We start from the raw sequence: 98834 nt of genomic DNA, 5'->3' as shown, positions 1-98834 counted from the left end.
TTCATAATGCCAAAGAAGTTCTCCATCACCGCGTTATCGTAACAATTTCCTTTGCGTGACATGCTTTGGGTAATTCCTTGTTTCTTCAAAGCATGTTGATACGGCTTCATCTGGTAGTGCCAGCCTTGATCCGAATGTAGGAGGAGTTCATCCTCTTCGGATAAGCGTTTAAAGGCCTTATCTAGCATCTCAGAGACTAAGGAATAAGTAGGGCGGGGCCCTACTGTGTAAGTGATAATTTCACCGTTAAACAAGTCCAAAACAGGTGATAAGTACAGCTTTTCTCCAAATAGCTTAAATTCCGTAATATCGGTAACCCATTTCTCATTTGGTTTTTCCGCGTGAAAATTACGATTGAGTACGTTAGGTGCAATTTTACCTACTGTTCCTTTATGGGAACGATATTTCTTCATACGCACCACTGATTTCAAGCCTAATTCTTTCATGATACGCTGCACTTTTTTATGATTAACCCGATGTCCCCGATTATATAGTTCATCACGGATACGACGATAGCCATAACGTCCTTGATGTTCGATGTAAATGGATCGAATAAGGAGTTTTAGATCTTTGTCTAGATCGGGCTTATTCAACTGCTTTACCCAGTAGTAAAAGGTACTACGAGGGATGTCAGCAAACGCTAGCAATGCAACCACCGGGAATTCAAGCCTTAATTCATAGACTACTTGTGCTTTGTCTTGTTTGGTGATTTTTCCTTGTTTTGAACTAAGGCATTCAACTTTTTTAGATAGGTATTTTCCATACGCAAACGTTCTATTTCTGCTTTCAGAGCTTCAACTGAACCCTCCGCAGGTTCTAGTTTTTTCGAATTGTTCTCTTTCTTATTTGTCATAAGTGGGCGCCCCTTTTTCTTTGATTTCAGGGCGTCCTTTCCATCTTCATTAAATTGATTGCGCCATTTTCTAATGATCCCAGGGGAGGAAATATTAAAAATGACAGCAGCTTCATTTGGAGACGTCCCATGCTCGTTCATATAGTTGAGTACGTCTAGTTTAAATGACATGCTGTAAGCTGTATAGCTCTTTTCAAAAGCTTTTACCCCGTGATATTCGTATTGCCTAACCCACATACGTAAAACTTCATGGTTTATCCCTAATGATTTTGCAACGCTTTTAATTCCTTCCGTACCATTCTGATACTTAAAAATGGCCTTCAATTTCTCATCTAAACTGAAATTAGGCAAAAAAACTGCACCTCCATTGTTAGTCGTGTCTAACAAATGGGGTGCAGTTCGAAGGCGTAGGGCTGCCTTTTTTAGAATCGCTGGCAAGCGGTGTACCGGTCATTGTTACCGGATGGGGCGGGCAGATGGATTTTCTGACAAGTAAAAATTCGTTCTTGATCCCTTATCGGCTACAGAACCCTTTAACGAGCATGAGCAGCAGGCATTCGATTTCGCGAAAGATTGGCTACCTGTTTGCGCAGAAGGGGCAGCTTTGGGCGGAACCGGAACTGCCCAGCTTGAAGAAGATCATGAGAGTCGCATACGAGAATCCTGGTTTGTGTAAGCAGAAAGGTCTCCAAGGCAGGAGGGATGTGCTGGCTTTACCCTGGGACCGGGCAAGGGTGAAGATGAAGCGCGTGATTGAAACCGTGATTCGTTTCAAGAACTAGTTGGAGAGCGAATTAGAGTTGACCCAAAGGGACTCCCCTGCACCAGCTCGAAAAAACAAATAGCGGAAGCAACTCTTCCGCTATCTTTAGCATCCTTGATGTCACTCTTCGTTGGAGAATTATCATCGAGTTCTTTGCTTTTCTTCATGTGCAGTGGATTCACTACAACTTACTTATTTTTCTTTTAGAAAGTGAGTCTCAACCAGAGTGAATCGTTGGTAGCCATGCCAACGATAATCTCCTGGGAGTCTAGTTCTATTGAAATCTTCTGAAACCTGCTTTCGAATAAGTCAAACTATTCAGTATGCTCCTCCGCAAACGTCTAAAATAAAATTTTCCCATGACTTAAGCTACGATTCTAGAACTCACTTCTTACTCTTCAATCTCAGTTGATGCTCTATTGAATAGAAGAGAGAGACAAGCAACCCCGCCCAAAGCACTACTGCACCGGCTAACGGGAGGTTTAAAGCATTCGTTAAAACAGCACTGATAATAATTGCTATCACGAGAATAGATGCTAACCGCCCATCATCAACGAGCAGCCCCCACAATGTGGACAATACTTTCATCTCACATAACCTCCTTTTGCATCTCCGTAATTCGGGAACTTTGCCCCATTTGTCGCTTGCAGCGCTTGACAGTCAGCCAAGAAAACAACAATAAAGTGATGGTCATATACACGATTGACAGGTCCGCTTGCGGCCAATCAACACCAATTGCCTCGCCCACCCAGAAGGCACCAAAGCTCGTCAACATGACACCGACAATAAACTTCATTGAGTTTTCGGGCACCGATGCAAGTGGTTTACGCAAGATTAAGCCTGCAGCCAAAACTACGATCACGGCTACCACCGCACCTAGGATCGTATACTGCATCAGACCAGTGTCCGCAGTTTGCGAGCTGGAACCAAGCGTAAGAACAATAAAAATCGCTTCCAGGCCTTCTAGGAATGTGATGCTGAGTGTCGTCATAAAGCCAAACGAGTCGATCCCCTTCTTGTTTTCACCCGCTTTGCGCTGACGCTCCACCTCCTCCTCATAGCTCTCTGTTTCATCGTGGAGGGCCTTCAGACCGGAGTACCGAAGAATTGCTTTGCGCAGCCAACGTATACCAAAGAGCAGCATGAACAAACCGACAATCAATTGTACCCAGAAAAGATGAATGAATTGAACTAACGATTCTCCAATCCCAAACACAAGCACAATCAAAATCACTATAGCGGTGAGGGCCCCCGCCAGCGAGGTCCTCCAGCCACGAACCGTACCTACAGCCAAAATAATCGTCAATGCCTCTACAAATTCCACACTGGTTCCCAAAAAACTAGCTAACATTGCATACCAATTAAACAATAGCAATGACATCTCTTCCTTTCTATATCATTTTCTCAAAATGGTAAATTACGACACTTCTGATGTGGAAGGTGCAACATCGCCTGCTGCCCCGTAGGTATTTTGTCCGGGTGAACAAGCTCTATCGGCTGTTCAAACTCCGGAACATGGATCAAGTACCGGTACTTATGCCCCTGAAAGGAGCACTGCATAATTTCGCCCCTTACAATTTCATGAGACGCATAGTCGACATCTTTTATAGACTCCGAGAAGATCATCTGAACGTCATCAGGTCGAATACATTTCTTCTCAGGCATTCCTTTTATTTGGAGTATATTCGCGGGTCCCATAAACTTGGCAACATATTCGGAAACAGGTTCATAATATAGCGATTCTGGTGTGCCGAATTGCTCGCAACGGCCATTTTTTAAAATCATAATTTGATCCGCCATGCTCATCGCTTCCAGCTGATCGTGTGTTACATAAACAACTGTCATATTCAACTGTTTAAAAATCCTAACTAGTTCGTAACGCATCTCATTTCGAAGTCCCGCATCCAAAGAGGACAAGGGCTCATCCATTAAAATCAAATTCGGTCTCGGCGCTATTGCACGCGCCATCGCAATCCGCTGCTTCTGTCCTCCGGACAACTCGTGCGGAAACCTCGCAATGTACTCTTCCATATGAAAAATAGCAAGGGTTTCCATGACACGCTCTTTAAGCTCAGATCCTTTCATACCTCGAATCTTAAGACCAAATGCAACATTTTCAAATACATTCATATGCGGCCATAGAGCAAAATCCTGAAAGACCATCCCGATATTCCGCTTCTCAGTCGGTAACTCTCTACCCTTCTCCGATACAACAAGACCGTCAATCAAGATTTTACCGTCGTCAATGGAGATCAAACCTGCGATCACTTGAAGCAACGTCGTTTTACCACATCCCGATGGACCCAACAAAGCAAGGAACGTTCCTTCCTCGACCTCCAGATCAACACCGGCCAAAACCGTCTTCTCGCCAAAGTGCTTACGTACCGATTCAATTCGGAGGCTCATCTTAAAGCACCTGCCTTTCCACATCCAGATGGATTGCTGCCGAGCCTGATAAAGAATCTGTTGCATATCCTCTATTGATTCGCTTGTTCAATAACTCGCGCATCATTCGATCTGAATAGCTTCTCTTAACGTTCTTATAGACGAGTGCAAGTTGTTGCCCTGCACCATAAATAAGAAGTACCAAAACTACACCTAATATCGTAAGCGCGGCTCCTTTCTCCACCTGCAAATCATTGTAAAAATGTATGATTTGTACAGGGAAAACAGGTCGGCCGGGAGGATACAGTAACTCGGAAACAGGCAACTCAAAAATCAAATGGCTAAAAATGAGATATAAGGTTGCGGATACGGTCCCCGAAACCAAGGGGAACAAAATTTTGCGAAACAAAGTGAATAGTCCTGCTCCGCTAACCTGTCCAGCACTTAATAGAGAAGGGCTTATTTGGGTAATTGCTGCGATTTGGAGTCGAATCGCATTGGGTAATGAACCGGCGATATAGGCTAGAAACACACAAAACATCGTGCCGTACAAATTTAAGTGGAACGGAACCAGATAAGGAGCATTCCACGAGAATACGTAGCCGGCGGCTAGTACGATGCCCGGAATGGCAAGCGTAGACATCGTAAGCACGTAGAGCACCTTGGTGCTGAATCCTTGCCCCCGCTGGATGACGAAAGCCAAGCCAATGGCAAGGAGTGACGCGACAATTGCTGTTCCAAGTCCGAGGAGCAGCGATCTCAGTAAGGCCTGGTAGGATGCACTTCCAAACTTTAGAGCTTCCGCATAATTGTGCAAAGTTAGGTTCGCCAAGTGAATTCCTCTTGCCGAATTTTTCATAAACGAGCTGATCAAGATCCCGCTAAGCGGCATTGCCAACGCGATAAACAGGAATACATATGCGACCAATGATGTTGCAATCGTCTTTTTGCGCGTCGATCGGTAAGGTCTAATTTGATTTTTCACGGTGCTGTAAGACCCTTTGCCGAGTATCCACTTCTGACCCCACATCGCCAACGCAATGATTGCGATTAATACAATGGACAGAGCTCCCACCTGCGAGAAGTCGACAGGGCTCAAACTCAAAGCCTTATATATGGAATATGTCAACAACGGAATATGCGAATTGGGTACAAAAGCGGAGGCGAATCCGAAATCGCTTACCGATTCAGCAAAGGTGATTGTCGCTCCAGCTAAAATAGATGGGAACAACAATGGGATATTGATTTTCATCCAGATGCTCAGTGAATTGGCTCCCACTGTCCTGGCAGCTTCTTCGTAATCAGGTCCTAGTCCCCTTAAGCCTGTTAAGACTGAGAAAAAAATAACGGGAAATATACGAAAGGACATCGCCAGTATCAAACCGGCAGGTGTGAAAAACCAATCGAATCCCCCTAACGGAATACCGAAGATCTCACTTAGGATACCTTTGCGCTGCATCATTAAGACCCAGCCTTCAGCGATCAGATAAGATGGCGTGAAGAACACAAGCCATATTAATAAAGCAATTAATTTTACTCCATGTACTTGATTACGATAAACCAGAACGGCTAAAAAGGTGCCTAGTATAGAGCTAATCACTGCTGTAGCACCACCAAATAATAAAGCATCCAGAATCGACTTGTACGTGTAGTCATCTCTAAAAATTGTGGCAAAAGATTGTAAAGATATGTTTGCAAAGCCTTGCTCCATCAGCTTTGGGAATAGACTCTGCAGCAGAATCGTTCCAAGAGGGTATGCAATAAGGCCTAGTAGCACGAGAATACTAGGCCATATCAGCAAAAGCTTGTGAAGCTGGGCTTTGCTCAATCTAGTTCTGAACAATATTCTTAGTAAACCAAGTCTTGACTTCGGTCTCGTGCGAGGCGCCATCGACTGGATCTAACGTATTCCACTTGATACCGTCAGGGCGCAGACCTGCTTTCGTGGGTGCATCCTTGATAATGGATTCGAACAGCGCATCACCAGAATCAACGGTTTGGGCTATCTGTTGCGCTTCGGCACTTAGTACATAATCAACAAACTGTTTTGCGGCTTCAACATGAGGGGCTTTAACATCAATGGCAATGTTGTTGCTTAGCGTCGAAACTCCCGAAGCAGGATATACAATTTTAATTGGGTTATTCGGGTCCTTCATTTTGTTCAGGATCGCGGAATCCTGAGCGATAGCAAACTTGACTGTACCCTTTAGTAGGTTGGTAAGCGTTGGGCCATTGGAGTCAAATACGTTCAAACCGTTCGCTTTGAACTTCTTAAAGAAATCTTCGCCTTGAGGGATTCCGCCTTGAAGATTCATTAAACCAAGGACCGCCGAATAAGTCGGTCCGGAAATGCTAGGGTTGTTCATGGCTACAACGCCTTTATTTTCTGGCTTCAGCAAATCCGTCCAGTCCTTCGGCACTTCAGAGTCTTTCACAAGTTGCGAGTTATAACCGATTGCGCCTGCAGCTGTAATGGTTACCGGTGCGTACGCATGGTCAGTCGGTACTAACTTCTTTCCAATATCCGTATAATTGGCTGAGTTAGCCGGAGTATAATCCTTAAGCAGCATACCTTCATTATCTAAGCCTTGCATGCTAGGTGCGCCATCAGCCCAGATGATATCCCATTGCGGATTACTTTTTTCAGCAGTTACCTTTGCGAGTAAGGGACCCGTGGAATCTTGAACAAGCTTAACCGTAATTCCTGTTTTCTTCTGGAACGCATCCACCACGGCTTTATCAAAACCTGTAGCCGAATATACGACGAGTTCCTTAGCGCCTGCGGATGAGTTCTCAGAAGTTTGAACAGTGGAGTTGCTCGCAGCAGGTGTACTTGTTCCTGGAGTTGCAGATGTACTTGAAACGGGGGAATTGTTTGCACCACAGCCAGATACCATTAAAGCTACCATACTAATGAGCGAACCGAATAATACCAATCGTTTTTTCAAGCGATTTCTCCTCCTAAACATTTCCACGAATGTTCTACATGAAAAATTATATATCATTTTAGGAGTTTTGATAGTTAAAATATCATTAAAGTAATTCTAAGTTATTGTTAAGCTTTCCATGAAAACATATCTAGATCCCTTTCATATTACTTGGCTAATTGGTTTGAGAAGCGGCGCCGTAAGTTTTGAAGTGATTCCAAATTGGCAAGTGCTTGCTTCTCAATGCGAAATCCAACGGCAATAATCAGACTTTCAACGACTGCGGTAGGGGCCACCATAGAATGGAACTCCCACAATTCGCCACGGCAAACATAGAGGACAACTGTAGAATGATCGTTTAGGTCGGAGACAAGTCGATCTGTTATGACCACCGTAGGACACTTTAATTCTTTAGCATAATCAAGAATAACTTGAATCTCCGGAGCGATCTTAAAAAAGCCGAATAAAACGATTACATCCTCCGGTGACAGATGAATCATTGCTTCGTATACTTCAATTCCACTCTTGGGTATGATTTGAATATCGACACCAAAACGATTCAAACGAAACTGTAACAAGCTTCCAAGCCCTTCTGATGGCCCCGGAGCGAATACATAAATTCTCTTCGCTTGCGACATCGCGTCAACAGCAAGATTGAAACTGTCTCTAGATAGTTTATATGAGGTATCTCGCAAATATCCCGCCGTCCGTTCCAACATATCCCCTAGAAGATCGCCGTCAGAAATTTTATTAAATATATTGCTCATTTTTTTGGCCGGATTACTTACATCCAAGTCACGTAGACTGCTCTTGAGCTCCTTCAAATTCGCAATGCCAACAGCGCTCCAGAAACGAGAAATCGAAGCGATACTCGTCGGCACTTCTGCGGCGATATCTTTCTCATTCATGTAAGGCAGTCTATCTATATTTTTTTCAATAAAATCTGCAATATTTTTTTGAGTGGTGGATAATTTGTGAGTATCCCAATTAAATATGTTCTTCATCAAAGATCTTCCCTTTCATCCATGAGAATAAAACTGTGGCAATGAACTCATTATAGTTCAACAAACCAAAGATACCCATAGGATTAATAAAAAATTCAACTTAAAAGAGCAGTTTCTGCATATTCACTGCTCTTCTATCATGGTGACTTTTAACCAAGCGAAAATTAAGATTAATTAATACGATTACTAGTCTATACACCAATATATATTTGTCCTCGATGAATACGATAATCCGAAGAATTATCCAGTGATTTGGAAGGTGGTAATTCATTTGCGGATTTTAATTATTGCCCCAGAGCAAATCCCAGTCCCTCCACCAGTAGGAGGATCTGTCGAACACTGTATTTTTCAAATTGCAAAAAAAATATCATCCAAGCATTCTGTGACGATTGTAAGTCGTTGGCGCTCCGGTTTCCCAAAGAAAAGTATTCACGGGCATATTACTATCATTCGTGTCCCAGGTTCGACCAAAAAAGCATACTTAAACAACGTGCTGCAGTACATCAGATACCACCGTTATGATGTGATTCAGATCGATAATCGTCCTCGCTTTATCCCTGTCATTCGAAGAACGTTCCCACACTCCAAAATCTCCCTATTTCTTCACTCCACAACATTCATCTCGCCTCCAATGACCTCAGTCCGGCAGGCTGCTTCCGATCTCAAATATGCAAATTTGATTATCGGGAACAGTCGTTCTTTGCGTAGTTATCTAATAAAGACATTCCCATCGCAAAGTCACAAAGTGCGATTTGTTCATCTTGGCGTTGACTTGCATGCCTTTCGCCCTCGTAAAATGCGGAAAGCAAAAGGCCGCTCGTTCGTGATTCTATTTGCCGGGAGACTGATACCTCGTAAAGGAATTCCCGTTTTAATAAAAGCAGTCAAAATCGTAAGAAAAACTGTGCCAAATGCCAGGCTTTCTATTGCCGGTGGTACCGGTGACCCGAGCTATAGGCTGCATCTAAGACGCCTCGCCTCCAAGTTGAAAATTCCTGTAACCTTTAAAGGATACGTTTCTCGCCGCAGCATGCCAAGGTTCTATAACTCCGGTGATTGCTTTGTATGCCCGTCTCAACGTCATGAGGCCTTCGGTCTAGTAAATGTTGAAGCCATGGCTTCCGGCACGCCAGTGGTCGCGTCACGCAATGGGGGTATACCGGAAATTATTCAACATCAGCGAAATGGACTATTAGTAACGAAGTATACGAGCCCCTCTGCCTTTGCCAAACAAATCTTAATTATTGCTCGCAATAGGAAAAAAGCTAAAAAACTTGTCAGACAAGCTCGCATTGATGTACAACAACGATTCAGTTGGCGTTTGACGGCAAAGCAGTTGACTGGAATTTACGCTTCAAAACGTTAAAAAGATGTACCCCCACCCTAAATGATTTTTTTCTCTCATTTATCCAATTGAGACCACGCTGGTCTAATATGCCAAGGTCGAGCATGACATACTGCTCGATCTTTTTCATTGTTTTCTCATTTGGATAGATTAAAGTGATATCAAAATATATGGTGGGAAACCACTTATACGAAAGGAAACTGAGTATGGAATTAAACCAAAGTAAGCTAAAAATCCTACTTAATAAAGTGCCGCAAGTTACTATTTTCTTTTGGATCATCAAGGTATTATGCACGACGGTTGGAGAAACCTTTGCTGATTTCATTAATTTCAATCTTGGATTTGGTTTATCTGTTACAACCATCATTATGGGATTAGCATTTTTCTTCGTACTGATATTTCAATTCAAAGCAACGAAATATGTTCCCAGCCTCTATTGGTTGACGGTCGTGCTGATTAGCGTATTCGGGACGTTAGTTACCGATAACTTGACAGACAATATCGGCGTACCACTTGAAGTAAGTACGATCGTATTTTCCGTACTGCTTGGTGTTGTTTTTCTGTTGTGGTATCTAAGTGAAAAAACACTTTCGATCCATTCGATTTATACAAGAAAAAGAGAGGTTTACTATTGGCTTACTATTCTTTTCACATTTGCTCTGGGAACAGCTGTCGGGGACTTATTTTCCGAACAACTCGGTCTAGGATATCTTAACACTGGATTAGCAGTCCTCTTTATTAATGCTTGTGTTTTCTTAGCTTGGAAATACTTGAAGCTTGACGGAATCTTAGCATTCTGGATTGCGTATATTCTAACCCGACCACTTGGAGCATCTTTGGGCGACTATTTATCTCAACCTAAAGCGAATGGCGCATTAGGTTTGGGGACAACTGTAACGAGTATCATTTTTCTTCTTGCGATCTTAGTGATAATTGTTTTTCTTGCTGTAACAAAACTTGATGTGACAGTAAAGAATGAGATGCCACAAACGGATGAGCCAAATCGAAATAAGAAAAATGTTCTGACTCAAACAATCGCGGTATTGTGCATATTCTTAGTCGTTGGTATAGGTGGTTATATTGAATTAAGCAATCATATTTCATCTACATCAACAGCAGCTTCTTCACAATCCATTGGATCGGACAACCAATCACAAGCTAATAAACTAGCTGGTCAGTTAACTGATTTTATTAAAATTGAAAACGATATGTTAAATAATATTGCTTCCAATGACTTTGCTTCGGCGAAAAAAGGAGCTGATGATTTGGAACATCAATGGGATGCTGCTGAGCCTAAGCTCAGAAAATTAGATGGCAAAGCCTGGACTCAAATTGATGGAACAGTTGATATCGTATTAGCTGCAACACGTTCAAGTAGCCCTGATGCCAGCAAATCCAAAGCTGCACTGAACAATTCACTCGGTACTTTAAATGATGCAAATCACTCAGCAGCAACGCAAAATGATTCTTCGCCAACACCTACCCCTGCTGAAAAGTCACAGACCGAAGCGTCAACAGAGAAAGGAAAATCACAAGATGCTGCTTCACATAATAAATTAGCCGGTCAGTTAACAGATTTTATTAAAATCGAAAATGACATGCTAAACGATATTAGCTCTAATGACTTTGCCGCGGTGAAAAAGGGAGCAGACGATCTAGAACATCAATGGGATACGTCGGAGCCTAAGCTTAGGAAAGCGGATGGTAAAACATGGACCCAAATAGATGGAACAATCGATGTGGTCTTGGCTGCCGCCCGGTCAAGCAAATTTGACACCGGCAAGAGCATTTCTGCAATTTACTCTTCGCTCGCTGTTTTAAAAAGAGAAAATAACTAAAAAAAAGGATGTCTGAATTCAGACATCCTTTTTTTTAGTAAACTGATAAAGATCATCTCTATGTTTCAGCGTACAAACAGTCGCTGCTTCGCAGTGAAGAACGGAAGCGTGCGCTTTCGCTCACTCCTACACTAGCCCATTCTTATGTGCATACACCGCCGCCTGAGTCCGATCGTCAACCTCCAGCTTGGCCAAAATATTTGTAATGTGCGTTTTAACTGTCTTTATCGCTATGCTTAACTCGTCAGCAATTTCCGTATTTGTCCTGCCTTCGGCAATGAGTTGCAACACTTCCAGTTCTCTAGCTGTCAGCTCCTCATGTGGGCGCCGCTCTTCTGCAGTGCTGCGCATTCGTGAAAGTACCTTACCCGTCACTTTGGCTTCTAATACTGGCTCGCCCTTTGCAGCGGCGCGAATCGCATCCGCAATCTCTTTAGCCTTCGTTGTCTTAAGCAAATAGCTCAATGCACCCGCTTCCAACACAGGATACACTTTATCATCGTCCATAAAGCTAGTAAGAACGATGATTTTCGCTGACGGCCTTTTTTTTACGATCTCCCGTGTAGCTTCAATCCCATTCATGACCTCCATAACCAGATCCATCAGAATCACGTCCGGGTTTAACTCCGCGGCGACTCGCACACCTTCTGCTCCGTTTCCTGCTTCCCCTACCACATCAATATCTGGTTGCGTGTCTAAATAAGCAGCCAGCCCCATTCGTACCATTTCGTGATCATCGATCAATAATACACGTATCAAGGCCCTATCTCCCCTCTGTACTCACAATAGGCACTTTTACATCAACTTGCGTCCCTTTCCCCGGCGCTGACACGAAATCGACGACCCCGCCGATTTCGTTTGCCCGCTCTTGCAGAGTCTTCAATCCGTAAGATGTGTCTTTTACATCACCGGTCTCAAAGCCAATGCCATTATCAGTCACTCTCAAATGAAGCATGCGGCTGTCCACAACACGAAGCTTAACTGACGCCGAAGTAGCCTGAGAGTGACGCAAGACATTGGACATGCCCTCTTGTACCATCCGGAACAAGTGATCTTCAATCCCCTTGGAAAGTTCGGGAAGATGATCTGCCAGCTCCCAACGCAGCTTGATCTGTTGCTGCTTTTCCACGCATTCAAGAAGGAACTGCTCTATAGCTTCATTTAAGCTTTTGCCAGCCAATGTCGGCGGACGGAGCTGCATAAGCAGTGCCCTCATCTCGCTCTGCGCTGTCTCAGCCAGATTCTCCACAGCGGCGATTCTTTTCCGCAGCTTTCCTTCGCCAAGTTCATCACTTTCAAGTATCGCTGCAGTCATCATCGATATCGCAAACAGTTGCTGGCTTACCGCGTCATGAAGATCTCGAGCAATCCGTTGCCTCTCCTCCAATACAACGGTCCGATTTGAACGCTCCAAAAGCTCCGCTTTCTCAGCCGATAACTTTTGGAGAGAAGCAACTTGCCGTTCAATTTGTTCAGCCATCTCGTTTAAATGCAGACCTATCAACCCAATCTCATCTTGTCTGCGATTGACATCGATTTGAAGCCTGTGGCCGTAGCGCCCTCTTCCAAATTTATATACCGCGTCACCGAGTTCTTCCAAACGTACTTTCATCTTTCTCGCGATGGAATGTCCAACGAACGCCCCCAACATGACGACGAAAAAGCCAATCCACAGCATAACAGGGATATTGAGCCATTCGACTAAGAGGATCACACGCAGTGTCAAATCGAAAATAATCAGAAACGTGGCTGTAGTCAAAATGAATACAACTAAGGCGAGAACGCTGCATAGTGCTGAAAGCTTCCAACGGATACTTGCGGTTGAACGATCATTCATAACCATCTCACGGTCACATCGCCTATACCGGTGGTTAATCTCAGTAGGACCTTCCTTTCCGCATCTTGATAATCCGAAGTAATGAACTGCCCGCGATACTTCTTCCGCTCGCCGAACAAGTCTACTGTACCGATACGGGCTGAACACATCATGTTTACCTCAAGATCGTAGGGTACATAGATGCTGACGCTACCTACCCACCGGCTTACATCAATCTTCATCTCCCCTTCAGGGATCATCATTTTGGACAAATCTAGATGCAAATCACCAAATTTGGGGGATGTACTTAGCCCCTTCAGCTTTTGCATCAGCTCGTGTCTTAGGATCGCAAATACCGTTAAAAGCCGACTGCTTGTGTTTACTTGCAACTCGCTATTTTCCACCATTTTCCTCCACACCTTTTCAGCAACCGCCGGTCTCCTCCCGAGAATGAGTAATAATCCAATAAAAAGAAGGGCTGTACCTGTTACCGTACCAGGAATATTCATTTTCATGGATACAGCTATATGATAAGCTGCCAGCATAAAAGCTGGTAAGCCAAGCCACGACCACATCGTTCTGTAGAGCAGATACCCAACGCCTATCCAAAAAAGAGGGTCCAGCAATGCATAGCCTCCGTGACTTAAGAAGACACCAGCGTATGTGGAAGTAAATAAAATGATAAATCCGGTCCATGGATTCCACACTAGTTTCATCACTGTTTGTCTGACCCTCCTTTCGAGTGAATTTTAATGTTTCCGTCACCTGAATTTAATACGATTGGAACGACACCTTGCCCGCTCCTCCCATGAAACACATTCGTTTGTTTGCTATCTAATGGATTCGATAGGTAAGAACTGTTCTCAACAATTCCATGACTAGCAGAAGCATCAAGTGTAAAATCCCCAGCAGGTGGCAGTTCTAACGTAATGTCTCCAGAAGCTGCTTTCACATTTATAGGTTTAACAATCTGCTTAAGACCAAGATTCATTTGTCCTTTACCAAGCTCCGCTTGAAGTCCGCCCACGTAATCGGACAAATTCATATCTCCCTTGTCGATCGTTGCCTCCAAATCGCCCTTATAATCGGTGAGTTTGAAGTCTCCTTTGCCTATCTTCAGAGTACCTTTTGCGCCAGTACTTTCATTAACGCTCATGTGCCCAGCTGCTATGGACGTAGCCCAGCTTCCTGAGAATTGCGAAAGACTGACGTCACCTTTACCCATAATGATGTCTGCCTGGTTCGCCGTCACCAACTCCGCTTCAAATACACCGGTCTTTAGCTCCGTATGCAGATTGCCATCTACTTTGTACAGGTCAACTTTCCCTGATTCGATATTCATTGAATTGGTGTCTATTTTAGATTGCCGCGCGTATAGCCTACCCTTTTCTATCGTTAATTGAAGCTCACTCAATGTTACATTCATAAGCATCATTTCCCCATGGTCAACGCTGACCTCCAAGCGCTCCAGATCAAGCTTGTGCTGCTCCGAAATGCCAGCAAAAGTAACTTGACTATGATTAGCTGCTACAGAAACAGTCCGGCCAAAGGATTCAGGCAAATGAACCACTACCGTAGTTTCAATTGGAAATAAAGACAGTGGCCTGCGTGTAAGTGAGATATTTAGACGATTCCCTTGGCGTTTTAGAACAACCTCACCGTTTGCTTCTGAAGTAACGGCCAAATCATCCCTGTCTTCCTTCACAATGTGGACGTCGACATCTCTGCTATCTATATGAACCTCTTGCATGTCGCTTTGAATCTGTGCCGTTTCTTCTTGTGATCCCCACAGTGGCTTATGTTGCGACATAGACAAGGCGATAATCAGGAAGCCAGCCAACATAACGATTATTCCGATGATCCGTCTCATAAGCATTCTCCTTTCTACGGATTCACCGTCTACTCTCTTTATGCATCCAGTATATCGGAAACACCTCAAATGCCCTACAAGCCATGGTTTGATTTGCTCTAAGACCGTGGTCTTAGTTTCTAGTTGCAGTGGTCTTATATGTAGTTACAACCGGGGTACGTTTTAAAGAATGCATAAGTATTTTACCATAGAGTCATAACGAATCACGCAGGAGGAAATGACTATGAACATCCAAAGGCTCAAGCCGCTTCTAATTGCTTTATGCTCGCTTTCAATTATTCCGTTACTTGGAACTATATACGTTCATTTGAATCATGCCGGTGGTACATCACATAGCTTAGTCACTGACTTGGATAGGCAGCTTCCCTTTTTGAAAGTCTTCATTCTTCCCTATATGGGCTGGTATGCCTTTCTAATTCTTGCTTTCATTTATTTGGCAGTAAAACAACGAGAAGTTTATTACGAAACCTTGCTGCAATTTATCTTCGGGCTTCTTACATGCTATGCCATCTATGCCCTCTATCAAACATATGTACCGCGGCCTGAGCTAGTTGGCAACGACTTTCTGACAAAAGCTGTCCGCCTCGTATACAGTACGGACGAACCGCTAAACTGTTTTCCAAGCACGCATGTACTGACGTCCTATTTGATGATGAAAGCCTACCTTCGATCTAGTTCCGTTGCCAAGCCCGTCCGAATTTTAGTTACCGTCATGTCGCTTCTGATTATCGCATCTACACAATTTGTCAAACAACATGTCTTGCTTGACATCGCTGGCGCCATTGCCGTAGCTGAAACGGCCATCTACGCGATACGCCGTCTGCGTCAATACGCGTACGGTAATAACTACTCCCTTAGTATGTTGAAATTAGAGGTGGATTTGCCACAGTCTACCCAAGCATTGAAACGAGGTGCTTAAGGCATGCAGCATGAAAAAATATTGCTATTAACGGGATCCCTAGGCGATGGTCACATTCAGGCAGCAAATGCCATTATGGAGGCCGCGAAGCTGCGCTGCCCGGAAGTAGAGATCGTCTCCGTCGATTTTATGGAATGGGTTCATCCTCAATTGCATGTAGTTGGACAGTTCTGTTACTTGCAGTGGGTGAAAAACCTTCCTTCCATGTACGGATACTTCTACCGCAAAACACGCAGTGATAACAAATGGTCCACTCTATTCAAAAAAATCCGTTCCTTTCGAACTTATCGGATGATGGAGCTGCTGCGTAGTGTGCAGCCAACTCGAGTCGTCAGCACGTTTCCCGGAGCAGCTGCAGCTATGTCGTTCCTCCGTTCCACTGGGCTGACGGATGTTCCGACAGCCACCGTCATTACTGACTATACCGATCACAGCTACTGGATTCATCCTTTTACCGATCGTTATCTGGTAGGAGCCGATCATGTGAAAGATGCACTTCTGAATTACGGAGTGCCAAGCTCTCAGATTGAAGTAACCGGCATTCCGATTCGCCAATCTTTCTCCAGATCTTATGACCGCGGTGAATTATTAAAGAAATACGGATTAAATCCGGATAAGTCTGTCGTTCTTGTCATGGGCGGGGGCTGCGGTTTGATTGGTAAAAGTATGCTGTCTCAATTGCAGAGCGGTAATCTTACAGAAAAAGTACAGTTCGTTGTCGTCTGCGGGCGTAATAAAAAACTTCAGATGTCACTGGAGGAAGAATTACTGCGAATGGGAGATGCAGAATTCGATCTCCGTAACTTTCGAATTACTGGTTATGTCAATGAAGTTCATGAACTGATGGCATTATCCGACTTAATCGTGACCAAACCAGGGGGGCTCACTGTTAGCGAGGCACTTTCGCTCGAACTTCCCATGCTGCTGTTTAAACCACTACCTGGCCAAGAACAAGATAATGCTGCTTTCCTTGTAGGGGCTGGTGCCGCTTTGGAAGCATCCAACGAAAGCGAGTTGACGAGTTTTCTGCAACAAGTGCTTGCAAATGACTCACATCTAAATCGCATGAAAGAAGCAGCCCAGTTGATTAGTCGAAAGCATAGCGCAGCCACTGCCTTTGAAGCAATTATGGGAATGGAAAATCCATATATTCCAACGCGTAAAATTGATTTTCCTTTCGTTGTTGCCGCGAATACGTAAGATCCGTTATCGAAAGGATGATGATTTTTTTATGATTGGCCAATCTGTCTTTATTATTATCATCGTATTTATAGCTTTGTATGTGATCTTACCTTTTGTTATAACCCGTATACTCGGTATTGGGGTTATCCGAAAAGGTGAAAATTCACAGGAAGTTGCTTTTACTTTTGATGACGGGCCAAATCCGGTTTACACCCCACTCCTTCTCGATTTGCTGCGTAAATACGGGGTTAAAGCCACCTTCTTCGTTCTCGGAGAAAAGGCTGCAGCTTATCCCGAGCTCATACGTCGAATGCAGCGGGAAGGGCATCTTATCGGAGTCCATAACTATACACACCGGATGAATATCTTAATGCCGCCGTGGGTAGTTAGACAGGATGTAAAACGATCTGCAGATGTGATCAAGTCTATCACTGGCAAACGGCCACATTATTATCGACCACCGTGGGGAATCTTCTCACTTCCTGATCTACTTTTAATAAAGCGATATACTTTTACAATCTGGTCTGTGATGAGCTTCGATTGGAGGAGAGATACCGCGGAGAAGAAATTAAAGGACAAGCTAATGCGGCAACTCGCCTACACTTTAAATCTTAAAAAAGAAGGCGCGATTGTACTGCTTCATGACTGCGGCAATACTTGGGGGGCAGATTCAGAAGCACCGAAATATATGCTTCTTGCTCTTGAAAAGGTTCTATCTGAACTTAAGTCTAATGCAATCCATTATGTACGTTTAGATCAGATGACTTTAGCTTCGAGTGAAATGCACGATGTGAACGAAGCCGTCGAGCTACCTCTTTAGCCCCAATGTACTTTTTTCTATGTTTGTTTGAAATTATAAAGGAGGATGTAAATTGATTAATAATAGTTTAGCCAAGAAAATTCCTGAAGTATCCCTTTATTTTTGGATCATTAAAGTATTGACAACAGGGATGGGTGAAATATTTTCCGATTATCTTGATCGCCAATTTGGTACAGTAGCAGGTGCGGTAACTGCAGTATTACTTGTTGGTTCATTAGTACTTCAGATGAGAGCGAAAAAATATGTAACTTGGATCTACTGGCTAGTTGTAACGATGATAAGTATATTTGGTACAATGGTAGCCGATATTATGAGTTTTGCCTTAGGAAGATCTCCGATCGTATCAACAGTGTTTTATGCCGTCTTACTAACCATCATTTTCGTCATTTGGTATAAGAAAGAGAAAACGTTGTCTGTCGATAGCATAACGACACCGAGAGCCGAGGGCTTTTATTGGGCAATGGTATTTGCTACTTTTGCCCTCGGTACTGCAGCTGGAGATATGTCAGCTCAAGAACTTCATTTAGGCTTCTTAAATTCAGGTATTATTTTCACGATCTTATTAATTGTACCCGCATTACTATACCGTTATTTAAACTTAAATAAAATTTTTGCATTTTGGTTTTCCTATATCATGACAAGGCCAGCTGGGGCATCCTTTACGGATTGGATGTGTTCTCCTCCTCGAATGGGGGGCCTAGGTTTTAACAGAGGGGAAGTTAGCTTAATTCTAACAATCTTAATCGTTATCTTAGTGGCCTATATGGGGATTACCAAAAAGGATATTAAAAGTGAAAGAATGGCCATTCAACTTTAAAAAAATTTTCATGATACTACTGCATAAAAACACTCTAAACATAACATCAAAATTGCCCGTACACCTTATTGATGTACGGGCTTTTCTTACATAATTTTAGTTAGCCTAGTCATATCCAGCTGCTTTTATTATTATATGAAAATATTCTAACCGAATCTCCTTACTATTTGTCCACTACTTCTCCATTCACTCGCATAATTTGTTTACAACAGAACTAGAAAAGAGTGATAAATGAAATGGTGAAAAGACATTACAAAATCGTTCAGGTTATATCAAATTCCCCGAACGCTAAACCTATCCCCACAGCCAATCAAGGCGGGACAGAAAAGATTGTTTATGAACTCACGGAGAGTTTAGTTAAACGCGGACACGATGTGTATGTTTTCGCTGCAAAGGGAAGCAGAACTAGTGCCAAGCTGATAACGTATCCAAAAAAACTTAAAAAGGGGGCAATTAAAAAATTTGTTCTTCGCAGAATCCCCTCAAAAATTGATATTATCCATGATCATACTTTTAATTCAGCATTAGGTAAGGCTCGATTGCGAATTCCGACTGTTTGTACGATACACATGCCATCAAAAAATCGTGTCAAATATCCTGTATATGTAAGCCGAAGAGCAAGAAAAGTAATGGGAAATAACAGAGGATTTTGTGTTTATAACGGAATAAATCCAAGTGAATACCAGTTCAGTTCAAAGAAAAACGACTATCTCTTATTTTTGGGTAGAATCATCAAGGAAAAAGGAGTTTTACATGCAATAACAATTGCAGAAAAAACGCATAAAAGATTGATTATCGCAGGTCCAATTAAAGATAAACATTTATTTCAAAAGTATATTGCTCCTAGGATTCGTTCTAATCCAAGGATTCATTATGTAGGACCAGTAGGTGGCAAGCGGAAGCAAGAGCTTTTGAAACATGCAAAATGCGTGTTGTTCCCTTCAATTTGGGAAGAACCTTTTGGCTTAGTTATGATCGAAGCGTTGGCATGCGGTACTCCAGTTATCGCGCTAAAAAGAGGTTCTGTCCCTGAGGTTCTTGCTGGGTTCCCCCAACTCATATGCAATTCTATACCTGAAATGATTAAAAAAGTGAATATAGGAATTTACCCAGCACCGGATAAGTTGCGAAAATATGTAATTAGCAGGTTTACTACCGCTAGGATGACAACTAAATATCTTCAGATATACAAAAGCCTTTTAAAGAAGAAAAGAGTCTAATTTCAATATATAGATTTCAAATTGCAATAAAGTGATAAAACTAGCAGCTAATCTTTACTGATTAGCTGCTAGTTTTATCCTTACCAGGAACAACAATAATATGATTTAAAATAAATTTTTTCTCTGCATCTGATAAATTTGAATTATGAATCAGAACTTCAATTCTCTGTTCCAATGAGTGAATCGTTTGTAAGAACTTGTCCATATCGCCTGTGAGTTCATCCATGTAAACGCTCCTCCTTCAATCGCATTTCCTTTGACATTCTTATAACCGAAAGCGATAACCTACTCCCCATACAGTTTCAATGTACTCTGAATTTACCGAAGCATCTTCGATCTTCTCCCTGAGTCTCCTAACGTGGACCGTAACCGTCTGTGCATCTCCCATTGAATCGACTCCCCATATTCTTTCAAACAGGTGTTCCTTACTATAGACCCGATTTGGATTTGTCGCCAGAAAATAAAGCAAGTCAAACTCTTTTATCGTTAACGAAATTTCACGATCGTGGATGAACACTCTTCTTGAATCAAAGTCTATGAGTAGCCCGCGAATACGAATCACTTCTTTATTTTCCTTCCCTCCCACCAGTCGCTCATACCTGGTCAGATGGGCTTTCACCCTGGCAACCAATTCACCAGGTTTGAACGGCTTCGTAATATAATCATCGGCGCCAAGCCCTAATCCGCGAATCACATCAACGTCTTCTTTCTTCGCCGTCACCATTAGAATCGGGATATTATGGGTCTCACGAATTTGTTTACAAACCACATACCCGTTAATAACGGGGATCATAAGATCCAAAATGATTAAATCGTATTCGCCTGACATCCCAAGCCGTAGTCCTTGTTCTCCGTCGGTAGCGATATCAGCTTGATAACCGCTTACTTCCAAGTAATCTCGCTCTAGTTCAGCGATCAGTTGCTCGTCTTCGACAATCAAAATTTTTTTCATTATCGTCCATCACTCACTTTATTTGATCTTAAAGGGAGCATTATGCTTACGCAAGTCCCCTCCCCCTTGACACTGCTGGCACGAATCGTACCCTCATGGCCTTCAATGATTTGTTTCGAAATGGCAAGGCCCAACCCACTCCCACCAGTGTGGCTGTTGCGCGAGGGATCCTCTCGATAAAATCGCTCAAAAATAAATGGGAGCGCCTCTTCTGATATCCCCAGACCATTGTCTTCAGTCTGAATGACTGCATGCTCACCAGACACATATGCACGCAAGTGAACGTTCTTTTCTTGTTTATTCATATATTTCAAGCAATTGCTCATAATGTTCGAAAACACGCGTCGGATCTTATCCCTATCCAGAGAGATAAGTGTATGTTCAGGCATCGCGATATCCGAAGCAAAATGCACACCTTGTTTTCCGAGTTCAAATTCCAGCTCATCGGACCAATCCAAAAGAAAGGCTTGCAGATCTACTGTTTCATAATTGAAAGGTATCTTTTTCAGATCGAGCTTGGAATATAAGAATAATTCATCGATTAAATGATCCATCTCTTCCGCTTTTGCAGATATGATCTCTACATAGCGATGTCTTTTCTCGGGCGTATCCGCAATCCCGTCACCTATGCCATCCACATATCCTCTAATAGCTGTGAGAGGTGTTCTTAAATCATGAGAGATGTTAGAAATGAGTTCCTTTCGATTTTCTTCATACTGAATTTGTGTTTGAATTGATGCTTTCAATTGGCTGCGCATTTGCTCAAACGCTAAACTTAGCTGGCCAATTTCATCTTTTGTTGTAATAGGAACGTGAACATCTAAATCACCGGATTTCATCCGATTCATCGCATTTTTCAATCTGAGCAGCGGTTTAATAATACTCCTTGAAACAAAGTAAGTTAACAGCGAGTGCGTGAGAATCAAAATAATCACCAAGACTGCAAACAGAATCGGGAAAAACTTCTGCGCAAAATGAACCAGCGGATTAACCTTAGTAGCAACAATTACGCTTGTTTGCTGGTGATCAGCGTTCTCATACTCGAAGTGAATCAGTTCAATCAATTGTTGGCCATACTTCACAGGATCTTCCCTGTCCAGGTGTCCTGAACGATCATAGACGGGTAATTGCCGAAGCAGTTCCGTGTTTTGAAGAGATGGTGATACATAAACTAATGTGCTCTGAGTACGCACGATTAAATTGGACTCACTCAGCTGAAGCTCCTGGTTGATATCTGTCAAATAACTTAAATCAGACAACATCACTGGATTGTTTTCAGATGTTCTTTTCAACTCCTTCATCACGCGTTCGACATTATGATTTTCAAATATGCCGCCCGTAGAACGATATTGATCACGAATGCTTTGAATATCGCCCCGAAATACAACGACCAAAAGAAGTGCGGTAATCATCATAAGAATCAGCGGAATGATTAGCATAGCGGCATAGGAAAGTAATAATTTGAAGCGAATGGACACTTGAAATGACCCCATTTTAAACTTCTTTTTTATCAAATCGATAGTAGCCTAATGTAAAAAATAACATACAGCTAGAAATGAGGAACAACCCGGATGTGAGCAGTTTTCCTGCCGAAATCGTGGGGCTCAGCCAGAGCATATGCCAATCGGTATAAGCGGTTGGTGAAAATGCTGAAAATGAACTGAATACAAACGGTACAATTTTTGCCGCGGCGTAAAAAATAATGGCGGCAACAATAAAGCCACTTGCGCTTTTAAAAAACTGAGCCATACAAGCGAACAGTGCAGCTATCGCAATCATTGCAATAAAGGCTGCAACATATGCCTCCACGAAGTGGAACCCCTCGGCGGCACTGAGCATTGTCCCCGAAAACAAATTGCAAATGAATGTCATGATACCAAGTACAAGAAGGATAAGCGCAATTCCTGTGCCGATCGCAGCAAGTTTAGTACTGAACACTTGAAATCTAGAGTTCGGCCTAAGTAATGACAGCTTTAATGTGCGAGCGGCTACCTCTGCCGGAAATAAATCAGCTGTTACAGTAAGAATGTATAGGGGAATCCATAGGCCAGTATAAATGGAAAGCAGTGCGATCGGAAATGATGAGCTAACTGCCAGTAGTCCTAAATAAGGCTGCAACGCGTTCAATGAAACCGCAAGAAGGACCGGAAGAATCGCGGAGATCACGATGAAAACGATCATCTTCTTTCTGTATAGCATGAGTAATAGTTCATTAAGATATCCGGCTTGCCATCTATGCACGTGCTGAGACCTCCTTCGCCAGCTGTAACTCCTCAATATAAAATTGTTCAAGGGATTGATTGCTCTGCAGAAGCTCATCCACATACCCTTCTTTATGCAAGCGGCCTTTTAAAACAATACCAACTCGATTGCACAGTTGCTCTAACTCATGAATCATATGGCTGGAAATGATGAACGACATCCGCTTCTCTTCAGAAAGACGTTTGACCAGTGAACGAAACATAACCGTGCCCTCAATATCCAGCCCATTTGTAGGTTCATCCAAGATGGCGAGCTTTGGCCGCGGCAAAACCGCAGCTGCTAGGGCAAGCTTCTGTTTCATCCCTGTAGAATAACCTTTGATTCGCTCTTTGCGGTATGTGTAAAGCCCTACAGTTTCTAAGAGTTCGTCAATTTGCTTTCTTTCGATGGAAGGATAGAACCTTGCCACTAACTGAAGATATTGTTCTGCACTAAGAAAATCATGAAAATCAGCGGACTCTATCATGCACCCGACATGCTGGATTCCTTGAGCAAACTGCTCTTTTAGATTGACGCCAAATAACTGGATGCCGCCTGAATCCGGGTGAATCAATCCGGTAATCAGTTTAAGAAAAGTAGTCTTTCCCGCACCATTTGGCCCAAGCAGTCCATAAACATCACCTTCAAATAATTGCAAACTGACATCATAAACGCCTCTTCCCTTGCTATACTGCTTGCTGATCGACGCAGTTTCCAATATAGGATTCATCCACGACTCCTCCATTTCTAAAAATGCTTTCGCAGAAATCCCCTCTAATTGAGTCCTTTCTGCGAAAGCCAAGCCTTTATAAGTAATGATTATTAATCTTGATTATTGTTCCTGCCCTCGTGTCCACGCTTCAGGGTTTGCACGTTTTTGCCTGTCAAGTCAATGGACTCCGGTGTTGTGTTATTGAAATCGGATAAATCAGCTTGTACATGCAGCGTAACTTGATGAGGAGCTCCATTATCATCTTTGCCGGATACCGTCAAATCCGCTTCTTGATGCTCAATGTAATTGGATGCATTAACGGAAGCTTTGATCGAGACCTTTTCAATCTTAATATCTTGTGACAATTGTGGAGCAGCATCTTTTAAGAAATCTTTTTGGAAAAGAGCTGGCGCTTGCGTGTCATCCTGCTTTTCACCGTCATTTTCCTTTTTCGTTGCTTCTTTGATTGCAATTGGAGCAATGGCATTTACAACTGTAGGGATTTGCGTGTTGTCCAGTTGAACTGAAATCTGCTTAGAGCCGTCAGCTTGGGAGTCGACATTAACGTAATCCTTCAAATTGCCGACAAGAGCGTCAATGACGGTTTCAATTTGCTGTGATGTTTGTGCGTCATCTTTAGTTTCATTGTCGTCATGCGGATGTCTTCCCTTGCCCTCTTGTTTCACATAATACACATCGCTAGCGCCTGACTTCAGCACAGTTTGACTGTTTTGCTTAAAGAATGCAAGCGACTGTTTACTGCTGTTCGCTGTCATATCCACGGTACCGCTAGCCGTCTCATTGCTCAAATTCACCTTTAGATTGCTTGTCAAATCGGCCAACACATTCCCATTATCTTGTAAGGATGCAGCTGCTTGTACCGATACGTTAGAGGCTGCTTTCGTGTTTTTGAGTGCAGACTTATAAGCGTCATATCCCGTAGTGCTCGCAAGCGCGCTGAATCCGGTAGTTACCATCAAGATGCTGCTAATACCAACCGCACCGCCAAGCATAATCCATTTCTTCTTCATGTTTACCTCCTAGAATTATCATTTGACTTCCTTTCCTATCATAGGACTCAAAAATGAAATACTGGTGAACCAATTCTTAAATCTTTCTTAACTACCTTCCCGCTCCATCTTTGTTACATAGAGCCCGCCGCTGCATAAGATGTAGAATCTCAATCTAGCCTCTTTGCCAGGCTTGAAAGGTTGGTTCGAATGACGCGGATCCTAGTCGTTGAAGATGAAGAGAAAATTGCCCGTCTGCTGCAGCTTGAACTTGTGCATGCCGGTTATTCCATCGAGCTAGCCCATGATGGGCTCGAAGGGCTACACAAAGCCATCAAGAATAAATTTGATCTCATTCTGCTCGATATTTTATTACCGAGGCTAGGCGGGTTCGATCTGATCAAATCCATTCGAGAGGTCGACACAAGCACGCCCATTATCTTTGTCACTGCATGCGAAGCAACTACAGATATTGTAAATGGGTTAGATCTCGGCGGACAGGACTATGTAACCAAGCCCTTTCAGATGGATGAATTGTTAGCTCGTATTCGCGCCAATTTGCGCGCGCGCCCTTTACTTCAGGAACCGTCAACCACGTTTCAGCTGAACGATACTCGCATCAATCTCAGAACCAGAGAAGTGACGCACCGCGGGGAAAATATCGAGCTAACGGCCAAAGAATTCGAACTCCTCGTTTACTTCATCGAACATCCCAATAAAGTACTAAGCCAAGAGAAGATTATGAATGACGTGTGGAAGTACGATTTTTTCGGAAATTCTAATCTGATCGCTGTCTATATCCGCTACTTGCGAAAAAAACTACCCTCTTCTGTGTTCAAGATTAAAACGATTCGAGGTACTGGTTATTGTTTTGAGGTCAATGAGCATGAAAATTAAAACAAAGACTGCAATGCTCTCTTTCATCGGTGTCATGAGCATCGTATTTCCGATCACAATTGTCATTTATATGCTTTTTGCCATTACAGAGGAAAATGAAGCAATAAATGATCTCCGCATGACGGCTAGCACAATCATTCATCAGCTATCACCTGATACATTGATGCAAGCCGGTAATCAGCGCTCCCTGCGAAAGTTTCTCCCTGATCACGCTCTCATTCGAACCCTAAATACAGATTCAGAAGTTATTAATCAGTCTTACTCCACAACTGAGCTGTTCACTATCCCGCCTAAGTTCGTGGAGCAAGAAGACATTCTAACGAAGGTCCCGAATTTCACGGATGAGCCGCTCATTATTGTGCGATTGCCCATTACTCAGGATGAGCAGTTCGTCGGTACGCTGGAGATCGTGGCTGAACCTCTAGAACTCAAACAACGGCTGTTTCGCTTAATTGAAATATTGATTGCGGTCACTCTACTGGCTTTCATTCTTTCCATATCAATAAGTCTATTGATGTCCAAAATGTTGTTATCTCCTATCTCGCGAATGGTAAGGACAATGGAAGATATCGAATTGAGCCTGGAGATCCGAAAAATCCCAATGGATCGCAAATCGAAAGATGAGCTGTATCAATTGACCACTACCTTCAACCGCTTAATGGAGCGGATTGAAACGAGTATGAACCAACAGCGACAATTTATTTCGGATGCCTCACATGAATTCAAAACGTCATTAACAATTATGGAAGGATACGCCTCTCTTGTCCGCAGATGGGGTCTTCATGACATGGAGCTTTATCAGGAAGCGCTTGAAACGATTTACTCCGAAAGTATCCGCATGAAGTCCGTTACCTACCAGATGCTCGATCTTGCCAAAATTGAACAGGGAGCATCACTGGAGAAGAGCTGCTTTAATATTGTTCAGCTATGCACTGAGATCATTCAAACGCTTCAGCCGCTCACTACCAAACACATTCGTCTCCAATCGAATGAAGAAACAATCTTAATGGAAGCTGACTCGACGAAAATCAAACAAGTCCTGTTCATTCTCTTAGATAATGCGTTGAAATATAGTAAACACACAATTGATATTGAAATAAGCAATTTACACAACCAAATTCTCCTTAAAATTGTTGATGACGGTATTGGCATTCCTAAAGATGAGCTTCCTTTGGTCTTCAACCGCTTTTATCGTACAGACCGCTCCCGAAGCCGACATTCTGGCGGAGCAGGTCTAGGACTTTCCATCGCACAAGCGATTGTCAAGCAGCATCATGGAAGTATTCACATCAGCAGCGAGTTACAAATTGGAACAGAAATCACGATCCTCCTTCCTGTATATTAAAAAGCTTCCGATTACTTTAACCGTAATCGGAAGCTTTTTTATGGATACATAACGCGGCGTCGAACTGAACCTAACTCCTATGAGCACATCCGTTGTTAATGAATTGCCGGTCAAAGGCATGAAATAGCGATGAAATCTACAATTCTGCGGAGCAGTTTCGCTCAAATTCATCTCTCCAGCAAATTAAAGTGCAACATGATCTATCAAGAAATGGTATTGAAGTTTAGATGAAGTTAAATTTAATTTTTTTAATTGGCGATACACACAAAAAATTTGCTCATTACTGAATACGATGCATTTGAATGGATCTGTACAAGAAAGGCTATCTATTCAACACATTAAGGATGGGGTGCTCAATTGAAAATTATTAGGTCACGTACTTTGAGCAGTAAATGGATCAAAACGAGGATTCTTCTACGGAATGAAATTCTTCGCTCGTTCGTCCCAGATACCAGATTGTATAATGAATCCAATCTCCTGTACATGTTAAACAAGCATACAATGGTGTATGTAAAACCCGTTAATGGTACCTTTGGCCAAGGGGTAATCCGGGTTGAGAAACTGAGTGCTGGACGATTCAATTTTCGAATCGGGACCACCTCAAGAACTTACACCACCTATCGCGAACTATTTCACTCGCTGAAAAATGTGAAATTAAATCGTGCCTATTTGATTCAGAAGGGGATTCGCTTGTTAACCTATCGGGGCCGAATCTTTGATATCCGCGTAATGGTTCAGAAAAACGCCAGTGATCGCTGGGAAACCACCGGCTATATCGGGCGCGTCGCCCATCCTAAGAAAATCGTGACTAATTTTCACAACAGTGGGAAGCCCCTGCCGCTGGAGATCCTGCTAGGTGATCATATCAGAGAGACGGAGAAGAAGGAATATATTGACAAGTTATCGCGTCTTGGCCTAAAAATTGCGAAGCAATTTTCAAAAACGCACTCGGGTTATAAAGAAATCGGTGTAGATATTGGCCTGGATAGAACCCTCAAACCTTGGATTCTTGAAGTCAATACGGCACCAGATCCGTTTATCTTCAATCAATTAAAAGATAAGCGTATGTTTAATAAAGCGCTGCGGCTCGCTCGACTACGCGGCAGATTTATTGCCAGAAAACGAACCAAAAGACGTTAAAACGAAACCCTCCAGTACCTTACCAATAATTTGGTAGGTAGTAATGGAGGGTTGATTTATTTCTAGCACAAATCGAAATTTTTTTTTAATAAGAATGCTTTTTAGTTCTTGGCCATACTTTCATCTCGATCTTTTCATAGATCGTAATACAGGCAGATAACCAAGCTTGCATACGAGTTGAGCTCTTCAACCACTGATGCATGCATACCGCAATTAGCAAGCCTAATAAGGCACCCGCGAGCACATCGGTCGGATAGTGAACGCCGGTCCATACACGCGAAACGGCGATGCATGCTGCCAGCGCCAGCCAAACCTTACCGGCCTTCCTGTGATATAGCCAGATGGAGGTTGCGATCACGAAGGCTCCAGTCGCATGATCGCTCGGGAACGAGGCATTGGCCGGATGCGCAATGAGCTGCAACACATGATGCGTTACGAACGGCCGATCCCGGTAAAAAAAGTGGCCGATGATGCCACTAACAGCCAAACTCACACAAGCGGAAAGGAGTGCTTGCGCGACCATTCTGCGATTGTCGTTTCTTCTTGTGAACCAATAGACAATGACGCCTAGATAAAATAAATATTCCGCATCTTGGGCTAAGAAGCGCATAATCGGATTTAAGACTGCAACCGAATCGGCGTATTGATTGATCCATTGAAACCATTGATAGTCGAGATCGTTAAAACTCATGTTCATCATCCTTTTGTTTTTCTAAGAAGCGCGATTTACAATTACTTTATAAAAGGAAGATGAGAAGCACATGAGAAATAATTAAATTAATCTGCAACTTAAATTATGCCTATATCTATAATCATCGCATTACATAGCCGACGCCGCGAATCGTTTGAATGAAACTGCTCGTGCCAGAGTCGTCCAATTTAATTCGTAAATATCGTACATATAGATCCACCACATTCGTTTCAGCCAATGAATCGTGGCCCCATACCTGACCCATCAACATATCTCTTGTCAGCGCAAGGTTGAGATGTCTCATGAACATCACTAACAAGTCAAATTCCCGTTTCGTCATATCAATTAGGTGGTTCCCTTTATAAACAACTCGGGCATCTACACCCACATTGAGATGGCGAAATACAAGTTTCTGATGCGTGGATATATCTTGCATCTCCACACGACGAAATAGAGCTCTCATTCTCGCGAGAAGCTCCTCGATGGCAAATGGCTTTGGAATGTAATCGTCGGCGCCACTGTCTAACCCTGAAATGCGGTCTGTCACTGTATCTCGAGCTGTCAGCATGATGACCGGTGTTTTCTTTTGATTGCGCAGTGTACGGCATACTTCTATACCGCTTACAAAAGGCAACATGATGTCGAGCAATATCATATCCCGCTCCGCCCATCATAAGCCATATTCACATAAAAAGCCTCATGCTCTAATTCCAGCTGAATGAAGCGGGCTAAACTTTTCTCATCTTCAATGACTAAGATTCGCTTCATGACATTCCTCCTCCATGTCCCAGCTCCTACTGGGAGTAAACCGCAGTAGAGCTATGACATGGCTGTTCTAGCTTTTCTTTAATAGAAATTTGGCGTATTGCAAAGGCGTTACATACGTACGATAGAAGGTTTTGTGCATTTTGGCCTTTTGAAATGAATATCGTTGATCCCGCCCGTTCATCTCGATAAATTTGATGCGACCATCTTTATCAATTCCTAAATCCAAACCGATATCCGCTAAATGTGGAAGCTTCTCACTCAAATACTGAGCAATCAACAGAGACACTCTCTTCAAAGTAACCGTCATTAACTCTGCATTTAACCCGCTATGTTCAAAAAGCAACTTGGCACGCTTGACTTTACCTCCCTTAGCGACATTTGTCACGTGCCTTCCTTTCCCCGCCACTTTACCGACAATCCCTGTTACCTGCCACTCTCCGTTTGAACCTCGCTGTACGGAAACTCTTAAATCATACGGTCTTCCTTGATAGGTAGCCAAAGGTATTCCCTCTTGAATCATATAGGATTGATGGGACACTTTTTTATGAACAAACGATACTGCCACTTCCCTCGATACGATCTTAGGATTCCCTTTTCTCCAATGTAAATGCCACTTCCCGTCACCTACTCGCGATAACTTAATAATGCCGTTACCTACGCTGTTATTTGTAGGCTTTACAAATAACATTGAATACTTATTCATGGCAATTAAGAGCTTCTCGTGTGAATATTTCATGGATACGGGCAAGTAAATGTTAAGTGTACTATTTTTCTTTAATAGTTTATGAATTCGGTATTTATCAAACCGATTTTCTCGGTTAAAAACAGTACTTGACTCAGATAACAATTGAAGTTTACTTTTTAAATATCCTGATAATGAAATCGAGCGATTATGTGTCACATGAGGAATGGGTTTGCGCACTAATTTAAACGAATTGCCAATGTATGAATAACCTAGTGCAGATTTCCTTCCGATCTTAGAAAGCGTTATAAAGAAAGGTTGAAGACCAAGTTGATCAGCGACTCTAATGTACAAATGAATGCGCTCGGTACCCGTTTTCCCTTTTGGGGTCCCTGTAAATGTGTCTCGATCTAATAAGACGCCAACGATTTGTTTCATGAGCCTCTCACCATCCGTTATTATTCGACTATGAACACTGTATGACTAGACGAATAGAAGCATCACGGTAAATACCCACTGTAATCAATTAGAATGTTCTCATCCTTTTCGCTTTTTCGAGACCAAGAGACGAATTCCAAAAGCAAGTACAAGTCCGAATAAAGCTATGGCCACGAACCAAGAAGAGTGCATCTGAGTTTTAACGCTTCCCCAGTTTTCCCCCAATTTCATGCCAATGTTAATAAAAATGATGGACCACGGCAAACTGGCTGCTAATGTGTACAAGCTGAACTTCCAGAGATTCATTCGAGTGACCCCAGCTGGAATTGAAATAGCATGTCGGACAACGGGAATAAATCGTGCAAAAAATACGACAGGCGAGCCATGACGTTCGAACCATCGATCAGCCAATTGAATATGACTTTGTTTAATCAACAAAAACTTTCCGTATTTTAATAAGAAAGGCCGTCCCCCATAGTAACCGATTGCGTATACGATACATTGTGCGACCAATCCTCCGACTGTACCGGCGGCGACAGCGCCCCAGAAATTTAGGTGTCCTTGAAATACCAAATAACCGGCATAAGCTAAAACGATTTCGCTAGGGATGATTTCTATTGCTAAGCCCAATATTACTCCCAGATAACCTAACGAAACGATCGATTGCAGTAACTGCTGCGTCATTCCTACTTACCTCCTCTTAATAATTAGCTACAACTATACATGCCCAAAATGAAGTAATTATGAGAAAGGCTCTATAGAAATAAGATAGCAGCTCTAGATCAGCTGCTTCTAATTAATATTATCTTTTTAGAAGCATTTCAATTAATTTATACCAATCTGGGATTTCATTATCACTTTTCGTATTTGTTTCTGGGCCTTCTTGGTTTTTAGATTCTTCTAGGAAGTCCAATTCGTTATAATACCAATCCATTTTTTGCCCATTTGATGATCTCTTTTTTTTCGTATGCAATGATTTCTTGCTCATCCTCGTCAAGCCTCCCCTCAATTTAATACCTCTTTACAACAGTCCAGTCCTTATTATTTGTTCACACGATATTATAAAAAAAGAACACCCCTAGGTTCTCTTAGGGATGTTATTAGTTGGGTGATTAGTTAGAGGAATGACCTTACAAGCATATTATATTCGATTATGTTCGATATTGCTTTGTTAGTACTAGCCTTTTTATGTTAGATTTTTCTAAGCTATGTGATCCTGTCCTTTGATTATTAATTCAATAAATTTTTTATCAAAACATTAGCGAGAACACTCCAGCCTCTAATGTGGAGATGAACCGCATGCCTTCTTACTAAGTATAGAAGCACCGCCTCCTTATGGAAGAGCGGTGCTTCTATGCTTAGTTCACAGCCGAGCTGTTTGTGCTTTGTGATTCAGTAACTGGCTTCTGATGTGTTGCTTCCACGAACTTTTTCAGTTGGTCGGTCATGCCGTCTTTCAATTTGCTGACCAAATCATCTTCGCTGATTCCCTTCGCTGCTGCGATTTCAGCAATGGATGTTCCTGCGTCGAGTTGTGTTTTCAAATCATCCTGCGTGATGCCAAGAATCGTTGTCAGTGAATCATATCCGCCAAAACCAAAACCCTTATCGCCATGGCCGCCTTTTAAGCCTCCAAAACCTTTGTCCTCCACTTGGTTTTTCACACGTGTCGATAGATCAGTTTTGTTTTTGACGCGTGTCGACAAATCGGTTTTGAACTTATCCGCTTGATCTTGGGCCAATTTTCCAGCCGTTACCTGTGCGTCGATGACTGTGGTTTCTGCTGTCACAAGCTTCGCCACGAAATCGTCTTCGCTCAAGCCTGCCGCCGTTGCAAGATCCAGCAGCGTTTTGCCGCCTTGTAAGGAAGTCTGGAGCGAGCTCTCGTCGGTGCCTAGGATTGTTGCCGCTTCTTTTAACAGATTGCCACGCGCACCATCCATGCTTGAATTTCCTTTTGCAGCGCCTGGTTCGCATCTTCTTTTTGCTTTACAGTCTGTTGCATCATCTGATCAAGCTGCTGCTGAACTGCTTCGGTCACAAAAAGCCGAAAAAAAAAGGAGGAGAGAAAAAAAAAAGCCGGAGGCCACGCCCCCGGCTCTTGCTTACGAACACCTGCTGTACCCGCAGTTGGCACAGTTCTTGCAGCCCTCGCTGTTAATCAGCGAGGCGGAGCCGCACGACGGGCACAAGTCCTTCGACAACGACGCTGAATCATCAGCGCTGTGTCCGTGCCCGTCGTGGCTGCTAGTCGCAGCCGCTGGAGCTGGCGCATCCAGCACTTCACTCGTCGCGGTCACATAGTTCCGCGCGTCATCTTGGTCGTTCATCACTTCGTTGTGCTGCTCTAACGCTTTAGCCACCGCGTCTGCGATCGACTCGACGCGGTTGGAACCAAAGCCAATCGCGCCGGAGCCTCCGATGCCTTTGAGATGCTTGATGAGCAGCTTCACTTTGTCACCATGATCTCCGTAGCGCAGGAATAGCGAGCACACGCGGCCCAAAGCCTCGGACATCGCAAACACATCGGAGCCTGCTTTGCCGACATTCAAGAATATCTCACTCGGCGAGCCGTTCATGTCATTAATGGTAATATACGCCATCCCAAAAGGGGTATTAATTTTATACGTAGCCCCTCGCAAAATTTGCGGACGGCGCTTATACTGCCTGTCAAAAACCTGCTCCGTTTTGGCATCCACGTTAACGGCCAATTTGCCTGACAGGGTTGTTAAGCCCTCATCATCCTTAACAGCCGCCGGTGCAGCAGTTGCAGCGACCGTAGCGGAAGCAGTTTCTTCTTTGTTCTCTTCTTTTTTTCCAGAGTCCGTGCTCAGAACTTGCACATCACGGCTGCCGTCACGATAAATAGTGACCCCTTTGCAGCCCAGATCAAAAGCCAACTCGTATAAACGTTTGGTCTCCTCAACGGTGAAATCTGCAGGGCAGTTCGCTGTTTTGGAGATCGAGCTGTCCACCCAGCGCTGAATAGCCGCTTGCGCTCGGATATGATCCTCCGCCGTCAAAGACATCGCAGTGACGAAATAGTCCGGCAGCTCCTGGCCTGGATGCTGATCTCTCCATTCTTGAGCGATAGGCACATATTGCTTATCGAAGCCTAGACGGCTTTGACGGAAATACTCAAAGGCAAAATAAGGCTCAATCCCCGTCGATGTTCCAACCATCGTGCCTGTGCTTCCAGTAGGTGCCTGCGTAATGACCGTTACGTTACGCATGCCGTTTGCCTGAATGGCTGCGCCTACCTCTGGGTAGACTTCCGTCATATTTTTCATAAAACCGCTTTGCAGGAACTTATCCTCGATATACGCCTGAAAAGAGCCCTTCTCACCGGCGATCTCCGCCGATGCCAGATAGGCTTCCTTAGCCATGAAACCGTACAACTCATCCAAGAACACGAGCGATTCCGGGCTGCCATAACGGATATTCAACTTAATCATCAGCTCCGCCAAGCCCATTGAACCTAGGCCTACTCGGCGTTCACCCTGTTGGTTAACACGGTTCTCCTCAAAATGATATGGTGTTTTATCGATCACATTATCAAGAAAACGCGTCGAGTAACGAACCACTTTGCCAAGCTCAACCCAATTCACATCATGCTTCTGTGCATCATAGAACTTGGATAGATTAATCGCTGACAAGTTGCATACGCCCCAAGCCGGAAGCCCCTGCTCACCGCATGGATTCGTACAAATGATCGGATTAAAGTACCAGCTGTTGGACATTTGGTTATAGTATTCCATGAATACAACACCAGGCTCCGCAGATTTCCAGGCAGATTCAATAATCGTATGCCATACATCGCGGGCGCGGACGGTACGGTAAGGCTTCACAGGTTTGCCGAGTTGTTTCCACGCATCCAGATTGCCATCCCACAGTTCATTGTATTCAGGATCCGTCGTATCCGGGAACACCAGTTCCCAGTCTAGATCCTCTTTGACAGCTTGCATAAAACCGTTGCTTACGCAGACGGACAAGTTGGCGTTCGTAATTTGCCCCATAGTGGACTTCACCGTAATGAAATCCATCAAATCCGGATGCCAGTCATTCATCATCAGCATCAGCGCACCGCGCCGGCTACCGCCCTGCTCAATCAAGCCTGTCGTATAGCTGAACAAACCGCCCCAGGATACGGCGCCGCTGGAGGAACCGTTAACACCTTTGACAACAGACCGGCGCGGACGCAGTGAGGACAAATTAATTCCTACACCGCCGCCTCGCGACATGATCTCCGTCATTTCGCTCAAAGTGGCCATAATACCGCCACGGCTGTCCTTAGGCGAAGGAATAACGTAACAGTTGAACAACGTCAACTCGTCGCTGGCATCAGCGCCCGCCGCAATGCGGCCGCCAGGAACGAGCTTCCAATCGTCCAGAATATATCTGAACTTCTCCTTCCATTCCACTTGCTTCTCCGGTGTGGATTCCACAGAAGCCATGGCTCCGGCCAAGCGGTCCCACATTTCTTCCGGGGATTTCTCTATATTTAGCGTCAGCTTCTCAACCGAAGATTCCACAGTCTCTCCGCTTCGCGTAACAACCTTGACCATATTGCCTTCGCGGCTAACAATTTCACCAACTTCTTTGGCTGGGAACTTGGGGTCATCTTTCGTCAAAACAAGAACGGTATCGCCAACCTTTGCCGCACTTGTATCTGCATTTTTCAACGCATATCGATCTAAAAAAATCTTCTCACTCAACCCGCTTAAACGCTTGTTTGCTTGCATGTTCTCCAATGATAACACCCTCCCAATAGGCTTCAATTCGAGCTGCGGTTATATAAAGTCTGGACATGATGTGTTATGTAAGCACAATATATAGTGTGGGAATTTCATTATACATCACCATATGTAGTGTTTCTAATGGATGACAGACCAAATTGGCTGAATTAGACAAGTTTACTTCAAATAATCTATGATTATCTGCGGATTACTCTCTTTCTCGAAGGTCACCCACATATTTTTTACGACATCTTTCGACCCATTTATTGGAAAATATTAGCTCTACCAACCTGCTGATGCTGCACTTTTGACGATCCGTTCCTCCTCTGCTAACCTATAGTTAGGATAACACAAAAAACGAATTTTTAGAACACGTGTTCTTGTTTTTATTTTTTCAGGCATGGAGGTGCTTTCATTGTATTTTTACAAGACTGATTTTGTGGAGAAAAAAGGCGTGAACCTGACCCCGGATGACCGTGGATATTACTTCGGCGACGGGATTTATGAAGTATTCCGCGTGTATAACGGCCGGATTTATGAACAGCAAGCACATATGGATCGGTTGCAAAAAAGCGCTGCCGACGTCCGCATCACCCTGCCCTATTCCCTGGAGCAAATTGGTGACATTCTGACCAAACTGGTTCAGCTTAACGAGCTCGTAGAGGGTACGATTTACATGCAAATTACCCGGGGTGAAGCGCCGCGCGCCCATCCCTTTCCAGCAGAAGCTACACCTGTCCTGCTCGCCTATACGACAGAAGTCAAGCGCCCGCTCACGACGATCCAGAACGGCATTCATGCGATCTCCCTCGAAGACATCCGCTGGCTTCGATGTGATTTGAAAACGCTGAATCTGCTGCCTAACGTCATGGCCAAACAGACAGCGCTCGATCGAGGCGTGCAAGAAGTCGTCCTGCACCGCAATGGAACGGTGACGGAATGCAGCGCTTCGAATTTCATGATCGTCAAAGATAACGTGCTGTACACGCATCCGGCTAACAACCTGATTCTGCATGGCATTACGCGCGCCGTCGTGCTGAGGTTGGCGAACGCGCTGCACATCGAGGTGCAGGAAGTACCATTCACTCTGGAGCAATTACAGCAGGCGGACGAAGCTTTCATCACAGGCACGACCGTGGAGGTTACACCCGTGCTAACCGTCGACGGCAGCCCGATCGGCACAGGCCAGTCCGGACCGGTGACGCGTAAGCTGCAACTTGAATTCGAGCGCACATTTGCCTTGTAAAAAGAAAAGGTTGAGCGGAATCAGGGATTCTGCTCAACCTTTTTGTGTGCGGAAACAGGCTCATCCTGCATGATATGAAGACGAATTGGCAGCAATTGCTCCAACAGCCTTAATATCTTGCCCTTTTTGCAGGATAACCGTGCCATATGCCCGGCGGTGCCGATTTATCCTGCTATATTTGCAGGATAAGCGCCAGCGGGCAGGGGCGTGCAGCGTTCCCACCGCCTCGCCCACTCCCCGCCGCCCCATCACCGGCGGAAGTTCCACGCCTCCGCGCCGTATTTCTCGCGCACGAGCCGCTCCGTCAGCTCGACCTCGTACGGCGTCAGCTCGGCATCCGCCAGCTCCACGCCGAGCCCTGCGGCGATCTCACGCCGGAACGCCTCCTCGACCTGCGGCAGCGTCACCTCCGGCTTGCCCTGTGCGCGCAGCAGCTCGTTAATGGCGACCGCTTTCTTCAGGAAGCTCGCCTTCATCCGCTCAGCCAGCTTCTCGCTGGAGAAACGGAGCAGCCTGAACAGCTGATCCGTGTCCAGGTCCAGCAAAATCGAGCCGTGCTGCAGCACTACGTCTTTTTGCCGCACCTGCGCGCTGCCGGCGACTTTGCGTCCTTCGACGACGAGCTCGTACCACGACGGAGAATCAAAACACGCCGCCGAGCCCATCGAGGCGTATTTCTCCTTCTCCTCCTCGCTGGCGAGCTGCACCATCTCAGCGCCCAGCCCCAGCGCGCGGAATCCTTGCAGCAGCCCAACGCTCAGCACGCGGTAAGCTTCCGTGACATTGCGCGGAATACCCGGGTAATTCTCTGCGACGATAATGCTGTACGTCAGCTCCTTGTCGTGCAGGACTGCTCTCCCCCCGGTCGGACGCCGAACGAAGCCGATCCCCTCTCTGGCGAGCGCCTCCTGATCAACTTCCTGCTCTTTCTGAAAATAGCCGATCGAAAGCGTCGGCGGATTCCATCCATAGAAGCGTACCGTCGGCGGAGCGAGCCCTTCGCTGTGCGCAGTCAGAATCGCTTCATCTATAGCCATATTTTCAGCAGGAGAACGATCCCCTGTATGTATAAAACGCCATGCTGTCATAGATGTCATCATCCTTCCTTCATTAAACCTGAACTCTATCATATCACAAAATAACCCTGACACACGAAACCGCTGCCCGCCCACGCCGCCTCCTGCATGGAAAAGTTATGAAAGCAACCGGAATGGATATACTAAAACGTATTCACCTGTCTACATCCAAGCTACTTGAGGAGGCTCGCGCATGCGCCATGAACAGCAAGAGAACATTCGCCCCATCCATCGTCAGCTTCAGATGCATTTTGAACGGGAATCGTTTGCCGAGTTGGATCAGCGCGTTCGCGGAGGAGGCCCCTGGGATGATTGGACCCTATATCAGCTTGCCTACGAATCGGAAGAGGCCGGGCTTATTTCTAGCTTCGATGAAATGCAATGCCTTGTGCATTTGGGCCAGCTGGAGCCTATGCCGCATCAGCTTGAGACCGCCAAGCGGGTACTGAACGAAATGCGCGGTCGCGCGATTTTGGCCGACGAGGTTGGACTTGGCAAGACGATTGAAGCCGGCCTTATTTTAAAAGAATATATGGTTCGCGGCCTGGTCCGCAAAGTGCTCATCCTCGTGCCCGCATCGCTCGTCCTGCAATGGGTGCGGGAGCTGAACAGCAAGTTCGGCATCGCTGCCGTCGCCCAGAAGAAAGCTTACATGTGGCAGCAAAGCGATGTTGTCGTCGCCTCTATGGATACGGCTAAACGGGACCCGCATCGCGATATTGTCATGAATCTGGAATATGACATGCTGATCGTCGACGAAGCCCATAAGCTGAAAAATAAAAAGACAACCAACTACACCTTCGTCAATGAGCTGCGCAAAAAATACTGCCTCCTGCTCACCGCCACACCGGTGCAGAACGATCTCAAAGAGCTGTATAACCTGATCACCCTGCTGAAGCCCGGGCAGCTCGGCATCCAAAGCAGCTTTACCACCAACTATGTCGTCGGCAAACGCACGCCGAAAAACGAGATGATGCTGCAGGAGGAACTTTCCAAAGTAATGATTCGCAATCGGCGCGGAGATGGCGGCGTTCATTATACGAAACGTTTTGTGAAAAATATTCCGCTCACCCTGTCGCCGGACGAGCAGGCGCTCTATGACGGTGTCACCAATTTTGTCCGCACACGCTATAAAGAGAATTCCGTAGATTTGACGAGTATGCTCTCTCTCATCACCTTGCAGCGGGAAGTTTGCAGCTCCAGGGACGCCGTGTTCCTCACCCTCGTCAATCTGTTCAAGAAGACGACAGAGGAATCACCGGACCGCGCGAAAATTTGGGAGCTCGTCGAGCTGATCCGAGGCATTAAGGCGAACACCAAAGCGGAGAAAACGATGGAGCTGGTCCAGGAAATTAATGATAAAGTCATTATTTTCACCGAATACAGGGCGTCCCAGGAGTACCTGCTTAACTATCTAAAAGAGCACAAAATCGTCGCTGTGCCATACCGAGGCGGGATGAACCGAGGCAAAAAAGACTGGATGATGGATCTGTTCCGCAACCGTGCCCAAGTGCTCGTCGCGACGGAAGCAGGCGGCGAAGGCATTAACCTGCAATTTTGCCACAACATGATCAACTTCGATCTGCCGTGGAACCCTATGCGCGTGGAACAGCGAATCGGCCGTGTGCACAGACTTGGCCAGCAGCATGACGTGAACATTTATAATTTGTCGACCACGGGTACGATTGAAGAGCATATTTTGTCCTTGCTGCATGAAAAAATCAATATGTTTGAAATGGTCATCGGCGAACTCGACACCATTCTGGAGCGGATGGAGAAGAAAGGATCGTTGGAGTCTTCGTTGTTCCGCATGGCGATGGAAGCCAACTCGCCGGAGGAGATCCGCCGTAAGCTCGACGAAATTAGCGATTCCTTCACGGAAATTCAGTCGGAAGTTGCCGAGGAAGTGCCCAAGGGCGGCGCTTTTCGCACAGTGCTGGATGCCGCAGGCGGCAGGAGTGTGGAGCTATGACGATCAGCAAGCGGAATATCCACACATTTGTCATGCGTTTTCTGGAAGCTTACGAGTGCACAATTCTGGAAAAAACGCCAGCCTACGTAACCGTCAAGCTCTCTCCCGAAGCCGATAAGGAGATGACAGGACGGCCCTATTACTGGAGCTTCGTGGAGCGAACAGGCGCTGCGCCGGAGACAATGACATACAAGTTCATTTTCGACCCGGAACAGATGAAAGCGGAAGCAAAACCTAGAGCGGCGGCAGCCGGGAAAGCTGTGCCTGCTGGCGGCGGATCAGGAGCGCCGGGAGCGCCAGGCCCAGTAGGGCAAGCACAAGGACAAGCTCAAGGGCAGCCGGCCGCTCAGCAAGATGACAGCATCCTGGGCCGCTACTTCGGTTTCGTGCCGACGACGGTGACCGCACGCGTCCCACAAGACGAAGTTACGCTTGGCAGCCGGCGGCTGGAGCAAATGTTTGGCATCGTTCGCGAGAAGGGACGTTTCGTGCACCTGTTTGAAGAGCCCTTCCCGACAGGGGCCGTCACCAATCAAGCGCTTGTCTACGATACGTGGCTGTGCGTGAACTATAAAGTCGAATTGGCGTGCGACCGCAAACGCAGTGAAATTCATTCGCTCGCCATACAACTTAACAACGGCGAAATCCGTGAACATTTTCACAAACACTTATTGACCAAAAGCCTCTCGCCTAAGCTCCCGGCGAACAGCCATATTTTGCCTGACACCATCTCGTTGTCCAAAGCCATCAACGCCCTGGAGATGACTCTGGAGCGCAAAATCAGCGTTTACGACCACAGCTGGGCCGATGAAGCGAACGAACAGCACCGCAGTGAAATTAACCGTGTCGAAGCGTATTACAACGGACTGCTGCTCAGCGCCGAGCCGGATAAAAGAGATGAGATCGAGACGCAATGCCGCAACCGGCTGCAGGAAATCGACTGGCAGTATAAGCCGCGAATCGTAGTTTCTGTCATCAATTGCGGTCTGTTTCATTTAAACTCGGGCAGAGCAACCAGAAATTGACTTAAGTCGCTAAAACTTCGCAAATAAGCCGTTACAGGTTCTAACATTCTTTTTAGGGCATAAGTTTTACAATAGGAGCATATCCATAAGAAGTTATACGAATGGGCAGGTGAAGCATAATCATGTTGTGGAAAAGATGGACAACCATGTGCCTGATCAGCGTTTGCGTGCTGTTCAGCGCGCCCTTCCATACCTCGGCTGTTGATGCCCCGGACCGGACAAGCCTGGATCAAGCAGGAACCGCTGTTGCCGCAGCCCCTGCGGATAACAAACCACTGATCAACGCAAGCAGTGATTTGTCATTAACCGACACTGTGAATAAATGGAAATCCGTTCTAGCACAGAAGCAAGGTTTCGAGAATTGGCAGCAGGCCAACTGGCAAAGCTATCCGCTCGGCCCTGGAACCCATGGCTGGGTCGTTATTTTCGGAGAGACCGGTCATGAAGTCGGCTATATGATCATTCATGCAGCTGAGGACGGCTCCCTCCGTCTGACGGAGTACGGCACCGGCGACAGTCCTTTATTCAGCTATACCACGCTGTATCGTTCTTTGGTACAGCAGGCACTTATTCCGGATACCCTTTCATTAACCGATTTTATTCAAAATGACGCTATTCGCAAAGACCGATTGTATATGGATGCCCTTACCGCCGTCTGGAAAATCAACTTGCAGGACCAGACTTATTATCTGGATGCCAAATCCGGCGAGCTGCTCCCTTTAAAAAGCGATCCCGTTCCCGTACTGCCTGTTCAGCAGATTGGTGCTGCCGATTTGACGGGAATAACGGATGAACGGCTGCTGCCGGCTTTTGACCCCTACAATCGGCTGCCTTGGGTCCAAGGAACACCGCTGCAAGCGTCGAATCTGGCCGAGCTCAAAACCGCACTGCAGACACAGGAACAACTGACCTATGTCGTCCTGCTGTATGGTAAGCAGGTGACGCTCCCCCTTGCTGTCATTGGGTACCAGCAATGGGGGGATAACGCGCCCTTTCTTGTGCTCGACCACGTCGGTCCGCGATACGTGCTTCTGAACGAAGCCCTCATGCAGGGACGGTTGTACCCCTGAATGAGAAGAAAACGCAGTATTGTCCTTGAGGACAGTACTGTGTTTTTTTGCGTCATAAAGCGGGTATTCCGCTTTGCGCGAGTTGCTCGCGGGCTAACTGCCCATCTAGAGCGGAAAATCCGCTCTGCAGCCTCACCCAGCCCCTCCTGTGGCCCCTCCAAAGTAGAACATGCGCTTTAGCGTGTGAGGCGCCAGCGGCACAACCCGAGCCGCACTTGCACGCATCCGCGACTTCCCCCTCCGATCCCCCAAGTCCGATTCTGCCCAATTACAGATGACGTGGTGGGGCGGCGCGGGCTGCAGTCCGATTTTGCCTGCTTAGAGCAGCTTTCTTGCCATGCGGGGAGCTTTTCAGCTGCTCCAATTGGGCGAAATCGGACTGCAGAAGCATTGGAGTGCCAGCAAGCTGCTGCAAATGGGCAAAATCGAACTGCGGCACTGCTCACAGGGGGAATCCTGCTTTGCAGTGCGGCTCAGGTGCGCCAACTGCACGCATAGCACGTATTTCCCGTTCTTCAGCCGAGCCCAACTTCCCTAGCTGCACACATAGCACGTATTTCCCGCTCTTCAGCCCAGCCAACTTCCCCAGCTGCACACATAGCACGTATTTCCCGCTCTTCAGCCGAGCTCCCGCCAACAACCAACACAAAAAAACCTTAAACCAACCGTCACGAAGGCTTAAGGCTTTAATTTTATTTCCCGGGAAACTTCGGCATTTTTTTTCCGTCTTACCTGCTTAAACAACATGCTCGCCGCCATCGGCATCAAGCCAAACCAGCGCGTTTGCCAGCTTTCCCGCTGCTCTTTTATCGCTACTTTTGCCTGCTTGCGGACATCTTTCGGCGTCTCCATGTAGGAAATCACCTGAAGCGTTATGTACTTCACCAAGTCATCGCTTTTCGCCATGCCTCCACCTGCCTTCCCTCCCTATTTTACCCATACAGGCGTGCGCCTAAACGGAATAGACAGGCGGAAGCGGTTGATTTATCCGACTTTGCCACCGCTCTCGGCCACGATTTTATCAGCAAACGATTTAATCGTTCCGCAACCTAACAGCATAGGCTTATTCACACATTGCAACAATAACGTTTGCCCGTTAGTATCCCAAGCATACTGAAATCCGACACTCATCCCTGCGACCGAAATCACAAATTTTCCGGAAGCTGCGTTCGGAATCGTAAAGCCTTGCTTCCTGCCCACGTTTTGCAAGCTTTTAAAAACCGAAGCCGAAATGCCTCTGTATGTCCAAGTGCTGCATGCCGCCACCTGCGTCATCTCCTCTCAACTTGGATTCGAAATCAATAAATTGTATGTCGAGAGAAGGCAAATCGTGCTTGTTCCAGCTGCCCCAATAAAAAAAGCACCCTCTGAAGCCGTGCAACCAGGCACGTTTCAAGAGAGTGCTTAACGAATTTCACTTAATCTCTGTTCACTCCGGCAATGGAGGCCAGGAAGCGAAGAATGTACAAGAACAGGTTAATAAAATCGAGATAAATATTCAAAGCAGCGAGCGGCACTTCTTCTGCGCCAACACCATCGCGGTATTGAGCAACGTCATAAAGGACCCAGCCGCTAAAAATCAAAATCCCGATCAAGGACCAGACCAGGTTCATCACGGAACCAAATGAGACGAACAAGGAGATCAAGCTCATCAGCACAAGCCCGATCGTTCCCGCGAACAAGAATCCACCCAAGAAGCTGAAATCCCGCTTCGATCTATGCGCATACAGGGCCAGTCCGCCAAAAATAACCGCAGTCGCCAGGAACGCACCTGACACCACATTTGCGCCAAGCAGGCCGCCGTAAGCTTCAATTACTGGATACAATGTCACGCCGGAGATCGCTGTAAAAGCGTACAAAAAGCCGTAGCCGATGTTTTTACCGCGAATACGAATGACAATTGCTGCAACCAGCATCACAACTTCTGCGACCACAAAAAGCATGATCATCGAAGGCGGAACCACAATCGCGCCGATCAGCGTGCCGAGGAAGGATACCAGAAGCGAGATCGCAAATGTCTGCAGGACATGCGCGAAACTGCCTGAATGGGAAACCGTAACCGTTCTTTCCATGGATTTTCATCCCCTTTTTGATATAGGTACAATCTATAGTATGAATCATACCAAACTTTCATGTAAGCTGCCAGATGTTGGGACGCCTCTTACCCATTGTCGACAAACATCAGCTTTTTCAACCGCATCTCCAGCTCAACCAGCGAAAATGGCTTGGCCATCCGTTCATCCGCCGTAAAGCCGGCGGCCAGCCGCTCTTTTTCCTGCGCATGATCCGTGATGGCGAAGATCTTGATATTCTTCCGCTTCGATAGCGAACGCAAGTTCGGCACAGACGCATCCATAATGCACAGATCCACCTCATGCTCCTGCACAAAAGCTATGGCCGCTTCCCGTTGGGTTACACTGACAGTCTGCAAAGAGAGCTCAGCCAATTTCGCGGTCAAAATGGCATGCATCATCTTGCTCTCATCGACAACGAGCACGAGTGGCAGGCGTTGCGGAACGCCGGCTTCGCTCGCTTCTTCCGGTGTGTCTGAGCTCCCCCGTTGGGACCACCCGGCGCATTGGTTTCGGCCGGCCTGCTTGGCGGCGTAGAGCATTTGATCGGCGCGGCTGATCCATTCCGCGCGCGACACCCCAGGCTCCCAGGCGGCCAGCCCCCCGGAGAAGGTGATCCGGATCTGCTGATCCTCCACGTGCGCCATCACATGCTCGCGCACTTTGCCCAGCAGCTCGTTCATCACGCGCATCGCTTCTCTTTCGGAGGCGCCGCCGAGCATAATGACGAACTCTTCACCGCCGAAGCGCGCGACAAAATCTGATTGGCGCAGATTCTCCTTCAACAGATGCGCCATGCCTTGCAGCACGAGATCGCCGATCGGATGGCCGTATGTATCGTTCACGCCTTTGAAGCGGTCGATATCGAGCAGAACCAGCGTTGACGAAGCATGTGTGCGCTGGATTTTTTGCAGTTCCACAGCCAAATAATTATCGAAATATCTGCGGTTGTATACACCTGTTAACGCATCGCGGAACGCGATATGCTCATATTCCCGGGCTCGCGTCAGCATGCGGCCGACTCTTGCTTTCAGCTCGCGAAACTGAAACGGCTTGGTTACATAATCGTCGGCGCCGAGCTCGAGACATTTGACTTTTTCATCCAAATCTTGATGACCGGACAGCACAATCAGCGGTATCCATTTGAATTTCGGATCGCTTTTCAAGAAGTCAAATAGCACATAACCAGACTCCGGGACCATCATCAAGTCCAAAATAATGAGATCATACGCCGCCTCATAAAGCCGCTCTGTGGCCATGTGGACACTGGACGCTTCATCGACATGGAAGCCCTCGGCTCTAAACTTTCGCAGGAGGAGCGCCCGTAAATCGGCATCATCATCAATGATGAGCAATCTGCTCTCTTGGCTATCTGACAGCGTGGATGCGCTTTTATGCAATTGGGTTGGGGTAAATCCGGTCACGTTCATCGTATCTCCTTCACAAGCAGCTTGCACGAATTAGCATTCGATATAAACAATCTCAATTTGAGTTAAATAAGCTTGCATGTCTTCCAAAAGTTTGCCAATCGCTTCCCCGTCTTGTAAGCCCGCCGCCTTCTCCATCGCCGCTCCAAGCTCAGACAAAGGGACAAAGCCGTACGCCGCTCCGTTTCCCTTCAAGCCATGCGCAATCAAGGCAATCGCGCTGAAATCGCTTGTTGCCATGGCGGCGGCCATGCGCTCGATCTCATTTTGCTTATTGCGCAAATAACCGGGGATCAAGTCTTCCAAATCCGCGTCGATTTCAACCGTAATTTTATCTTTCAAGTTGTTGTACTGGCCCACGATAGTTGCCCTCCGCAAATAATTGAATAAATGATAGCAAGGATTGCTTGTAAATAGGCTTCGTCAAATAATCGGTACAGCCGCAATCCAGACATTTTTGCATATCCTCCTTGAGCACGTGCGCCGTTAAAGCGATAATCGGCACCGGACGCAGCGACTTTTCCCGCTCTCTGGCGCGGATCAGCTTCGTTGCCGTATATCCATCCATGACAGGCATCTGCATGTCCATGAAGACGAGATCGTACTCGCTTTCCTGCACCTTCTTGCTGGCGATTTCCCCGTTTTCGGCCAAGTCGATGTGATGGCTCGTTTTCTTCAAGTACGATCTAAACAACAGCTGATTGTCCTCGTTGTCTTCCACAAGCAAAATCCGCAGCTGACGCGGCTCCTGCTTCCATTCGGTCACATTCGCAGACAGCTCAGCCCTGTTGACCGCCGGAGCGGCGGCCTGCAGGATCGCCTCCAGCAACCGCTGCTTTTTGACCGGCTTAATCATGTAATAGTTGACCCCGAGCTCCTTGCAGCGCTTGATATTGCTGCTTTGATCGTCGGACGTGAGCATCATGATCACCGGCTTCTTCTCCGTGCAAACCGTCTGCAAGCTCTCAATCATCTCAAAGCCGCTCATCTCTGGCATCAAGCAGTCCACCAGCAGCAGCGCATATGGCGTTCCAGCCTCTCGCGCCCGCTTCAGCTCCTCCAGCCCTTCGCGCCCGCTTTCCGCTTCCGTAATCTCCAGGCCGTACTTAATCAACATTTCGCGGACAATAAACCGGTTCGTGCTGTTATCATCGACCACCAGCGTTTTTAAGCCCTGCAGGCGCTGCTCCTGACGAGGAAGCGCGTCCAGCTGGCCGCCGCTTTCCACCAGCTTCACCCGGAAGAAGAACGTGCTCCCTTTGCCCACTTCGCTCTCGACCCAAATCTCGCCATCCATCTTTTCCACGATGCGTTTGCAGATCGTTAAACCGAGCCCTGTCCCGCCATATTTGCGGGTAACCGACGAGTCGCCCTGCGTGAACAAGTCAAAAATCGCGCCCAGCTTGCTCGGATGAATGCCAATCCCCGTATCCGAAACGGAGACTAGCGTCATCTCCGGATGCTCCGGATCCTTTTTGACGCGAACGACGATTTCGCCCGCATCCGTAAATTTAATCGCATTGCCGATTAAGTTAAAAAGCACCTGCCGCAGGCGGTCCGGATCGCCGCAGATAGACTTGGAAATGTCCGGCGCGACGTAGGACAGCAGCTCCAGCTTTTTGCCGTGAGCACGGATCGCCAATATTTCCAGCGTCTTTTCAATCAATTCTTCGAGGTTAAAATCAACCTCCTCCAGCTCCAAATGCCCGGCTTCCACTTTGGACAAATCCAAAATATCATTAATCAGGTTCAGCAAATTGTTGCCCGATTTTCGGAATACTTCCACATACGTCTTCTGCTCTTCCGTAAGTTCGGTTTCATAAAGCAGATCAGCCATCCCGATAATCGCATTCATCGGCGTTCGAATCTCATGGCTCATGCTCGCGAGGAACTCGCTTTTCGCTAAATTGGCCGATTCAGCCCGTTCCTTAGCGGCGACAAGCTCATTGCGCTCCAGCAAATGATGGTACAGCTCTGTCGTGTTATAATACAAGCGGTTGAATTCGAAAATGAGCATCGCCAGCAAAATATTCGATGACATGAAGCTGTTCACCTTGGCCATATACCAGCCGTAGCTGTAACGGGCGCCGGAGAAATACGTCAGCAGCACATCCAGCAGAGAGGCCAAAATTGCCACGATCAGCCAAAGATTGGTGACATTTTTACCTCTGGTCTTCATCATCAGCGCGACGAGCGCAATGAAGTTGATCACGATATTGCCCGGACCTACGACATCCTCATAGAGCGGGGAATAATTGCCCTGTTCAAAAATAATCGGCAGGCTCTCGCTGAAATAGGTCGCGTACAACGTCATCAAACCTGCCACAATGACAACGGCCAGCATAATGATGGCGGACCAGCGCCGAGCGTCCCGGACATTTAATTGCACATTTTTAAAACGGTTCTCCACCCACACATAAATCAGAATAATGACCGGAAATCCCGCTCGCCCCATATTGTAAATCCAAGGTGAAGATTGTATGGTCGCATGCCACAGTCCTGTTTCTGAAAACAGCTTCGGAAATGTTAAAAGAAACGGGATCGTAATTAACGCCGAAAACAAATAGGCCGCCGAAAGGACCAGCACCGCAGGCGAGCGCTTCACCCGAAACTGATTGAACAGGACGAACAGCGTGATGAAATCGAAGCAAATAATCGTCGACATTACAGCCGGGATAAAAGCCGGAATTTCCGCACCTTTGGTATTTCCGAACGGTAGTGTAATTAGCGAGATAAGCACCAGCAAGGCACTTAATAAAATGACATAATTCCGCTGCGTCTTCGAAGTTTCATAAGCGACTAGCGTAAGCGGTTGGGCAGACATGGTGGGACACTTTCCTCTCCAGAGCGTCTAGTTCATATCCATACTATCATATATGATTTGTGCCTAGCGCAAAAAACAGAATTTTACAATTTTCGCCCGAAAACTTCAAAAAACCGTTACCCGTTTCACATGCAACGAATGACGGCTTCAACGCCAATGCGGGCAAATACAACAATTGTTCACTTACAGTAGGCGACTTACGGCTGCTGTAAGCTTTAGCTGGACGTGTGCTTGGCGATCACCTCAAGGACCTTTCCCTCTTGCATCGGCTTTATGATAAAATCGATCGCACCCGCTTGAATCGCGCGGACGACCATTGCTTTTTGTCCCATCGCTGAGCACATGACAATTTTGGCACGGGGGTCTTTCAGCCTGATTTTCCGCACGGCTTCAACCCCCTCCATAATCGGCATGGTGATATCCATCGTCACCAGATCAGGGCGGCAGGTAACGTATTTCTCAATCGCCTCCACGCCGTTCGCCGCCTCCCCGACAACAGAGTGACCGTTGTTCTCAAGCATCGTCCGCAACATCACCCGCATAAAAGCTGCATCATCCACGACCAAAATATTCGCCATCCCGAACCCACTCCTTAATCAACCTGATTAAGGATGATTGTAGCGAATAGATCTAATATAAAAATAAACAAATATTAAGAAATATTAAGCGCTCGCGGAAGCTGCACCTGACGGCGAAGGAACACTCCCATGCCGCCTCTTGGGCCCGCACCTGTCGCCGCAGGTAAACACGCTCCGCGCTGCTCTTGGGCCCGCACCTGTCGCCGCAGGTAAACACTCTCCGCGCTGCCTCTTGGACCGCACCTGTCGTCGCAGGTAAACATGCTCCATGCCGCCTCTTGGGCCTCACCTGTCGCCGTTAGGTAAACATGCTCCGCGCTGCCTCTCGGACCGCACTCGACGGCGCAGGTAAACATGCTCCATGCCGCCTCTTGGGCCGTACCTGTCGCCGTAGGTAAACATGCTCCATGCCGCCTCTTGGGCCGTACCTGTCGCCGTAGGTAAACATGCTCCATGCCGCCTCTTGGGCCTCACCTGCCGCCGTGGGTAAACATGCTCCGTGCTGCCTCTCGGACCGCACCTGACGGCTCCAGTGAGCATACTGCGCCGACGCAACCACTCCTCAGATCCCCACTTGCATACGCTCACTCCCTAGTCGCCCCCAAGCCCCCACTTATCCTGCAAAAACAGCATGATACTAAAGGATAATCACTCAATCGGCTAAAATCCAAAAATCATCCCATTTTGCAGGATAGCGAAGGGACGAAATAACATCCGCCCCATGAAGGGCAGCCACAACTAGATATCGCCCACAACTCCCTTGTAGATACGACAGAAACTTAACCTTCCTTAGGCTCCCTCGCAGTTACCACAGAAACCATCCATTCCCAGACTCCCTCGCAGTTACCTCAGAAATTATCCAGCCTTAGACTCCCTTGCAGTTACCACAGAAACCATCCATTCCCAGACTCCCTCGCAGTTACATCAGAAACTATCCATTCCCAGACTCCCTTGCAGTTACCTCAGAAACTAACCATTCCCAGACTCCCTTGCAGTTACCTCAGAAAATATCCAGCCTCAGACTGCTTTGCAATTTCCTCTGAAACTAACCATCCTTAGACTCCCTTGCAGTTACCACAGAAACTAACCATCCTCAAGCTTCCAAGCAGTTACCACAGAAACACAAAAAAACCGCAAAGGACCAACCCTATCCTCCACGGCACACAAATAAAACTATTCCGCCCGGCCCCCGGTAAATTTATACCCAGCGCCCCAGACGGTCTTAATATATGTATTTTCTCTATCGAGCTTATCGCGCAAATTTTTGATATGGACCGTCACGGTGGTGATGTCCCCGAACTCGCCGCTCCCCCATATGGCGTCGTAAATCTGCTCGCGCGACAGAACGCGCCCGCGATTTTCCGCCAAATACACGAGAATTTGAAACTCCTTCGTGGACAGTACGATACGTTCACCATCCTTGGCGACATCGAACGTTTCTTTATCAATCGTGAGCTGCTCGAATTGCATCACACCTTGGGCACGTTTCCGCTGCATAGCGCTTCGCTGCTCACGCCGCAGATGCGCCTTGACCCGAGACATCAGCTCGGTGGTCATAAATGGCTTAGTCACATAATCATCAGCTCCAAGCTCAAGCCCAATGACACGATCCATTTCACTATCTTTGCCGCTTAAAAAGAGGATCGGTCCCGCAAACCGCGCGCGAATTTGCCGGCACACTTCAAAGCCGTCCATCCCTGGCATCATGATATCCAGAATGAGCAAGGAAAAATTTTCAGGCTGGCGCATGAGCTCCAGCGCCTCCTGGCCACTTTTAGCGACGGATGTATGAAAGCCTTCTTTGCTTAAGCTTTTTTCAATTAAAATCGAAATTGCAGGATCATCATCGACTATTAAAATAGTCGGCATCTGGTTCATCATCTCATTATCCCACTATGAATGTTCTTTATTATAAAAAAGAAAAGCCCCGGTCCGAAGACCGAAGCTCTTGCTGTGGATGCGGTCGAGAGGACTCGAACCTCCACGGGGGGTTAGCCCACACGGACCTGAACCGTGCGCGTCTGCCAATTCCGCCACGACCGCGAGTTACTGTTTGAACAAGCTATGTTCAGCAGCGACATTTAGTAATATATCATGATTCCAATTAGGAAGTCAACAATCTTTTTACAATTCACGAATAGCAATGTCATCCAATCCGCATCCTAAGCGCAAAGGAGGGATTGCCTTGGATCAAGAAGAAATCGATGCACTGGAACCGAAGTACACGGGCAACCAACGCGACCTCACTGAAGGTGAGGCCGAAGCTATCGTGCATGACCCGAATTACCGCGGCGAGGATGAAGATGTCCCCGATATGGCGAACGGCCTGGCAGCCGGGCTAGCATACGGAGTCTTCCGCCGCACGTAAAACGGCTATGCCTATCTCAATTCCCTGATTTCGGGAAATGAGATAGGCTTTTTTCATATAGCAGTGCCGAAGCCATCGTTGCCTCATAAACGGTCCTGCCAATTAAATATCCCAGCTGTGTCGCAGTTCCAGCGTAAGCATGCATCCGCCCGCGGTCTGTAGCCGCGATCAGAACGGCATCCGTCGTGGTGCCTGTAGCAACGCGGCCCTCCTTGTGCACGTTCAAGTCCTGGAGCGCCGCCGCCTTGGCCTCTGTAGCCGTAATGACCGCATTCACCATCGCGGCATCCGTTAACTGCCCGTCGATCAACAGGATGATATTGATCGTCCCTGGATACAGCGAATGCGCCGGAAGTTCGGCGCCGGCCCGCGCTTTGTTGCCTAGCCCCACCGTTACATAGGCGCAGACTTGCAGCGCGCCTGAACCAGCGGCTCCACCGTCGCCGCCATCGCTCCCTTTCACCGCTTCCCAGCTCAGCGAGCTAACGCCAACGTCCTTCACCCACGCCGCTGTGAGCATCCCGGCGGTAGCTGCCGGGTTGAGCCCTTCCTGCAGCAAAAACCCGCTCATTTCCGCCAGCGGATCCTCTGCGTGGTAAGATTTTCCCACTTGCCGATTCACTACATGCTGGTGCCGACCAAAACCGCCGCCCCAAGGCGAAGAATTGAGCGTCCGCAGCGGAATCTCGCTTTGAAACCATAAATATGACCCTTGCTCGCTAGTCACCCGGTTCATAGCGATGCCAGGAATCGATGTCGAAGCCAAAGTCTCCCCCTCCTCATTGCCCCGGATCAGGCTGGCTGATCCTTAATTCTCATCACGCTCAGCGTAAGGCTCGGCAGGCTCCTGCGGCAGCATAAACTCAGGCGGTCTCGCCTCTTCGTACGGCTGGTACACATAGGAACGCGCAAGCTTGACGACCCTGCGGTTTTTTTTGCGGATCAAGACAGTGTCATCATCCCATGCCACTACTATCCCGCGCACATCATTCGCCGAATTAACATCTCGAATGACGCGCAGCAGCGTGCTCTCCACGCGATATATATCCAATTGATCCTCTGAAATCATGATGATTGATACTCCCTTTCTCTTCCTACTTTACAAGCACAAGCGTTACTGGCATACTGCTCTCCATCTTTCTAGCATACACAAAATCCCAAAGAGATCAAACCTACATATTTCACTTTCAATGCGGTTACCTTATACATAGTCGGCTAAATTCGTTCACTCTCGGGGAGGCGCTAACTAAAGCATGGATAAGAAAACGTATTACGTGACGGTCAACACGGGTGAAGTGCTGGATAGCAAAGAAAACATCAATTATGACTTTGAAATCATGGCAGATCAGGAAGAACTCGATCAACTTCAGGAACTTTTTGAAGAAACGGATAATACTTCTCAGAACAGTTATGGCACCTCTTATGTCCCTTGGCGCGTCTACTACAATAACGAGGCCAACGAGGATTATGACTATTACTTAACGGAAGTGTACCGTATGATACATAAACTGGGCACGCAAGAAACGCGTAAGCACATCGAAAGCATGCACATTCTGGAGAACGGAATATGAGCCAAACAAAAAAGGCCATGAATCAAAAGGATTCAATGGCCTTATTCTATTCCATGCACACATTACCGATTAGCTGACATGTTCTTTGGAATCATTCGTTTCGAACCAGAAATCGAGTACTTTGCTGGACATTACGCGTTTTTGAATATATTCTACTTGCGCCGCGGAAAACTGTTGTTCCCACGCCACCGAAAGCTCGGTGCACAATTTGACGATCGTCAACAGCTCTGACCACGCCACATAGCGTTTATACCAGAAGAATTGCGGGTGCTCAATCATGTAAGGATACAGGTCATCAAACTCCGTGTGCTTGCAATCGAGAGCACGCTCAAAGTGAGTCTTGGCTTCCCCCAGCTTTGTCATAAAATATTCAACAGAACCATTCTCAATCCCCATCGATGTCAGCCTCCTCTCTTACCTTGTTACTCATTATAAAGGAAAAATCGGTTTCATGGAAGGCATCGGTTCCATGAAAAATTAGTCAAACTGGATTTGTCCGTTCGATAGAGATGCAATGCGCGCCAAGGAATCTACGCGAATGCCCCGCTCACGGAGCGAGTTGCCCCCAGATTGGAACATCTTCTCTACAACTATGCCTACACCGATGAGTTCAGCTCCGGCTTTCTCAATAATCCGGATGAGCCCGCGCGCCGCATCGCCGTTGGCAATGAAATCGTCGATCAGCAGGACTCGTTCACCCTTCTTCAGCAAGTGCGAGGAAACCATAATATCCGTGACAATCCCTTTCGTAAAAGACGGAACGCGTTCGCTATAAGTGTCTTGATCCATCGTCAACGTCTTCTTGCGGCGGGCAAAAACCATAGGAACACCGAGATGGAGCGCTGTTGTCAACGCGATGGGAATACCGGACGATTCGACCGTCAACACCTTGTCAGGCTTCTCTTCCCCGTACAATCTGGCAAATTCTTTGCCCATCTCCATCATCAGCACCGGATCCACCTGATGATTCAGAATGGCGTCAAGCTTAAGCACTTGATCCGATACGACGACACCTGTTTCCAAGATCCGCTGCTTTAATAATTCCATATTATGACCTCCACAATTGAATAGGGAATTTCCATATGTATTATGAGTAAGTTACCATATTGTTCAAGTAGGTTTCAAGTCCCAATTTACCCGGCTAAGCCTTTAGGAGTGAAACTTTTTCTATTGTAGCGGTGTCTATATAGGTGAGAACTGGAAATTGCCAATATTTGCTCACATTTGAGCATTGAGGTTGACAACCTTATAGGTTTATGATGTATATACTTAACACGACTCGGAGAAACCGATCAAGCAGAGAGGAACGATGGCAATGAACAAACTAACTAAACTACTTGTTCTTGGCTGTGTCCCAGTTGCCCTGGTGTCGCTTGTAGCAGCTGGCTGTCAGAAGTCATCTGTTCCGACTGCACAGCCCCCTCTAGAAACACCTACTTACATACAGACTGTCGTTCATGAGACTAAACCTCCGGTTGAACCTGCACCGACCCAGGCACCAAGCCCAACGCCAGAGGATCAATCGAAGCATGAAGCGCAAGTCGCAGGCACAACCAAGACGGATCTGTCGGACATTCCGCAAACCGCGAATAACCCGAAGCCGACAGCCAAGCCGAAAGTGAAATCGGAAGATGCGTACCAGCAAGATAAACCGACACTGATGGGTTTGAAGCTGGGAACTTCGAAGGACTTCGTCCTGAAACGCTTCGGAACAGCCAAGAAACAATTCAATATGGATGAAGACCAAGATACGCTTCAAGTTTACGATTACACGGATTTTTCTGTAGGTTTTAACGCACAGGATGCTTTGCAATTCGTCGATGTGCGTTCTTTTGATATCGATCCCGGTTTGCAGGGTCTTCATCTCGGCCAGAAAGTGCAAGACGCTATCGCCATATTAGGCAAGCCTGATTCCAATTCTACCTATGTGCTTTCGTATAAAGCACAGGGAACGATTTTGAGGCTGGATATCGATCCGAAAGCAGGCACCATCCAATCCATCAAGCTGTTCGCCGATGAGTAAATATAAAAAGCCTCCTTCCGTGAGTCTGTTGTTCCATATCTGGAATCTCAGATTCATAGAATGAGGCTTTTTTTAAAATTCGCGCAGGCTGCTCTTGCGTCCCTACTCTCCTACGCTTTTACTCTCCTACACCGTCTTGCGCTTCCGAAAACGGATGTAGATCCAGGCGCCCGCTATCGCGGCAACTGCCAGAATGAGGAAACTCATGCCCATATATTTGTGGATCAGCTCGAACATACTGTCCAAATTACGGCCAATAAAATGACCAAGTGTCAAAAAGGTCGTACACCACAGCATTGCTCCCGTGCCTGCGTAGAACAAATACTTATAAAATTTAACGCCGCTGACCCCCGATAAATAACACGTGAAGTGCCGAACGCCCGGCACAAAATACCCAAAAAATACCGTCCACAAGCCGTATTTCTGAAACCAGCCCTCGGCTTTTTCGATCCGCGCCGGCGTCAATTTGAACCATTTGCCATAGCGGTACAGCAGTGGTTTGCCGACCCTATGACCCAGTACATAGCTGACAATCATCCCCGTCATCGTGCCTGCATAAATGACGATAAGCGCCGTTGTGAACTTGAACGGTCCGCCAGGGGCCGTCAGCGAGCCTACGACAGCCATGAGGGTTTCGTCCGGGACAGGCACGCCGACGATCCCCGCTGAAAGCAGAATGTATAAGGCAATGTAGCCGTATTGATTAATAAATTCAAATATGACTTCCTTCACAAGTCACACTCCTAATGAACCTATTCTGCACTTTCACATTTTACCAGAAAATAGAGCTTGCCCCAACTTCCTGTCATGAGGATGTAAGCAATAACATACCTTGTACTATATCAAACGTCGGAGAGAGGGGCAATATATGCGAACAGGATCACAGATCATCCGCGTCGCCTTTACATATATCGGTACGATTGTCGGCGCAGGATTTGCCTCCGGTCAAGAGATACTGCAGTTTTTCACCCGGTATGGCTGGATGGCAACACTAACGATCGCGCTTTCCAGTTTGATGTTCGTCTGGATTGGAATCAAGCTCATGATGATGGCACACGATCTGAAAGCGGAATCGTATGAAGACTTGAATGCCGTACTGTTCGGGGCCAAAATCGGCAGGTGGATCAGCCTGTTTACGATGATTGTGCTGTTTGGCATTACGACGGTCATGCTCGCCGGAGGCGGGACCGTATTTGAAGAGCAGCTTCACCTCTCTTACCAGACCGGCTTGCTCGTGACGCTCGTCCTCTCCTACCTGGTGCTCTCGCGAGGGATCGGAGCCATCATGACCGTCAACTCAATTGTCGTGCCGATCATGCTGTTGTTCAGTCTCGTGATCGTCATTTATACATGGAACTCGCCGGCTTCGGGCAACTGGCTGCGGATCACCAGCGATTACCCACTTTCCAAAATATGGTTCGCCCCATTCCTCTACACCGCTTTTAACCTGGCGATGGCACAGGCCGTACTGGTTCCCATGGGCGCTGCCATACAGAACCGCTCCGTTCTGTACTGGGGCGGACTGATCGGCGGCATCGGCATTGGCTTGCTGCTGCTGTCGGCACATTTTGCGCTGTCTGCCCAAATGCCAGGCATCGCCCAATTCGAGATCCCCATGGGCAACATCATCAACAGGCTTGGCTCAGCCCCGCAAATCGCTTATCTGCTCGTGATCTACGGTGAAATCTTCACAACGTTTATCGCCGATGCATATGGGTTGTCCCTCCAGCTGCAGCAGCGAGTTAAGCTGCATCCGAAACTGATTTTAATCAGCATTCTAACCTTAAGCTATGTGGTCAGCCAAATCGGCTTCAAAGCGCTGCTCTCCGCGCTATATCCGCTATTCGGCGCGATCAGCATGGTGTGGCTCGTGCTGATGATTTGGCGCAACCGCAGCCGAACGTTGTAACCCTTGCAGCTCATTGGATTTGACAAACCCAAGCACGGCCAGCAGGCGAGCGAACAGCAGCAGCATGCCCATAGCCGAGAGGACGATTCCGGTCAGTAAATAAGCAAAATGGAAGCTTTCAAACGACGACCGGTCGCGCAGTACGGCGAACAATTCAGCCAGCAACAGGAGCAGGCCAACGATAAATAAACCGACGACCGCATAGTCTAAGAACGTCCATCTCAAAAAGTAAACGGCGGCAATTTCCACCTGACTCGCCGGTTTAGGCGCCGCAGCCTGCTGCTTCCACAGCTGACGCACCGCCCAAACGGTGTACACCGCAGCGCCGGTAACGGCTAGACCAATCAAGCCGCCGATGACGGCTAATAACAAATTCACGTATAAGTCCCCCTTCTCGCTTCAATATTTCCCATGCCCCAAGCTTTAGCTGTGCAGACGCAGGTGATAGACGAGCAGAATCGTCAACATGAAGCAGATCACTGGCAGCGCATACAGGAGCGGCAGCAGCAGCGCGCCTGGCAATGCCGGGACCGCGCGCCAAAGCAGCTGCAATCTTCGCTCGCAGCTCGCTGCGTGAAGCTCCTCTGGCGTATGCGCTTTGCCGCCACCCTCTGCGCCGGCTCCTTCCTGCCACTCGATTTTGCCCTTTTTCCAGCCAACCTGATACGTAATCTCACGGTGGTGGTCTTTCTTTTTGTCGATCCCCGGCTCCATAGCTCGTTTGCTCCCTTCCTCAACGTTGCCTTATAGCTCTATAAATCGGCTAGAGCCCAACAATCGGGCAGCCGCATCCCGCACATGTGCGTGGCAAGTAAATAGCAGCACCTGGTGGCGCTGGCTCACATCCGCCATAACCCGCAGACAGCTTTCCATTCGTTCCTCATCAAAATTGACCAAAATATCGTCCATCACCAGCGGCAGTACCGCTCTGCCCGCATACTCCTGCGCCAATGCGAACCGCATCGACAGATAGAGCTGCTCCGCCGTTCCTCGGCTGAGCTGATGCGTTTCGAGTGCTTGCCCACCCGCTCGGATCACGATTAGCCGCTGTTCACCGAACGGCGCCTTGATTTGCACGAAACGTCCATTCGTCATTTGCTCGAAATAGACGGAAGCCTGCTGCAGCACGCCCGGCTGCCGTTCGCGCTCATATACGTCGCGTGCTTTTTTCATCAGCAGCGAGGCGAACGAAGCGACCGCATAGTGCTCGACTTGCTGCGCGACGGCCGCACGGAGCGCCTCCACCTGCAGCAAACGGTCCGCATGCTCAGTGCCCTGCTCCAGCTGCCCGATCATGCCGCTTAGCCGCCCAACCTCCTGCCGGAGCTGATTGGCTTCCTCCGTCGTTGCGACGAGCTCGGATTCGACCGCTAGATAGCGCTGCGTCAAATCTTCCTCGCCGTGCGACTCCATGAGCGCCGCAAAATCTGGCAGCTGACTGCTGCCGAGCAGCGACTCCAGATGAGCCTGCAGCGCCGTCTCCTCATCCCGCAGCTTGCTGCGCTCCACCTGCTCCCGCTCATGCTTGCGCAGCGCTTCGCCATCGGCAGCGGAGCCTTCGGCCAGCAGCTGCTGCAGTCGTTCGAGCAGCCGCTGCCTGTCTTCCTGCACAGCCAGCAGCTCCTGTTCCCCTTCAGCAAGCTGCTGCTGCAGACGCTGCTGCACTTCCAGCTGCTGAAGCTGTTCCTGCTCCTGCTCTTTCCAGCGCTTGAGCCCCAGGAGCGGCTCTTTCATGCCCGCGCTTAATCCGAGTAACCGGATCAGCTTTTGTTCATATTGATGAATAGCCGTCTGATAAGAGGCTAGTTTTGCATCTAGTTTATGCTGCTGCCGCAGCAGTTCATGACCGTGCTCCACCGCTTGAATCGTCTCCAGCGCCGCATCGGGCGAAAGCCGGTCGCTCATGGCCAGCGATTCCAGCCATTCGCCCCACTCCGCTTGCAGCTGTGCATGCGCATTCCCCAGCTGCCGCCAGGCGGCGCTGCGCTCCTCTTCCTGCTCCCGCAGCTGCGCAAGCTGCTCCTGCGCGTCCTTCAGCTTCTCCAGCTGGCGGACATGCTCGCTGCGCTGCTGCTTCGTCAGCTCTTCCTCGCGCAGCCAAGCTTCCAGGTGCGGCTGCAGCTCCTGCAGCGGCACCGCAGCAGCGGCTCCCCGCCGCGTCCATGACGTCCCTGCCGCCGCCGCCGTTTCCGCCATGGCGGGATCGTGCCGGCGCAGCGCATATAGCCGCTCGAGCTGCTCCTGAAGGCTGCGTTCGAGCTGACGCAGCTCCTCTTCCGCGCGCTTCATTTCCGCCGGCTTGCCCGAGCCCGCCCCCGTACTTTCCGGCTCGCCAGTAAGGGCATGCCACGCCACCACAGCTCGTTCAGCGCGCTTGACTCGCGGTTTGGCGGTGCGGCTTGAGGCAAAAGCAAACCAGGTAACGGCGGCCAGGACGACAAAAGCCACAGCCGCCGTTTGCCAATTAACCTGCCACAGCAGCCAGCTAGGCAGGAGCATCGTGAACAGGCTGCTCAGCGCAACCAAGCGCTGCTGCATCCGCTTGGAGGCGGCTTTGCTTTGCGCCGCCGCTTCCTCTAGCTGCTGCTGATGCCGCTGCCGTTCAGCCTGACGTTCCTGATGGTGCTGCACCTCTCTTATCAACAGCTGCCATTTGGCATAATCTCTGGCCAGACGCTGCAGCATTTCGGCAGCATCCACAAGTCCAGCGCGCCGGGCTTCCACAGAGATCCCCTGCCTATGTAAATCCGCTTCCAAACCGCGGATTTGATCGTGATAACGGTCACGCTGCCGCTGCAGACCTTCCAGCTCCGTACGCACACGAAGCTCATCGGCACGTGCCGTGCGGAACTGTTCTTTGAACGAACGCACCCGCTCACGCAGGGAGATCGACACCGGAAAAGCAGCTACATGCTTCTCATCCCAGCGTTCATCGATTTCACGGAGCAGCTTGCTTAGCTGCATGCGCAGGTGCTCCCGCTCGACGCGCAGCTCCGTTACGCTGCGCTGCTGCTCTTCATAGGTGGAGGCTTGCTCCAGCAAATAGTTCAGCTCCACCTGGTGCGCAAGCAGCTCAGCGGGGAGCAGCTTTAGCTCTTGCAGCTGAAGCTGCAAGCCCTGCTGCTTGATCGTAAGGCGCGTGCGCTCCGCCTCCGCGCGCTCCAGCTCCGCTTCCAGGGCGCCTAGCCGCGCCGAGGCATGCTCGGGGAAGCCGGGCCGCGCAGGCAGCGCCGCCAGCTCCCGGCCGATCTGGCGCAAGCGGACCCATCCGCTGCGTCCTTTGACGGCCAGGCCGATCTTGTGCAGCTCCGCCCGCTGCGCCTCCTGCCGCTGCTCCAGGCCGGCGATACGCTGCTCCGCGGAGCGGCGCTCTTCCTGCAGCCCATCATAGCCGGCTGCATGGTCGCGGCTGCGGCGCAGCGCCTGCTCCAGCCCCTCCAGCTCCTTCAGGAGACGATTGATCTCCTGATTGCGTCCGCGGGGCTTGTACAGGCTGTCGGCCTGCGCCGCCAGCTTGCGCTCGGCCTCCATGATGGCCGAGCCGCTTACCCCGAGCCCAGCGCTATACAAATAGCCGCTGAGCTCATCTGTCTGCAGGGTGCGCAGCTCCTGCAGCTCGGTTAAGCCGAAGGCGAACAAGCTGCGGAAGAGTTCGGCCGAAAGGCCTCCCAGCAGCGTGTTCAGCAGCTCTTCGCCCCCGATGGTACCGTCACCGAGGGTGACTTTGACGAGCCCCGCCGAGGCTCGTTTGCCCCCTGCGGCGGGCGCGTCATAGCGCTCGACGCGGATGCGCTGGCCCTGCTCGTCCAGCAGGGTCAGTGCTCCGCCGTGGGCGCCGCCCCCGAGCGGCTCGTAGCGCTCCGACCGGCCCTGCCGCGGCGGAAAGCCAAACAGCACCGCTCGGACGAAGCCCATCAGCGTGCTCTTCCCCGCTTCGTTAGCGCCGTAGAACAGCACGAGCGGTGCATCTGTATCCAGCAGCTTGCCCTGCAAGCTGCCGAAGCCGTCCACCTGGATGGATGTGATCCTCATCCAGACCACCCCCCATCTGCGGCCAGCAGATCCGCAGCCAGTTCCTCTGCGGCTCGCAGCCACTGCCGCAGCCGCTCGGAATCCGCAGCAGCTCCGCCGGCAGCTTGCGGCAAACTCTGCAGCGCCGCTAGCGCCTCCGCTGCAAAAGCGGCCAGCGCGGCCTCATCGTCGCGCAGCCCTTGTGCAAGACGCAGCAGATCACCGACGAAGCTCTTCTCCTGCGTTAGCGCCACCATGTCGATGTCACTGCCTGTCCGGTCCTCCATCGACTCGATCCACACGAAGGGGCTGCGCTCCGCTTCGTCTTCGCGAAACTCGGCGGTCAGCTCCTCCAGCGCCCGCCCTTTGCGCAAGAGCGCATGCACGGCGCTGCGCCCTTCCAGCACGAGGCGGACGACGGCATCGCGGCCGTCCGCCTCTTCCCGAACCCGCTCGAGCCGCTCGCCGATCTTGTCTTTGAGCGCTTGCTCGCTCACAAGGCCTGCAACCGTCAAGCGCTCATGAAACCAGCGCACCCGGTCCAGCGCGTGGAACGTCAGCTCGGCGCGTCCATCCTCGTGCACGTCGACCACATAGCAGCCGCGCGGCCCTGTCTCGCGAATGCTTCGGCCCTGGATATTGCCTGGATATACAATCGCAGGGCGCTGTTCTTGAATCACTTGTCGGGTATGAATATGGCCCAGAGCCCAATAATGCATGCCGCTTGCGATTAAATCTTGTTTCGTGCAAGGCGCGTAATTATCGTGACCAGGGTCACCGTCGACATTCGTATGTAATAAACCGATCTGATACACATCTTGCCGCGCTGCCCGATATTGCCGGGCAAGGTTGTCCGTTACACTGGAAGTGGCATACGATATCCCATGGACTTGGGCAATGATTTCTACCCCTTCCTTGACGACGTCCAGCGTCTGTACCCGGTCACAAGCAAAAAAATGGACCGCCTCCGGCCAATCCAGCTGTGCCGCGCGTCCATCCTGAGGGTCATGGTTCCCGTGAATGACATAAACGGGAATACCCCGCGCCGCTAATTGCTCCATCGCTTTCTGGAAGCGTATTTGCGCGCGCAGGGACCGATCTGACAAATCATATACATCACCGCTAATTAGTACGAAATCAGCCTTGACTTCTATAGCTAAAGCAACGAGCTCTTTGAGCGCGCCGAAGGTCGATTCCCTTACCCGCTCGCGAACCCGCTCCGGCAGCGCCGACATGCCCTTGAACGGACTGTCCACGTGCAAGTCGGCCGCATGCACAAACCGCAGTCGTTTCATCCAAGTTCGCTCCTAACGATTCTCTTTAAACTTGATAGATTTCGTACACGCTTTTCAACTGGCGCAGAACCCGGTTGAGCGAATATGTCTTCTTCGCCTTCTCCCAAGCCGTTCTGGCGAGATTATAGCGGAAGGTCGGGTCAATAATAACCTTCTCCAACGCCAGGCTTAATGCGTGCGCATCTCCGACCGGCACCAGCAGCCCATTATGCCCGTGCTCAATTTGCTCGGCGATCCCGCCGACATTCGTTCCGACCAAAGCCAGCCAGCATAAAGCCGCCTCGGCAAATACGGAACCGAATGCCTCCGCGCGCGAAGGCAGCACGAACACATCAAAAAACGGCATAAATTCTTCCGGGTGCAGCATATAGCCATAAAAAATGGTGTCTTCATAAATGTTTTGCTCGATTGCCAGCTTTTCCAGCTCTTGCCTGCACGGGCCGTCACCGATAATGTGCAGCACGAACGGCAGTCCGCGTTTTTTTAGCTCCCCGCACGCCATGAGCAGCGTATCCAGCCCTTTGGCTGGGACCAACCGGCATACCGTAATAAATTGCGTCACCTGGTTTTCGTGGGAAATGGGACGGAAGCGCTTCTCATCGAAGCCGTTCGGGATGACCCCGAGCCGCTCGCTGTCCTGCACGTATTCCGATAAATACTGCTTGAAGGAATTGGAAACTGTAATAATTTGATCGACCTTCGCTTCCAGCTCACCATAGATTTGTGTCAAAAACTGATGTTCCAGTCCGTTCTCTTGAATCCTTCCATTCAAAATTAGCTCCCGTTCAAAGCTCGAGTGAATCGTCAAAATCACCGGTATATCCGGGTACAATTGCTTCATTACCAAGCCTGCAATCGGATGATGCGCATGAATAATATCGAATTTTTTCACCAATCGCAGTTTTGTCCACCAAACATAATCTTTGTAGGTCTGGATGTATTTATCTACAATCGGGTTTCCGGCATATTTTCGCCAATCGAAGGTGGTGAATTCCACTTCCTCCGTTCCTTTGTTGCGAATGCGCTTTGGCAGCGAAAACAGTTCCATCTCCCAGCCCTTTTTATTAAAGCGGTCCAAAATATAGGGAACCATGGATGACACCCCGCCTGGTTGTTCCGGCGGAAAAAACAATGCTTGCAATATGTTCATTGCATGAGCCCCTCTCCAAAATCCTTGAGCTTACCTTCTTATTGTAACGTGTGTTCGCTGAATAGAAAAGAGAACACAGCCCCACCCAAACTCGATTCTATCTCTCTATCACATTTTCCTTTATAATAAGAGATAGTTATGTCGATAAATGCCGAATGCGGAGGAACATATGAATGTAGCAGATTTATTATTTGGTGACCTAGCCTCCATAATTTCGATTATGATCGTACTCGTGATTCTGGTACTTATGTTTGTAATGTCTGTAAGGCTTTTTTTAGACCGGCGCAAAAAAGGCTACTTATCCATGACCATCTCCATTGTGATCGTTGCCTTACATTATATGCTTCAGTTCTACTTGAAGCTCCACGCACTGGATACCAGCTTAACCGCTTACATACTGCTCGTGCTGAAAATCATCTCCTTCGTCCTGCTGAACATGGGGATCTATCAGTTGTACAACAAGACGAAGCGGAAGCAGTACGTTTTTTTCTATGGGTTGATCGTCATGGGCCTTATCGTATCTTTACTCCATTTTTTCATTCCCCGGATGTACAGCGGGACTGAAGAGCAAGTCAAGCTGCTCCAGGATTTAGGCTTGGAGCTGTACGTTTTTTTATTGATTTTTCTTTGTTTTTATCTCATACCGCCCTTTATCGGGCAGCAGGTTAAATATCAAATCGCGCTAACTGTCTATTTTCTCAACCAGACGGCGCATCTCATCAACGTGTACGCGTACAGCGATGCGAACCGCTGGTTCTCCCTGGCGGATCGTGGGTTGCCTCTCATTTATTACTTTTTGTTATTTATGCTGCTTTTCGAGCGGATTGTCGAGCTGATGCAAGCGATTTACAACTCATCGATTACCGACGGGCTGACACGCCTCTATAATCGCAAATTTTTCTATAACCGGGTGACCCAATATGTGCAACGGCATTTGCCCATCGCCATCTTGTTCAGCGACATTGACAATTTCAAAAAGTTGAATGACACCAAAGGCCATCAAATGGGCGATGACGTGCTTAAGCAGGTGGCGCAAATTTTAAAAGATGAAGTCGAGGAATACGGCATTGCCGGGCGATATGGCGGCGAAGAGATGGTCGTCATGGTGACAGACCCGAGTGTCAAAATGGAGGAATTTGCCGAGCGCGTCCGCAAACGAATCGAATCGGAAACGATCGTCACCGCCAGCATCGGCTTCAGCAAATATAAAAGCGGCCTCAGCGCGGAAGAGCTCATTAAGCAAGCCGATGAAGCGATGTACAAAGCGAAGTCAACCGGCAAAAATAAAGTGGTAAAATATGCCTAATATGAAGCGATACCGTGAAGTCGCTGATCAAGGAAAATAAAGTCCGTTAGTGGAAAATAGAGTTCGTTAGTGAATGTTTACTTTTGTGAACATTCACTTTTTTATTTCTAGGTAGTTCTTTGATTAGTGAAAGGGTTGCCGCGTGGTAGTCCTTCCTAGTAGATCTTGGTTGGTATCCGTCATTCAATCCTAACGGACTTATTTTCTTCGAACTACAAACCCCCACAGTGGACTTTCACCACCTAGTTAATCGCCATGCGTGGCGCACAAAAAACTGCCCGGCACGCGATAACCGCATGCGGGCAGTTCTGTGCTACTCTAGCTTACTTGTTACCTAGGGATTGAAGGATACTCTGCACCAATACCGCGTATCTAGCCTCCAGTGCTTTCCCTGTCTGGGCGCTCACTTCATTGCTGAGGGCGTTCAGAACATTGCCTACCTGCTTGGCGTCGCTGCCGGCCGCCTGCACCTGCTTCACCTTCGCCAACAGGCTGTTTAACACCTCTGGTTTCGTAATGAAGCCGTTAACACTGCCGGATTGGAACAACGAGTCCAGATGCGCGGTATCCATATAAACGGTAATTTGATGAGTGACCGTAACGGAATTCCCCGCCTTATCGCGTGCTGTCACTATGATGGGATGTACTCCGAGCGATAGACTCAATGGTGCCGCTTCAATCAAGCTGGATGCAGGCTTTCCGTCCAAAGTGACGGACACCGAATCCAAGCCGCTAGTTGCATCGGATACCACAATCGGATACTTCAGGGCATCACTAATCAGAACCTTCGTGATGTTCGGCATCGTGATCGTGGGGGCTGTCAGATCGATCTGGATGATCTTCTCCTTCACCGCTTCCTTGTTGCCTGCCCGGTCCACGCTGTAGTAACGAAGAGTGTGGATCCCTTCCGATGTAATCGACACAGAATTGCCGATGGTATAGGCTCCTCCGTCCAGGCTGTAATACGTGGAAGCAACTCCGCTGCCTTCATCGGTCGCTTGGAGGACCACGTTCACGGGATGGGTCTGCCACACGGTTGGGGCGTTGTCCGTGGTTACAGGAGGTACCGTGACGGACCCTGCGACAAGTTGCAACGTGCCAATCTTGAATAGATCCTGATAAGCCGTTCCGCTAGCGTCGTTCCAAGCGTACGCGCCAATGCGCGCACCGTTCATCGCTTCGTTCACCTGAACGTCAAAGCCAATATTAGTGCCAACCGTAGGCGTAATATCGACAAACGGAATCTTCATCTCGACGGTGTAGGAGTACGTATCCTCGATGACCGTCGCAGAGGTCATCGTCGTTGCTTTGCCCTGATTGTCCGTCATGTTCGCGTCTACCGACGCAAAGCCGTCATATCGAACTCGGTAATGCCCGGCAGCGTTCGTGTACATGGAGCCACCGGTGCCGTTCAGAAGGTCAACAAATGCTTCGAATGAATCTTGCTCCCAAGGGTTTCCGTTCCCCTTGTCCAACGGTTCGGACGGATCTTTGGTCACCTGCGCGAGTGCGTACAGGTTCGCGTTGTCCCACAACATGCGAGCGGTAGCGGCTGGCATGTGCGCACCGGTCTTCGTGTTGCCCGCCTGCGTTACATTGATATCGATAGGCGTGGTCGTATTCCAAATGTCGTCCATCTTGCCATCGATCGTCGGTGTTCCCTTTGCAGCGGTTGCAGTTTTGCCCCCCGCAGGCTTCCCTGGTGCTTTGTAATTCGCAAGGTATCCGGCCGGTTCAATCACGGCGTAAAACGCGTCTTTCGGGTACAGCTTGCCGTCGAACAGCAATGGGCTACCGGAAGATAACCAGCTGTTGGTGTCGGTCAGCCCCCAGAATGTGATACGCTGCACCGTGTCCTTGAAGGTGGGATCGGTATAAACTTGCATCAACCGCGCGAACTGTGCGGCTTGGGCTGTTTTCTGATCGGCAGTCTGTGTTCCGCCCGTGCCAGCGGAGATGTCCAGCTCGCTGATTGAGACTTTGACGCCAATATCCTTGAACATCTGGATCGTTTTGCGCGTATTGCTAGGGTTGGTGCCGAGGCCGTCATGTTCTTGCATGCCGACGCCCTGAATGAGCTGCTTGCCAGGGTGATCCACAGCCCAACGGCTATTGATGTCTTTCACCATGTCGCGAACTGCCGCTGCCTTATTCTGGTCGTCCATGCTATAGTCGTTGTAGTACAACAGGACGTTGTAATTCGGCTCCGCTGCACGGGCATCCTTGAACGCCTGTTCGACGTAGTTATCGTCCGTCGCCTTGAGCCACGGGGTGGATTTCAGGTAGCTGTGCCAGTCTGTCGGACTAAGAGAGCTGTCACGAACGGATCCACCCATCGCTTCGTTGACAACGTCCCATGAGATGATGTTCTGCGTGCTCGCGTTGAACTTGCCGTCAAAATGATTGAGAACCGCGTTAATATAGTCGTTCATGTTCACATACGCCCCAGCCGCGGTCAGACCTGGGTTGGACGGAGCCGAGTCGGTGCTGGACGTCACATCGTTGTTCAGCCACGGAATCGACTGCCCTTGCCAGACGAGCGTATGCCCATGTATTTTTAGGCCATTGTCGATCGCGCTCTGAAGCTCCGTGTCCGCTTCGTTAAAGCTCAGATCCGCGACGTTATGCGTAGAGGCGCTGGTGCCGATCAGCGAAGCTGGCTTCGTCGCGTTTTCAGGCGTCACAACGCCGAACTGGGCTTTCAGGACGGACATGATTGGGGCTTGCATATAATATGGGCCGATGATGCTGCCCATCAAATAATCCGGGTACGTATTCTTAATGCTTGGCAAGGTCAGTACATTCGGGTTAAGGGTTGGTGTTGTTGTAGCACTAGTACTATTAACAGTAGACAGTGTAGCATTCCCATTTGGTACAAAACCATCAGTAGCTTGGTCGTTAAAGTTGGCTGTGTAAACAACATTGCCACTTGTTGCGTCTTTAACAACAAAGTTGTCGATGTAGTAAGTTACATTCTTTGCATCTGTAGCTCCGCTATCGCCGGCTTTAACAAACTGAAGTTGTCCACCGCTTGCCGCTAGATAAGTATATGTCGCCGTGTATGAAGTCCAAGCGGGGCTTGCCGCACTTAAAGCTCCTGTATTTTTAATCCAGTTGTAGTTTCCGTTAGTTTGTAGAACAATGCCTGCCACATCTTGGTCAGGGTTGTATAAGTCATATGAGAAGGTATAGGTTGTGCCAGCAACGAGGTTTAAGCCGCTTGCCCCTGTGTCTATTTGCGCGCCATCCCATTGTTGCCCACCTGTAGTTTGAATCTTTAAGAAATAATCGTTTGCTGCTCCCGGCGGTACTACCGTGGACAATGTAGCCGTCCCACTTTGTTTAAAGGCACCAACCGTTTGGTCCTCAAAGTCGGCTTTGTAAACAACAATACCATTCGAGTCTTTAACAACAAAGTTGTCGATGTAGTACGTTATGTTCTTAGTGTCTGTAGCTCCGCTATCGCCGACTTTAACAAATTGAAGCTGTGAACCGCTTGAGGCTGTATACGTATAATTCGCCGTGTATGAAGTCCAAGCGGGGCTTGCCGCACTTAAAGCTCCTGTATTTTTAATCCAGTTGTAGTTTCCATTAGTTTGTAGAACAATGCCTGCCACATCTTGGTCAGGGGTATATAAGTCATATGAGAAGGTATAGGTTGTGCCGGCAACGAGGTTTAATCCGCTTGCCCCTGTGTCTATTTGCGCACCATCCCACTGGTGCCCGCCAGTGGTTTGAACTTTTAAAGCATAATTTCCATTCGCACTGGCCGCACTTGTCTTTTGCGCGATTCCAAATTGCGGCAACAACAATGCAACCGCAAGCAATAACATCAAAATCTGCTTAAACCGTTTGTTCATCGTGGTACTTCCCCTCCCAAAATATTAGATAGCCTCTCGGCATTCTCCGAGGCTTGCGGCACAAGGATTTTCTTGTACCACCAAACTTGTTACGACAAAGGGATTTGATAACACACGCTAAAGATTGTGAATTTTTGCTTTATGGATATCCGCTAGCGTCCCGTTCAAGAGGAAGAGCACATTTTGCACACATCCTGTAAGTTGTCTAAGACCCTTGAGGATGTTGATTATAAGGTACTGACCGTCGCTCGTCGTGCTCGGAACGCCCAACTTGCTCGTGTCCAACTACCAAACAACCGTACTGTCGGAACTGTCAGCCGCCGCCGCTGTCAACGCTTCAAAGGGCATCGACGCAACGACCAGCAATAGGCTGCAAAGCAGCGCCAAAATCCTTTTGAACATGTTCTTAACGTCGCGCCGCCGGATTGCTTCGCAATGCCTTGACCGCCCGCGAAGACTCGCTTAAGCATTCGATTCTTTCTTCCATGCATTCCCCCTAATCGAGTGTGTGATAAAAGTTAAGCGTTTACAATTCATCGTAGCTCCTTTCCAGAACTTTCATTTCGATAATAATGCAAAAGAAAGCGGTTTACACTACACGAATTAAAGAAGGAACCTGTACTTTTTATAGAAATAAGGCGTGGGAGGAAGCAAAATATAGGGGGCTCCAACCGAAGGGAACAAGGAAGGTATCACTTCTTGGTTAAGGTACAGTTGGAAACATTTCAACATTCACATGGCCCGTCAAGACCTAATTAAATACATTTAAGAATTCAGTGATTCATGACATCCACGACGCCAGCAACCGTGTCTGGCTCATCGTCACGCCGACGCCCTGCACCATAGAGCAATTTCGCACAGCGATCTTGCAAACGATTGTGCCCGGCCGGCTCATCGACGGCATTTTCCTCGATGGCGACGGTTCCTCACAACTGCGGAGCCGGGAAGATAAGCTGCTCGGCAATGGGCGTGAAATTTACCAAATACGGCAAGTCGTCAAATAACAACTGCAGCCTCCCCACCGCTTGGCGCAACATGCTGTATTGCGAGTTTAGATGAAATTAAAAAGGCTATGAAAATTTTCATCATAGCCTGTGGCCCGTTCGAGGGTCATAAATGTTTTTGTCAGGTAGTTTGCGCTTGGACTAATTATCCTCTGCATCTTGCAGATGCTCTTTGCAAAAGGCCTCAATAGCCGCCACTTCATCATCTTCCAGATCAAAGTCGAGGTATTGCTGCGTCGTTTTTTCATACAACTCATATTTCATCAGCCCGGACTTCATCTCGCCCACATTATAAATCGCTCTTACATACAGTCCGTTCTCGGAGTAGAGCTCATCATCATCCGGAACCTCAATGTCGATCATAAATTCATAACGCTGCCCCTGCAAAATGCCAAACGGGTCCTTCACTAATTCCACCGTGTAACTGGTCATGGTAATCATCGTCTCATCCCTTTCTTTCCTTATTGAAATATACTTGAACGAGCGCCATCGTGCAAATGAACTCCGTTCTGCCCTGCCGCCTCTTGGCAGCTCGTCCCTTTCCTCTCAGCTTTTTTCTGGTCGCGATCTCATTGATTCAGAAACTCTCTTGCTATTGAATGTAAGACATAGTAGTTGGAGTTCCGACTGCTGGTAACATAAAAAAAGCCATGCCCAGGGTTAAACACCCAGGCACGGCTATTCCTTATTTCAAATTCAGCATGCGTTCAATGACGATAACGGCTTGCGCACGGGTTGTTGCTTCACCAGGCGCGAGGGAGCCATCGCTCAACCCTTGAAGGATGCCTTTATTTACAGCTTGCTCCATCACATAGTTGGCTTCCATGGATGTGTTCGGTTGCTTCAGCTGCGGGCTGACGGAACGCAGAGCCACGGCGGCGATTTCTTGACGCGTGATCGGCTGATCCCACTCCGGTTGGAAGTCGCCTGCTTGCAGATCGCCAGCTTTTTGCAAGGCATCGACGTAAGGTTGATACCATGTCTGGTCAGCACTTGCTGGAGCAGGTGTTAGTTGAAGAGCGGTCGCAGCGATCTTGGCGAACTCGGCTCTTGTGATGGAGTGATCCGGCAGAAAGCTTCCGTCGCTATAGCCGTCCACGTATCCTTTTGCAGCAGCTTGGATAATGGAATCTTGTGCCCAGTGGCCGGCAAGGTCTGTGAAGGTCTTGTTCAGCCCTGTTACCAAGCCAGGCTGAGTGCGATTCGCAATCGTACCGTCGCCCAATTGGCCGGAGTAATTGCCCCCCCAAGTCCAGATGGAGCCGTCTTTCAGCTTGACGATGTTATGCGATCCGCTGGCAGCTGCGCTATCTGCGTTTTGGATGCTTTTGACTTGCACCGGTCTGCTCTGGTTCGTTTTGGTGCCGTCGCCTAACTGGCCGAACATATTTTGTCCCCAAGTCCATACAGTGCCATCACTTTTAACAGCTAGCCCGTGATATGCACCTGCTTGAATGGATTTGATGCCTGTCAAATCAAATACTTGAACCGGCTTCGTTTGGGTGGCTGTATCCGCATTGCCCAACTGGCCGAAACCGTTGTAACCCCATGCCCAGACAGTTCCATCCTCTTTTAAGGCGAGGGCAAAGTTTTTGCCGGCAGCGATCGCGGTTACACCGGTCACACCGGTAATCTCCACCGGTTCTTGCTTACCTATATACGTGCCGTCTCCAAGCTGTCCGCTTGTGTTGTCGCCCCACGCCCATATTTTCCCACTGTTTTGAAGCGCCAAGTTAAAGTTGGAGCCTGAAGCGATTGCGACGATATTGTTCAGCTGAATAATTTGATTCGTTGCTGCAGCACTATCGTGTCCAAGCTGGCCGTATGTGTTATCGCCGAAGCTCCACACAGAGCCATTGTTAAGAAGTGCCAGCGTATGGTTGCTGCCGGCTGATGCCGCCACAACTCCGCTTAGTCCTTGCACCTGTGCCGGAGTAGAGCGGCTGACCGTTGTTCCGTCGCCTAATTGGCCCATGAAGTTTTGTCCCCATGTCCACAGTGTCCCGTCCTGCTTCACGACTGCCGTATGAGCATCTCCCGCTTCAATGGCTGCTGCCTGGTCGAGGTGCAACTGTTCAGGCTTGTTTTGGGAAGTGTTGGTACCATCGCCAAGCTGACCGAACGCATTGCTTCCCCAAGCGTATAATTGATTGTTTTTAATGACAAAAGAATCGCTATCCCCGGCGGCAAGTGAAACGGATCGAGGATTTTTGACGATAATGGTACCTTCCCCGGGCTTGATTACTGGAGGGTTGAGCCAATTATAAATTTGCGTTTGAATCGGGGACGGCTGGTTGTTCACCGTTTTATCGCCTAATTGGCTATAACCGTTATTTCCCCAAGCCCAGACTTTTTCGTCTTTATCAATAGCGAATGTAAAATTCGGCCCTGCATCCATGCGCGTAATTGCCGGTAGGTCATTTACACGGTTAGGCAGCGTCCGTCCCCATGTATTGCCATCGTAAGCGACGCCCAAGCCGAGTTGTCCGGATTGGTTATCTCCCCACGTATACATATTTCCATCTTTATCCAAAACGAGAGCATGCGAATTACCTGCAGCAATCTGTACGACATGTTCCAAACCTGACACGAGCACAGGGTATTTCTGCTCCTGAAAGGCAAGCGTATTCGGATCATACATCGTGCTGGAATCTTGGGTCATGAGCCCCCAAGTCAGGACGGTACCATCGTCTTTGAGTCCCATAGAAAAATCAAGGCCTGCGGCAATTTGCGTTATGTGCCAATTGGGGCTTGTCGCCATGATCGGGGTACTCAATTTGTTCTTGTCGTATCCATAGCCAAGCTCTCCGAAATAGTTATCGCCCCATCCCCATACAACGCCGTCCTTATCGATGGCCAGTGTATGAAAAGCACCTGCGGCAATCTGTTTGACCGAAGAAATATTGCCTATTGCTTGAACCGGCTTTTTCTGGGAATCGGACGAACCGTTCCCTAGCTGTCCGTACGTATTGTCACCCCAGCTCCAAACCGTTCCATCGTCCTTAAGAGCGACAGAGTGGTAGGTACCAGCTGAAATAGCGGTCACATGAGTCAGATCCGCCACCTGCACCGGCGAGGAGCTGTCCACCGTAGAACCGTTGCCCAACTGTCCAAACGTGTTCTCTCCCCAAGCCCAGACGGTGCCGTCGGATTTCAAGGCAAGGGTATGCGCTTGGCCTACAGCAATGGCTTTAACGCCTGTCAGACCGCTGATCTGTGCAGCCTGGTTGCGGTTGTTCAGCCCACCGCCAAGCTTGCCCCGCAGGTTATCGCCCCAGGTCCAGACGGTTCCGTCCTTTTTCAGCAGCACGGTGAATCCTTTACCACCTTTAATCTGCAGTATGGAAGAGGGCGTTAATTCTGACGTATCGAAAGCCGACTGGCTGGCATCGGCCCATGCTTTCTCAGGCATCCCTGAGAAAGCAGTGAAGGCGCTCAGCAGCAGCAAACCCAACAGCCATAATGAAATGTTACGTTTAACTGTTTTCATAACCCTGCTCCTTAGTGTTTATCGCCAGAACAACTGGCTCCGAAAGCTTTTTTCGCTAAAATATTATAGTGTCACGGCCGTCCCGGATTGCGGGTCTTTCGGTTTACGCTTGAATCTTCCGCTGATCGCGTTCTTCCAGCCATCAAGCAGTGTGTAAACGACCGGCACGAGCACAAGGGTGACGAGTGTCGACAAGGTCAAACCGAAGGCGACGACCGTTGCCATGGAAGCTTGCGTTTCCGCCCCTTCGCCGAAGCCGATCACGAGCGGAAGCATGGCCAATACAGTGGTAGCCGTCGTCATCAAAATCGGACGCAAGCGCACTTTTCCCGCTTCCATCAAAGCGTCAAACAGCGACATGCCTCTACCGCGCAGCTGATTCGTATAGTCGATCAACACGATCGCGTTGTTCACGACGATACCGATAAGCATGATCATCCCGATGATCGAGTTCATATTAATCGTCCGCCCGGTTACCACGAGTCCGAGAATCGCGCCGACAAACGTAGGCGGCAGCGAGAACATAATAATAAAAGGTCCGTATAACGATTCAAACTGGCTCGCCATAACCATATACACAAGAACGACTGAGAGGATCAGGATCATATACAAGCTTTTGAACGACTCGTTCTGGCTTGTTTGCTGGCCGCCCATTGTCACTTGATAGCCGTCAGGTGGCTGGATCGCGTCGATTTTCTCTTTCACCTTAGCCGCAACATCACCGACCGATGCGCCAAAGACAGATGCCTGTACGGTCGCAACCCGGTTCTGATCCTGTCTGCGGATCTGCGCCGGACCTGTACCAGGCTCAACTTTAGCGATTTGGCTGACAGGAACAACAGTTCCCGAGGAGGTGTTAATCGTAATGTTATTGAAGTTTTCCAGCTTGTTCGTAAAATCGTTCGGATATTTAACGAGAACGGCAATCTGCGAGCTCGCTGTTTTGAATTGGGTCGCTACGCTGCCCTGATAAGCGGTGCGCAGTGCTGTCATCACATCTTTGAGCGATACTCCGTAATGAGCCGCTGCGTCGCGGTCAATGGTTAAATTGAACTGCGGAATCGAGCGATCGAGTGTGTTTTGCACGTTACGTGTGCCCTCCACGGAGCTGATCTCTTCCTCAACAACATCCCCGAGCTTCTGCAGGATGGCTAAGTCCGGACCAGACAAGTTCACTTGAATGTCCCCGCCGCCGAAGTTGCCGCCTCCACCAAGTCCCGGAAGACGAACGCCGGACGGAATGTTGACGCCGATTTGCGCGCCGGCAAAGCCGGTTGTAAACCCGCGGATTTGCTCCGCGATTTGATCTGTACTGCGTTTTCTCTCACTTAACGGCTTTAGACGAATCTGTATGCTTGCCGTATTCGTTGATGCGGATTGGAAAGCCCCGCCTCCTGCGGAACCAACGGATGTAAAGACGGAATCAATCTCTGGAACAGCCTTCAATCTTGTTTCCAACGTTCCGGCTACTTGATTCGTAACCTCAAAGTCCGTTCCCTGCGGAAGGTTGATATTCATGTTAATCTGACCTTGGTCAGTTTTCGGTGTTAATTCACTGCCGACGAAGCGAACCGAGTACACGCTAGCTGCGAACAATATGACGGTTACCGCTATGATGACCCAGCGATGTGTTAACGACCACTTCAGGAAGCGGCTGTAAATTCGGGTTACAACATTCATCGCTCTGCCGAACAAAATAAACGGATTCAGCGTTCTGCCTTCAGGCAGTTCCTCGTCGACTTTCCCACGCAGCATTTTGGCGGCGAGCATCGGAACTAAGGTCACGGCCGCAAACCAAGCCGCAATATGGGAGAAACAAACGACCAACGCCATCGGCCAGAAAAATTGCTTCACCAGACCGCTAATAAACGCAGTTGGCAGGAATACGGCAATCTGGGCAAGCGCCGAGGCCATAACCGCCGTACCGACTTCGGCCGTTCCTTCTTTGGCCGCCTCATCCGGCGATAGACCTTCGTGCCTTTTACGGAAAATGCTTTCCAATACAACGACCGCAAAGTCGACAAGCGACCCGAGACCGAGTGCGAGACCGCCTAAGGTGATCGTATTGATCGTCTGGTGGCCAAAATACATCATACTAAATGTACTGATAATCGAAATCGGAATCACGATACCGATAATGAGTGTAGCGCGAATGCTGCGCAAGAAGAATAGCAAAATGATGACAGAGAACACACCGCCAAGCAGCGTATGCTCGACTACGGTTTTTAAGGAATCGCGAATGAACTTCGCGGAGTCATTCAACACTGCGATTTGCACACCTGCCGGCAGCTTCGATTGAATCGATTGCAGCGATTTCTGAATATTATCGGATACAGAAACGGTATTGCCGTCGGATTGCTTCAGCACCGAGAGACTGACACTGGATTCGCCGTCTTTACGGGATTCGAGCGTCACATCTTGGTAGGTGTCGATGATTTGCCCCAGCTCGCTCAGCGCGATCGTCTGGCCTTTGCCAATCTGTACCTGAACTTTGCCGATATCAGCCATAGACTTGAAGTCGCCGTCAATATGCAACGGAACCAACTGTTGCCCTTTGTTGACAAGACCTGCGTCCGTCGACGAGTTATCGTTGCCAAGCGCCGAAGTCAATGCACTGAAAGATATGTTATACTGCTGCAAACGGGCTGGGTCCACCAAGATTTGGATCTGACGGACACGGCCTCCCGTTACGCCGACCGATGCAACGCCGTCCGCACGCTGCACGTCGGGACTGACGACGTTGTCAGCCAAATCGCGCAGCGTCACCAGGTCGGTCTTGCCGTACAACGCCAGCGTCATAATCGGCGTACTGTTCGGGTCAACACGGGATACGACAGGCGCGTCGGCATCCGTTGGCAGCGATCTTCGTACCCGGTCGAGCTTATCCCGCATGGTCAGCGTCGCCTGGTCAATATCTGTGCCGTAGTTAAACTGCAGCGTTACGTTGCCTGATCCCGTCCGCGAGTTGGAGGTAATACTCGTCACACCCGCTACGGTTGCCATGGCATTCTCGATCGGCTTCGTTATCTGTTGTTCGACTTGTGTTGGGGAGGCGCCGCTCCATGAAACGGACACCGTCGCCGACGGGATTTCCAAATTCGGATACAGGTCCACTGGCAGCAGCGGGACCGCAATCGATCCCACGATCACCAGCGCAACCATAATCATAAAAATAGTGACCGGTCGATGGACCGAAAAGTTAGCTAATTTCACTGGCCAGCCCCCGCTTTCGCAGAGCCTGCGTCAGCTCCACCAGCGGTAGGCTTAGCGCTTGATTGGCCACCATTCTGGCCTTGCCCTCCAGCTCCGGCACGTTGACCTTGACCGCCTTGACCGCCTTGGCCGCCTTGTCGACCTTGACCTTGACCTTGGCCTTGTTTACCTTGGCCCTGACCCTGACCCTGGCCTTTACCGGTTCCGCCTTCTTGACCTGGTTGAACGACTTGTACCGGCACGTTATCGGACAGCAGCTCCTGACCTTTGACTACAAGCTCGTCGCCGACTTTCAAGCCGCTCGTAATTTCAAATGAAGAGCTGGTCATAACGCCCACTTTGACAAGCACTTTAGAAGCTTTGCCGTCTTTCACAATAAATACTGCGTTACCACTTGATTGGCTGATAACCGCATCGGCTGGAACGACGATCGTTTGCTTGCCTTCGCTTTTCAGGGAAGACTCTGCGAACATGCCTGGAAGCAGCTCGTGATTGTCATCTTTGATCTTAATGTCGACCAAATACGACTTGGAAGTTGCATCCATTGTCGGATGTACGACATAAACGGAGCCTTCAAAAGATTTGCCCAATGTCGGCACACTCACGCTCATCGGTGAGCCTACCTTCATTTTGCCGACAGACGCTTCGGAAACGTTGACTGTAGCGATGACCGGATCCATCGAAGAAATGGACAGCACTGCGGCGTTTTGCCCGGCATTTTGTCCTTCAGGAACTAGGATCGAAGAGACGAAACCTTCAACTGGGCTCGTCAGCACCCCATCCTGTAACTGCTCGCTCAGCACCTTGAATTTCGTCTGTGCTTGCTCCAACTGGGCACTGCTGAGTGCCACTTGATCCGTCGATTGCGCTGCTTTCAAGGCTTGTTTGGCTTGATCGAGGCTAGCATCCGAACTGTTCTTGCCTGTCTCTTGTGCCGCCTGCGCTTGCGCGAGCGATGCGCGGCTCTGCTCGATTTGCGTTGCAGCTGACGCCTGTGTGTTAGCCAGTGAGAGCAGCGCTGTATTGAGCGCCTCTTGCGCGACCTGTACAGACTGTGAGCTTTGCGCAGTTATAAGTGAATTTTGTAAGCTAGTCAGCGATTGCTGAGCACTTTGTGTATCTTTATATTGGGATTGCTGGGCTTGCTGCAATTGAAGCTGCGCGCTTTGCAAGTTGGACAGCGCCGTTTGCACGCCAACGCCAGCTTGGATGGCGGCGTTGTATGCAGCAACAGCCTGCTCAACTTTGAGCTGGTATGTATCCATATTGTTATTTTGTGTGGTTAGCAAATTATCAAGCGACGAATTCAAATTCGATTGCGCCGTTGTGACAGCATTCGCTGCATCCGCTTGCGCTTTACTGAAACTGGCTTGCTTCTCGTTAACCCCTTGCTTTGCGTTCTCCACGTTATTTTGCTGCGTCGTGATGGCATTGTTCAATTGAGCTTGCGCCAAAGCTACGGCATTTTTCTGATCGCTGATGCTTTTCTCATAAGCCGCTTGCTGGACGGCAAATGCTTTTTGCGCGGACGCGAGCGCGTTCGCTTGATCATTGATCGCTTTGTTGTACTGTGCCTGGCTCACGGCCAGATCGCTCTGTGACTGCTCAATCGATTGCTCGATCGTAGATGTGTCGATATGTGCCAAAGCTTGTCCTACTGTGACATGATCTCCAATTTTCACGTCAAGCGAAGAGATTCTTCCGCTAACCTTGGAGGAAAGGTTCGTTGTGAAAGCAGGCGTAATGGACCCGGTAAAAACTTGCCCTCCACCGATGTCGGATAATTTGACAGCTTGTGTTTCCACTGTCATCTGACGCGTGCCGGTACGACCGTTTGCCCCTGGTTTAGCCGTTGTTGGTGCGGAGCTGCACCCGGCTATGGTGACGGTTATCGCGGTGGCGACTGCGATGATTGTGGTGCTCTTGAGTGAACTGTACTTCCTCATTGGATTGAAACCTCCGTCTACTTCTATTCATTTGGGCAAAGCGCTCTCTTCCACAATAGAAGATTTTCATGATAGAAATGTGAATGACATGTGAAAAATATGTAAAAATTCTGCGTATTCATTCACATTTATCTTAAATCGAAATCTGAGCTCCGTACAGCAGAAAAATTGTCGAGGGAACGCTGGCGGCGAGCGTATGGAATAGCGGAAGGAGAGTTCCGTTATCCGAGGCAAAATACCTCGCAGGCGGCTGTTTTCGCGCAACACCCTCTGCGGCCAAAACGCAAAAAGCCAACCCCATGGGATTGGCTTTTGCTTAGAAATTTGCTCTGCCCCGGCCGGCTTGGCTCAAGCTCGCATCGGCTTCAGCACGCCAGCACGCTGCTACTACTGATGTGTCACTGTATAATCATAAACCCAGTTTTCCGCGTAAGCATCCGGGCTTTCATCAGGCGCTGTGGAATCGTTGGATTGCGTGTAGTTGCCGATTTTGAAGTAGCAGCCTGTGACATTTTTCGTTTGCGTGTAAGGCACGGGCTGGCCATTGTACTCGTAGCTGATGACGCCGCCGGAAGCCGTTACTTTGACTGCGAAGACGGTGCCGAGCGTATAGTTGTCGTCCAACAGGTAAGCGTGCGTATTGTTGCCGTCAGTAACATAAACTTTGGCCGTTGTCGAGACGCCGCCCGGATTGTTGCCTTCCACCCGAAACACGGTGATGTCCGAGCTTGCGTCATGAATTTGACCGACGACCGTATGCGGCTTTACGCTCGTCAGATGCGTCACTTTTTGCTTGATGAACATGGAATGGGTCTTGCCATCGTTCGTTCCCCATGACGCAAAGTTGCTGGAATCAGCGCCTGAATAGTTATCTTTCATTTCTCGCAGCTCGCTGCGCGGATTTTTAGAGCCGCTTGTGGAGATTGCGCCGTGGTTGGCACGGAATTGCACAGCATCGCCATCAGCGTCATGCACCACTTTGAACCATGGATCTATTGAATACGTATCCAGCTCCGGCTGGACGATTTCCTTCGGCTTCGTAACATCTGTATCTTGCGGGATCGGCAGCGTAATTTTCCAATTCTTGAGATACAGCACATCAGATGGCAGCATAGGCGTCCCGTCAGCTTGTGTCGTTGCAGTGGCCGTATTGCTCGCTGCCGACAGATTGCCTGCAGCATCTTTCGCTTTCACCGTGTAGCTGTAGGTAGTGGAAGCGCTTAACCCGCTATCGCTGAAGGAAGTGCCTGTTACAGAGCCGGCAAGCGTCGATCCCCGGTACACGTTATAGCCCGTTACGCCGACATTATCGGTGGACGCTGTCCAGCTCAAGTTTATTTGGCTGCTGGATGCGGGCGCCGCCGTCAGCCCTGTCGGAACTGTAGGCGCTTGCGTATCCCCGCCATCTCCAACGCTTCCGCCCGTCACCGTGAAGTCATCAAAGCGGACATCCGTTGACGACGTACCACGAGCGAAAATGACCGCACTTGTACTCGACGCGCCGGTTGCAAACGAAACCTGAATTTGCGTCCAAGCCGAAGAATTGCCGCTGACGGTCACTTCGTTGCCACCAAACGCGTTCGCGCCAATCAAGCCTTGGCCAAGAATCCAGGCACTCACGGTGTAGCTGGTGCTTGGGCTTAAGCCGGAAATCGTCTGCGAAACCTGGGAGCCGGAAGCGGAAACTTTGGCAGATTTGCTGCCGCTGTGGAAATCGCTCGTCGAGATCGCCGTGCTGCCGCTTGTCGTCCAGCTCGTGAAGCTGCTTTCAAAACCGGGATTCGCGACTGTCACGGTTGTACCGCCGCCGCTCGCCTGCGACGTAGCGCTGGCTGTATTGCTGGCGGCCGAGACGTTGCCTGCGGCATCCTTCGCCTTGACCGTGTAGCTGTACGATGTGGACGGGCTCAGGCCGGTATCGCTGAACGACGTTGTCGTCACGGATCCAACCAGCGTCGAACTGCGATACACATCGTAACCGGTCACGGCAACGTTATCTGTGGACGCCGTCCAGCTCAGGTCAATCTGGCTGCTGGAGGCTGCGGCTGCCGCCAATCCTGCAGGCGCTGTCGGAGCTTGCGTATCGGTGCCGGTAATATCGCTGACAAGCACATCGTCCCACCAGCCTGCGCCTGTGGAGTAAACGGCGATTTTACCGCTGGATAAACTGCTGTCCGTCGCGCTGACTTGCTGCACGCCATTGACGGAGCCGGAAATGTCCGAGCCGTTCACGGCCAATTGCAGCGTGTAGAAGGTCGATGTGTTGTATGTAAACGGAGCGCTCTGCAAGGTTGTGACGATGCCGCCGACTTTCTTCTTCAGCACGACGCTGCCATTATTCAATGCGAGCATATAGTAGTTGTTGTTATCGGAATAGCGGGCCAAAATGCCCGTTGTGGCGCTAGTTGATCCTGTTTGAAGGCGTGAAGCGTAGGTATAATTCGTCCAAGTGGTCTGACCGTTCGTCATGATGTAGTCAGTCGAGGTTGTTGTGGTTTGTTTTGCGAGTTTGGTGCTGATCGTAGAGATGGCCCAATTGCCGTTGCTGGTTGCATTCACCCAGGCGCCTTGCGGAAACGCCGAGTAACTTTCAAATGTATCGCTGAATAAAGTTGCCGCAAAAATCGGCGTAGCTGGAATCATCGCCACCAGTAAAAGCATGCAAAGCAAGAAACGCATTCCTTTTTTGGCATGAGAACGCATCATTATTATATCCTCTCCGCTTTCGTATTGGATTGTTCAGCCGCTTTCATTCTAGCCGTACCCGATGTGGTCTGGTTGTCCTGAAGTCACAACTTCATCCATCTGAAGCGCTTTCAAAACCCGTCAACCTTCACCTCCGCCTTTGTGTTTGATGCCGAATTTACGGCGCTATGGTCGTTTGTACCTCCCATGTGATCCCATTATAGCCGTTTCCCGCAGCAGGCCGTTAAAAGATTTTTTAGGTCCAGTTGTCTAAATTATAGGTTTGCATAGTTCGCTGATCTGTGGGAAAAATAACCAGAATCAGGATGCAAAGGAGAGATCCGAAGCGTGGATCAGACGTTGCAGGACCTCATATATAAATTCGAGGATAACGACGATTTCTTTTTACAACGGGATTTTTTCGCGGATCGGCCTGTCTACTTGATAGGTCTGAAATCGCTGATCGATATGACGCGCAGCCGTTCGTTCATGCATCAATATTTGGATCAAGCGATTTCCAACCATACCGCTCTTTCGGATGGGGCTCTCATGCAAATGTTAGGCGAAGTGCGGGGCATCAATCTGCAAGATATCGCCTCATCGGTGTATGATGGCAAACTTATTATTTATTTCGAGCAAGTACAGCAGTATGTCGTTGCTGAGCCCGTCCCCAATTTGCTAACGCGTTTATTTGATACCCCCACGAACGAAAATGTGCTGCAGGGCACGTCAAGCTCTTTCGTGGAGGACATTGATCATAATATCGGTATTGCCAGAAAACAATTCTCTTCGGAAAGTCTGCGAGTGAAATCGTTCTCCGTCGGACAGAATCAGCAGAAGAGGATCGCTTTGCTGTACGCCGATGGCCATGTCGATATGGCCTTGGTCGAGCAGATCATCGGGCAATTCGAGACCTATATTGACCATGATATCAATCATATCCAGGACTTATCACGTACGTTGGGGCTATCCCCCTGGAGCTCCGTTGCCAAATTTAAAACAACTGAGATGCCGCAAGAAGCCTCTCACTCCCTGAAGACAGGCAAAGTCGTGATTTTCGTAGACCGGATCCCCTTTGCGCTCATCCTTCCCAACCTGCTATGGGACATGTTCTGCCTGGACAACGATCATAATTATTCGCTTCCCCTAATGATCATTTTGCGTTCCTTACGCATCGTTGGCGTCTTAATGACCTTGATCGTCCCTGCTTTGTACGTCGCCCTTGTGGCTGTGAATCCTGAAGTGCTGCGCATCGAGATTGCGCTTACTGTCGCGCAAAGTCGTGAAGGTGTCCCGTACCCGGCGCTCGTGGAGATCATTCTGATCCTGCTCATTCTGGAGTTAATTATGGAAGCCAGCGTTCGGCTTCCCCGGAGTATCGGTCCGACGATTACGATGGTCGGCGGGATCATACTCGGCGAAGCGACCGTTGCCGCCAAATTGGTCAGCAATCTCCTCATTATTATTCTTGCTGCCACAACGATCGCGAACTCAACGGTCGTCGGATTTCAGAATTCACTCTCAATTCGGCTGTTTAAATATTTGCTGCTCATATTGGCTGCGATCTACGGCGTACTCGGCATTCTGGCAGGCGTCGTCATTATTTGCGCTTATCTGTCGAGCCTTAACACATTTGGAATCCCTTATACTTCCACGACACAGATGAAGGAGAGAGGCAATCATGGATAAAGCAATCATGGATAAAAGCCACTATGTCATGCTCATGTATCTTATCATGCATTTTGGGCTAATTTTTTTCATGTATCCGGAAAATATAATCGCCAGTACGGACGCCGTCCATTGGATCGCCATCCTGAGCGGGCTTGCTGTTCAGCTTATCTTCATTGCTGTCTATATGAAGGGGCTCAACTTTTTTCCCGGCAGGGATATCATCGATATATACAGCAGCACCGGCCTCGGAGTCTCCCTCCTTTTTTTACTGCCGATCGCTTTGTACTTCTTGATGGTCAATATCATTACCATTCGTGCCTATTCCGAAATTATTTCGATCGTTTTTTTATCCAACACACCGCTCTGGGCGATTATGATCTTACTGCTGCTCGTGGCGACTTATATTGCGGGTAAAGGCGTGGAAACGATCTTTCGCACGGGCTTGCTGCTAGGGCTGCTTTTTCTTCCCCTGATCCTGCTGATCTTCCTGGCTTCCTTTCAGAATGTCGACTGGAACTACGTCTTTCCGCTGTACGAGAACGATTTCTCATTTTGGACAAAACCGGACTATTATCAAAGCTTCTTTGCCTTTGCAGGCAGTTTTTTATTTCTTGGATTCGTCAGGCCCCATTTTCCTTATAAAGACAAAAAGGTTTACCTGACAGCTGCCGCTCTCATCCATTTTTTCGTTTTCTCGGTTTATGTGCCTGTTCTCACAGAACACGGCGGTCACCCTGCACTTCCCTTATGTGGTTGTAATCGACTCACTGCAAATTAATTGGCTGATTTTTGACCGGATTACGATGTTTTTCCTGTTTACTTTAATTACGTTCATTATGCTTTTTACCTCGTTAATCTTGTGGATGACAAGCCGTATCGTCAACTGCTGTAAACCTTCCATTAAGCAAATATATATTACACAAGGAATTGCGGTTGTCATTTATATTCTTTGCTTATTCGTTCCTGACTGGAAAAAAGTGGAGACTCTTTTTATATGGAATGCGCCTCTGAGGTTTTACTGCCTAATCGCCGTTCCGCTGTCTATCTATTATTTAGGGCTACGTTCGAGGAGAAAGATGCGTCATGAGCATGCTTAAATGGACCGGCCGGATCATCATGCTTCTAAGTATCATGGGGCTGCTCAGCGGATGCTGGGACAATAAGGACATCAACCACCGCACACTGCCGCTCATTATGGGGGTATCGCTGACGGATCATGAATATAAAATTATTATGCAGGTCCCGGAATTGATCCACGATTCCGTTGAAATTAAAATGATCAGTGAGACCGGCAAAACGATCAATCAAGCGATTGACAAAATCAGTGTAAACTTGGAAAAGCAAGTTGATTTGCTTCATATCAAGGTCATCATTTTGGAAAGGAAGCTCGCCGAGCGGGGGATGAAAGATGCGATTTCCGGCTTTATGCGTAGTGAGGAAATATCGGACAAGGCCTATATTGTGATTTGTGACGAAGATCTAAACGACTTTTTTAACCACTTGAACAAAACAATCGATCCCAAAGGGATGACACTTTATAATTTTTTCGAAAAAAATGCTGGCTGGAACCCGCAAATCTCTATATCCCCTATTTGGCAAGTGTACCGCAGCATTCACTCCTACACGCGTGACGTTGCGATTCCGATGATCAAAGCGGGGACAAGCACCATATGTGATTATACGGGTTCAGCCGTGATTAAGAATGGGAAAATGATCGAGCGCATCACTCCCGATGAAACCCTCTTGTTCAATGCCTTTAACGAACAGAGCACACAGGGAAAAATTGAAGTGATGGATCATGCCAGCGTTCTGATTGTCCACAATTCCTTAAAGCACACAACCAGCCTTACCAATAATAAGCCCTATATGCAAAGCCAGATGAAGTTGAAAGTCGTCATTCTGGAAACACGGGGAAATCCAACTTCGGCGGTCATTAAACAAGAGATTGATAAACTGCTCACGCTACGGTTTCAACAATTATTCAACAAAATTCAGAAAAGCAAAGCTGACATTCTCGGCATCGGGCAGCATTTCCGCAACAAAATTCCGCGACAGGAATTAGTTCGCTGGCGAACGGACTATTTCCCGAATCTGGAATTATCGCTCCGAATCGTAACGGATATCCAAAATGAAGGATATCTGAAAATAAGCGCGGACTAATTTACAGTCCACTAAAAGCGAGCTTGCTGCTCTGCACAGCCTCCAACCAAGCATCCGCGATCAGCTGATGGCCCGCGGCCGTGGGATGCACACCGTCGGCGATCCAATACGCAGCATCAGCGCGGGAACAAGCCGCTTCGAAACGCGCTTGCAGCGGCACCCATACCGCATCGTATTCAGCGGCTAATTGACGAGCAGTCGCTTGATAACCTGCAATCAGCGCCTTCCATTCATTCCATTTGGCCGCGGGCACTCCGCAGTTCAGAATAAACGGTTCCATGAGAATCAGACCGGTTTCTGGTAAATACGGCTTCGTCACCTGCAACAAATGGCGGTAAGCGCTCTCGAACCGGTCCGCTGCGCCGGTCGGCAGGTTGTCCATGATGCGCCAGGCATCGTTCACGCCGATCAGAATGCTGAGCCGCTTCGGCTGCAAATAGATGGCGTCCTCGTTCCAGCGCGCGTATAAATCAGATACGCGGTTGCCGCTGATTCCACGGTTCATGAACGCCGGCTGGGATTCCGCCAGCCGGTAGCCGAGCTCAGCGGCAATCAGATTGGGATAGCCGCGTCCAAGACTCCACACATCGTCGCGGTTACGACTGCAATCGGTAATCGAATCCCCTTGGAACAGGATTTCAACCGTATGTTCAACTTTCATAAACGAATCACCTAACCTCTCCATGATTTTAGAATGACTAGGAATATATTTGACAAAAGGCCCAAGTTCCCTCCAAAGATGGAGAGAACTTGAGCCTTTTTTATGAGCATTGGTTTAATTCGAGAAGCTCTGCTGCTGCCGCCAAGCCGCTCGCACATATCCGATAGCGCAAATAATGGAGACGATCACGATAATCGTCAATCCCCAGTAGATGTTGCTAAAGGCATGCGACAGCGCCAAATCTTTTTGCCAGACGAGGGCGCTGGCCGACATCGCGACACCGAAGGCGCCACTGAAAAATTGCAGCAGCTGGTATAGGCCGAGCCCGGAGCCGATCTGAGGAGCCGGCAGCAATCGCGACATTTCATTGGAGATGCTGCTGGTCAAGATCGTGAAGCTGATGCTCATGATGATATAGATGAACAAGATCGCGAGGAAGGACACGCCTTCGAACAACGCGAAGAGTACAACCGACGCCAGCAGGAACAGCGGAACGTACCGGATGATCGCGCTGTTGCCGCGCGAATCAATGATCCGCCCTGCCTGGCGGGACACCATCATAGCCAGGAACGAGCCTGGGAAAATAACAAATCCAGCTTGGATGGCGCTGAGACCGTATTGTTTAACCAAAATTTGCGGCATAAGAAACAGCGTCGCAAAGCTGCACAGGTACGCCGCGATACCTACCGCGCCTAGAATAAGAAAGGAACGGTTGCGGAATAATGCCGGCAGGACGAACGGATCTTTGGCCGTGCGGATGCGTACAATAAATAGAATAAGGGCAAGAACACCAGCCGCCAATGTGATCCAGGAATGATTCGTTAAGAACAGCAGCAGACCCGTCGTTCCCACAGCAAGAAAAATTGCGCCTGCTGCGTCAAAAGAGCCTTTGCGCAGCTCTTCTTTGGGAATGAGCTTCAGAAAGAACGGAACTAACAGGATCGTGATCGCAGTCACGACGAACAACAGGTGCCACCCTAGAAACTCGACGATCGCTCCGCCTACCACAGGTCCTAATCCGAGACCAAGCGAGACGGATGACATAATCAAGGCCATCGCTTTACCCCGGCGTTCAATAGGGATGTACCGCGACAAAAGCACTAGCGACAGCGCCGGGATCGAGCCTGCTCCGGACGCTTGCACGATCCGGACGATGAGCAGCATAACAAAATTGCTGCTGAACAGTCCGGCAATAGCTCCAAGGCTGAGCGACAACAGGCCGATGATGAACAGCCGGCGGATCGGGATAAAATCAGCTAAGCGGCTGTACGTAATCGACGAGATCGCAAAGACGATGGAGTAGCCCGTCACGATCCACGATGTGGAGGAAGCCGAGAGCTGGAATGCTTTGGCTACGTCCGGTAAAGCGAGATTAAACATCATCGTGTTCATAATCACGAGTACGATCGTTATGCCCAGCAGGAGGGTGACAACATCTTCTCTCATTGCGCCTTTATTTGGCGCATAGCTTTTTTCAGCATTGTTTTGCATAGGGATGTTTCGCCTCCGTGTTTTTAATTTCATTAGTTCGATAATCTTCGAACAATAGAATAATAACATGCTTTGTGTTATAATTCAATCAGGAAACTTAAAGAAGGAGGCCTAGGATATGAAGTTCCTATTTCATCCAGACCGCGCAGATATCCACTTGTCCACTGTTCTATATGCCTTAAGCGACCCTGTGCGCTTATTAATGGTTTCCGAGCTTCACCGTATAGGTGAAAGCGCTTGTGGCGATATTGAAGTCCCAGTCGTGAAGTCCACGCTGTCGCATCACACGCGCACGCTGCGCGAAGCCGGCGTTGTGAATGTTCGCTCTCAAGGAACGCTGCGGCTAGTCTCGCTAAGAACCGAAGATCTGGAAACTCGCTTTCCTGGGCTGCTGGCGGCTGTTCTTGATGCGTATGAAGCTTCCGACGAGAAGCAAAAGCTCCTGAATCCAGAGTCATGATTGACTCATTTGGCATAAAAATAAAGAGGCTGTCCCGCATGTAGATGTTGATCTACGATTGGGGACAACCTCTTTTTTACGTTCGGATAGACGTCTCTTCCGCGGGCATATTAATTAGAAGCAAAAGGCTTGATCGACGAATTAAAATGCGACATATCCACACCGCTCCATATATTCGGAACATTCACGGCTTCGGGATGATCAAAAACGAGGAACGCCGTCGGCAAGTATCGCATGCCGTAACTGCTTGATGGCTTGTTCACGACCTCGTTATCCTTGACGAGTACGGAGGATGAACCGCCATCCAGATTGGCAGCCGTTACAGCGCCTTGGGCCAGCAAAAGCTGCTGCGCTTCATACAACGTCGCACCGATGGAGTAGCCGGGCTGTCTGCCGTCGATGACGAGGAAGATGATCGTGCCGTCCTTCGTTTGCGCCATGCATGTGCGCGGGGCGATGCCCCAGCCGTCCGCTTCATTTTTAATTAACCCTTTGCCATTCACGATAAACTTAGGTTGGAATGTGACGGCGTCTTCCACACCCATCTTTACCAATTCAGATGGTTTGTAGCGCCCGGCCACCATAACGCCATCGCGGTCCAGGCCGACCACATTCACAGGATCCTCCATGCCGCCGTCACTATACAAGAGCTTGCCTCCCGACATGACGACCCCAATCGGCCGAAAACCGTTGCCATCATAGTTCGGATCGTCAAAGGCGCCGCCATTCACACCGGCAATCGCGCCTGTCCGCTGAACCATGCTGAGGATCTGCTCTCCTTGCCCTTGCAAGCTCGTCGTGACCACTCGAATCATTTTGGGATTATGAACAAACATCATATAGCCTTTAAAATTTTTCCCGGTCACAGGCTCAACCGTGACGGCGTTATTGGCGGTACTGGTATCTGGACTCACATCGTGGTCATCCTTCACCAATCCCATGTTGTCAAATTGTTTCGCGTAGTCCGCTGTGCGCCGGTCCAGCTCGCTCTGTCCGATCAAATATTTCGCATAGTCGCGATGCTGCGACGTAATGATCGTATCGGCAAGCATATACCGCCAATTCGTACCGGACGGCGTGAAATAAAACCAGCCGAGAAACAGACCTCCCAACAGGACGAAACATAGAGCCAAGAGGCCCAGTTTAGATTTGCGCTTTCGCTTTATGACAGGCTTGGCCCCTGTTTGCCGAGCTAATGGATAGCTTTGTAAGTCACTCATTGTCTACACCTCTTTATGTTCTGCAAGCGATCCTAAACATTCTAAAACACAATCCTTAAGAAAGAATGAAAAAGCCAATGCCAATAGGTGCCAACGATTTGCAACAAAAAAATACAGCTCTCTCATCGCCTGAGAAAACTGTACTTTACTTTGTTCATCAATATTTTCGTGTAGAAATATCCCGTTTCGCGGTGTGTGCGATAACCCGGATTTCCATATTCTGCGACAACACTTCTTCGAATCCTTGTCTCCGCTCAATCGCCGGCGCCGATCCCTCGGTGCCCTGCAGCTCCACAATCTTCACTTCCCCGCCTTAGGGCTGTTTGTGACTGGGACATCTAACGCTACAAAAGAAAGCGTCCACCCCATGCAGCCATGAAGTGAACACCTGATCATTTCTTGCTCGACCAAAATCTAAACCTCAATTCTAAATAAATCCTCTATGTCCCGCCCGAGCACATCACTTAACTTGCGAGCTGTTGCAGGACCCACGGACTTGAGGGACCGTTCCAGCAAACTGATGTACGAATGGCTTAAACCCGTGTGTTTCGCCAAATCTCTTTGTGAGTATCCCTTAATGATGCGTGCTTTGATGAAAACATCGGTTCTAGCCATAATTCTCATTTTGCTGCAGCTCCCTTCAATGTTCACTTTTGTAAACATGAGACAACACTTATAGAAAGGAAATACAAGACCTGCTTGTATGTTGTATCCCCCGAAAAGCCTGTTCTCATGCCGTTCCCCATTCTGTAATTATATCACTTAATTTTACTTATGCAACCATTTTTGTTTACCTAAGTATAAAACAATAAAAAAACCCAAAAATTTATTCACTTGATTTTATCCTCCTCTGTAGTTGAAAAAAGGCAGCCGATGGCTGCCTTCATGCGTAATGATGCAGCTATCTTTCTTGTTACGCCCACTTTATTCTATTCCACAATTCTAACAAAAATTGGAGACGGTCGGATTGAGAAGAGCTGTTTTCGATTTATTCGCGAACATATATTCGAATTCCTGTCTCTGGGTTATAATAAACTCGCTGCTTTTCATGCGTAACGGGATCTACACTAACTTCCTCCGTGCGGATAAACCCCTTGGGAATATCCCCGGATTTTCTTTTTTTGTAGCGTTTGTCATAGATTAGCACAGATAAAATAATGATCACCAGAACAATAACGAACTGAACGCCATAATAACCTAGGATCCAGTTCATTCTCTCTCTTTTTCAATCACTACGGCGGTGCCGTATGCTACAATTTCACCCATCGTTTTCCCAATTTCCCCCGAATCAAAGCGGACCATCACAATAGCGTTCGCGCCCATTGCCTGAGCATTTTGCACCAAGCGGTCCATGGATTCTTTTCTGAGATCTTCTAGCAACGTTGTGAACTGTTTGATTTCGCCTCCCACCAAACCTTTGAATCCTGCTATGATGTCAGCGCCAAGCCCGCGACTCCTAACAATCAGTCCAAAGCACATCCCTTTGACTTCTTTGACTTTATATCCCGGAATACTTTCAGTCGTAACGACGATCATGTATATACTCTCCTTTAAAATTTTCCATTATTGTAACTCAACAATCCTGAATTTATGAATAAGCATTATTGCCCTGAACTCTGTTACTTTAAAGAAAAAGGGATCAGTTGCCGGCCATGGCGGTCTGTTCCCTAGAATTTTTTATGAGTTCACTTGCATTGGTGTATGACTTAAGTTTGAGGAAAGTAAAAATTTTATTATTTTATATTTCTTACATCTGCATTCGTATTAGGAAGGAGGTGCAAGTAATCGAACTGCACGACACATCCGTCACCAACTGGACTCTGCGCAACTACACCGACTTTTAAACTTTGGATATTATTCATCCCAAAATACCGCACTAATGCCCATTCATTACCATCTAGAGAATAATGAAAAGCTATACAATTATCGTATCGAGATACCCTTAAGAAGGGGTTTGTATGCCCGACATAGTCACCGATACAATCATCTGAAATATCTTTAGTTACAACACTAATAATAGAAGGTCGACCTCTGAAATTCTCATAACATAACTTGGCCCAGTTATTCTCGTCTGCCATTACCATCAGGCACCCGGAGTCATTCCGGTCGCGTATGTCTACGCTGACCCGCGTGGTTAAAATAAAATTTTCATTTGTTGTCGTATATAGGAATGGAGCGGAATTTTTTCTACTTTCCTGTGTTGGGTTATGGAAAAAGTCAGCACGAGGAGGCGCGGTAATCTGAAGTGAATGTTGTTCGGAAAATTCCCATTCATGTGGTTCATTCATCCATTTAAGAGAACCATTTAGTCTCTTCCCCACGCAGTTATTAAAAAGACTCATACCAAACCATCGCCACCCATTCATATAGTATATTTAACATAGTGTATTTCTAGTGTGATTATAACAGAGGGAGAGCGATTTTGTTCCTGTTCGTTTAACCATAAAAATACTACGGAATTTGAGCCATACTTGAGCGTTTCCATACAGACTTTGTGAAGGCAACCCGAAATCCTGATCTCTGCAAATTTCGAAATGCAGTTGTACCAAACTCACATTGAGCAACAATCAGATTGCACCCTCTTGTTTTGGCATCTAGTAAGGGTCTTTGCAACATGGATTGCTGTAAACCATTCCCCCTAAAACACGCTCCATCCAAACGGTATCATGGAAAAAGCCGGATACAAGACGCCTTTGCATCTCCTGTGTCATCAACAAATAGGCACGCTGAAATACGGCCCGATGGTCTCCAGATTCCTGGAAAACATGAAGCCGCTGCCTCATCACATCGATGACGTGATTCATGGTTTGCACCTGCTCAACTTGATTGCGTACGAATTCCATGGTACTCCTCCCCGAGGCTCGGTCGATGCTAATAAAACAAACAGCACCATAATATTCGTATGCTAGAAATCAACATTTATTGCGTGCCTCAGTGAGCTTAATAAGTATTAGACTGGCTTGGAAACAGAAACAGCGGTAGCCTTGGACTGATAAATAAAATCCTATATTGCCGCTTAGTTGGGAACTCTTTTGTGTCACATGAACCGGACAACTTAGGCCGAATATGATATGTTACTGTGACATTTCTCACAGCCGTTTCCTCACGGGATTGGTAACGTAAACAGGGAAGTTAAAATAAGGAGTTGAACTGACTGTGAAAAAAGAAATTACCATCCATTTCAAAGTCATCCATCATGACAGAACTTCTTTGCTGAGAGGCATTATTCTCTTAGAGGAAAATCAGAAACCGACCTTGGCGGACTTTCAGCAATGTCTCACGGATTGCGGTCATGAGGTTGTACTCATCGACAAAGAGCATGTTATCTTTAAAGCTTCTAAGCCGGGAGAAGACTATCTGATTCATGTTCTGGATGAGGAAGAAAACGGCCTTCGGGATGTTATTATAGAAAATTTAGCAAAAAACTTGCTGAAAACAAAATTTTGATCTTTCTGACTAAATCTTAACTGAAATTTGGTATGGGAGATTGAAGATATCCACATGTTCGTTTTAGATATTAAAGGAGGTGTTCTAGAATGAAAAAGAGTTCTGTACAGCTTCAAGAAAAGCATGTAATAGTTCCCGAGAATCCCGTTTCCCGATTTTTACTTAGCGATACCCGGGCAGCTTGGATCTGGTTGGTAATCCGTTTGTATGTCGGATATGAATGGATCCTGGCGGGGTGGCACAAAATCACCGCCGACACATGGGTAGGAGCCAAAAGCGGAGTTGCCCTTGAAAGCTTTGTCAAAGGCTCTTTGACGAAAGCCGAGAGCGGTAAGGATGTTAGCTGGTGGTACGCGACCTTTCTACAAGATGTCGTCCTTACCCACTCCAAATTGTTTGCTTACATGGTGGCCTATGGAGAAGTATTGGTAGGACTCGGTTTAATCCTTGGCCTTCTTACCGGAATTGCAGCATTTTTTGGTGGAATGATGAATGCCAGTTATTTGTTTGCCGGCACTTTAAGTAGCAATCCACTACTCTTTGTTTTAACGACCTGGCTCGTGCTAGCATGGAAAATTGCCGGTTGGTATGGGCTTGACCGCTGGGCACTGCGATATTTGGGTACACCATGGCACAGCAAAAGCTCGTCAGCAAGTATAAATCAGTAGAACAACTATAAGCTGAGAGTATCCGGATCAATACGACAGCGAAGAATAGACATTGCTAATTATGCGGTCAATCTCTTGTATCCACTGGAAAGAAGCTGACCTCGTTTGCGAGATCAGCTTCTTTATCGTTTAACTCTCATACTATATTTACAGCACGGGCAGCTAAAACAGCAAGGATGACCAAAGATATAGCAGCTTGAGTCATCATTAGCAACTTTGCGCGCCCCGACATCACTAATGTGTCGGTTGGACTGAATGCTGTATTCGTATTAAAAGCTAAAAATAAATAATCGAAAAAGCTTGGCTTCCAATCTGTCCATCCTTCCGTCATTTGCGGGAAAAGAAAATCTGGTGACTGGGTGTACCCTGTGTGACGACGAATCGGCCCCCCTTGATCAACTTCCCAGTACCAAATTGTAAAAACAATAATGTTTGCAACCCACAAGAGAGCCGCATTTCGAAACAAACTCGATGCAACAGCTAAATGGGCAAACAAAGTATGAATCAAGAATATTACACTGCTTATAAGCCCTAATGTCATGATGCTGATTATGATAAAAGTAAAAAATCGAGTAAACGCATGATGGCCTCTAGCCACAGTATAAACTAGCGGCACCAGGAAAAAAAACGAAAGTGCGGGAATAATCCAACTCGGACCAACCGTTAACATCTCAGGTAAAGAAGCAAGCATAACACCGATGATGAGTATTGCGATTAGAAAAGACCATCGAGGAATCCGGATGTTCTTGGGTATCTCATGCATCGATATTGAGATTTTCTTCATGTTAGAACCCCCATTATTAAAACAATTCCAATGTCGTAGCCGTTTCTTTTTCAAGATAAAGATTTTTCTCGCCCTCATCGTACATCCTTACAACAGCTGGCGATAGGAAGACTAACTTGTTACCTCCGTCATACCTTTGTGGCCTGCAGCGAGAACGTGAGTGGAATATTATTGGTAGCGTCGTTCCATCTCCACCGTCCATCCTCGCCCTGCGCCATGAACGGGAAACGCCGGTTGCCACCATGAGAAAACTCATGGAGATAGTCCAAACGCAGACCAGCACCAATCAGAGCATTCAGGATATCGCTGAAACTGTAGCTCCAGACATATTCAACAGTCCGCTGGTCGGTCGCTGGATCAGAATATGGCAGGAGGCCCTCGATCTTAAGTGGTTGCTCCGTATGAAAGTAAGGGTAACGTGTGTGCAAATCCGTCACATCTGCAGCATCATCAAAGACATTGAGAAACGGATGCTCCTCCTGTAGGTACAAGACGCCACCTGGTTTGAGGAAATGCGCGATGATCTTCGCCCACCGATCAAGATCGGAGAGCCAAAACAAGACGCCGCCTGACGTAAAGACGATATCGAACGTATCTTCGAGTACCTGGGGCAGCCCGTAGATATCCGAACAGAGAAAACGCGCATTTAGCCCTGTTTCCTGGCTCAACCGCTCAGCGATTGCAATCGCATCCTCGGAAAAATCTACGCCAGTAACGTGCGCACCGAGACGAGCCAAGGAGAGCGTATCCAAACCAAAGTGACACTGGAGGTGTAGCAACGACTTACCCGGCAAATCACGCAGTTCCTCATGCTCAATCGGGGTTAGGGTGGATTTACCTGCCTTTAGCCCCTCGATATCGTATCTGGCTGCACTAGCGGCATTGACTGCAGTGCGGGCGTTCCAATGCACGCGGTTACTCTTCGTATAATCAGTCAGGTTATTCACCTCGTCTCTCAAAGTGTAGGCAGCTGAGACTCGGGAAATAGTTTTAGCCGCCGCTGTCTCTTATAAATAATGCATGGTTACTTCACTTCTGACAAAAAGTCTTGCATTGACTCCTGTTTGCCCAATACCTTTAGATATGTAGTAAGCCCCAAATTGATATTTATGTAATCCCTTATAAATCCCCATTCTAGGCAGCTTACCTGCGTTTTTGATATGAAAGAAAAATGGAATATTGAATTGTTTACCGTGGAGATGTCCGGCCATTAAATAGTCAAAGTTTTTATTTAGATGCAGTACTACGTTAGGATCGTGGGTAATTATGAGCTTAGTTCTACGAACATCAACAGCTTTAAAAGCTGCTTCAATGTCACTCTTACCTGAATCGAAATCATCAATTCCAATTAATTCAAATCGTTCTAAATGCAGTGACTCGTTTCTCAACAAATGAAGCCCATATTTTCTTAGAAGCTTGACAATATCTATGACATTTTTCTGCTGATAATCATGGTTTCCAAGAACACAATATATAGGCACGTTACAAATAGTCATAGCTCTTAAGTACTCTTCTAGTCTAGGAAGACTTTTTCGGTATTTGGTAAAATCACCAGTAATAAATATATAATCGGGTTTTTCATCATTAATGATAGCGGCTATTCTGGATGGACTAATTCTTAATCTTTCAACATGCAAATCACTTATTTGCAGGATTCTCACATTTAAATTAAGAGCATATTTTACTCGCTCAATTTTTAGCCATTGTGTTGGTAAGATAAAGATTAAATAGCAAATAAATAGAACTAAGAATAAGTAAAGACAGTTCAATAAATTTCCTTCCAAAAGCATCCTCCTCACCAAAATGGAATACCTTCAAACCCGTCATCTAATTTTGCCAACAGGCACTTCGAATTGTGCTTCTGGGATCCAGCTCTGGCGGTAAAAGTCGCGGCCTTTTATCTTCACCTTGTCTGGATATACCTCTACGTAAAGTCCTTGACTTTCGTCCGGCCCCATTTCCACTTCACCACCGCTGCCGTTATCTGTCCAGAGTTGTTCGGTCGAAGCTGAATTTACCATCGTAAACGTGTCCCGTACGAATGTTTCCGGAAGCTTCAGCTCCCAATGTGTATGGCCGGAAAAGAAGATGATCTGCGGGAATTGTGAAAATATCTTCCGCAGCTCCTCGTTCTGAATGACAGCCCGGTTGTTCGTGCAGCATAATCGCGTACCCGCCACAGTATTCGGCAGAGGCTGATGCAAAAATACGAAAATCGGCTTCTGTCCATCCGCTTTGGCGCTCAGCTGCAGCTTGGCCTGTAGCCAGTCCAACTGCTCTTTGGATAGATATGCATCCTCTAAGTTCGCCGGATCGGATTGCCGATAATGCTCCATCCCTAGAAAAATAAACGAGTAACCGTTGATCTCTCGATCATAAAAAACATGATGCTCTCCTGTCAACTGGAGGAAGCGATCAATCGAGGCTTGTTCCGTCTCGCCGTTCGGAAATGTCTCCGAGCTCCACGCCCTATTATCGTCAAACCAGGCTTCATAAAACTCATGATTGCCAATTGCGTATTCTACTCGATCCGGGTGCGGATTCGATACTAGGATCTGAGCTAATTTTCTATAATCCGCCGGCATACCATTCGTCATATCGCCATTGATCACGAGCGTATCCGCATGCGGGTTAATCTGATCCAAATCCTGCAGTGCGGCTGCGAACTTGCGCTTGGATTGCTCGTCCCAGGACTGCACATGAATGTCGCTGAGCACTGGGAAACTAAGCAAAGGCTGGTTTTCCCCGCTTTTGTTCAAGGAATTGGCCTCATCCGACGGAAGCTGAGCACCATTTTCCAAGACGTAAGAAGACTTATTTTCCGAAAAACCGTCTCTGACGACGTAATTCCCATACTGTGAAACCGTCTCGGCCGATGAGGAATACACGCTTACCGCAAGCATCAATACCGATTATCCCAAAGTCTTCCATCCCGTTGTCAAATGGTCCACACTCCTCAACCAACAGTAGTAAAATCCCTCACGAAGACCTTAACTGTTGAGTGTAAACAGAATGTTCGAGCCATCTTAAACTTATACGAACGCTCTGGGCCCCCTAAACAATCTCTTTATGGCATTTGACAAGATGTGACTCGGTGCGTCGAATATGATGCGCATACCATGCAGGTCGGAGCTCTTTCTTTCAGCCAGATCAATGAGAAAAAGGCAGCCATCTGGCTGCCTTCATGTGTTGATCTTCGACTAACGTTTCCGATAGCTTAATATGGCTACAGGAATATAAACGCGGTTGTTATCTTAAAAGATTGTAGGCACCATGCCCCCGTCCATCCGGATTGGAGAACCTTTAAATGCGGTTGCATAAGGACTGCATAAGAATGCTGCCAGCCTACCTATTTCAAAAGGCCTGATAAACCGCTGTATTTCCGATTGGGGCAGGTTTGCAGCCATAAATTTTTTCTCTTTTTCTGAAAATGTCATATCATCAGGATACAAACTATCAATGATTTGATATACATGTTCCGAAAGCGTTGGCCCTGGCATGATCGTATTGGAAGTGACATCCGTTCCTTTCGTTCGTTTAGACAAGCTCTTGGACAGTGACAATAACATGGATTTAGTCATACCATACTGAGGCATTTGCCCTGAAGGCATAACCGCTTCCTCACTTGCGATAAAGATGATTCGTCCGTCGTTGTTTTTCAACATCTTAGGCAAATAAAATTTAGATAAGCCATTAGCGGCAAGAACGTTCGTTCGGAAGTATTTTTCCCATACCTCATCGTCAACATCCTCGTACGACATGATTTCATAAATCCCCATATTGTTAACCAGAATATCGACATCGGGATATTGCTCGAATAGAGCTTCTCTTTGCTGCCTATCGACAATATCGGCTGCAGCATTTTGAGGGGAGGTAGACGGGAAATCGGACTTCAATTCATTTACCGTTCGTTCTACCTCCTCGTGATTTCGTCCATTCACGAGGACATGGACGCCTTCTCTGGCGAGTTCAATGGCAATCGCTTTCCCTATACCTTTCGTCGACCCTGTTACTAAAGCGGTTTTGTTACTTAATCCCATATCCATAACTTATGTCTCCTTTTGTTGTCATTCACTGTACTCCGGATAGAGATCATCTTACTTTATTCGGATCGTTCGGTAACTAGCGTGCAACGCCAAATCTCTTGTTTAACCCGCCAAATAAGGAAGCCCGAAAATGAAAGCACTTTTGTAAGCGTGTTAGGCTGGAATGCTATGACGGCGGGTTTACCGCAAAATATTCGGAACGCCAATTTGAAGGCGTATCGCCTTCCCAAAGGCGAAAGGCACGGTAAAACGAGTTCTGGTCCTCATATCCAATTAAGAAAGCCACTTCTTTAATTTCGAGCTTGGGGTCAGCCAAGCATTCTCGTGCCTGTTCATGCCGTGCCTGTGTCAACAACTGCTTGAAAGTTGTTCCTTCGTCAGTAAGACGGCGCTGCAGGGTTCGATCACTCATGCCTAGCTCACTTGCCACAGTCCGAATATCCAGGCGCCCTCCACTCAAGCTGCGCTTCAAAATCCACTTCACCATCTCGGGGAGGGAACGGCTGCACTGTTCATCCAACGATCGATCCAATGCGGGAGTCAGGATCTCCAGAAGCTCTTTGTTATATGAAATAAAGGGGCGGTCCAGATCTCTCCGATGCAGCGTCAATCGGTTAACGGTTGCACCCAGCCGGATAGGGCACCCGAAGTAAGCTTCGAGGACCGATACATCGCCTATCGAGAGAGACAATTCCACAGATCGTGCAACTAAAGGCCGGCCCGTGCCCCGTCGCCCAAGCTCTAGAAGAAAAGCCAGCGTGGCGCCAACCAACACTGGCGGTCCGGATTGCTCGTTATGCATCCATTCCAATTCGATTGTACAGCGTTCGCCCTCTTCCTTTATACGCAAGCGTTCTGGAGGGCACAGTTGTTTGTAACGAACCATTCGGTTCAGAGCGTCACGATAGTCACGAGCATGGTAGGTCGCCAAGACGGTCGGTGGGTACTGTGTCGCTTCAAAGACGGTTACAAGCCGAACGATGGCGGTGGCAATATCACCACCGAGCTCGGAGTAGGCTTGCCAGATTCTGAAATATTGGGCGGCGGTGACCGCCTCTGATTCTGTTATGGTGAGCGGCAGCTCCGCTTTACGAGCTACTTCGTGTGGGACAATGCCTAATTGTTGTACTCCCGCCCAAAATCCCGGCGGAAATTTTATATGGTCAGGTTTCATTACATATGAATCTCCTTTAGTTGTTTACCTATTCGTGTGATTATTTTAGAGGAACGATCGAGTAACTATCCTAATTTCACACGATCGTCCACTGACATTGACCAGCTATTCGCATATACTCAAAAAGCCATAGTCAGTAAACTAGACGATGGCTTTTGGGGACTTTTATGTATCTTTCTAATTAAAATTCACATTAAAAAGCCTTTCATGAGATCATCTCATGAAAGGCTTTTCCCTATGCTTGGCAACGTTCTACTCTCCCAGAACCCTTCGGTTCAAGTACCATCGACGCTGGAGGGCTTAACGGTCGTGTTCGAGATGGGAACGCGTGGATCCCCTCCGCCATCATCACCAAACGTGATGCTTCTGCCAGGAAACATCTTTACTTATTCAGAGCGTCTTGCACCCTGAAAACTAGATACGAAACTTGCGTAAAGTGTGTTGCTTCTTTGAGTAAGAAGCAACTCTGAGAGACTTTGAACTCCGTTCAAAGATCCCTCTATTAGGTTAAGCCCTCGACCGATTAGTATTCGTCAGCTCCATACATTGCTGCACTTCCA

Annotated in this window: 91 protein-coding genes, 1 tRNA gene, 1 rRNA gene and 2 pseudogenes; 28 read left to right on the top strand and 67 right to left on the bottom strand. The window is 48.0% G+C overall.

Features of this window, described 5'->3' with window-relative positions; translation table 11 throughout:
* Positions 1-1204 (bottom strand): annotated as a pseudogene (locus O9139_RS17940) (IS3 family transposase); the annotation flags it as partial.
* Between the two features lie 41 nt (positions 1205-1245).
* On the opposite strand from O9139_RS17940, the gene O9139_RS17935 reads away from it, so the two are divergent.
* A complete protein-coding gene (locus O9139_RS17935; protein ID WP_270880844.1) occupies positions 1246-1635 on the top strand; it encodes a glycosyltransferase in 390 nt (129 codons plus the stop codon).
* Positions 1636-2000: 365 nt separating this feature from the next.
* Here O9139_RS17935 and O9139_RS17930 read toward each other — a convergent pair whose 3' ends face one another.
* The 6 genes from O9139_RS17930 to O9139_RS17905 all read right to left on the bottom strand — a co-directional run bounded on the left by O9139_RS17930 (position 2001) and on the right by O9139_RS17905 (position 7932).
* Positions 2001-2204 carry a hypothetical protein gene (locus tag O9139_RS17930; protein ID WP_270880843.1) on the bottom strand — a complete coding sequence of 68 codons (204 nt, stop codon included), beginning with the start codon at positions 2202-2204 and terminating at the stop codon, positions 2001-2003.
* A 1-nt stretch (position 2205) separates the two neighbouring features.
* Positions 2206-2991 carry a COG4280 domain-containing protein gene (locus tag O9139_RS17925; protein WP_270880842.1) on the bottom strand — a complete coding sequence of 262 codons (786 nt, stop codon included), beginning with the start codon at positions 2989-2991 and terminating at the stop codon, positions 2206-2208.
* 29 nt (positions 2992-3020) lie between these two features.
* Entirely contained in the window at positions 3021-3971 is a 951-nt protein-coding gene (locus O9139_RS17920) for an ABC transporter ATP-binding protein (RefSeq protein WP_270880841.1), read from the bottom strand.
* 52 nt (positions 3972-4023) lie between these two features.
* The gene (locus tag O9139_RS17915; RefSeq protein ID WP_270880840.1) at positions 4024-5712 is read right to left on the bottom strand and encodes an ABC transporter permease; all 1689 of its coding nucleotides are present in this window, start codon (positions 5710-5712) and stop codon (positions 4024-4026) included.
* Between the two features lie 118 nt (positions 5713-5830).
* Positions 5831-6949, bottom strand: a complete 1119-nt coding sequence (locus O9139_RS17910; protein ID WP_270880839.1) for an ABC transporter substrate-binding protein — start codon at positions 6947-6949, stop codon at positions 5831-5833.
* 146 nt (positions 6950-7095) lie between these two features.
* Complete coding sequence (locus O9139_RS17905; RefSeq protein WP_270880838.1) at positions 7096-7932, bottom strand: MurR/RpiR family transcriptional regulator; 837 nt, start codon at positions 7930-7932, stop codon at positions 7096-7098.
* A 271-nt stretch (positions 7933-8203) separates the two neighbouring features.
* On the opposite strand from O9139_RS17905, the gene O9139_RS17900 reads away from it, so the two are divergent.
* Together O9139_RS17900 and O9139_RS17895 are read left to right on the top strand one after the other, a co-directional pair.
* Complete coding sequence (locus O9139_RS17900; protein WP_270880837.1) at positions 8204-9298, top strand: glycosyltransferase family 4 protein; 1095 nt, start codon at positions 8204-8206, stop codon at positions 9296-9298.
* 185 nt (positions 9299-9483) lie between these two features.
* The gene (locus O9139_RS17895) at positions 9484-11115 is read left to right on the top strand and encodes a COG4705 family protein (protein ID WP_270880836.1); all 1632 of its coding nucleotides are present in this window, start codon (positions 9484-9486) and stop codon (positions 11113-11115) included.
* Between the two features lie 126 nt (positions 11116-11241).
* Here the strand turns inward: O9139_RS17895 and O9139_RS17890 are convergent, their stop codons facing one another.
* Genes O9139_RS17890 through O9139_RS17875 form a run of 4 tightly spaced genes read right to left on the bottom strand, consistent with a single transcriptional unit; the run spans position 11242 to position 14801 of the window.
* On the bottom strand, positions 11242-11874 hold the full coding sequence (locus O9139_RS17890; protein ID WP_270880835.1) for a response regulator: 633 nt from the start codon (positions 11872-11874) through the stop codon (positions 11242-11244).
* Between the two features lie 4 nt (positions 11875-11878).
* Positions 11879-12952 (bottom strand): sensor histidine kinase, encoded by a 1074-nt coding sequence (locus tag O9139_RS17885; RefSeq protein ID WP_270880834.1) that lies wholly within the window; start codon positions 12950-12952, stop codon positions 11879-11881.
* The gene (gene liaF / locus O9139_RS17880; protein ID WP_270880846.1) at positions 12949-13647 is read right to left on the bottom strand and encodes a cell wall-active antibiotics response protein LiaF; all 699 of its coding nucleotides are present in this window, start codon (positions 13645-13647) and stop codon (positions 12949-12951) included. The genes O9139_RS17885 and liaF overlap by 4 nt, the downstream gene beginning before the upstream one ends.
* Positions 13647-14801: a DUF4097 family beta strand repeat-containing protein gene (locus O9139_RS17875; RefSeq protein WP_270880833.1), complete on the bottom strand. Its 1155-nt coding sequence runs from the start codon at positions 14799-14801 to the stop codon at positions 13647-13649. The genes liaF and O9139_RS17875 overlap by 1 nt, the downstream gene beginning before the upstream one ends.
* Positions 14802-15024: 223 nt before the next feature.
* Here O9139_RS17875 and O9139_RS17870 point away from each other — a divergent pair, with 223 nt between their 5' ends.
* The 5 genes from O9139_RS17870 to O9139_RS17850 all read left to right on the top strand — a co-directional run bounded on the left by O9139_RS17870 (position 15025) and on the right by O9139_RS17850 (position 19759).
* The gene (locus O9139_RS17870) at positions 15025-15720 is read left to right on the top strand and encodes a phosphatase PAP2 family protein (RefSeq protein ID WP_270880832.1); all 696 of its coding nucleotides are present in this window, start codon (positions 15025-15027) and stop codon (positions 15718-15720) included.
* Between the two features lie 3 nt (positions 15721-15723).
* Positions 15724-16920 (top strand): MGDG synthase family glycosyltransferase, encoded by a 1197-nt coding sequence (locus O9139_RS17865; RefSeq protein ID WP_270880831.1) that lies wholly within the window; start codon positions 15724-15726, stop codon positions 16918-16920.
* A 31-nt stretch (positions 16921-16951) separates the two neighbouring features.
* Positions 16952-17722 (top strand): polysaccharide deacetylase family protein, encoded by a 771-nt coding sequence (locus O9139_RS17860; protein ID WP_270880830.1) that lies wholly within the window; start codon positions 16952-16954, stop codon positions 17720-17722.
* 52 nt (positions 17723-17774) lie between these two features.
* Positions 17775-18539, top strand: a complete 765-nt coding sequence (locus tag O9139_RS17855; protein WP_270880829.1) for a COG4705 family protein — start codon at positions 17775-17777, stop codon at positions 18537-18539.
* A 236-nt stretch (positions 18540-18775) separates the two neighbouring features.
* Positions 18776-19759: a glycosyltransferase family 4 protein gene (locus O9139_RS17850; protein WP_270880828.1), complete on the top strand. Its 984-nt coding sequence runs from the start codon at positions 18776-18778 to the stop codon at positions 19757-19759.
* Positions 19760-19820: 61 nt separating this feature from the next.
* On the opposite strand, the gene O9139_RS17845 is transcribed toward O9139_RS17850, so the two are convergent.
* From O9139_RS17845 to O9139_RS17820, 6 genes are all read right to left on the bottom strand, one after another.
* Positions 19821-19985: a hypothetical protein gene (locus tag O9139_RS17845; RefSeq protein ID WP_270880827.1), complete on the bottom strand. Its 165-nt coding sequence runs from the start codon at positions 19983-19985 to the stop codon at positions 19821-19823.
* Between the two features lie 39 nt (positions 19986-20024).
* Positions 20025-20711, bottom strand: a complete 687-nt coding sequence (locus tag O9139_RS17840; protein WP_270880826.1) for a response regulator transcription factor — start codon at positions 20709-20711, stop codon at positions 20025-20027.
* A complete protein-coding gene (locus O9139_RS17835; RefSeq protein WP_270880825.1) occupies positions 20711-22189 on the bottom strand; it encodes a sensor histidine kinase in 1479 nt (492 codons plus the stop codon). The genes O9139_RS17840 and O9139_RS17835 overlap by 1 nt, the downstream gene beginning before the upstream one ends.
* A gap of 16 nt (positions 22190-22205) precedes the next feature.
* Positions 22206-22952 carry an ABC transporter permease subunit gene (locus O9139_RS17830; protein WP_270880824.1) on the bottom strand — a complete coding sequence of 249 codons (747 nt, stop codon included), beginning with the start codon at positions 22950-22952 and terminating at the stop codon, positions 22206-22208.
* On the bottom strand, positions 22945-23682 hold the full coding sequence (locus O9139_RS17825) for an ABC transporter ATP-binding protein (protein WP_270880823.1): 738 nt from the start codon (positions 23680-23682) through the stop codon (positions 22945-22947). Before O9139_RS17825 ends, O9139_RS17830 begins: the two co-directional genes overlap by 8 nt.
* Before the next feature lie 92 nt (positions 23683-23774).
* Positions 23775-24695, bottom strand: a complete 921-nt coding sequence (locus O9139_RS17820) for a hypothetical protein (protein ID WP_270880822.1) — start codon at positions 24693-24695, stop codon at positions 23775-23777.
* A 189-nt stretch (positions 24696-24884) separates the two neighbouring features.
* Here O9139_RS17820 and O9139_RS17815 point away from each other — a divergent pair, with 189 nt between their 5' ends.
* The 3 genes from O9139_RS17815 to O9139_RS17805 all read left to right on the top strand — a co-directional run bounded on the left by O9139_RS17815 (position 24885) and on the right by O9139_RS17805 (position 28056).
* On the top strand, positions 24885-25571 hold the full coding sequence (locus O9139_RS17815) for a response regulator transcription factor (RefSeq protein WP_270880821.1): 687 nt from the start codon (positions 24885-24887) through the stop codon (positions 25569-25571).
* Entirely contained in the window at positions 25561-26916 is a 1356-nt protein-coding gene (locus O9139_RS17810) for a sensor histidine kinase (RefSeq protein ID WP_270880820.1), read from the top strand. Before O9139_RS17815 ends, O9139_RS17810 begins: the two co-directional genes overlap by 11 nt.
* A 357-nt stretch (positions 26917-27273) precedes the next feature.
* The gene (locus tag O9139_RS17805) at positions 27274-28056 is read left to right on the top strand and encodes a YheC/YheD family protein (protein ID WP_270880819.1); all 783 of its coding nucleotides are present in this window, start codon (positions 27274-27276) and stop codon (positions 28054-28056) included.
* An 85-nt stretch (positions 28057-28141) separates the two neighbouring features.
* Here the strand turns inward: O9139_RS17805 and O9139_RS17800 are convergent, their stop codons facing one another.
* The 7 genes and pseudogenes from O9139_RS17800 to O9139_RS17770 form a co-directional block, all read right to left on the bottom strand.
* The gene (locus O9139_RS17800) at positions 28142-28747 is read right to left on the bottom strand and encodes an undecaprenyl-diphosphatase (RefSeq protein ID WP_270880818.1); all 606 of its coding nucleotides are present in this window, start codon (positions 28745-28747) and stop codon (positions 28142-28144) included.
* Positions 28748-28868: 121 nt separating this feature from the next.
* A pseudogene (locus tag O9139_RS17795) lies at positions 28869-29515 on the bottom strand (response regulator transcription factor).
* Positions 29516-29582: 67 nt separating this feature from the next.
* Positions 29583-30635, bottom strand: a complete 1053-nt coding sequence (locus tag O9139_RS17790) for a YheC/YheD family endospore coat-associated protein (protein WP_270880817.1) — start codon at positions 30633-30635, stop codon at positions 29583-29585.
* 99 nt (positions 30636-30734) lie between these two features.
* Positions 30735-31319, bottom strand: coding sequence for a DedA family protein (locus O9139_RS17785; protein WP_270880816.1), 585 nt, complete (start codon positions 31317-31319; stop codon positions 30735-30737).
* A gap of 118 nt (positions 31320-31437) precedes the next feature.
* Positions 31438-31623, bottom strand: coding sequence for a hypothetical protein (locus tag O9139_RS17780; protein WP_270880815.1), 186 nt, complete (start codon positions 31621-31623; stop codon positions 31438-31440).
* A 370-nt stretch (positions 31624-31993) separates the two neighbouring features.
* Positions 31994-32578, bottom strand: coding sequence for a hypothetical protein (locus O9139_RS17775; protein WP_270880814.1), 585 nt, complete (start codon positions 32576-32578; stop codon positions 31994-31996).
* A 162-nt stretch (positions 32579-32740) separates the two neighbouring features.
* The gene (locus tag O9139_RS17770) at positions 32741-35377 is read right to left on the bottom strand and encodes an adenosylcobalamin-dependent ribonucleoside-diphosphate reductase (RefSeq protein WP_377526771.1); all 2637 of its coding nucleotides are present in this window, start codon (positions 35375-35377) and stop codon (positions 32741-32743) included.
* A 400-nt stretch (positions 35378-35777) separates the two neighbouring features.
* Between O9139_RS17770 and dat the strand changes: the two genes are divergently transcribed.
* Complete coding sequence (gene dat / locus O9139_RS17765) at positions 35778-36617, top strand: D-amino-acid transaminase (RefSeq protein WP_377526735.1); 840 nt, start codon at positions 35778-35780, stop codon at positions 36615-36617.
* A gap of 248 nt (positions 36618-36865) precedes the next feature.
* On the opposite strand, the gene O9139_RS17760 is transcribed toward dat, so the two are convergent.
* Positions 36866-37705: a lipoate--protein ligase family protein gene (locus tag O9139_RS17760; protein ID WP_270880811.1), complete on the bottom strand. Its 840-nt coding sequence runs from the start codon at positions 37703-37705 to the stop codon at positions 36866-36868.
* Between the two features lie 181 nt (positions 37706-37886).
* On the opposite strand from O9139_RS17760, the gene O9139_RS17755 reads away from it, so the two are divergent.
* From O9139_RS17755 to O9139_RS17740, 4 genes are all read left to right on the top strand, one after another.
* Positions 37887-39665, top strand: coding sequence for a DEAD/DEAH box helicase (locus tag O9139_RS17755; RefSeq protein ID WP_270880810.1), 1779 nt, complete (start codon positions 37887-37889; stop codon positions 39663-39665).
* Positions 39662-40690 carry a YqhG family protein gene (locus O9139_RS17750; protein ID WP_270880809.1) on the top strand — a complete coding sequence of 343 codons (1029 nt, stop codon included), beginning with the start codon at positions 39662-39664 and terminating at the stop codon, positions 40688-40690. Before O9139_RS17755 ends, O9139_RS17750 begins: the two co-directional genes overlap by 4 nt.
* 122 nt (positions 40691-40812) lie before the next feature.
* Positions 40813-41760, top strand: a complete 948-nt coding sequence (locus O9139_RS17745; protein WP_270880808.1) for a hypothetical protein — start codon at positions 40813-40815, stop codon at positions 41758-41760.
* A gap of 337 nt (positions 41761-42097) precedes the next feature.
* Complete coding sequence (locus tag O9139_RS17740) at positions 42098-42298, top strand: hypothetical protein (RefSeq protein WP_270880807.1); 201 nt, start codon at positions 42098-42100, stop codon at positions 42296-42298.
* A gap of 140 nt (positions 42299-42438) precedes the next feature.
* On the opposite strand, the gene O9139_RS17735 is transcribed toward O9139_RS17740, so the two are convergent.
* The 10 genes from O9139_RS17735 to O9139_RS17690 all read right to left on the bottom strand — a co-directional run bounded on the left by O9139_RS17735 (position 42439) and on the right by O9139_RS17690 (position 50704).
* On the bottom strand, positions 42439-42666 hold the full coding sequence (locus tag O9139_RS17735; protein WP_270880806.1) for a YqzE family protein: 228 nt from the start codon (positions 42664-42666) through the stop codon (positions 42439-42441).
* 78 nt (positions 42667-42744) lie between these two features.
* A complete protein-coding gene (locus O9139_RS17730) occupies positions 42745-43026 on the bottom strand; it encodes a hypothetical protein (protein WP_270880805.1) in 282 nt (93 codons plus the stop codon).
* Between the two features lie 152 nt (positions 43027-43178).
* Positions 43179-43832, bottom strand: coding sequence for a Bax inhibitor-1/YccA family protein (locus tag O9139_RS17725; protein WP_270880804.1), 654 nt, complete (start codon positions 43830-43832; stop codon positions 43179-43181).
* An 89-nt stretch (positions 43833-43921) separates the two neighbouring features.
* Complete coding sequence (locus tag O9139_RS17720; RefSeq protein ID WP_270880803.1) at positions 43922-45256, bottom strand: diguanylate cyclase; 1335 nt, start codon at positions 45254-45256, stop codon at positions 43922-43924.
* Between the two features lie 36 nt (positions 45257-45292).
* Entirely contained in the window at positions 45293-45619 is a 327-nt protein-coding gene (locus O9139_RS17715) for an Hpt domain-containing protein (RefSeq protein WP_270880802.1), read from the bottom strand.
* On the bottom strand, positions 45591-48083 hold the full coding sequence (locus O9139_RS17710) for a hybrid sensor histidine kinase/response regulator (RefSeq protein WP_270880801.1): 2493 nt from the start codon (positions 48081-48083) through the stop codon (positions 45591-45593). The genes O9139_RS17715 and O9139_RS17710 overlap by 29 nt, the downstream gene beginning before the upstream one ends.
* Positions 48084-48298: 215 nt before the next feature.
* Positions 48299-48661, bottom strand: coding sequence for a response regulator (locus tag O9139_RS17705; RefSeq protein WP_270880800.1), 363 nt, complete (start codon positions 48659-48661; stop codon positions 48299-48301).
* Between the two features lie 74 nt (positions 48662-48735).
* Complete coding sequence (locus O9139_RS17700) at positions 48736-49017, bottom strand: hypothetical protein (RefSeq protein WP_270880799.1); 282 nt, start codon at positions 49015-49017, stop codon at positions 48736-48738.
* An 817-nt stretch (positions 49018-49834) separates the two neighbouring features.
* A complete protein-coding gene (locus O9139_RS17695) occupies positions 49835-50542 on the bottom strand; it encodes a response regulator transcription factor (protein WP_270880798.1) in 708 nt (235 codons plus the stop codon).
* A gap of 77 nt (positions 50543-50619) precedes the next feature.
* A tRNA-Leu gene (locus tag O9139_RS17690) sits at positions 50620-50704 on the bottom strand.
* 142 nt (positions 50705-50846) lie between these two features.
* Here O9139_RS17690 and O9139_RS17685 point away from each other — a divergent pair.
* Positions 50847-51029 carry a hypothetical protein gene (locus tag O9139_RS17685; protein WP_270880797.1) on the top strand — a complete coding sequence of 61 codons (183 nt, stop codon included), beginning with the start codon at positions 50847-50849 and terminating at the stop codon, positions 51027-51029.
* A gap of 16 nt (positions 51030-51045) precedes the next feature.
* On the opposite strand, the gene O9139_RS17680 is transcribed toward O9139_RS17685, so the two are convergent.
* Together O9139_RS17680 and O9139_RS17675 are read right to left on the bottom strand one after the other, a co-directional pair.
* Positions 51046-51795, bottom strand: a complete 750-nt coding sequence (locus O9139_RS17680; protein WP_270880796.1) for an adenosylcobinamide amidohydrolase — start codon at positions 51793-51795, stop codon at positions 51046-51048.
* A 42-nt stretch (positions 51796-51837) separates the two neighbouring features.
* On the bottom strand, positions 51838-52098 hold the full coding sequence (locus O9139_RS17675) for a hypothetical protein (RefSeq protein ID WP_270880795.1): 261 nt from the start codon (positions 52096-52098) through the stop codon (positions 51838-51840).
* A 184-nt stretch (positions 52099-52282) separates the two neighbouring features.
* On the opposite strand from O9139_RS17675, the gene O9139_RS17670 reads away from it, so the two are divergent.
* Complete coding sequence (locus tag O9139_RS17670) at positions 52283-52600, top strand: hypothetical protein (RefSeq protein WP_270880794.1); 318 nt, start codon at positions 52283-52285, stop codon at positions 52598-52600.
* A gap of 69 nt (positions 52601-52669) precedes the next feature.
* Here the strand turns inward: O9139_RS17670 and O9139_RS17665 are convergent, their stop codons facing one another.
* Positions 52670-52996, bottom strand: a complete 327-nt coding sequence (locus O9139_RS17665) for a hypothetical protein (RefSeq protein WP_270880793.1) — start codon at positions 52994-52996, stop codon at positions 52670-52672.
* 81 nt (positions 52997-53077) lie between these two features.
* Positions 53078-53647 (bottom strand): xanthine phosphoribosyltransferase, encoded by a 570-nt coding sequence (locus O9139_RS17660; RefSeq protein WP_270880792.1) that lies wholly within the window; start codon positions 53645-53647, stop codon positions 53078-53080.
* A gap of 268 nt (positions 53648-53915) precedes the next feature.
* On the opposite strand from O9139_RS17660, the gene O9139_RS17655 reads away from it, so the two are divergent.
* On the top strand, positions 53916-54623 hold the full coding sequence (locus O9139_RS17655; protein WP_270880791.1) for a DUF4309 domain-containing protein: 708 nt from the start codon (positions 53916-53918) through the stop codon (positions 54621-54623).
* Positions 54624-54749: 126 nt separating this feature from the next.
* On the opposite strand, the gene O9139_RS17650 is transcribed toward O9139_RS17655, so the two are convergent.
* Positions 54750-55355: a DedA family protein gene (locus O9139_RS17650; protein WP_270880790.1), complete on the bottom strand. Its 606-nt coding sequence runs from the start codon at positions 55353-55355 to the stop codon at positions 54750-54752.
* 136 nt (positions 55356-55491) lie between these two features.
* On the opposite strand from O9139_RS17650, the gene O9139_RS17645 reads away from it, so the two are divergent.
* Positions 55492-56532 carry a YkvI family membrane protein gene (locus O9139_RS17645; RefSeq protein ID WP_270880789.1) on the top strand — a complete coding sequence of 347 codons (1041 nt, stop codon included), beginning with the start codon at positions 55492-55494 and terminating at the stop codon, positions 56530-56532.
* Here O9139_RS17645 and O9139_RS17640 read toward each other — a convergent pair.
* The 5 genes from O9139_RS17640 to O9139_RS17620 are packed head-to-tail and all read right to left on the bottom strand — an operon-like array spanning position 56464 to position 62988.
* Positions 56464-56910, bottom strand: a complete 447-nt coding sequence (locus O9139_RS17640; protein WP_270880788.1) for a hypothetical protein — start codon at positions 56908-56910, stop codon at positions 56464-56466. The genes O9139_RS17645 and O9139_RS17640 overlap by 69 nt on opposite strands.
* A gap of 45 nt (positions 56911-56955) precedes the next feature.
* Complete coding sequence (locus O9139_RS17635) at positions 56956-57246, bottom strand: hypothetical protein (protein WP_270880787.1); 291 nt, start codon at positions 57244-57246, stop codon at positions 56956-56958.
* Between the two features lie 30 nt (positions 57247-57276).
* Positions 57277-60564, bottom strand: a complete 3288-nt coding sequence (locus O9139_RS17630; RefSeq protein WP_270880786.1) for an AAA family ATPase — start codon at positions 60562-60564, stop codon at positions 57277-57279.
* Positions 60561-61838, bottom strand: a complete 1278-nt coding sequence (locus tag O9139_RS17625; RefSeq protein ID WP_270880785.1) for a metallophosphoesterase family protein — start codon at positions 61836-61838, stop codon at positions 60561-60563. The genes O9139_RS17630 and O9139_RS17625 overlap by 4 nt, the downstream gene beginning before the upstream one ends.
* Before the next feature lie 25 nt (positions 61839-61863).
* Entirely contained in the window at positions 61864-62988 is a 1125-nt protein-coding gene (locus O9139_RS17620) for a glycosyltransferase family 4 protein (protein ID WP_270880784.1), read from the bottom strand.
* Between the two features lie 169 nt (positions 62989-63157).
* Between O9139_RS17620 and O9139_RS17615 the strand changes: the two genes are divergently transcribed.
* Positions 63158-64294: a GGDEF domain-containing protein gene (locus tag O9139_RS17615; protein WP_270880783.1), complete on the top strand. Its 1137-nt coding sequence runs from the start codon at positions 63158-63160 to the stop codon at positions 64292-64294.
* A gap of 323 nt (positions 64295-64617) precedes the next feature.
* On the opposite strand, the gene O9139_RS17610 is transcribed toward O9139_RS17615, so the two are convergent.
* Positions 64618-68154 carry an endo-1,4-beta-xylanase gene (locus tag O9139_RS17610; RefSeq protein WP_270880782.1) on the bottom strand — a complete coding sequence of 1179 codons (3537 nt, stop codon included), beginning with the start codon at positions 68152-68154 and terminating at the stop codon, positions 64618-64620.
* Positions 68155-68930: 776 nt separating this feature from the next.
* Between O9139_RS17610 and O9139_RS17605 the strand changes: the two genes are divergently transcribed.
* Positions 68931-69158, top strand: a complete 228-nt coding sequence (locus O9139_RS17605; RefSeq protein ID WP_270880781.1) for a hypothetical protein — start codon at positions 68931-68933, stop codon at positions 69156-69158.
* A gap of 141 nt (positions 69159-69299) precedes the next feature.
* Here the strand turns inward: O9139_RS17605 and O9139_RS17600 are convergent, their stop codons facing one another.
* The 5 genes from O9139_RS17600 to O9139_RS17580 form a co-directional block, all read right to left on the bottom strand.
* Positions 69300-69599: a DUF6509 family protein gene (locus tag O9139_RS17600; RefSeq protein WP_270880780.1), complete on the bottom strand. Its 300-nt coding sequence runs from the start codon at positions 69597-69599 to the stop codon at positions 69300-69302.
* A gap of 244 nt (positions 69600-69843) precedes the next feature.
* Positions 69844-72648 carry an RCC1 domain-containing protein gene (locus O9139_RS17595; protein ID WP_270880779.1) on the bottom strand — a complete coding sequence of 935 codons (2805 nt, stop codon included), beginning with the start codon at positions 72646-72648 and terminating at the stop codon, positions 69844-69846.
* A 63-nt stretch (positions 72649-72711) separates the two neighbouring features.
* Positions 72712-75861 (bottom strand): efflux RND transporter permease subunit, encoded by a 3150-nt coding sequence (locus tag O9139_RS17590; RefSeq protein WP_270880778.1) that lies wholly within the window; start codon positions 75859-75861, stop codon positions 72712-72714.
* Positions 75858-77807 (bottom strand): efflux RND transporter periplasmic adaptor subunit, encoded by a 1950-nt coding sequence (locus O9139_RS17585; RefSeq protein WP_270880777.1) that lies wholly within the window; start codon positions 77805-77807, stop codon positions 75858-75860. Before O9139_RS17585 ends, O9139_RS17590 begins: the two co-directional genes overlap by 4 nt.
* Positions 77808-78194: 387 nt before the next feature.
* Complete coding sequence (locus O9139_RS17580) at positions 78195-80513, bottom strand: polysaccharide lyase family 7 protein (RefSeq protein WP_270880776.1); 2319 nt, start codon at positions 80511-80513, stop codon at positions 78195-78197.
* Between the two features lie 327 nt (positions 80514-80840).
* Between O9139_RS17580 and O9139_RS17575 the strand changes: the two genes are divergently transcribed.
* The 3 genes from O9139_RS17575 (at position 80841) to O9139_RS17565 (ending at position 84323) form a co-directional block, all read left to right on the top strand.
* Positions 80841-82181, top strand: coding sequence for a spore germination protein (locus O9139_RS17575; RefSeq protein WP_270880775.1), 1341 nt, complete (start codon positions 80841-80843; stop codon positions 82179-82181).
* The gene (locus O9139_RS17570; RefSeq protein WP_270880774.1) at positions 82174-82941 is read left to right on the top strand and encodes a GerAB/ArcD/ProY family transporter; all 768 of its coding nucleotides are present in this window, start codon (positions 82174-82176) and stop codon (positions 82939-82941) included. Before O9139_RS17575 ends, O9139_RS17570 begins: the two co-directional genes overlap by 8 nt.
* A gap of 305 nt (positions 82942-83246) precedes the next feature.
* Positions 83247-84323 carry a Ger(x)C family spore germination protein gene (locus O9139_RS17565; RefSeq protein WP_270880773.1) on the top strand — a complete coding sequence of 359 codons (1077 nt, stop codon included), beginning with the start codon at positions 83247-83249 and terminating at the stop codon, positions 84321-84323.
* Position 84324: 1 nt separating this feature from the next.
* Here O9139_RS17565 and O9139_RS17560 read toward each other — a convergent pair whose 3' ends face one another.
* Together O9139_RS17560 and O9139_RS17555 are read right to left on the bottom strand one after the other, a co-directional pair.
* Positions 84325-84984, bottom strand: a complete 660-nt coding sequence (locus O9139_RS17560) for an SGNH/GDSL hydrolase family protein (protein ID WP_270880772.1) — start codon at positions 84982-84984, stop codon at positions 84325-84327.
* 114 nt (positions 84985-85098) lie between these two features.
* Positions 85099-86475 (bottom strand): MFS transporter, encoded by a 1377-nt coding sequence (locus tag O9139_RS17555; RefSeq protein WP_270880771.1) that lies wholly within the window; start codon positions 86473-86475, stop codon positions 85099-85101.
* Positions 86476-86593: 118 nt separating this feature from the next.
* Here O9139_RS17555 and O9139_RS17550 point away from each other — a divergent pair, with 118 nt between their 5' ends.
* Positions 86594-86935, top strand: coding sequence for an ArsR/SmtB family transcription factor (locus tag O9139_RS17550; RefSeq protein ID WP_270880770.1), 342 nt, complete (start codon positions 86594-86596; stop codon positions 86933-86935).
* 110 nt (positions 86936-87045) lie between these two features.
* Here O9139_RS17550 and O9139_RS17545 read toward each other — a convergent pair whose 3' ends face one another.
* The 7 genes from O9139_RS17545 to O9139_RS17515 all read right to left on the bottom strand — a co-directional run bounded on the left by O9139_RS17545 (position 87046) and on the right by O9139_RS17515 (position 90998).
* Positions 87046-88155: a phosphodiester glycosidase family protein gene (locus O9139_RS17545; RefSeq protein WP_270880769.1), complete on the bottom strand. Its 1110-nt coding sequence runs from the start codon at positions 88153-88155 to the stop codon at positions 87046-87048.
* Positions 88156-88312: 157 nt separating this feature from the next.
* Positions 88313-88459 carry a hypothetical protein gene (locus O9139_RS17540; RefSeq protein ID WP_270880768.1) on the bottom strand — a complete coding sequence of 49 codons (147 nt, stop codon included), beginning with the start codon at positions 88457-88459 and terminating at the stop codon, positions 88313-88315.
* 110 nt (positions 88460-88569) lie between these two features.
* Positions 88570-88770, bottom strand: coding sequence for a helix-turn-helix domain-containing protein (locus O9139_RS17535; protein ID WP_270880845.1), 201 nt, complete (start codon positions 88768-88770; stop codon positions 88570-88572).
* A gap of 373 nt (positions 88771-89143) precedes the next feature.
* A complete protein-coding gene (locus tag O9139_RS17530) occupies positions 89144-89368 on the bottom strand; it encodes a hypothetical protein (RefSeq protein WP_270880767.1) in 225 nt (74 codons plus the stop codon).
* Positions 89365-89691, bottom strand: coding sequence for a heavy metal-binding domain-containing protein (locus O9139_RS17525; RefSeq protein ID WP_270880766.1), 327 nt, complete (start codon positions 89689-89691; stop codon positions 89365-89367). Before O9139_RS17525 ends, O9139_RS17530 begins: the two co-directional genes overlap by 4 nt.
* A gap of 197 nt (positions 89692-89888) precedes the next feature.
* Positions 89889-90497: a DUF1349 domain-containing protein gene (locus O9139_RS17520; RefSeq protein WP_270880765.1), complete on the bottom strand. Its 609-nt coding sequence runs from the start codon at positions 90495-90497 to the stop codon at positions 89889-89891.
* Positions 90498-90749: 252 nt separating this feature from the next.
* The gene (locus O9139_RS17515; RefSeq protein WP_270880764.1) at positions 90750-90998 is read right to left on the bottom strand and encodes a DUF5995 family protein; all 249 of its coding nucleotides are present in this window, start codon (positions 90996-90998) and stop codon (positions 90750-90752) included.
* Between the two features lie 313 nt (positions 90999-91311).
* Here O9139_RS17515 and O9139_RS17510 point away from each other — a divergent pair, with 313 nt between their 5' ends.
* Positions 91312-91602 (top strand): hypothetical protein, encoded by a 291-nt coding sequence (locus tag O9139_RS17510; protein ID WP_270880763.1) that lies wholly within the window; start codon positions 91312-91314, stop codon positions 91600-91602.
* An 89-nt stretch (positions 91603-91691) separates the two neighbouring features.
* Positions 91692-92270, top strand: a complete 579-nt coding sequence (locus tag O9139_RS17505) for a DoxX family membrane protein (protein WP_270880762.1) — start codon at positions 91692-91694, stop codon at positions 92268-92270.
* Between the two features lie 136 nt (positions 92271-92406).
* Here O9139_RS17505 and O9139_RS17500 read toward each other — a convergent pair whose 3' ends face one another.
* From O9139_RS17500 to rrf, 7 genes are all read right to left on the bottom strand, one after another.
* The gene (locus tag O9139_RS17500; protein WP_270880761.1) at positions 92407-93054 is read right to left on the bottom strand and encodes a DUF1345 domain-containing protein; all 648 of its coding nucleotides are present in this window, start codon (positions 93052-93054) and stop codon (positions 92407-92409) included.
* 128 nt (positions 93055-93182) lie between these two features.
* Positions 93183-94001 (bottom strand): class I SAM-dependent methyltransferase, encoded by an 819-nt coding sequence (locus tag O9139_RS17495; protein ID WP_270880760.1) that lies wholly within the window; start codon positions 93999-94001, stop codon positions 93183-93185.
* 60 nt (positions 94002-94061) lie between these two features.
* Positions 94062-94838, bottom strand: a complete 777-nt coding sequence (locus tag O9139_RS17490) for a metallophosphoesterase (RefSeq protein WP_270880759.1) — start codon at positions 94836-94838, stop codon at positions 94062-94064.
* Positions 94839-94877: 39 nt separating this feature from the next.
* The gene (locus O9139_RS17485) at positions 94878-95957 is read right to left on the bottom strand and encodes a metallophosphoesterase family protein (RefSeq protein WP_270880758.1); all 1080 of its coding nucleotides are present in this window, start codon (positions 95955-95957) and stop codon (positions 94878-94880) included.
* A 351-nt stretch (positions 95958-96308) separates the two neighbouring features.
* Positions 96309-97100 (bottom strand): SDR family NAD(P)-dependent oxidoreductase, encoded by a 792-nt coding sequence (locus O9139_RS17480; RefSeq protein WP_270880757.1) that lies wholly within the window; start codon positions 97098-97100, stop codon positions 96309-96311.
* A gap of 166 nt (positions 97101-97266) precedes the next feature.
* Positions 97267-98274 (bottom strand): AraC family transcriptional regulator, encoded by a 1008-nt coding sequence (locus O9139_RS17475; RefSeq protein WP_270880756.1) that lies wholly within the window; start codon positions 98272-98274, stop codon positions 97267-97269.
* 239 nt (positions 98275-98513) lie between these two features.
* A 5S ribosomal RNA gene (gene rrf, locus O9139_RS17470) occupies positions 98514-98630 on the bottom strand.
* Between the last annotated feature and the right edge of the window lie 204 nt (positions 98631-98834).

Source organism: Paenibacillus aestuarii (assembly GCF_027789125.1).
Lineage (GTDB): Bacteria > Bacillota > Bacilli > Paenibacillales > NBRC-103111 > Paenibacillus_E > Paenibacillus_E aestuarii.
Note: the sequence above shows the minus strand (reverse complement) of the source record. Positions and strands in the feature narration are given on the sequence as shown.

Bases quoted from the DNA above. Each gene is read 5' to 3' on its own strand.
- O9139_RS17930 (WP_270880843.1), bottom strand. From the start codon at position 2,204: ATGAAAGTATTGTCCACATTGTGGGGGCTGCTCGTTGATGATGGGCGG.
- O9139_RS17915 (WP_270880840.1), bottom strand. From the start codon at position 5,712: ATGGAGCAAGGCTTTGCAAACATATCTTTACAATCTTTTGCCACAATT.
- O9139_RS17905 (WP_270880838.1), bottom strand. From the start codon at position 7,932: ATGAAGAACATATTTAATTGGGATACTCACAAATTATCCACCACTCAA.
- O9139_RS17895 (WP_270880836.1), top strand. From the start codon at position 9,484: ATGGAATTAAACCAAAGTAAGCTAAAAATCCTACTTAATAAAGTGCCG.
- O9139_RS17885 (WP_270880834.1), bottom strand. From the start codon at position 12,952: ATGAATGATCGTTCAACCGCAAGTATCCGTTGGAAGCTTTCAGCACTA.
- liaF (WP_270880846.1), bottom strand. From the start codon at position 13,647: ATGAAACTAGTGTGGAATCCATGGACCGGATTTATCATTTTATTTACT.
- O9139_RS17875 (WP_270880833.1), bottom strand. From the start codon at position 14,801: ATGAGACGGATCATCGGAATAATCGTTATGTTGGCTGGCTTCCTGATT.
- O9139_RS17870 (WP_270880832.1), top strand. From the start codon at position 15,025: ATGAACATCCAAAGGCTCAAGCCGCTTCTAATTGCTTTATGCTCGCTT.
- O9139_RS17865 (WP_270880831.1), top strand. From the start codon at position 15,724: ATGCAGCATGAAAAAATATTGCTATTAACGGGATCCCTAGGCGATGGT.
- O9139_RS17860 (WP_270880830.1), top strand. From the start codon at position 16,952: ATGATTGGCCAATCTGTCTTTATTATTATCATCGTATTTATAGCTTTG.
- O9139_RS17850 (WP_270880828.1), top strand. From the start codon at position 18,776: ATGGTGAAAAGACATTACAAAATCGTTCAGGTTATATCAAATTCCCCG.
- O9139_RS17845 (WP_270880827.1), bottom strand. From the start codon at position 19,985: ATGGATGAACTCACAGGCGATATGGACAAGTTCTTACAAACGATTCAC.
- O9139_RS17840 (WP_270880826.1), bottom strand. From the start codon at position 20,711: ATGAAAAAAATTTTGATTGTCGAAGACGAGCAACTGATCGCTGAACTA.
- O9139_RS17825 (WP_270880823.1), bottom strand. From the start codon at position 23,682: ATGAATCCTATATTGGAAACTGCGTCGATCAGCAAGCAGTATAGCAAG.
- O9139_RS17820 (WP_270880822.1), bottom strand. From the start codon at position 24,695: ATGAAGAAGAAATGGATTATGCTTGGCGGTGCGGTTGGTATTAGCAGC.
- O9139_RS17815 (WP_270880821.1), top strand. From the start codon at position 24,885: ATGACGCGGATCCTAGTCGTTGAAGATGAAGAGAAAATTGCCCGTCTG.
- O9139_RS17810 (WP_270880820.1), top strand. From the start codon at position 25,561: ATGAAAATTAAAACAAAGACTGCAATGCTCTCTTTCATCGGTGTCATG.
- O9139_RS17800 (WP_270880818.1), bottom strand. From the start codon at position 28,747: ATGAGTTTTAACGATCTCGACTATCAATGGTTTCAATGGATCAATCAA.
- O9139_RS17790 (WP_270880817.1), bottom strand. From the start codon at position 30,635: ATGAAACAAATCGTTGGCGTCTTATTAGATCGAGACACATTTACAGGG.
- O9139_RS17785 (WP_270880816.1), bottom strand. From the start codon at position 31,319: ATGACGCAGCAGTTACTGCAATCGATCGTTTCGTTAGGTTATCTGGGA.
- O9139_RS17780 (WP_270880815.1), bottom strand. From the start codon at position 31,623: ATGAGCAAGAAATCATTGCATACGAAAAAAAAGAGATCATCAAATGGG.
- O9139_RS17775 (WP_270880814.1), bottom strand. From the start codon at position 32,578: ATGGATGGTGCGCGTGGCAATCTGTTAAAAGAAGCGGCAACAATCCTA.
- O9139_RS17770 (WP_377526771.1), bottom strand. From the start codon at position 35,377: ATGCAAGCAAACAAGCGTTTAAGCGGGTTGAGTGAGAAGATTTTTTTA.
- O9139_RS17760 (WP_270880811.1), bottom strand. From the start codon at position 37,705: ATGACAGCATGGCGTTTTATACATACAGGGGATCGTTCTCCTGCTGAA.
- O9139_RS17755 (WP_270880810.1), top strand. From the start codon at position 37,887: ATGCGCCATGAACAGCAAGAGAACATTCGCCCCATCCATCGTCAGCTT.
- O9139_RS17750 (WP_270880809.1), top strand. From the start codon at position 39,662: ATGACGATCAGCAAGCGGAATATCCACACATTTGTCATGCGTTTTCTG.
- O9139_RS17745 (WP_270880808.1), top strand. From the start codon at position 40,813: ATGTTGTGGAAAAGATGGACAACCATGTGCCTGATCAGCGTTTGCGTG.
- O9139_RS17740 (WP_270880807.1), top strand. From the start codon at position 42,098: ATGCGGGGAGCTTTTCAGCTGCTCCAATTGGGCGAAATCGGACTGCAG.
- O9139_RS17735 (WP_270880806.1), bottom strand. From the start codon at position 42,666: ATGGCGAAAAGCGATGACTTGGTGAAGTACATAACGCTTCAGGTGATT.
- O9139_RS17725 (WP_270880804.1), bottom strand. From the start codon at position 43,832: ATGGAAAGAACGGTTACGGTTTCCCATTCAGGCAGTTTCGCGCATGTC.
- O9139_RS17710 (WP_270880801.1), bottom strand. From the start codon at position 48,083: ATGTCTGCCCAACCGCTTACGCTAGTCGCTTATGAAACTTCGAAGACG.
- O9139_RS17705 (WP_270880800.1), bottom strand. From the start codon at position 48,661: ATGGCGAATATTTTGGTCGTGGATGATGCAGCTTTTATGCGGGTGATG.
- O9139_RS17700 (WP_270880799.1), bottom strand. From the start codon at position 49,017: ATGTTTACCTGCGCCGTCGAGTGCGGTCCGAGAGGCAGCGCGGAGCAT.
- O9139_RS17695 (WP_270880798.1), bottom strand. From the start codon at position 50,542: ATGATGAACCAGATGCCGACTATTTTAATAGTCGATGATGATCCTGCA.
- O9139_RS17675 (WP_270880795.1), bottom strand. From the start codon at position 52,098: ATGATTTCAGAGGATCAATTGGATATATATCGCGTGGAGAGCACGCTG.
- O9139_RS17670 (WP_270880794.1), top strand. From the start codon at position 52,283: ATGGATAAGAAAACGTATTACGTGACGGTCAACACGGGTGAAGTGCTG.
- O9139_RS17665 (WP_270880793.1), bottom strand. From the start codon at position 52,996: ATGGGGATTGAGAATGGTTCTGTTGAATATTTTATGACAAAGCTGGGG.
- O9139_RS17660 (WP_270880792.1), bottom strand. From the start codon at position 53,647: ATGGAATTATTAAAGCAGCGGATCTTGGAAACAGGTGTCGTCGTATCG.
- O9139_RS17655 (WP_270880791.1), top strand. From the start codon at position 53,916: ATGAACAAACTAACTAAACTACTTGTTCTTGGCTGTGTCCCAGTTGCC.
- O9139_RS17645 (WP_270880789.1), top strand. From the start codon at position 55,492: ATGCGAACAGGATCACAGATCATCCGCGTCGCCTTTACATATATCGGT.
- O9139_RS17635 (WP_270880787.1), bottom strand. From the start codon at position 57,246: ATGGAGCCGGGGATCGACAAAAAGAAAGACCACCACCGTGAGATTACG.
- O9139_RS17630 (WP_270880786.1), bottom strand. From the start codon at position 60,564: ATGAGGATCACATCCATCCAGGTGGACGGCTTCGGCAGCTTGCAGGGC.
- O9139_RS17625 (WP_270880785.1), bottom strand. From the start codon at position 61,838: ATGAAACGACTGCGGTTTGTGCATGCGGCCGACTTGCACGTGGACAGT.
- O9139_RS17620 (WP_270880784.1), bottom strand. From the start codon at position 62,988: ATGAACATATTGCAAGCATTGTTTTTTCCGCCGGAACAACCAGGCGGG.
- O9139_RS17615 (WP_270880783.1), top strand. From the start codon at position 63,158: ATGAATGTAGCAGATTTATTATTTGGTGACCTAGCCTCCATAATTTCG.
- O9139_RS17610 (WP_270880782.1), bottom strand. From the start codon at position 68,154: ATGAACAAACGGTTTAAGCAGATTTTGATGTTATTGCTTGCGGTTGCA.
- O9139_RS17600 (WP_270880780.1), bottom strand. From the start codon at position 69,599: ATGATTACCATGACCAGTTACACGGTGGAATTAGTGAAGGACCCGTTT.
- O9139_RS17595 (WP_270880779.1), bottom strand. From the start codon at position 72,648: ATGAAAACAGTTAAACGTAACATTTCATTATGGCTGTTGGGTTTGCTG.
- O9139_RS17585 (WP_270880777.1), bottom strand. From the start codon at position 77,807: ATGAGGAAGTACAGTTCACTCAAGAGCACCACAATCATCGCAGTCGCC.
- O9139_RS17580 (WP_270880776.1), bottom strand. From the start codon at position 80,513: ATGATGCGTTCTCATGCCAAAAAAGGAATGCGTTTCTTGCTTTGCATG.
- O9139_RS17570 (WP_270880774.1), top strand. From the start codon at position 82,174: ATGGATAAAGCAATCATGGATAAAAGCCACTATGTCATGCTCATGTAT.
- O9139_RS17565 (WP_270880773.1), top strand. From the start codon at position 83,247: ATGAGCATGCTTAAATGGACCGGCCGGATCATCATGCTTCTAAGTATC.
- O9139_RS17560 (WP_270880772.1), bottom strand. From the start codon at position 84,984: ATGAAAGTTGAACATACGGTTGAAATCCTGTTCCAAGGGGATTCGATT.
- O9139_RS17555 (WP_270880771.1), bottom strand. From the start codon at position 86,475: ATGCAAAACAATGCTGAAAAAAGCTATGCGCCAAATAAAGGCGCAATG.
- O9139_RS17550 (WP_270880770.1), top strand. From the start codon at position 86,594: ATGAAGTTCCTATTTCATCCAGACCGCGCAGATATCCACTTGTCCACT.
- O9139_RS17545 (WP_270880769.1), bottom strand. From the start codon at position 88,155: ATGAGTGACTTACAAAGCTATCCATTAGCTCGGCAAACAGGGGCCAAG.
- O9139_RS17535 (WP_270880845.1), bottom strand. From the start codon at position 88,770: ATGGCTAGAACCGATGTTTTCATCAAAGCACGCATCATTAAGGGATAC.
- O9139_RS17530 (WP_270880767.1), bottom strand. From the start codon at position 89,368: ATGAACTGGATCCTAGGTTATTATGGCGTTCAGTTCGTTATTGTTCTG.
- O9139_RS17525 (WP_270880766.1), bottom strand. From the start codon at position 89,691: ATGATCGTCGTTACGACTGAAAGTATTCCGGGATATAAAGTCAAAGAA.
- O9139_RS17520 (WP_270880765.1), bottom strand. From the start codon at position 90,497: ATGAGTCTTTTTAATAACTGCGTGGGGAAGAGACTAAATGGTTCTCTT.
- O9139_RS17515 (WP_270880764.1), bottom strand. From the start codon at position 90,998: ATGGAATTCGTACGCAATCAAGTTGAGCAGGTGCAAACCATGAATCAC.
- O9139_RS17505 (WP_270880762.1), top strand. From the start codon at position 91,692: ATGAAAAAGAGTTCTGTACAGCTTCAAGAAAAGCATGTAATAGTTCCC.
- O9139_RS17500 (WP_270880761.1), bottom strand. From the start codon at position 93,054: ATGAAGAAAATCTCAATATCGATGCATGAGATACCCAAGAACATCCGG.
- O9139_RS17485 (WP_270880758.1), bottom strand. From the start codon at position 95,957: ATGCTTGCGGTAAGCGTGTATTCCTCATCGGCCGAGACGGTTTCACAG.
- O9139_RS17480 (WP_270880757.1), bottom strand. From the start codon at position 97,100: ATGGATATGGGATTAAGTAACAAAACCGCTTTAGTAACAGGGTCGACG.
- O9139_RS17475 (WP_270880756.1), bottom strand. From the start codon at position 98,274: ATGAAACCTGACCATATAAAATTTCCGCCGGGATTTTGGGCGGGAGTA.